We start from the raw sequence: 115,343 nt of genomic DNA, 5'->3' as shown, positions 1-115,343 counted from the left end.
GGAAATGAACCACGTAAAGCACCTTTTTTCATTTTCCATATGATTGATAGTAAATACTTGTATAACACGTTTCTCCTGTCGTGTCTCGTTTTATTGAAAAATTCAGCCCGATTGTGAACGGACTAATTCATTCATAACAATATAACCAACCTTCAGTTGGATGCAAATAACTATTTAAAAAAAATATGAAATAATTTGAACGATTGTACTTTGGGGAACGTCTTATGGATGTCCGCAACGTATAGGAGGTCTTTATGACAGAAGATGAGCAAGTTTTAATTAAACAAGCCATTAGCGGAGAGGAGGAAGCTTTTTCAATTTTATATAATCGCTATTATTCTTTTCTATTTAAATATTTCTTAAAACTAACGTTAGATGAACAGTTTAGTGCGGACTTATGTCAAGAAACGATGTTAAAGGCATACCTGCGTATCGATTCTTTTCGTAGTGATAGTAAATTTTCGACATGGCTCATTTCAATCGGTTCTCGTCTGTATGTTGACAAAATGAGGAAGGAAAAGCGTGATAAGTCTTTATTGCAACAAATGAAGATTGCACTAACGAGGCAATTAAAATGGAGAGCCGATCAACAGCAATTAGATTGGAGTGAGTTTTTTGAAGAATTTAATCAACTCGAAGCAAAAACCAAACTACCGATTTTGTTACATCATTATTATGGCTATACGTATGACGAAATTGGAAGAATGCTGAAAATGAAAGGAGGAACTGTTAAATCACGAGTTTATTACGGTATTAAACTTATTAGAAAGGAGATGAAAGAAAAATGAGTAGCCACGAACAACGAGTCATCCAATCATTAAAGCAGGATTGGGAGCAGGTTGATCGACTTGGTGATGAATGGAATGAATCGGTTCATAAACAACAGTTATTTGAACAACTACAAAAAGAAAAGCAACGAGCTTATCAAAAAGAGCTTTATTTGTTTATACTCATCGCTGTTTGTATAATGATCGGTTCCATTACAATCATTTACCAATCTTTTCATGCTTATTTCATTTTACAAATTGCTGCACTTGTAGGTGCACCACTCCTTCTCCTTCACCTTAATCGTAAGAAAAAGAAGGTGACATCATGAATGAATTAAAAGAATTGAATCTGAGCATCCTCATTTTACTAAGCATTATCCTTTTTATACAAAGCATTTGGCTATTTAAAGATGCTCAGAAAAGAAGAGGGTTTAAATGGTTTTGGGGTATTTGGGGCTTACAGGTTTCCCAATGCCAATTCTTTTTTATTTTCTATTTGTTATATGGCCTGAGAATCGACGGAAGAAGAAAGGAAGTGTTCGTTACAAATGAATGAAATGAATGTCTTTACACTAGTAGCACCGCTTATTGTTTTACAACTTATTTTAATGTTGGTTGCTATGTTTCATTTAATGAAGCAAGAAACAACAAATGGTCCGAAATGGCTTTGGGTTATCCTCATTTTGTTCGTTATGCCACTCGGTGCAATTGGGTATTTTTTATTCGGACGTAAACACAATTAAGGAGTGAGAGACGATTGTTTATTGAAGTTAGAAACTTATCAAAAAAATACAAAGATCAAACAGCTGTTCATCCATTAACGTTTTCAATTCGTAAAGGCACGTGTGTTGCGATATTAGGTCCTAATGGGGCGGGTAAAACGACAACTTTGCAAATGCTGGCTGGATTATTAACGAAATCAACCGGTGACATTTCCTTTAACGAGGCAACAAAACAAGATATTCGATCACGAATTGGCTTCTTACCACAATATCCCTCATTTTTTAATTGGATGACAGCAAGTGAGTTTTTGCAATTATCAGGGCAGTTAGCGAAAATGAACAAAGATCGACTAAAATTAAGAATGAATGAGGTTCTAGAATTTGTCGGATTGTCCAATGAAAAAAAGAAGAGAATAGCTAGCTTTTCTGGTGGAATGAAGCAAAGACTAGGATTGGCACAGGCGATTCTACATGAGCCTGATTTATTAATTCTTGATGAACCGTGTCAGCATTAGACCCACAAGGTAGACGTGATGTTTTACATTTAATTCAAACATTAAAAAACGAAATGACGATTCTTTTTTCTACACATATCCTTCATGATGCAGAACAAATTTGTGATGATATTATTATTCTAAAAGAAGGAAGAATCAAGTGGAATGGCCCACTAGGGGAGTTACAGCATGACGAGTCGGTCGTTCTAAAATTAACAATTGATGGTCATATGAAAGAATATCTGTCTATATTTAAAGATCATCAATATGAACTAGTAGATAAGTCTACTGCTTTCGTTTATGTAAACAGCAAACGTGAAGGTGGATCAATTTTAGCTACTTTTATTTATGAAAAAATTCTAGTAACACATTACGAGTTAAAAAGAGAGACATTAGAAGACGCATATTTAAAGGTGGTGGATCAATGAGAACATTTTTGATTTTATTTACTAAAGAAATGCAAGAAAGTATTCGAAATGGTAAATGGATTTGGCTTCCGATTACGCTAATTGTAATCGGTATTTCTCAACCGATTACAAGCTATTATATGCCTCAACTTCTTGAAATGGCCGGCAATTTACCAGAAGGTACAGTGATTGAACTTCCAACACCTTCAGGTGCAGAAGTATTAAGTGGAACATTATCTCAATATGGAATGATTGGAACCCTTCTATTTATATTAGCGTCAATGAATATGATTGCTCATGAGCGAAGAAATGGCTCTTTAACTTTTATTATGGTTCGACCAGTTCATTCCGTTCACTTTATTTTAAGCAAATATGTAGCACATTTCTTTATATTATCTGTTTCAATGTTTTTAAGCTATTTGCTAACGTGGTATTATACGAATGTGTTATTCTCTTCGGTATCATTTGAAATAATGATTAAAAGTTTCCTTACTTATCATTTGTGGTTGCTGTTGACAATTGCCGTTGTCACGTTTGTTAGTACTGTCATAAAACAATCAGGTGGAATTGCAGGTGTGAGTGTCGTTGCTTTAGTTGGAATAACTGTTCTAAGTCAATTACTACCGAAATACATGGAATGGAGTCCCGCTAATTTGAGTAACGAAGCAATGTTTATTTTAATGAATGAACCATCGTCTCATTTTTGGATTGTGTGCACTAGCAGTTTGATTATCACTGCATTACTTGTAATAGCAGCTATCTTCCAATTTCAACGATCGGAACACCATCAAGCAGACCAATAATCTAAATTGTTTAAATAATAAAAATTGTAAGCAAATTCTTTTTATCTCTCTTCAACTTTCGATAAAATAGTATGTAACTTTAGAAAGAGGAGTGATAGGTATGAGTTATGAAATTGCAATTATTGGAGCAGGACCAGCAGGAGCAAGTGCAGCATTATTTTCAGCAAAGGCGGGTAAGAAAACCGTATTATTCGATCATGGAAAAAGCATGACAGCACGAGCTTGGGTCGAAAATCATTATGGTGTCGATGGAATAGAAGGACCACAGCTGTTAGAGGTTGGACAGAAACAAGCAACAAAATTCGGTGCAGAATTGAAAGAAGTAGAGGTTATTTCAATTACTGAAAAAGAAAATGAATACGTGCTTGAAACAGAAAACGGTACATACACAACGAAGCATATCATTCTAGCAACTGGAGCTATTGCACAGCTTGCTGAAAAAAGTGGAGTAGCTACAAAAGAGGGATCTGAGCCTCGTATTAAACAAGTTGTCGATGTTGATATTTCAGGTAAAACGAACAAAGAACGCATTTGGGCTGCCGGCACAGTTGCAAATCAAAGTGTACACACAATTATTACAGCTGGTGATGGTGCAAGGGTAGCAATTAATGTCATTAGTGAATTAAATGGTGAGCGTTACGTTGACCATGATGTATTATAATCTTAATAGAATGATTTTGAGTAGAGTCCATTAGTAATGGCTCTACTCTTTTTTTATTTTGGCTCTGTTAAACTTTAATGTTGATAATTAGTTAGAATTTAAGGGAATCCACGTTTTCAAGGGTTTCCCGTTTATATTGAAATTAACAAGATTATACTGTTTTTAGTTATTGGTGAAACCTTTCCCAACAACCGTTTTCTTATCTAAATCAACGAAAACAGCAAGTTTTCCTGAAGAGTCTGTCTCTGTATTATTAAAAGTAACTGAATAAACTTCACCCTTGTCATAGTCCTTATCAATCAAAGGTTTGTTCTCGCTGTTAACAGTTACTTTCTCAACGACTGAATCTTTTGGACTTACTGGAATTAAATCTTTTTCTTCATTCGTAAGGCTATTGAACGTTACCATCTCAATAGGTAAATCATTTTTAGAATCAAATAAATTACAACCAGTTAAAGTTATTGTTAATAAAAGTAGTATTGATATTGAAACCAACTTGTTCAAATTATCACTCCATTATTTAATAGACGATTTTATTAGATAGAAGTTTCGGATTATAGTGTCTAATTTGATGAAAAACAAAATCTTTGTCTGTGTGTGACAATTTCTCAATATGTTTTAACTGAGCCTTTATTTTATAAAGCGAGGGATAAAAAACAATGGATAAATCATTAAAGCTAAGTTAGGAAGCCACCATAATAAATCAAATTCGAGTCTAATTAACCAATATGATATTGCCATTAAACCCGAACAGAATGTGAGAACAAGTGATATTAATGCTAGTGATTTCCAAGCTATATTTCTCTTTTTATGTAAATAGATTGCACTTAACCCTGTGATAGAGATGACCATATCTAACGGGAAAAAGGACCAGTTCCAAGCAACTAAAATTGGATTTGTATAGTCTGAATATGCGTATTCAGCAGGAATCAATGTCAATGCAGTTGCACTAAAATACAAAATAAACGATATATCAATGACGAGAAAAAACCATTTCAACACACCCATTGAAGGGGATTTATCGATCACTTGCATGTGATGCCTCCTTATTCATCCTTTATAATTAATCCTTTCAGTACCAGATCAACCATTGTTTCCAAGACCTCACTTAACGGCCTATCAATATGGGAATGAAAATCAGGGTCATAAATAGCTAAGTTGGCCCCGCGTAACAATTGAATGACACTCGGAACATGGAACGGTCGAAACTCTCCAGCTTGAATGCCATGTTCAATTACAACCTTCACCGTTTCCCACTCCTGTTGAAGGAGAGAGTCAATCTTTTCCCATTCTTTTGGAGCAAATTTTTTCATTTGCTCAAGTAATCTCATATCTCCGAATCTCAGTCCACTTGGTACGATCGATAAAATCGCTTTTAATTTTGTCTCATAACTCCAAGCTTCCATTTGAAAAATCAATCGCTCTTTTTGTTTCACTTCTTCTATTGCATCGTCGACTATTGATTGTATGAGCTCTTGCTTCGATTCAAAATGTTCATATATTGTCCTTTTGCTCACCCCGTGTCTTTTCGCTACATCACTAATCGTAAATTTTAATCCTTTTTCCACAATGAGTTCTAATGTTGTTTCTTGTAATGCCTTTTTCAACTAACAATCTCCTTCGCTTTATTTTGGTACTATATTTTTGAAAATAGTACCAATGCTAGAATTATAGAAACAAAAGCCGATATAAGTCAACGTAAATTTAACTAAAAGGACACGGTCAGAAATATTACATTACTGTAACTAATGTAAAAAATGTAAAATGATTAATCACTTGTATATATTTTGTATAAAATAGGTTAATTCCATAATTTCAAGTTTTTCTTATGCTTTAATATAGGCGAGGAGGCGATTACATGAACCAAGTTGAGTTAATAAACGTTTCAAAATCATATAACAAGCAGTCGAATGTTTTAAGAGAAATTAATTTAACGATTAAAAAGGGTGAGTTTTTTGTTTTAGTAGGTCCATCTGGTTCAGGAAAAAGTACGTTACTCCGCATGATTGCTGGCTTAGAAGAGATTACGGATGGCAAGCTATTAATAAACAATAAAGTCGTTAATCATTTACCTCCTAAAGACCGCCATTTATCGATGGTTTTTCAAAATTATGCATTATATCCTCATTTAACGGTCGAACAAAACATATTGTTTGGGCTACATGCAAAAAAAGTACATAAACAAGAACAAAAACGTCGGTTACATGAAACAGCAGAAATGATGGGTTTAACGGATCTCTTAAATAGAAAACCGAAAGAATTATCAGGAGGTCAACGTCAACGTGTTGCTCTTGCTCGTTCAGTTGTCAGTGAAGCTCCACTCTGTTTAATGGACGAACCACTGTCTAATCTTGATGCGAAATTACGGTCTCATATGAGAATGGAAATCCGTCGCTTACAAAAAAAATTGGGTTTAACGATGATTTATGTTACCCATGATCAAGTTGAAGCGATGACAATGGGTGATCGTATTATGGTGTTGAATGATGGTCAAATTCAACAGTTAGGAGAGCCTATTGCTCTATACAATGAACCTGCTAATACATTTGTTGCTTCATTTATTGGTTCTCCAAAGATGAACATGGGCAGGGCGTTATTCGATGATAGCGGTGATCATTTATTAGTAGAAGGGCAACTGAAAATACCTGTTGATTCGATCAATATGACGAATCTTCCGATGGACCGAGAATATATCGTCGGAATTCGTGCTGAACATATTGTTCACGGTAGCCAAGAGAAAACAACCCATTTAATAGATGTCATTAATGTTGAACAATTAGGGAATGAAACATTACTCTCTTTTGAAGTAGGACAAGAGGTATGGACAGCTAAATGGCTTGGACAGTGGCGATTAAATATGGGAGATAAAGTTCCGATTCAACTATCAATTGATTCTTTATGCTTTTTTGATAAAGACACTCAACAGCTAGTCAAAGCTGCAGCGATTGGTGGAACAAAAGAGGTCGTTGCTATATGAATGATGTAATTGTCAAACAAGAATCAATTATAGATGATGCAACGATCGAGAAAGCAAAAAGAAAAGGAAAACGGATGCAGTTTTTTAAAGGTATGCTTTTTCTTCTGCCTTCTATTCTTTTGTTTGGACTGTTCTTGTTTTACCCACTCGGGCGAACGATCTATTTAAGTTTTTTCTTAACAGATAATAGTGGAAGTCCTACTGTATTTGTCGGCCTTGATAATTTTATAACCATTTTCACATCTCCAATATTTCAAAAAAGCTTATTATCTACTTTTTTATTCGTATTATACATTGTTCCTGGTACTGTTCTATTAGGGTTATTTTTAGCGATAATTGCTAACGAAAAACTAAAAGGAATTGGGATGTTTCGAACAATTTTTTCCTCAACGATGGGGATATCTGTTGCAGCAGCGTCTGTTTTTTGGCTATTCCTATTTCATCCGACCATTGGCTGGCTCAACCAAATGTTAAGTGTATTTGGCATTAGTGCAATTGGTTGGTTAACAGATCCTCAATGGGCACTAATATCAGTATCAATTTCAACGATTTGGATGAATGTTGGCTTTACGTTTTTGATTTTATTAGGCGGGTTACAATCGATTGATTCGTATTTATATGAAAGTGCGAACATTGATGGAGCAAGCTATTTTTATAAGCTACGACGCATTACGCTGCCAATGCTATCACCAACATTATTTTTCGTTGTAACCGTTACACTGATTAACGCCTTTCAAACATTCGGTCAAATAGATTTACTAACACGTGGAGGACCACAAAATGAAACGAATTTAATAGTTTATTCTATATATCAAAATGCCTTTATGAATTATCAATATGGTACTGCAAGTGCTCAAGCCTTAATTTTATTTGTGATAATCCTAGTTCTGACATTTATCCAATTTAAATTAGGTGAAAGGAAGGTTCATTATCAATGAGAATGCCTACATTACAAAAAGTCATCCTCTACATTTTACTTATCATATCAGCCTTTTTAATCTTTGCACCTGCTTTAATGGCTTTTAGTATGAGTTTTATGTCAGGACAAGATATTATGACAGGGAAAATCATTCCTTCATCAATCACATTTGATAATTACTTTCAAGTTTTTCAACGGTTCCCTTTAATGAATTATTTAATTAATAGTTTTGTGGTTTCAATTGTTATTATGATAGGCCAGCTTACTTTATCGAGCATGGCTGCATATGCTTTTACGTTTCTACATTTTAAGGGGAGAGATGTTCTATTTTTTATATTCATTGCGACGATGATGGTACCATTTGAAGCTTCCATTATTCCGAATTTCCACACCATTCGTGACCTAGGTTTTATAGATTCTTATATTGGTCTAACGTTGCCGTTCTTTGCCATGGCCTTTGGAACGTTTCTATTGCGACAAAACTTTAAGCAAATTCCTATTGAATTAAAAGAAGCAAGTGAAATTGTCGGAATGGGAGATTTTAAGTTCTTTTTTAAAATAGTTCTTCCTGTTGCACGGACAAGCTTATTGACATTAGCCGTTTATAGCTTCTTATCATCTTGGAATATGTACTTATGGCCATTACTAGCAACGACAAATGACTCTGTTCGAACCGTACAAATTGGTTTAAAGCAGTTACAATCGCAAGAGCAATTAAATGAATGGGGCATCATTATGGCTGGTGGGATCATTGTTGTTCTGCCGACATTAATCTTACTATTTCTAGGACAAAAGAAATTACAAAGAGGGTTAGCAGAAGGGGCACTTAAATAAGGCATTTTTGGATAACCAACGTGTTATTCATCTATGATAAATTGAAAAAAATAGAGGAGTGGAGAAGATGATGAAAAAAGGATTTATGTTTATTCTTTGCTTGGCATTTATGCTAATTGTGGTCGCTTGCAACAATAGCGATGTGACTGGCGATGAAGCAAATGAACAGAATGATACGACTAATGAGGTAGAAAATGAAGATCAAGATCAAGCAGCTGATGAGAATCAAAACTCGGATGAGCCTGTTACGGTAACATTTTGGCATTCAATGGGAGGTGCATTACAAGAAGCACTTGATGGGTTAGTTGAAATGTATAACGCAGCTCAAGATGATGTGATTGTCGAAGCAGAATACCAGGGTTCTTATGATGAGGCATTAACAAAGTTTCACAGTGTTGCGGGAACAGACAGTGCCCCGACGATGATTCAAGTATTTGAAATAGGAACAATGTCAATGGTACATAGTGGTCAGATCACTCCGATTCAAGAGTTAATCGATGCAGATGGTTATGATATGGGCAGCCTTGAAGACAATATTATCAATTACTATAAAATTGACGATCAATTTTATTCTATGCCGTTTAACTCTTCTACACCTGTTATGTATTATAACAAGGATGCGTTTGAAGAGGCTGGACTTGACCTGATTCACCACCAGAAACATATGAAGAAATAGAAGAAGCTTCACGTCAAATTGTTGATTCAAATCCAGATATGAAGGGCTTTGCTTTACAGGCATACGGCTGGTTATATGAACAGCTGCTAGCGAATCAAGGTGCCCTACTTATGAACAATGATAACGGAAGAAGTGGCACACCTACAGAGATTGGCTTTTCAGATGAAGAGGGAAAATCAGTTTTTGAATGGGTTGAGCGAATGATCGAAGACGATACCTTTGCCAACTATGGAACGAATAGTGATAATATGGTTTCTGGTTTTATGTCTGGTGATGTTGCAATGTTTTTACAGTCCTCTGCTAGTGTAAAGAACGTTGTTGAGAATGCCCCATTTGAAGTAGGTGTAGCATTCTTGCCTTATCCTGAAAATAAAGATAGAAACGGTGTAGTTATCGGAGGGGCTAGCCTTTGGATGGTTGATGGTAAACCAGAATCGGAGCAAATGGCAGCATGGGATTTTATGAAATTTTTACAAACACCTGAAGTACAAGCACAATGGCATGTTGGAACGGGATATTTTGCGATTAACCCAGCGGCTTATGACGAAGATGTCGTTGTTGAAGCATATGAAACAATGCCTCAATTAAAAGTAACAGTAGATCAGCTACAAGCGACAACTTCTAATTATGCAACTCAAGGAGCTATTATGGATATGATTCCGGAAGCACGCCGTATTACAGAAACGGCTCTAGAAACCGTCTATAACGGTGGAGCAGTGGACGATGCATACCAATCGGTTGTAGATCAAATCAATGCAGCGATTGAGCAAGCGAATAGAGCACGAGGTGAATAAGCTGAATAAATACCGAGGATGTCTCAAGATAAATAAATCTTGAGGCATTTTTATTTTTTTTTGAATCGTAACTGTCGAATACTATACGTTTAGATGGTTATTATTTATTTGTTAAACTTTAATGTTTTCGGTTTCTCTCTTTTAGAAATTGGTTTAATATAGTTAAAGAGCCATTTTAAAGGGGATTTTTAGATGAAAAATAAATGGAATTTAATCTATGAAATCATAATGGTAGCACTAGCGACATATTCAGTTTCAATGATCTGGGGTGAAACTCAGCTATTTTCATTTGCAGATCGAATCGTTTGGTTGATTTTTTTTATTGACGTAACCGTACGATTAATGACCAGTGATTCAAAGTGGGGTATATAAAAAGAATCCACTTGATTTGATTGCTATTATTCCATTTGATTCTATATTTCAATTGGCGAGAATTGCAAGGTTGTTTCGTGCGATCAGGTTAATAGCGATCAGTGCTCACTTTTTAAAACCATTTTTTGAAATAATTAGAACTAATGGTTTATATAAAGTAATGACTTTTACTGCTATATTAATCTTTGTATCTGCAATACCTATAAAATCTTTAGAACAAAGCATAGAAAATTATGCCGATGCATTATGGTGGTCTATCGTTACGGCAACAACTGTCGGATATGGAGATATTTCTCCAGAAACAAATATAGGAAGAGTGATTGCACTTATTTTAATGTTATTTGGTATTGGGCTATTAGGTATGATAACTGGATCAATTGCTACTTATTTTATAAATGGTCAATCAAAAGAAAACCCGACTATAGAATTTATTAAAAGCGAACTCTCGCGATATGAAGAACTAAATGAAGAGGAGATAAGTAGATTAACGGTTTTAATGAATCAACTGCGTGAAGAAAAGAAAAAGGTTGGTTAATTTATTTGATATCATACAGTTTACATAATATAGAGATAGGGGATTTTTTATGTTTCTTAAATGTAATAGTGATAAAGCGTTTCTTCCTATTAATGAACACGTATGTTTAAAGGAAAGCTAGTATAACACATCGCTTATATCTAGTTTACATAAGATATATCAGAGGTGTAAAGGAGGGATAGATAAAATCGGGAGCATTATTCTCTTCTAATATTTGTTATAAGTTTTCTAATTCTTTATCTGTAAGCTCTGGTAAATCAAATTCTCCAATAAATTCATTTCCTTCTGCTAGTGTTTGTGTGGGAATTAGAAATAAAACAAAGATAAGGGTGGCAATAAGAAGTTTAAGTTTTAAGATGACACACTCTCCTTTTTATTATATTTTAATTCCACACATAAATCCCAGAAAAGACAATAAAAGGATGTGAAAAAATGAAATATTTTAGTATGTTAATATTTTTGCTATTGACATCTTGTTATTCTGATAATAGTAATGATGAATATGTTTCGGAAGTTGAATTTTCAGTGCGAGATAGTATTGTGCAAGAGTACATTTTAGAAATTAGACCACTGGAAGAACCTCAATATATTGGAACTCAAGCAATTTGGTGGGACAACCAAGAAGAGCTTGAGGCTAATATGTATTTATATCTTACAGATGGGCAAAAGGTGGAAGTAGTTATTGAAAAAGAACTCTTGTACAAACTGAAGGTTTTTGAAATAGAACCTAATGCTGATATAGATAAGGATAAATTACGTGAAGGAACAGCAGAAATGATATATGAAGAGGAATTTATGATTGATAAGGGGACAGAACAGTTTATTATTAGTACAGAATAATTTTCTATTGAAATGCCTGTGAAAGCTTTGGTCATAGGAGATTAATAGACCAGAATAGTTGTCGAAAAATAACCATTATGAGAAAGAAAATATTAATACGATGATAACTAAAATACTTATGCGAATTATTTTAAATTAATATAATGAGAACCCATTGATAAAAGCAGGTCAATAATGGGTTCTCATTATTTAGTTCTTAATTATCCTGTCTAAATAAAATGTTTTTAAATTTTTCATTTTGTACAATGAAGAGAAGGAGAATATTCTTAATTTTATGTTACCTCTATCTAGTTTACATAATATATATTATCGGAAGTTAGATAAAAAAGAGTGTAATTATCTCAGAATTTAAGAATACTTATTATTTTGAGATGAAAAAGAAAATTATGGTTCTATTACTCTTATCACTTTTAACATGTAAAAAAGAGTGTTTAAAAAAACACTCTTTTTGTTATGCTGTCATGTCTTATTAAAAACCTCCTGAGCGTCCACCGCCGGAACCACCGCCCCCTCCTGATGAGAAGCTGCCCCCTGAACCAGATGATGGAGACGATTGATTCGTAACCGATTTAAAATCACTTTCAAGAGCATTTGTAAATTTCAATAAATTGTCAAACGAATAATCCAAATTATGGGTGTGCCAATATTTTGTAAAGGTACTATCTTTTCTAGTAGAGAAATTCGGATTAAGAATTGTAAACTCGGAAATCGCTTTTTGTGCTACTCCCATCGCGATAGCATACACAAAAAATGTTCCCAAATAGCTATCGACCAGGTTGGTCTTTCGTTTAAATTACTGAAGTTAGTGAGATAGTGTTTAAACAATTGCCAATCCCTTACTTCTTCTTTCATATCTTTTGAAAGTAAATAGATCCTTTCTTGATAAGACGTTAGAAAATATAACGAAAGCACAACACCCGGAAGTGCCATGATAGCCATTAGATCATTGTCATAGAAAAATAATAAAATGCTAATTAATGTTCCTGCTAATCCCCATCCTATTAACATAATGCTCATAATTGTTGGTCTATTTAATAGTTGGTTATCTTGGATGAATATTTTTACTGCTAGTTGCCATTCTTTAAATCCTTTCCTAAATATACGGCGAAACTCATTAGACAAACGTAATTGTTCGCTCACATATGCTCCATTAAATATTCCATTTTGACCACTATCGTAAAATAAAAGTTTTACTAACTGAGCCTCATGATCTTGTAATTCGACTAATCGTTTTGGATTAATAATTGAAAAATAAAATGAGTTATTCTTATTAGAGTCTGTTAGGTTTTCGTGCATTTCAATATACCCTCTCCTAACTAGATCAAGTACTACGGCGTACATCATATTAGAGTTAGGTTTAGGATTTTTTTGTAATAGTGCTGACATTGAGATCGGATCACGTTTTGAAGGTGGTGATTTTACATACTTTTTATTAGAAAATGTTATATGTCTTCTTGATAAATAATGCAATATCATAATAATGACTGTTCCAAAAGAAAAAATAAAAAATAGTGAAAGTAGAGTTTTGGAATAGATTTGATTACGCTGCTGTTTTGCTGCCCATCCTAATTCTTCGTCCATAATGCTAGCGAATTGATTCTCAGAAATCGTTTTTGAAGATAACGGTACCCATTCGGGTGGAAATAAAACTCGAATTTCAAGCATTTCGTTAGGTGGTAGAGGATCTACTTCATATGTAATGAATCCTTCTGGATGGATCTGTACGCTACCATGGGTTGGTCCATGGCCGAATACATTAACGTGTTGCTCTTCTGCTTGATAAGGCAAGTAAACATCTGCTGTAACACGGTCGATTCTTTCTGTGTTACTCTCATCATATAATTTATGATATAAATCGGCGACATCATTATATGCTGTAACGACGTTATCGAGTGTATAATGAATTCGAAAGGTTTTCAATTCGTCTTCCGACTCTTGAAAAATGCGAAAGTCTGAACCAGTTTGTTCATAGTACAGTTCTAATGCATTATCAGGATCTGTAATATCATATGCTCTAAAATAACTAATACCATCAGTACCCGTTGTTTCAATTCCGCGTATGATACCGTTAATAAAAGACACATCATATGTAAAATCTTCTTCAATATGCAAATGCCCCATCTCATCTACATATATTTTGACATGTAAATCTGTAATCGTATATTCAACATCTCGTTCAGCATATACTGAATGTGTTGCAAGGAAGGTCAATAAAAAAATAGAAAAAAGTAGTGTGATTCGTTTCATTTTTTCACCCCTTTATTTAAGAGCAGAATAGAGTTTAAGTTGCAGAGGAATAAACCGAGATTCAAAACCTCGGTTTATTTCATTCATCATTTTCGGTATTTGATCACATCGATAACGTCTCCTGTTACATTTGAATCTACCATAAAGGAACCATTGCTGTATCGATCACTTTTGCGGATCAGATTAGGGTTTATTTCCTCCTTTGTTCCTTTTTCTGTTAACAAATAATAGGCTAACGTATCGTCTTGACGAATTTTCGTACATGAAACAACTCTATGAGGATTTGATTTTAATTCTCTTAATAATGTTAAACCTCTTTTAGCTCTGCTCGACTTATCGAATTCACTGATTGCTACTTTTTTAACTGCTCCTCGATGGGTAACAATTAAAAATTCTACGTTCTCCTCAAGTGTAAATACGTCGGCATTAACGACATAATCATTCTCTTTTAAGCTAATCCCTTTTACTCCCGCAGCCCGTTGGCCAACTACATTAACCTCAGACTCACTAAACCATAAGCCATAACCTTGATGAGTAGCAATGAACAACTCTTGTTCTCCATTTGTTTTAAACACGGCAACGACCTCATCACCATCTTTTAATTTAATTGCCATAAGTGGTTTAGAATAGCGTTGCGCTTGGTAAAGTGAGAGCAATGAACGTTTAGCCATCCCGTTACGTGTAATAAATAAGAAGGAAAATTCATCGGTGAATTCTTTAATCGGCTTTGCAGCAATTATTTTATCCTCTCGATCAAGCGAAACAATGTTTGCTACATGCTGCCCCATCTCTTTCCAACGTACATCTGGAAGTTCATGTACGGGGATATAAAGATAATTCCCTAATTTAGTGAATAAAAGTAACGTGTCAGTTGTATTCAACTCAAAGTAATCAAGTAAGTGATCACCTTCCTTCAAAGTCGGCAGCTCACCATTCGAAGCTGAATATGAACGGATGCTTGCACGTTTCACATAACCGTCTTGTGTAACACTTACCATTACATCCTCTGATGCAATTAAGACATCCATATTAATTTTAATTTCTTCGATTTCTTCCTTGATTGCTGTTCTCCGTGGATCAGCAAAATCCTTTTTAATATTTGATAAACTCTTCTTAATGACTTGAATCAGCTTCTTTTCACTAGCTAAAATCGCTTCTAATTCATGTATTCGTCTTTCCAGTTCTGCTGCTTCTTCCTCAAGGGTCGTAATATCGGTATTCGTTAAACGATAAAGTTGAAGCGTTACAATCGCCTCTGCCTGTGCTTCTGTAAATTCAAACTGGGAAATAAGGTTATTTTTTGCATCTTTTTTATCGTTTGAAGAGCGAATGGTTGCGATAACATCATCTAAAATTGAAATAGCCTTCATTAAACCTTGAACGATATGATGTCGTTCTTTCGCTTTTTCTAAATCATATTGCGAACGTCTGCGAAAAACATTTTTTTGGTGATCAATGTATGCTTGAATTAATTCTTGTAACCCCATTAGTTTCGGAGCTTTATTTGCAATAGCAACCATGTTGAAATTATATGTAATTTGTAAGTCAGTATTTTTATACAAATACTGCAAAATGGCATTAGCATCTGCTTCTTTTTTAATTCAACAACAATTCTTAATCCAGTACGATCGGTATCATCACGTACTTCAGCAATTCCGTCAACTTTTTTATCAAAGCGTAATTCATCCATTTTTTTGACTAAATTAGCTTTGTTTACTTCATAAGGAATTTCTGTTATTGTGATTTGCTCTTTTCCGCCTTTTAACTGTTCAATGTCCGTTTTAGCTCGAACAACCACTTTCCCTTTTCCTGTTCGATACGCTTGTCTAATTCCATCAATTCCTTGAACGATCCCACCTGTTGGGAAATCGGGACCTTTAATGACTGTTAACAAGTCTTCTAAAGTGACATTTGGGCGTTCCATTTGCATGATTACGCCATCTATAATCTCCCCTAAATGATGAGGAGGAATATCCGTTGCGTACCCTGCAGAAATACCTGTCGATCCATTGACAAGTAAATTTGGGAACATAGCGGGTAGTACAACTGGTTCTTCTTCAGAGTCATCAAAATTTGGAATATAGTCAACCGTATTACGATCGATATCTCGTAATAGCTGTGATGCTATTTTAGATAAGCGTGCTTCGGTATAACGCATAGCAGCTGCAGGATCACCATCAACTGACCCGTTATTTCCGTGCATGTCAATGAGAATATTTCGGACTTTCCACTCTTGCTCATTCGAACCATTGCATCATAAACGGATGAGTCACCGTGTGGATGGTAATTACCTATTACATTACCGACTGTTTTTGCTGATTTCCTAAAAGGTTTTTCAGCAGTATTGCCTTCCTTGTACATCGCATATAAAATCCGGCGTTGTACAGGTTTCAATCCGTCACGAGCATCAGGCAATGCCCGCTCCTGAATAATATATTTACTATATCGCCAAATCGATCGCCGATTACTTCTTCTAAAGGAAGATCTAAGTAACGCTCTGTTTGTGCCAAGCTTACTCCTCCTCAATAATTGCTAAATTTTCGTTTTCTAAAATGTTTGATTCTTCTTCTAGGCCAAATGCAACATGTGATTCAATCCATTTTCTTCGTGGTTCAACCTTGTCACCCATTAACGTAGTGACTCGTTTTTCTGCTCGGGCTGCATCTTCTAATTTAACTCGAATTAATGTTCTAGTTGCAGGGTCCATTGTTGTTTCCCATAGTTGCGTGGCATTCATTTCACCAAGTCCTTTGTAACGCTGTAGCATATAGCCGCGACCAACAATTTTTATTTTCGCATCTAGCTCACGTTCATCCCAAGCGTATTCTATGACTTCTTTTCTCCCACTTCCTTTGCTAACCTTATATAATGGCGGAAGGGCAATATAAACTTTACCTGCATCAATAAGTGGACGCATGTAACGATAAAAGAAAGTTAATAGTAATACTTGAATATGGGCACCATCTGTATCGGCATCGGTCATGATGACAACTTTGTCATAGTTTACATCGGAAAGATCAAAGTCTGAACCGACACCTGCTCCTATCGTATGAATAATCGTACGAATTTCTTCATTTTTCATAATATCTTCAAGCTTTGCTTTTTCGGTGTTGATAACTTTCCCTCGTAACGGAAGTACAGCCTGAAACTTCCGATCGCGACCTTGCTTTGCTGATCCACCAGCTGAATCACCCTCAACTAAATATAATTCATTTCGTTTCGGATTTTTCGATTGTGCAGGGGTAAGCTTTCCACTTAATAATACATCTTTTCGTTTGCTCTTTTTCCCATTACGAGCATCCTCACGTGCTTTTCGAGCCGCTTCTCGTGCTTGTGCTGCTTTAATCGCTTTTTTGATCAGCATTGTACTGACATCAGGGTTTTCTTCAAAGAAGTAAGATAATTTTTCCGAAACGACGCTATCGACAGCTGACCGTGCCTCAGTTGTTCCAAGCTTGCTCTTTGTTTGCCCTTCGAATTGTAGTAATTGCTCAGGGACTCTAACAGATATAATAGCCGTAAATCCTTCGCGAATATCAGAGCCATCAAGATTTTTATCTTTTTCCTTTAAAAGCTTCACCTTTCTGGCATATTCATTAACTGCACGAGTCATTGCAGCCTTAGCCCCTAATTCATGAGTTCCGCCATCCTTCGTCCGTACATTATTAACAAAAGACAAAACATTTTCTGTATATCCATCATTAAATTGAAAAGCAAATTCAACTTCAATGTCATTTTGTTCTCCTGAAAAGAACACAATTTGACTTAATGTTTCTTTATCTTCATTTAAATACTCAACAAATGCTTCAATTCCATTTTTAAAGTGAAATTCTTCCTGTGCACCCTCACCACGTAAATCGGTAATTTTTATCCGCAATCCTTTTAAAAGAAAGGCCGCTTCACGTAAACGTTCTGTGAGTGTTTCAAGGTTGAATAGTGTCGTACTAAAAATAGACGAATCGGGCTTGAAATGAATGGTAGTACCTGTTTTTTTCGTTTTTACCGACTTTCTCTAAACCTGTAACAGGTTTCCCTCCATTTTCAAAACGTTGCTTAAAAATGTGTCCATCACGCTTTATTTCAACAACTAGCCACTCAGACAATGCATTTACAACTGAGGCACCAACTCCATGTAACCCCCCACTCGTTGCATATCCACCTTGACCAAATTTCCCTCCTGCATGAAGAACGGTTAAAATGACTTCTGGTGTAGGCTTTCCTGATTTATGTATTCCTGTTGGCATACCACGACCGTAATCTGAAACGGACACACTCTGGTCTGGATGGATCGTCACTTCAATTGTATCACCATAACCAGCTAAAGCTTCATCTACTGAATTATCGACAATTTCATAAACGAGATGATGAAGTCCTCTTGCATCCGTACTACCTATATACATACCTGGTCTTTTCCGTACGGCCTCTAAACCTTCTAACACTTGTATTGATTCGTCATTATATTCTATCTGATTCTTAATCAAATTACGTACTCCTTTCACGGTGCTACAGAAACATTGTAGCACACACGAACGAATGTTTCTATTCGTGTCTTTACGTTGCCTAATCTATTGTAGCGGTTATTTCATTATTCGCAACCACTTTTTAAATTCCTGCATAAATATTTCACCATTTTTTAATATTTTTGTTAATATTTGTTACATTATTGTCTTGTTATATTCTACTTTAATGCAACGATTCATTACGGTCATAATTCCGTTCTCCTCAAGTAATGAGTATGCTTCGTCGTTTGAAATACCAAGCTGAGCCCAAAAACAATGTGCCTGTATATCTATCGTGTCTTTGGCGATTTCCGGTAAATATTCACTTCTTCTAAAAACGTTTACAATATCAACAGTACCACTAATTTCTCGCAATGATAAGACTGCTTTTTCTCCTAAGGTCTCATCAATCATCGGATTGACCGGAATAATTTCATACCCCGCATTTTGCATGATACGAGCTACTTGGTAGGAGGTTCGTTCAGGGTTATTGGAAAGTCCGACGACAGCAATTCTTCGAGCTTGCTGAAAGAGTGTTTTCATTTGTTGATCAGTTCGATTATGCATTCTTATTACTCCCTTATATGTTTTAATCCATTTAATTAAGGTGTAAGACAAATGATAGGACATGTTTATTAGTTTTATATTTCATCTATTCACAATAAACGTCTCTAAATTAAAATACGACAGCGGTTTCAGTTGTGTGTCATTATTAATTTTACACATCTTACTTTATCTTACTTCTTCATCATAGTTTTAATGCAAACTGTCGTAAGATACAAGTGACATACACTGGTATTAGGAAAGACTATCTACCATTTCAATTGTAGATAGTCTTATCCTTTAATTAAAATAAATCACGATCTCGAGTGTTAAATAAATCAAAGCCTAAATGGGCAAGAATAGCTGCTACGATGCACCAAAAGACTAGACTACTTGTTAACCAGTATGTAACTCCTTTTTTTGTTCCACCGAATGTAAGACTCATTAACGCAGTAATATGGCTGCCTACGATTAGAGGGCCAATGATGGCTAACCCAGGTAACCCGTATTTTTTCCAAATACGTTCAGCTCTTTGTGAGCGACGATTCTCTTTTTTATCGACAGTAGTCTTTCTTTTTTGGCGCCAATTTTTGATTTGCTCGATAAATATAATAATGACATAAACGGTTAGTAAATTCCCTGTTAAAGCAACAATTGTAACTTGTATTGCTGGCATACCAGCAAAAATAGCAAACGGGATGACGATTACCGCTTCTAATAAAGGTAACGCAGACAATAAAAAGACAAGTAAATACATCCAAAGGATTTCTAACATGCTAGTTCATTTTCCTCCTATTCATGGAGATGAATATATATTAGAACGTTTTATAAAACAATAGAAATTATTAAAAATGATATAATCGACGATATTTGTCACTCAAATAATGTAATAACGGTTTCGCGTCAATTCCACCACCAGTTATCTCTTTCATAAGTTCTGCTGGCTTTTTCATAGCACCATGACGATGAACCTTTTCTTTTAACCATTTATGAATATCTTGATAGTGTCCACTAGCTATACACTGCTCAAAATGAGGGATACTTTTTACCATTGTTTCTTTCAACTGGGCTGCATATATATAACCGAGTGCGTAAGAAGGAAAATAACCAAATGCTCCACTTGACCAATGGACATCTTGAAGCACCCCTTCGCCATCATTCTTTGGTTTTACACCTAAGTATTCTTCCATTTTCTCATTCCAAATAGAAGGTAAATCTTTTACTTGTAGGTCTCCTTTGATTAATGCCTTTTCTAACTCATAACGTAAAATAATATGTAAACAATACGTCAATTCATCACTTTCAATTCGGATAAGGGAAGGTTTCACTTCATTTATCGCAAAATAAAAGTCTTGTAAGGATATGTGGTCAAACTGCCCGTTCGTATTCTTTTTTAAGAGGTCATAATTGCGTTCCCAAAAACGTTCATTTTTGCCTATAAATTTTTCCCAAAATAATGATTGAGATTCATGGATTCCCATTGATGTCCCATCACAGAGTGGTGTACCCATTAGTTCTTCGGCAATATTCTGTTCATATAAAGCATGGCCACCTTCATGAATGGTACCGAAAAGAGCAACTTTAAAATCATTTTCAACATACTTAGTTGTGACGCGTACATCATTGGGGTTTATACCAATTGCAAATGGATGTATCGTTTCATCGAGCGTCCTTTAGAAAAATCATAGCCTATTTCCTGTAAAATTTCGACACTTAGTCGCTTTTGTTGTTCATAAGGAATCGTTTGGTAGATGAAATCTGTTTTTGGTTTATGAGCGGATTCTGATACGCCTCTTACTAAAGGAATTAGGCCATCTCGTAACTCAGAAAATACATCGTCAATCGTGTTGACAAATACTCCTGGTTCATAATCATCTAATAACGTATTGTATGGATGCCCTTCAAAGCCCCAATATGAAATAAACGTTTTCTTAAATGAGAGGATTCTCTCAAGATAAGGTTGCAGCATGTCAAAATCAGATCGTTCTTTTGCTTCCTCCCAAACGGATTCCGCCTGTGCTTCAAGCATTACATATTCCTTATATTCTTCTTTTGGGATTTTCGCATTTCGGTCATACTGTTTCTGGCATTCATCAACTGTTTTTTGGGTAATACGTGATAAGCTTTCATAAACACCTTTTTCTTTAAGAACATCCAAGTACTCCATCATTTGCTTGGAAGTGGACATTTGAAATACTTCTGAAGATAATGTGCCAATAACCTCAGAGCGTTGTGCCACTCCTTTTTTGGTGCACCAGTTCTAGAATCCCAAGCTAGAAGAGAAAGTGCTTGATTAAAATCCTCAATTTTTTTTACATAATTTCTAAATTCATTTTCAATAGATTGTATAGTTTTATTTGCCATGTGATCACCTCACTCACTATTTTACCTTATTCATTCGCACTATAACATCAATTCCTTTTCGTTATAATAGTATTCTTCAGAGTTGTATGATAAGGTGATTAAAGTAAGGAGGAATACACATTGCAATTATCGATTTCAAAGAAAGCAGCCATATTATATAAAAAAGAAATGGATCTTCAAAAAGGGGATTCATTGCGTCTATATGTTCGAATTGGAGGAGTCGGTTCTGGTGGATTTTCAGTAGGCGTTATGAAAGATAAACCGAACCAATTTAGCTATACTGTTGAACAGGAAGGGATTATTTTTTTTGTTGAGGAAGATGATTTTTGGTACTTTAACGGGATGGACATCGATTATAGTGAGGATTTAGATTATATTCATTTTGAACATGCTACACTAGAACATTTAGAGCATCCTGAACATCGTTAAGCTGAATGTAACCCATTATTGAGATGTACTCATAATGGGTTTTTCAATTTTTATTCGTCTTTGTCACGATGTTTTTTGGCTTCCGATAACTGATGGTCTGCTTTAGTAATAAACTCCTCAGCCACTTCTAAAAAGCTGTCATCTAGTCCAGTTTGGTGAGAAATTGCATGACGAAGCTGTTTTTTTGCATCTGAAATGGCATTTGTTGCTGCATTTAATTGGCCTTCATCCATTGTTCGAGTAGCTTGTCCTACCATATGCTCGGCAGACAAAATAGCCATTTCTACTTGTTTGAGATCATTATATTCTTGATTTTTAGACATCCCTCATTCTCCTTTCATACAAGAATATCTTCCCCAACTTTTTTAACTCCATTCAAGATAGAAATTGTTCATAATTTTATTATGTAAACTATCGATCTAAAAAAGATCAAAGCAATAACCACTTAATGAATTATCGTTTTGATCCTAGATTGTATATACCAATATGCTACGTTATTTATTTTTTGGTGGCCTTGGCCCGAAAAACTGATAATAGTCTACCTTTAAATTCCCATTATATAGCTTTCGCTTTTTTGAAGCTTTCCGGCCAAATAGAGATTCAAAACCTTCATGTGAAGTTAGCATATAGATCGACCATGTCTCTAGTTTTTCACACATCTTCCCCATATCTTTATACATTTGCTCTACTTCGGGGCGTTCCATTAAACGTTCCCCGTATGGTGGGTTTCCAATCATAACCCCATAATCTTTTGAGCTTGTAAAATCTTTTACTTGCATTTGTTTAAATGAAATCAAATCGGCAAAACCAGCTTCCATCGCATTGTTTTTTGATAATTCTACACTACGATGATCGATATCACTCCCTAAAATATCAAGCGGTTTGTCATATTGAGCTAGATCCTCAACCTCTTGTCTAGCGATATTCCAGTTATCTTTTCCGATCCAATGCCACTCCTCAGAAACAAATTCACGATTGAAACCAGGAGCAATATTTTGTCCAATCATGGCCGCTTCAATTGGGATCGTACCTGAACCACAAAATGGGTCAACTAGAGGCCGATCAGCTTTCCATGTTGTAAGCATAATCATAGCAGCAGCTAATGTTTCTTTTAAAGGAGCTTCATTATGCAAATAACGATAGCCACGTTTATGTAAGCCAGTCCCAGATGTGTCAATTGTTAATGTTGCTACATCTTTATGGAGGGCAACTTCGATTCGATATAAAGGTCCATTTTCGTCAAACCAGCCTCTTTTATATCGTTTTTTCATTGCTTCTACTACTGCCTTTTTTACAATCGCTTGACAATCTGAGACGCTAAACAATTTTGATTTAACCGATTTTCCGATAACGGGGAATTCAGCATGGACTGGTATAAACTCTGCCCAAGGTAAAGATTTTGTTTTCTCAAATAATTCATCGAATGAATATGCTTTAAATTGCCCAATTTGAAGCTTTACACGGTCAGCTGTTCGTAACCATAAATTCGTACGAGGGATCGCTGATATATCGGCCGTAAACGTTACTTTTCCATTTTCAACTTCAACGTCTTCATATCCTAGACTCTTCACTTCTCTAGCAACCAACGCTTCCAAGCCCATTGTAGCAGTTGCTATTAATGTTACTTTCGTCATAACGAGCTCCTTTTTTTGAGTTAGTTCTTAATCATAAATATATCACTATTATTTTCCAGGATCCAACCTTATAAAAAAAGCCCCATAATGGGGTTTTCTTACATCTTATAAGCATTCGATAAGCCATGTTCTGTACCTTTGTACTACAAACGGTGATGAGCCTCGTACTCCGGTGGTAATCATCTATCTACAAGGGATTACCTTGTCCTTCTCTTGCGTTCATTTCCGCTTAAGAAGATGCCCCTACCAAATTTGGGTTTCTCGCTCGAGGGGTTTACCGCGTTCCACTCCAAGCGTTTCCGATTGGACTACGTCACTGTGGCACTTTCAAAGGCTCACACCATATCAGATGACTTAGGTGCTTCCCTTGCCGTTAGCCTACAAGGCTACCCTAGCTTATGACTTCGCTAGGCACGAACACTACGGGCATCTCAGCCCGTGCGAGCATGGACTTTCCTCTACATTGTCATGCAGCGATTACCTGAATGCTTATTGTTATGTCTTAAGCGACAATCTTCATTATACCGTTTATAACACCAGTAAGCAATATGAAATTATTTCCGTTTTTTTTGTATGGCTTGTCTAGCTAATTGGTCAGCTTGTTGATTTTGTTTACTCGGTATCCATTTAATAAAAAATAAATCAAAATCACTTTCAATAATAGACAGTGCTTCTTTTAAATCATGTTGGTATGTCTTATTATTGATATACTTTTTTTCAATTGCATCCTCAATTAACTTTGAATCCGTTCGAAAAGAAGCCATTCTAATTTGTCGTTCTCTACAGAGCTTTAATGCTAATAATAATGCTGCGAATTCGGCTTCGTGATTAGATATGTTGCCTAAATAAGATGAGTGGTGTTCAACATTCCCATTTTTATAATTAATGAAAACACCTGCACCAGATGGCCCAGGATTTCCCGCACTTGCTCCGTCTATATAAACCTCAACCATTATAATTTATTTCCAAATACCGCTTTTTCTAGATTAGAAAGCCTTTGTAAAATATCATAATTCGTACTTCCCACTGGTTGTGAAGGTGCTTGTTTCTGTCTTTCAGCTGTTTTCTTTAACTCACGTTTAAGTTGAAGGTTTTCTTCTTCTAATAGTTTGACTTTCTTTTGAAAAATCTCATAATCTTGAATAATAGCATCTAAAAATTTGTCCACTTCATCTGCATTGTAGCCACGCATACTCGTTTTAAAATCTTTTTCTAAAATTTCTTTTGGCGTAAATTTAATTTCGTGGTTCATCTCTTTCACCTCATCTTTTTTGTTCATTCATTTATATATGTATGATAATTCATTCCATTCATATCATCTACAAATTTAAAAGCAGGAGCAACTAGCAAAATAATCTCTCATTGTTTATCTTATTGTATTATATAGATGTTATTATTTATTTTTTCAAAAATTTGTTCAGTTGTCAATTTTCATCTATATTCTCATGATCCATTGCTGTCAACATTTGTTCTTCATGTATGATTTCATTAATATCATATGCTGTAATTAATAGTAGCTCTATTTCCCTGTTATATTCCATCTTCTTAGCTATTTCAAACATGTACCGGGGGGAACCTTGATTTTCTTCATCGTAAAATAATAGTAGTCCATCAGATTTCTGTAAAAGAAATTGGTTTTTTTGCATTAATTGCTTTGGGTGTTCATAAGGCCTTTTTGATATACTATCTATAAAATCAGCACGTTCCGTTATTGATTGATAATATTGCTGTGTTTCTTCCTTCCAATGGCTTTCTTGTTGTAAATACGGGGTTAATATCGCGATTTTCAATTCACTGAATTCTGATTTTAATGTATAAACCACTTCGGCTGCCCATAATTCAACTCCAAGTTGTCCACTAATCAGTACCCATTCTAGGCCATTTTCACATAAAGCACGTAATCGGTTTTCTAACGCTTTCTTAATATATGTAATGGCAATATGATTTTGATCAAAAATTCCTAATTCATGGGCTTTATATCCAGAAACTGTTACAATTTTCATTTTTATCACACCTTTTAAAGAAGAAGCGAACTGATTTTCAGCTCGCTTCGAACTTAAACATTAACGACATTTGCATCCTTTATGACCATGTCCTGCTCCATGTCCTGCTCCATATCCTGGACCAGATTGTGCACCTGCTACTTGGCCGCCCATACCAGGGCCAAATCCAGGACCAAATCCTCCACCAAATCCAGGGCCAGATTGTGCACCTGCTACTTGATTGCCCATACCAGGGCCGAATCCAGGACCAAATCCTCCACCAAATCCAGGGCCTGTCTGTGCACCTGCTACTTGGCCTGGTGCAGCAAATTGCTGGTGAGAAATAGTATCATTTTGAGAAAAAGTATGTGGGTAGCTTTGAACATGCTTATACACATGATTTACTTGCTTATGCGTATGAGTCGGATATACTTCAGGTACGATATACTCACATGTTTTCTCAATGAAGTTTTGTTGAGCGGGTGCCACTTGAGCTGGCATTACCTGAGTCGTAGTTGGCAACTTACAATGTTTAGGTCTCGGTCTACAAAACATAGGAAACTTCCTCCTTTAATAGTTGATTCCATATAATCTATGTAATTCAACTAACGATTGTCCTAGTCAACTACCTATTTCTCGTGCCTAATATCCAACAAGAATTGATAATGCCGATTGACGTAGTTCAGTCATAATAATTACTGTTAAACAAATCATGATGAAAAATAAAAGTAATATTGCACGATGCAACCTCATTCACCTTCTCCTAAAAAAGCATATCAAGCGATTATCATTTTAATAGGATTAATGTGAAATGACAATTTCTTTTTAGAATTTACAAACACTTACCAATTTAATGATCGTTTTTTGAAAAAAATTGTTGATTTACCACATTTCTTGCGCTTGCCCTGGAAATATTCTTTTTCCTGTTTTTCTTTGCAAACGATCAATACGCTTTCGGATCTCTTTTGAATTTGTTCGTTTATATAGTTGTTCACAATAAAAAAGTGCATTTTCGTAATCTTTAAATTGGTGTTCTAATAATTTTGCAAGCTCAATGATTGCTAATTCGTGGTCCGGTTGTAATTTAACACACTGTTTGAAATAATGGACTGCCTCCAAATAGCTTTTTTTCTTTTTTAATAAGCTGGCATATGCAAATAAGCTTTTCATTTTTAAATCGCTTGTCTCTGTCAATAAACTTTGATACAAATTCATTGCTTGATCGGCTTCTCCAACAAATTCAAACCAACGTGCTATTTCAAACGTTTCTATACTTGTTGCAAAAGCGGAAGGCTTAATTATCTTCTGGCTTAAATGAATGTAAAGGCTCAAAAGAGATAGTACATCCCATTCATGATGCAAGAAAACAGACTGGACATATTCAGGGTTAGGATCATTTAAAAAGTCAAAATATAACATTGGGACGAGATAACTAGGTGTATCTGCTTCACGCATAAATTGTAATTCATGTTCTTCTACTACTTTTAATTGACAAGTAGGCAAGACATTTTTCCAAAGCCTACGTGCTGCATGTAATAGGTCAAAATGTCCAAAAGGAGGAAGTTTAGGAACATGCTCCTTAACAAATGTATGTCTCGTTTTAACCTGTGGCCAATCAAAAGCTTTTCCATTATACGTCACAAGGTACTTATCGTTACCAATATCATTTAAAAAAGCATTGTATAGTGCTACTTCTGCTTCAGGACCTGGAAGGAAATATTGTTTAACTAAAATGCCATTATCTTTAAATTGACAGAAGCCTAATAAAAAGATGGTGTTACCAGCCCCACCGCTTAAACCGGTTGTTTCTGTATCAAAGAACAACAGTTGATCTGCTCTTATCCCTTTAGTGGATAGTGGATGATCCACTTGCACTGATTCCCATAAGGCTATGGAATCCTGAAGCTGTTCAAATTTATATAATCCATGTTGTTGATCTAATGGGTAAAACGTTTCACGAATAAAAATGTAATGGCCGTCAAACCAATACGGATATACTCGAAAGTTCGTCCATTCCTGTTCGTACGGGATGACCGTATTCTGTTTTTGATCATGTAAACTTGTTTCTACTTTTTTTGTATTATTTAAGCCCATATGCCCTTTTAGACGATTTAGTTTTGCCTTCTTCATGATCACTCGTACCCACTTGTTAATAAGGCTAAGAACTGCTCGACTAATTGTTTTACTTTGTCATCATCAGTTGTGCCGATACATGCTGGACAACCAGTTGAACAGCGACAATTATTTAATAGATCAGCCGTCTGCCTAATAACGGTCCGAAAGTTGTTAAAAACCTCTTTAGCTAAACCAATTCCACCTGGATAACGATCATAGATAAAAATGGTAGGACAATTATTATGGTCTGACTTTAGTTGTGGGACAACATGCAAATCACGTTGATCGCACATGACGAAAACAGGAGCTATATGTTGGAGTAATTGTGCAATTCCTGACAAAACAGCATCAAGGCGTTTTTCGGAATAGCTTTCATACCATTTAGGAGAAAATTGAATCCACATCGCATTTGTATGCAATTCTTCTTCGGGAAGATGTATCGGGCCTGAACCAATTGTTTCAAATGTTGTAAGCTTTATTTTTTTAAATATAGTAGCTTTTGCATTTACCATTACATCCCCAAAGAAAGTCGCGATTTCTGGTGCTTGAAGATTTTCATCTTCCTCTAACACACGCAGCTGAACGGCTAAGTTAGCATCAGTAAAATAATCAACCGCAACATGACGTACAAACGCTTTTTTCTCTTCCCAGTCTAACAGCTCCACTTGATATTGTTCACCTTCGTGAAGATATATAGCTTCATCATGTAACAAAGTCATTGCACTAAACCGGTCCATTTCGCCAATAACCTTTTCCGCTCCTTGATTTGTTTGATCTATAATAATGACATTTTCTTGAGATGCAGATCGTAAACTTATTCCATGTGCAGGGAAAGCATCAGACATCCAATACCATTTATCAACACGATGATGTAGCACTTGTTCTTCTGCAAGAAAATCGAGAATTTCCTCAATATCATTGCCATCAAACAATTCGCCACGTTTGAAAGGTAATTCATATGCAGCACATTTTAAATGATCTACTAAAATAATTAAATTATCTGGATTAATACGTGCAGATTCGGGATTACGTTCAAAAAATAATCTGGGTTTGAGATAATATATTGATCTAGCGGAGACGAGCTTGCAACCATAATAATGACCGATTCATTTTGTCTTCTACCAGCTCGTCCAGCCTGTTGCCAAGCACTTGCGATAGTACCGGGATATCCTGTCATAATACACGCTTGCAATTGTCCAATATCAACACCTAATTCAAGTGCATTAGTGCTAACAACTCCCTTTATTTTGCCTTCACGTAATCCTTTTTCAATTTCTCTTCTTTGTTTTGGCAAATAGCCTCCACGATACCCACGTAATGATTGATCGGTAATCTCATTTTTCGTTAATGATTGCAAGTGACTTAAAATAAGCTCCACACGTACACGACTACGAGCAAATACAATCGTTTGGATATCGTTTCGCAGGAAATGCTTTGCTAGCATGTTCACTTCAGTTGTCGCACTTTTACGGATATTTAAAGGCTTATTAATAAGTGGCGGGTTATAAAAAATAAAAATGTTTTTTTCCACTGGGAGCACCATTATTATCAATTAACACAACTCTTTCGCCAATTAACGTTTCCGCTAATTCCTTTGGGTTAGCAATCGTTGCTGACGTACAAATAAAAATAGGCTCACTTCCATAATAACGGGCAATTCTTTTTAATCTCCTAATCACATTTGCCACATGGCTTCCGAATACTCCACGATATGTATGAAGTTCATCTATAACAATATATTTTAATTTCTCAAAAAGGATATCCATTTTGTATGATGAGGTAAAATAGCTGAATGTAACATATCAGGATTTGTAATAACTATATGACCAGCCTTTCGTACGGCTTGACGGATGTTAGGTGGCGTATCACCATCATAGGTATAACTTTTAATAGGGATTCCCATTTCGGCTATTAGCTCATTTACTTCACTCATTTGATCTTGTGCTAATGCTTTCGTTGGAAAAAGGTATAACGCCCTGCTTTCTTCATTTTCTGTTATCTCCTGTAAAACAGGTAAATTATAGCAAAGTGTTTTACCTGATGCAGTTGGCGTTACGGTGACGATATGGTTCTTATCTTGAATATTTTGATAAGCCTCGCCTTGGTGAATGTATAAAGATTGCATACCTCTGTTTTGTAATGCTTTTACGAGGTTCGAATTAAGACCGTTTGGAAAAGGAACAGTTTTTGCTTCTGTTGCAGTAATTTCATGCCAATGGACAATTTGTTCTTTATATTCTTCGTGAGTACGAAATTCTTCGAGTAATTGTTGTAAGTCTTTTTTAAACATCTAGTTCACCCCAATTCTATTTCTCTATTATAGCGAATGTTTGTTTGTGTGAAAAGTCATCTATTCTTAAAATCTACCTATATCTATTACAGTGCTTCTTCAAGCCACTTCTTTAGAATTGTTTCTTCCTTACATTATAAAAGCTTCATTTCTATCTAGTAAGATAGAAATGAAGCTAAAAAAACAATTGATCGCAGATAAAGACCGTTATAATGCCACCGAGAACAACAATCATTAAATTCATTCGCGATAAGGCAAGAACAACGGAAACGAGACCGCCGATAAACGCTGAGTATATATGGTCAACAGAATATAATATACCTGGAAAGATTAAACTTGCCAAAACAGCGTAAGGGACAAACTGCAAAAAACGTTGCAGAAAATGAGGTAGTTCCATAGAATGGAGATACACCATCGGTAACATTCGTGGAACATATGTAACAAGTCCCATAATGAGAACAAGAACGATATAAGTAATCAACTTACTTCCTCCTTTGGAAACAAAAATGCACCGATTGCTGCTGCAATAACAGTTGTTCCAATAATTTGTAAACCATCGGAAACGTTTATGAATAGTGGGACTACCCAATAAAACAATGAACTGACGATGATTGCAATTCCAACAACAATTGAAATTTCTTTTCCCTTCTTTAATGCGGGGACAAGCAAGCCGATAAACATGGAATAAAGAGCGATGCCCATACTAGATTGAACAGAAGCTGGAAGGCCAACTGCAAGGAAAACGCCAATCCAAGTCCCAACGTTCCAAGCGGAAAAGGTAATTAAGTTTAATCCTAGTAAAAATGTCGGCTGTAATTCCTTTTCTCGTTGTGTTGATGCGACACTAAACGTTTCATCTGTCACTCCAAATGCAAGGGTGGCAAGCATTTTTTCGATGTGTTTTAGGTAATCGCTGTGACAAGGACGCAGTCATAAGAAAGTGGCGAACATTTAATAAAAAGGTTGTAAAGACAATTTCCCAATAGGCTACTCCAGCCATTATTAAATTAATACCAATAAATTGACTTGCACCGGCAAATATAATGAGCGACATCATCAATGTAACAATGTCTGATATTTGTGCAGATTTAGCTAATAAACCAAAAGCGATGGCAATGGGAATATACCCGATAGCGACAGGTATACCTATTTTTAGTCCTTTTTTAAAGGGCGTTTCTATTTCTTTTTGTTCTGTTGTGGATGATTCATTCAAAATAAAGCCCCTCCCTCTATGTCTAATATAACATACTTCTATATGCTATAATAGATAAGATACTTATTGTACGGTCTATTTACAACAATAAATTGAGAAGGTGACGTTATGGAAGAAATTAATAAGCAAATTGCAACAAAATTAAAGTCATTTCGCAAATTTAAAGGACTTAGTCTAGAACAAACCTCTCATCTCACTGGAGTAAGCAAAGCAATGCTTGGTCAAATTGAACGCGGCGTTTCCAATCCTACTGTTTCTGTATTGTGGAAAATAGCTAACGGATTAAAGGTTTCCTTTTCAGAGTTTTTTGAAGAAGAGAAAGAAGAGGTTGCTCTTGTATCTTTTCAAGAAATTGAACCGTTATCTGAATCAAATGGACAATATAATGTCTACCCTATCTTCCCTTTTAAACAAGGAAAGCAGTTTGAGGTTTATACAATTAACTTACATCCACACAGTATCCATTTCTCTGAAGCACATCAAGGAGGAGTTGAAGAATATATTATCGTGACAGAAGGTACGTTAATTTTAGAGGTGAATCAAAGTCGTTATACCCTTTCTAAAAACGATGCTATTCACTTTAAAGCACATACTCCTCATGTATATCGCAATGAAAATGATACAGCAACTACGTTTCAAAACATACTGTATTATTCACCTACAGGAAAATAAAATTTCTTTCTTGATTGAATCACCATCTCAAATGATACAATTGCTAGGCACAATTCAAATGAACGAAAAAACATACTATTTTTGCTGAAATAGACATCCTCCATTAAATGTAAAGCAAATATCAATCTCGCAGGCGAAGTTTTGTGACTACGCATACAACAAAAACGAGTCATTTAATAATGTGTGTTATAGTATTAAACCATAAATAGAGCTGTCAAAAGAATTAGATCCATTGACAGCTCTCAAATGTTTAAACCCACCACATATCTGCAGGTTGTTCTCTTAATAGTACTTTTTGTAAATTGTCCACTGCACATTTAAATCCTTCATCAATTGACATTAAAGGATCTTCATGTTCAATGCTTACAACATAATCATAACCATATGTGCGTAATGCACTCATAATATTTGTCCATTCTTGGCTGCTATGACCTAACCCTACAGAGCGGAAATTCCATGAACGTGTTTGAATTTCGCCATAAGGCTGCATATCTGTTAAACCGTACATATTAACGTTATCTTGGTCAATAAACGTATCCTTTGCATGGAAATGATGAATGGCCCCTGCTTTACCAAGAATTTTAATTGCTGCTACTGGATCAATTCCTTGCCACCATAAATGACTGGGATCTAAATTAGCTCCAATCGCATCACATGTTTCTTCGCGCAACTTTAGCATCGTATATGGTGTATGTACGAGAAAGCCACCATGCAATTCTAGTCCAACTTTAATGCCATGTTCCTTTGCGAATGCTCCGGCTTCTTTCCAGTAAGGGATTAGCTTTTCTTCCCATTGCCACTTTAGGACATCACCATATTCGTTTGGCCAAGGTGCAACAGGCCAATTCGGGTATTTTGCTCCTTCATGATCTCCTGCTGCTCCCGAAAATGTATTGACAACGGGAACGCTTAACAGTTTTGCTAAACGAACCGTTTTCTTAAACGTTTCCTGGCACTCCTTCGCAAATTCTTTATTAGGTGAAATCGGGTTTCCATGACAACTAAATGCACTAATCGTTAAGCCGCGAGATTCAATTTTTTCCATATATTCTTTACGTTTTTCTTCACTTTCAAGCAACTCATCTAATGGGCAATGGGCATTACCAGGATAGCCCCCCGTACCGATTTCAACCGCGTCTAAGCCTGCATCTTTAACGTAATCTAACATCTCTTCAAAGCTTAAATTAGAAAATAAAACAGAAAACACTCCTAATTTCATCTTTTAACACCTCTCCTAATTTCAATCATAATTTGATTGCTTGTTTGTGTATGAAAACGATCCCAGATTTGCGTGTTAAAAAGAAACTCATCTACATCTAAAGAGTTTCGTTTTCATCGCATAGTATGCAATCGTTTACAATTACTATATAAGGTATAACAATATAAGTCAATGGATTGTAGGTAACTAATTAATGAAAAAGAAAAACGTTTCGTCTATTAAATAAAACCGAAACGTCTCCTCTATAAATTAATGGAATGTTTTATCGAATATCTCTTTTACTTTAGGAACGACGTATTTGCTTCCTCCACGATCCTCTACTTCCTCAATCATATAAGTTAGCAGTAGTTCTGGATTTTCAGAATTATAAGCAACAAACCAACCAGATTCTGCCCCATCGTCATTCTGTGTTAATTTATATTCAGTCGTCCCTGTTTTCCCTGCGATTGGCAATGAATTCATGTATGCAGCGTGTCCTGTGCCATTAGAATCTTCTACGACTAATTGTAATGTTTGATGAATTAGTGCTGCTTCTTCCTCAGAGATCACATCCTCAAGCCAATAAGTAGGCTCTTCACCTTGGAGTAATGTCGGTTTCACAATGTTACCATCGTTTACAAAAGCAGTGTACATTAATGATAAGTGTAATGGGTTTACAAGCATTTCGCCTTGTCCATAAGCTGTATCAGCTAATTGTAAATCACTTGAAATGCCTTCATTGGCGTAAGTCGAAGATCTCATCCCATAAGAAAAAGGAATTGACTCATTAAATCCAAATAGCTCTAGCCCGTCTGTAAATGACTCAGAGCCTAACTCCATTATAATTTGTGCAAAATAAATATTATCAGAGTATTTCATCGCACTATTTAGATCGATCGGGTGACCCGGATCTGTCACACGACGGACAAAATACTCACCCCACGATGAATCTTCCGGTTGCCACTGTCGGGACTGAATGTTTCGTTCATGACTTGGATCTAACCCTTCCTTTAAAGCAATGGCAGCAGTAATTGGTTTAATTGATGATCCAGGAGCAAAAGATTGTGTAAATCGGTTTGTAAATGGTCTGTTTTCATTTTGTTCCAAATCATCATATTCACCAGGTCTAAACCCGATAACAAATGAATTCGGGTCATACGTTGGTGCACTAACGAGAGAAAGCACCTCTCCTGTTTGCGGTTGAATCGCAACAGCCACACCTGCATCTTCTTCTGAAAATGAATCAACGATATTGCGTTGTAAGTTACTATCAATGGTCAAATGGACATCATCACCATTAACAGGGTCTTTCCGAGTAATAATGTCCTTTTCTTGGTCTTCTTCATTAACAACCGCAATTTCGACACCGAATTCCCCTCTTAACTGTTCTTCAAATACCGATTCAAGACCTGCACGACCGATAAGGCTATTGTCACTATAGCCTTCTTCTATTTTCTCTTCTAACTGATCTTCTGGGATGGCACCGATATAACCAGTTAAATGGGCAGTTACTTCTCTAAGTGGATATTCTCGTGTATCAAAAGGCAAATAACTGACTCCTGGAACGGTTTCTCGTAAATGCTTTACATAATCCTCCATGTCACTTCCAACGCTAATGAGTGGAACAAATGTATCATCACGCACCCAAGATTGACTTAACTTAGATTCAATAAACTCTTCGGATAAACCGAATTCATCTTCTAGAAAGGCAAAAGTATCCTCTTCAACCCCTTCCATACGACCTGGGACGAGTCCGATGTCATACGCCTGTCCATTAATGGCAAGACCAATACCATTTCGATCAAAAATTTCACCACGCTCAGGCATTTGATAACGAACTTGAATAGAATCCCCCTCACTTAACACTGGCAAAACTAAGGAATGGTCCCATTGTATCTCCCATTTATTGGATTCTCCGTTTTGTACAAGAAACATATTCTGTTCAAAATCAATAGAACCTGTAATGATTTCTAACGTTTGTACGAACGGCAAATACACTTCAGTTACATCCTTATCTCGTTGCTCTTTTTCTACATCATCTTGCAGAATGGGACTTTCCACATGAATATCACTTAGTTGGAGAGCATCATAAACTTCTTGATAAGCATTTGAAAAATCCTCTTGCGTTAGAGATGAACGAACATCCTCTGAGATCATTTCGTACATTTGCTCGTACTCTCCATCTAGCCAATGCCCCACATAAGCTTCAAAAACTTCTTCTGGAGTTGGATTCTGATTAGAGCAAGCCGCAATGAACAGAACAAGAATCAAACTTATACAACCTCTAAATAGTAGGTTTATTTTCATATTTTCTTTCCCCCCTCTTTGTTTGATAGTCAATATGAATACTTATTATGTATTTCTACACTATTATAACAAGAAAACACCCCAAAAAGATAAAATTATCTCCCTAGGGTGCTATCTTTACCACATATGCTCTATGCGGTATCATATGAAATAAGAGTTAACGCAGATTAAAGCTTAACAACGTTAGCTGCTTGAGGACCACGGTCACCATCAACGATTTCAAATTCTACTGATTGACCTTCATCAAGAGACTTGAAACCATCGCCAGTGATAGCGCTGAAATGTACAAATACGTCATTTCCACCTTCAACCTCGATAAAACCGAATCCTTTTTCTGCGTTAAACCACTTAACTGTACCAGTTTGCATGAATAAATTTCTCCAATCGTAAATAAATTTTTCTTAATATGCTACACTCACATTTGCCTCTAGCAAATAAAAAATTCACATATTATTAGGAACATCAACAACAACCTGAGTAAATATCCCTAATAGTATGTGAATACTGAACTCCTCATTATATTGCAATTGATACAAAAGTATTTAAACGTAAAAGAACATGAACAACTTTTCTTGATACGTTAACTATATACGATTCTAATGTACATTGCAAGCTTTTTTTATAATATTGTTCAAAATGGAAAATGACTCTAACAAATACACATAGTTCCCCTTCTATTGATCATACTAACAACAAGGAATTGTATTAGGAGGGTGCTCATTTTGAAAACATTCGTTTTAGTCATAATCACGTCTATGATCGTCATTTTAACTGGTTGTACGTTTAATGATAGTGAAAAGGAAATTGTCGAGGATGTAACGAAACAGCAGACACAGTCAACTTCAAAAGCGGAACAGCCAAACAATATGGAACAAAATTATCACATACAATCGGATGATAACAATGCAAAAGCTTTAAATGAATATGCTGATGTAACTGGTACATACATTTATTCCACATATAATCATCTTCTTGAAATTGAACCACTGTTTAGCTTAAATAACGTTTCCGATTCCGATATTGAAAGTGCAAAACAGTCGGCTACTAACATTTTAGAAGAGTATGGTAAATACATGAATGTTGAGATACCTGAATCATTTGAAGGGTTTCAAGATGTTCATAGTGTAATGATTTATGAAATTGAGCAATTATATAAAGCGTTACATGAGGCTAACTCATCATCTTCTTCATTAGGAGCTGCTCGTCGCCATTATGAAAATGCGATTATGTCACATCAACTTATGGAAAGGGAGTTCTTAACTCTGACAGACGAATTAGGGATTTATTAAAAAAAGCAAAAAGATCACCCAATGAGATGTATTCTTAGGTGATCTTTTTTTTGTTAGCGATGCTGATGAGTAGAATCATCAATAAGATCAATGATTTCGGCAATAGCAGCCCCAAATGTGTCAAACGGCTCAGATAGTGATACATGATGCTCTAACGCTTTGATTCGATTGATTACTTTTCGGTTTGTTGTTATATAGATTTGTTCATCCTGAAATGAACCAAGTTCTTTCTTTACTTCATTAATTAAATACTCTCGATCAGATTCATTAGATTCAATACCGATCACGTACTGACTACCTTCTGAAATAACATGTGCATCCCTTACTAATTGTAATTTTTCAACTCTTTTTTCTATTTCACGTTCTTTTGTTGAATTTGATTGGATTACTATATGGGACTGATCTTTTTTTAGCTGCTGATCATTAGTTTGACGGCGAAGTGCATATTTATCTTGTAGCACACCAGGGCGATTTGTAAAAATTCTAGAACCTTTAAATTGGTTGCCCTCATGCTTACCGAGGTTCTTTATTGTAGATTGCCCCTTTTGTTGTAAAACTTCAGTTGTGTGTTGACCTATACCTAACGGTGATTGGTCAGGAATCATTAAATCGGTTAATGGCCCTTCATGCTGGCGGTATAACGCAATATGCTCATTTTCACCATTCATATTGTGACTATTAGCTCCGAATGGCTGCTTTTGTGGAACTGTACATGCAGTAAAAGTAAATAAAATCATAAGGAGTATAATAAGTTTCTTTAATAGCATATTCACTTCTCCTTTCTTTACGATTAGTGTGCATCAACCATTTCAGATTCAATCAGAGATAAACAATGTAATATTAACCAATGTAAAAGAAAATCATGTCGATAAAACTCATAAATTTAATGATGCTGACTTATTTCGTAGAATCTCTTTATTTTATCGCTATTTCGCTTATAATACGTGTAGAAGAAATTAATTTTCTTTTTAGATTAAGCCATCTGGAGTGGGAATAATGATTATGGGGAAGATTGAAGATAAACGTATGGAAATGTTGAAGTTCGCTAAAAACCATGGAATGACGTCAAAAATTACTGTTAAGTGTAGTCAAGAATTGGACATGCTATTAAATATGGTACAAAAGAAGCCACAAATAAAGTAACGTTCTTCGACAATTTTAAAAAAAATTTATGTAAAACCATTGCAAAGCTTTAATACATTTGTTAAGGTAAACACAAATTCATACTTAAACTTACTTCATAAATCATTTGAAGTGAGAGTAGAGGTGCAAAGATCATTAGTAAGCATGTTGAGGAGAATGAGCTCCAATGAATCATGTTAAAAGGGATATTTGCCGAAGTGTTTGGTTACTCATTTTCCAAATCACTGGGACTGTTTTGAATAAGAACAGGACTGTCATATAGCGTGGCTATATGGAGGGCTATCTCACACATTGAATTGGTTTTGCTATTCTTTGCTAACCATCAACAATGGGATAAACCTCATTGTTATTTTTTTGTGCTTCCATTAGTCGCCCAAATACCAATTTGAAAATTATATATTAGAATGAGGGTGAATCGGATGAATTTCGGTCGAGTAATTACAGCAATGGTAACACCATTTGATCAAGAAGGATTAATTGATATTGAGGCAACAAAAGAACTTGTTCGCCATTTGTTGGCAAATGGTTCTGATGCACTCGTTGTTGGTGGAACGACTGGTGAGTCACCAACATTATCCAAGGATGAAAAGCACCTTTTATACAAAACGGTTGTTGAAGAGGTAAATGGTCAAGTCCCCATTATTGCGGGAACTGGTTCCAACAATACACGGGAATCAATAGAATTGACAAAAGCAGCTGAACAACTGGGTGTTGAGGCTATTATGTTAGTAGTTCCTTATTATAACAAGCCTTCTCAGGAAGGAATGTATGCTCACTTTAAAGCTATCGCAGAATCAACATCACTGCCTGTTATGCTTTATAATATTCCCGGTCGGAGTGCCGTTAACATGAGTGTTGAAACAACATTACGACTAGCACAAATACCAAATATTGTTGCGACAAAAGAAGCAAGTGCTGATCTAGAAGCGATGTCTGAGATTATTGAAAATGCCCCTGAAGGGTTTAGCTTATATAGCGGTGACGATAGTTTAACATTACCTATTCTTTCAATCGGTGGGACCGGTGTTGTTTCAGTTGCTTCTCATATTGTAGGAAATGAGATGCAGCAAATGGTTCGTAACTTTCAAGCTGGACAAGTTACCGCTGCAGCTATGCAACATCGTCAGTTACTTCCAGTGATGAAAAAGCTATTTATGGCACCAAACCCAACACCTGTTAAAGCAGCTCTAGAGATGAAAGGGTTTAAGGTTGGTCAAGTGCGTCTGCCATTAGTTCCATTAACGAATGAACAGCAACAAGAGCTTCAATCAGTGATTCATCCTAATATGAATTTTTTTGTTAGCTAATTCATTTAAGCATATTAGAAAAAAGCAGCCATTTCCCTGTAGGAAATAGCTGCTTTTTTCTTGTTAAGATGCACTTTTTTCATAAGAAACGTTTTTTCTATGATGCGTCACTTTCTCTATATAACCCGTTCCAAATAATACGCCTATCACAATGAGTAAAAAGCCTGCCCCTTGATACCAATAAATCTGTTCCTTTAAAAAAAATGGCTGAACTAACTAAACCGAAAAATGGAACAAAATTATTAAAAATTGCTGTTTGACCAGCACCTACCTTCTCAATGGCACTATTGAATAGAAAATGGCCAACACCTGTGGCGATAACAGAAGAAATGATAAAAACACCATAAAGCCAAAATGGAGCTTTCCCCATTTGTACCAATCCGTTAGGCTCAATAGCTAAACTAATGGCGACTAAGCATAGCGAGCCTATGATCAGCATATAGCCTGTCATTTGCCTAGAATCGAGTGTTTTTGTTGCTAGCTTAATGTAGATAAAGCTAATCGCTTGAAAAACCATTGCAATAAAGATTAGCAGCTCTCCCCTGTCAATTGATAGTGAACCATTACCACTTTGAATGAAGAAAACGCCAATAAAAGCAATAACAATACCGAGTATTCTCCATTTCGACATTCGTTCTCCTAAAAAGCAAACGGCTAAAATAGAGGTAGTAACTGGAAGTAAAGCAAGTATTAATACAGCATTTGAAGCACCTGTATAGACTAATCCCTCAGCAAGAAAGAAATGGTGTCCTACAACGCCAAATAAGGCACCACACAATGTATATTTCCATTCTGTTTTCGTTAAACGCCGTAAAATATTTGAAAAATAGACGATTAGCATGACAACCACACCAGCTAGCATAATGCGTAATGATGTCATTGAAATCGTGGGAAAATGTTCAACGAGCACTTTAAGCATGACTGTATTAATTCCCCAAATGATCATCACAAAAAAAACAACACCATATGTTACTAGTAACGAATTCTTCATGAAACCCCTTCTCTCTACGTTGCCACTTAACATACATACGTAATCATATCATGTACATTCCATTTCGTATATGTATGTGCATAGTAAACGATTAAGAGTACAACTTTAAGATAAGTTGTACTCTTTTTCACATTCACGTAATCTTTCTATGCTTTTTTTAGCCCATTCTGATGAATCGTTTACGAGGGAACTAATTTGTGTTTGCAACGCATGTTTTAAAGATTCTTTATAGTCCGGAATCGGATCCTGAAATGCCTTTAATGAGGATAAAGGAACCCATGCTTTTTCATTTTGTGCTAGTGCTTTTCTTTGATGGAATAAGGGCACATCTGCTTCTTTAGGGTTGTGCAAATCCCCTTGAATCGGATGCTTTAATACTGCTTTTACCTCAACTAAAGCACGGTTTTGTTGTTCATTTCGGTCGAGAAGTTTCCCAACATAGACACCTGTTTTATATGTAGCACGCACCCATTCTGCCAAGATAACGCCATCTCCTTTCATCTACTTACAATCCAGGGATTAAAAACGTAAATAGCTCCCACATAAATTCTGATAATGGGACTAAATATTGCTCAGAAATCAATCCTAGTCGATTTGAGTTAGTAAATAAATCGACAACAACAAATGAGAATGTAATTAATATTGAAATAATTGTTATAGCTAAAATGATAGCAAGAAAAATAACATAAGCAATGACAATTCTTATTAGCCATAATAACCAATTAGGAATCACTCTTGTTTTACTTTCTTCCCTAGTCACAGACTTCTCCTCCCACAACATAAATCCATTTAATTGCCTAGACCAATTTTCTCAAGGATGCCTTCTACTGGTATACCATCCGCCGAAGAAATATCACTAAAATCATAGTCTGCCAAATTAATAAGCTGGTCTTGACGTTCCGAATAATCCACACCCTTGTCACTTATGTTATCAATTTCAATAACTGTTTCTTCAAAATCATCTTCTTTATTTAGTAGTACGAACTCATCTAACTCTGCTTTCTCAACTGGTGGTTCAGATTTAACCTCACTCTGTTTTCCGATCACTTGAAAAAAGACCAATCCCCATACACAAAAAACAGGAAGAAAACTCCAATCAATAAACCGATCTGCTTTTTCAACATTATCACCACCTAATTTAGGGTAAATCTATTAATCTTATTCTACCATTGTATAAAACGTTTGTCACATTATCGTGAAAAAGATCACAAAAGTGCAAAAAATGATCCGAACATCCTTCTTACATCCAATGTATGCTGCTCTAGAGTGTATTTTGGAGAAAATAATCGTTACCCCATAGATGTTGAGGGATGGCCTACTGTTTCTCCCCTTTTCACAGTGTTTCATCCTATTCAAAAAGAACATGTAGAAGATATAACATGTTCTTTTCATATTGTGATTATATCGAATTCAGAGAGGATTGTTTGATTACGTTTGTTTGCTCAAGCTTGGATTCTAACATTTTCAGCGTGCGAAATGAAGCGTAACACTCTCTGTGGTTAGCCATTGTGATCATTCGCCTTTTCTTATCAATATGCCTAATATGTTGTAAATTAATTAGATAACTTTTATGACTGCGAAATAATCGTTCATCAATCTGTTCAAAGTCTTTTAACTTACCATAAAATTCGTATTCGCCATTTCGCTCGTATAGTCTAATTTTATGTACTTGTGATGAGGTTTCAAAATAATAAACATCATCGATGCTAATGTTCGTAATCCGCTCACCTATTTTTATTTGAATAAAATTTGTTTCGTCATGATCACCAATTTGTAAATATTTATTAAAGGCAACTCGGAGTGCCTCCCTCACCTGTTCTGCTATTCTATCTTGCCCAAACTCTTTTGCAATAAAATCAAGAGCAGCAAGCTTATATTTAAACGTTAATTTCATCTTATCTGCATGCATCGTAATAAAAATAATATTCGCTAACGGATCTTGCTTGCGAATGATACGAGCTAGTTCCATGCCATCAATAGAGGATCCGAGTTCAATATCTAAAAAATAACAATCTGCACCGCCATGTTGCACGCATTCTAATACGTCTTCTGGCTTAGATGTATTCAATATGACCTTCATACTAGGCTCATGAAACATCGCATAATTGGAAATAACCGATTGTAGAAATTCTTGTTGGCTCGCCTCATTTTCACAAATAACGATTTTCAAAACAATCTCTCCTTATCACTTTTTACATCATTTGTTGAACAGTCTCTTTCACTTCGATTTCGTTAATAAAAAACATGTTTTCGACCCGCGTATTCATCGTGATATTTGGATATTGGTTAATAATGCTACGGACAGTTGCTAAGCCAAAGCCTCGCTCTGCTCCTTTTGTTGAAAAGCCTTCAATAAATAATTGATCGATCTGGACTTGCTGCTTTTTAAAATGATTTTCGATAATGACTAAAACCGAATCGTCCTCTTGTTTCAGTAAGGCGACATTCAATTCTCCTTCTTGTAGATCAGTCGTTGCCTCAATCGCATTGTCCATTAAAATACCAACGATACGAGTTAAATCGATGATATCCATTTCAATGTTTTCAATTGTTTCTGGAATTTCAATATTAACAGCAATTCCTTTTTCTTCTGCCATCAACACTTTCGTTGAAAGGAGCCCTTTTAATTCAATGATTTCTAGACGATCCAATTGGTTGATAATGAAATGATTTTGTAACGTCTTTTTTTCTACTTGCAGAATTTTATCGTGAAAATACGTTCTTAAGCCTTGAATATCATTCTTTTCTAAATAGTCTTCGAACGTCAATAAAATATTTTGATAGTCGTGACGAAACCGTTGCATATCTTTATTGACTTGCTCTAATGATTGCATATATTGAAAAAGCTGCTCTTGTTCGATTTCTTTTTGTTTTAATTTCGCTTCTTTTCTCGTATTTCGAATAAGAATAACAGATAAAATGAACATAAAAGCTAAGTAGCTCGTCCCCATTAGTAAATTTAACATCGCTGCCGCATAAAGATTACGACTTAATGCGACAAAAAGGTTCATATATACGACAACCATCGTACTAGCTGCAACAATAATTAATAGTAACTGTCCAATTAGTGAGAACTGAAGAACTGCCCAAATTTTGTTGATGACGATGCGATAGCCGTAAATGAACAGCATGAATAGTAACAAATAAAGACCTATACTTGCTGTTGTGATCGTAGGTGTATCAACAGGAAAAAGAGAATATTTAATCATTTCAATGAAATTATCGAAGAAAATGCTCACGATAGCCAAAATGATCGCATCAAATAAAGCTCTTAACTTTCTTGTATAGATATAGAATATAACAATTGTTACAATAATTAAATAAACAAGGCTTAGTCCTTTCAAAACAAATAAATATAAGAAAATCGCAGGTATAGGAATAAGCAAAGTGACTAATAATGCTTTTCGGAACGTAGGTCGTACTTCTAACGTATAAAATAATCCAGCTAGAATCGCACACAATTCTACGATAAAAAATGTTAACGAAGTAACGATGGTACATCAAACCTCTCTCAATAACCGCTTATGCGGCCTTTCTTTATCTGCTACTAATTCCACCGAATCGTCATATGGCTATTATATCATCGGAACGATACGGACTCTATTCATGAATTAAAATCCGTTTTTCATTTGGATATAAAGATACATAAAGATATAGATCATTATTTTTGATCGTTTCCACACTCGACTTTAATTGTGAATTCGGTGAAAAAGGAAACGGCACATGTAATTGCATTTCACTTTCGGGACGTAATTTAAAACTAGACATCATATCTAATTCAGCTAAGTCAGGGTTGGCCATTTGAAATAATTCACTATTATAGCTTAATGTAAAATTAGTAGCAATCAAGTTATAATGGATTAATTGCATACCATTAAAATCATCTAGCGGATCATCCATGACATTCGTATTTTTTATTGTAATAGTCAAATCATAGACCATCTCTGTTATGTCCCCCTCCCATTCTTCTAGACGGTTATAAGCATCATATTTATCGATAAAATCGTCAATTGACAAAATCGTAGCTTCATCTACTGTAACGGTGTAACCGTTCATATTCTCATAAGCATCTAGGAATATATCGTTTTCAATAGCGACCTCTTCTCCGATTTTGTACGTATAAACAGGAGGAAGTGGAACATTTTGATTAATAGACCAAACACGAACACTGTAACATCCGATAAGAGCGAGAACAAATAGACTAACGATTATTTTTTTCATAGTTATGAACTCCTTACGATTGATCCATTTTCAAGATAATAAATCTTATCTGCTAACTCGTCTAAAATGCTTGTATCGTGGCAAGTCATTACAACTAGAGCACCACGCTCCTTTTCGTGACGAACAATGTTCTTAACCAGCTCAACACCGTCGGTATCTAACGAATTAGTTGGCTCATCTAATATGACGATATCTGGTTGCTCCATAACCGCCCCTGCTATACCAAGCCGTTGTTTCATTCCAAGCGAATATTTCTTATATTTCTTTTTACTAGCTTCAGAACTAAGACCAACAGCTGTTAATACTTGTTGAATTCTCGTCATATTAATGTCATTGCGAATTTCGGCAAGCATTTGTAAATTTTGCAAACCAGAGTAGCTATCTAAAAATGCCGGATTTTCGAGCAGTAAACCGATGCTTTCTGGAAACGTTAACTCTTTCCCAAGTTGTTTGCCATCTATTTCAATTGAGCCTTCTGTTGGTAATATTAAACCAGCTATTAATCTCATAAGCATCGTTTTACCAGAGCCGTTTACACCACGTAAGCCAATAACTTCGCCAGAAGATAATGTTAGCGATACGTTGTGAATGACTGTTACACCTTTGATTTTCTTTGAGACATTGTCTATTTTAATTGTTGTCATTATTCATCCCTCATTTAATAAAAAAATTGTTAAGATTCTTCTCCTAAAATATCATAACGCTGAAAATAGAAAGTACCGATCACCATTGAGCTACACAAGAGTACGAGAAACATCCATACACCACCACTAATCGAAAAGCCGTTTTCGACTACATACACACTTCGAATTGGCATTGCGTGATTCCCTGGAAAAAAGCGGATGGAAAAAATAAGCGGATGCTAACAAAATAACAGCGCTAGCACCAAAGCTATACAACGGTTTAAAGAAAAGCGTTAACGTCATTTGCCATAAATTCATCCCAATTGAAAATAGTAACGGAAAAAAGAGTGTAATCCAGATTAAATTCGTTGAAAATGTTTCATATGGGCTTTTCGCTTCGAGAATGTCATTCATAAACATCGCCGTTATGTCTAAATGGATTGGCTCTTTCATAACGAGACAAAATAGCATAACCGTAAGAAAAATCAAGAGATAAACCGCTAAAACGTAACAAATATTCCAAATGCTCTTTGACAGCCACCAGCTTGTGCGTCCTTTCGTTCTTAATAAAATATTGACACCTACCGATGTTAAATCTTTACTCGGATAATGTAGGGTACAATAGAATATATAAAGATGGAGCAGGCTCCATCGAATCGGGAAAATAAAGCCTTCTTCATCTGTCGGCAAGTATTCCTTCATCCCAGCAAAAATATAAAGTAAATAATCGACAAACGTCCCTGATGGAATTTGCTCTGCTAACAGATAAACATTGTATTTCCGTAAATAAAAATCAAAACAAAATGCGATGATGATTACTATTAGCACGGAGAGCTTCATATAGTCTGAGACAAGTCCATTTTTTAGATCGTATTTTAATAGTTTATAAAACCTCACGTTTGACACCTAATTTCATCGTAATTGTAAACGTTACGGCAAACAATAATAGACCTTGCGCTAGTACGACCCAGCCATTTGTTTCGTTTATAATCTCTAATGCATGTAAATAATAGAGTGGGGAAAATTCAATCAAAAACGGATTCGGGAAATACCCTTGGCTATAATGCAACATCATAACAATAAAAAACGGAACCAACAGAACCGCAATGCGATTTTTCACAAAAAAAGATAAGGCCAAGCTCATCGTTGCAAATAGTCCTCCAAAGACAAAGTTTAAAATGAGATAAAGGAAGACAAACAATAGTGGCTGTGTATAAAATAAACTGGACCACATGCTCGTATTAGCAACCGGATAAGCGAGTGTGTGTATATTAGCAATGTTAGTTGGCATAGTAGCAGGAACGAACGCTGCTATAATGAGAAAATTAAACAATAATGGGAGAAAGATTACGATTCCTCCTGCTAGAAACGTTGCGATATATTTTGCTAAAAAGTAGGATTGCTTTCCACTTCTTATAACGACTGATTTGACGTAGCCTTGTTTCGTTTCTAAATAATATGACCAGCCATAAGGGAAGGTTGCAATCAGTGGCAACAGTGTAAAAAATAAAGTAAATCCAAATGAACGGTCCTCACCACCAAGCCAATGGTTATAGAGCGAGTTATTATGTAATTGCATGTTCCCCCCTTTTAAGTCATTCAAATAGAGATTATCGTTGTAAAACCCAATCATATACAATGCACTAAGCAATGCGAAAATGATAGCAATAAGAAAAGTAATGATAAAATACTTATTCGTTATAGCTTTTTTTATTTCGATTTGTACCAATCTTGTAAATGGTCGATCCATTGTTTTTTCCCCTTCCTGTTTCATTTGTTAGCTTATCCATAGGGTAGCACACGTTCATTGATCTGCCTTTCAGGTTGTCGTAAACGTTTTTGTTTTTCATCCTAAAACAAGAAGGTTTGATTCATAATGAGGTATTTATTTCTTTAAAGAAAAGACGCTGATGCGTATTTCTTATTTGATCTCAACAAAAAAACAGAACGACGAAACGTTCTGTTTTTAATGGATTGTCTTATTTAAAGTCTAACTCAAAAAACTGTAATTCCATGCTAGTGGTTCCGATCGCATAATACAACGATTCATTTTCAATCATTTCAGATGGAACAAGCCAGCCGACGGTAATATCAAGCTCCTCTCCAAAATCTAGAGAAAAGTAATAATAATCACTGCCATTGTTTAGTTCAAATGGAGCATGTTCACTGAAATAAACAGCTTCTAGAAAAAAAGGACCATTAGGATCTTCAATATCCAATTGTGATCCTATAAAATTTTCAACCTGTAATGTTGCACTCGGATTAGTATTTTGTAGATTTTTTACCGTTGCATCAATCGTTACAATACGTAGGTTATCCTCAATATCACCATTTTCAGCAATCATCTTCCGACGCAAGAAATCATCGATTTGTAAACCGAGATCATGAATATTATCAGCGACTTGCACTTGATTCAATGTATATTGATATTGCTCCACTTCTTCCTCTATTTCCATGTCTTTCGTACGATAAACAATCGTATCACCGATTGAATAAACAATTTGCTCGTCACCGTTTTCAACATCTTCAGAAACTTTAACCGTATTCTCGATATTATCTTCTAGATCATTCTCCTTGAGCGTTTTAATTGAATCTTCAAATTCACGATAGGAGCAAGCCGATAATGCTACCATGATTACACAAAAACCGATTATCACTTTTCGTTTCATTTACTATCCACCTTATTCCCTTATTTATGTGTTGAAACTAACGATATCGTACCATATTTAACATTGTTGACTGGTGTTTTGTCGTAATCGTCCTAATTCCATTCGTGAACGTATTGTTCTTTTCAACAACTTTTTATATTCACGGTAATTTTATTTTTTTTGCGTTTCCTAAAGCATGTTTCACCGCTTCTTGTGCATGAATAACAGCTGTATCAAATAATGGAGTGTCTGAATCTTCGGCTTTAACCAATAAGCCAATTTCAGTACATCCTAAAATAATGCCTTCTGCTCCATTCTCACTAAACGTTTTATGACCCTTTGGTAATATTTTTTAGAGGAATCATTGATTATTCCGAGACAAAGTTCCTCATATATAATGTCATTTACCTGATTTTGCTCTGTTTCATTAGGTACGATTACTTCAATACCCTTTTGTTCAATTCGTAAATTATAAAAATTTTGTTCCATTGTATATTTCGTACCAAGTAGACCTACTTTTTTAATATTCGATTGCTTCATTTGTGTAGCGGTTGCGACAGCAATATGTAAATAAGGGATAGCTACCTTTTTTTCTAGATAATCAATTACTTTATGCATCGTATTTGTACAGAGCACGACCTGCTTTTTCTAAAGATAATGCCACTTCAGCTAATTGTATTCCAGCACTTTCCCAATCTCCTTTAGATTGATATCGTTCTATTTCATCAAAATCGACACTATATAATATACATTTTGCAGAGTGTAGTCTCCTAATTCTCGTTTAGTCTCTTAATTAATGATACGATAATACATTGCTGAGGATTCCCAGCTCATACCTCCTATTAAACCAATTGTTTTCATAAAAAAGTTCCTCCTCTTCCACGTAGTAAAATAAATACACACAAATCATTTGAAAAACATAAAACCAGTGACGCATTTTATCTAGTCACTGGTTTATCAATTACATGTTTATTTCACTATTCCAACGTGGTGGGATGTCTTTCCCCCAATAAATCGTTCCTAATTCATGATGTAATTCGTAGTTATCGGCAATTGTGTGATAATGAAAATTAAAATAGTAGCCTTGTTTCGGTCGTTGATCACGGCGAACATGAAACCTTAATAAATCTTTACCTGTTTCATCATGATATAAATGAATTATTTTTTCCCCTAAGCCTCCTGTAGGTTGAGAGGTCCATTTTAATGACATCCAATCTTTAGTTGAGAAGTCTTTTGTTGTTTCCCCTATAACTTCTTTAAAAGGGGGAATAATTCTTTGTTTATACTCTTTTGCTATTTCATTTGAAATAGTTGGTCCAAACTTCTTAACGCCTTGTTCAATAGCTAGCATACTTATGTATTCATTTAATAAAGGTGCAGACGCAACATCACGATGAATATAATGCTCCGTACCAACAGGTAATACAGCTTTATATAAGTCATAATCATTGTGGTCGATCTTATAAATTAAACTCTCATCAGTTTCATCCTGAGCTTTGTCTACTTTTCCATTTAATTCAGCAGCAACAGCATAGTGTAAGTCGCCGGAAGTAGTGAACCCAAATGATAGAAGGACTGATGAAAGAATAAGACTTCTTTTCATCCATTTTATCATTTTCATGACGTCCTTTCACTCCAATAATCTACTGTTATTTTCTCATGAAAATAATGAAAACGCCACTTTTTTTTTTAGAAGAAGAGTTTCGATGATATGAGCAATGTAAAAGAGGGTATTAAACAGAGATGTGTGTATCAATTGGAGTTGACGTTCTGCACCAAATCAGCTTACATTTCCTGTGATTCCTCGTTTATTCATGCATCTTAAGAAAAATGCCATAAAAGGTTATAAGGCCTCTTATGGCATTCTCGCTTACTATTTTTATGGCAAATTAGAGCTTCCCATTAAAAAACGATCACATTCTCTTGCTGCTTCTCGGCCTTCATGAATCGCCCATACAACTAAACTTTGTCCGCGACGATTATCTCCAGCTGCGAATACACCAGGTACATTCGTTGAATACTTACCGTACTCTGCATCAATTGTTGAACGTTTTGTCGTTTCTACTGATAACTCTTCAATGATACGCTGTTCAGGTCCAGTAAATCCAATCGCTAGTAAGATTAAATCAGCCTTCCATACCTTTTCAGTACCAGGAATAGGTGTACGAACTTTACGTCCATTTTCATCAATCGTCGTTTCAACACCAATCGTATGAAGCTCCTTAACTTGGCCATTCTCGTCACCAACAAATTTTGTTGTACTTACTTGGTAACTACGTGGATCTTTACCATACACTGCAATTGCTTCCTTCTGTCCATCTTCTACAGTATGAACAATTGGAAATAACGGCCATGGATTCCCTTCTGCCCTCTGATCGGTCTTTTCACGATTAATATCGAACTGAGTAATAGATGCAGCACCATGACGTACTGAAGTTGTGATACAGTCTACCCCAGTATCCCCGCCACCGATCACGATGACATGTTTATCTTTAGCAGTAATATATTGTCCATCATTATGATCAGAGTTTAGCAGGCTACGAGTATTTTTTGTAAGAAAATCCATTGCAAAATGAATTCCTTGTAATTCACGACCTTCAACTTCTACGTCGCGAGGTTTTGTAGCACCTGTACAAAGAATGACAGCATCAAAATCATTGTGAAGCTCTTTAGCAGATATATCTTTTCCGATTTCAGTTTTCGTCTTAAACGTAATACCTTCTTCTTTCAAGATTGTAATACTCTTTCGACAATTTCATTTGCTAATTTAACATCAGGAATTCCATATGTTAATAAACCACCAATTCGATCTTCACGTTCGAATACCGTCACTAAATGACCTGCTTTATTTAATTGTGCTGCTGCTGCTAATCCAGCTGGACCAGAACCAACGATAGCAACTTTTTTTCCTGTACGTTTAGTAGGTGGTTGAGGTACGATCCAACCTTCTTGGAATCCGCGCTCAACAATATGGTATTCAATGCTTTTTATTGTTACAGCATCATCACTAATCGCTACCGTACATGACCCTTCACACGGTGCTGGGCAAACACGTCCCGTAAATTCAGGGAAATTATTCGTTTTATGAAGTCGGTCAAGAGCTTCTTTCCACTTACCGCGATAGACTAAGTCATTCCATTCAGGAATTAAGTTATAAACTGGACATCCAATTTCCCCGGAACCATCCATAGTCTCCCAGTTTGACAAAATGGGACACCACAGTCCATACAACGAGCACCTTGTTGACGTAAGGCAGGCTCAGGCATTAAGATTTGAAATTCCTTCCAGCTTCTCGTGCGTTCAAATGGATCTTTTTTGGTGGATTTTCTCTCTTATATTCCAAAAATCCTGTTGGCTTCCCCATCGTATTCACTCCAATCTCGTTCTTTCGCCTTCTTTTTAAAAAAGAAGGATTACAGGAACAAACGTACGTGTACATGAGAGCATCGTTGCCTACTACATTTAAGCAACGATTTGCTTCCCACATACGTTGTTCCATTTTAATTACTTATTTCCCGCTTACACGAGATTTGTCATTTTTATTTTCATCAAAAGCTACCATTACGGCGTCAAGACCTGTTAAGCCATCTTGTTTTACACGCTCAATCGCCTCAAGCATTCTCTTATAATCTTTTGGAATGACTTTTACGAATTTTGGTACTTCCTCTGTCCAATGTTCGAGGATATATGTTGCTATTTCACTACTTGTATTATTTTTATGATTATCTAACATTGTCTTAAGTTGGTTCAAATCTTGCTGGGTTGAAACGGATTCTAATAGAACCATCTCCTGGTTACATTGTTGATCAAACGTTCCAGTTGGATCGTATACATATGCAATACCACCAGACATACCAGCAGCAAAGTTTTTACCAGCTTTTCCTAAGTTCACGACAACTCCGCCTGTCATGTATTCAAGGCCATGGTCACCGACACCTTCGACAACGACATTCACACCAGAATTACGTACTGCAAAACGTTCCCCAGCAATACCATTAATGTATGCTTCACCAGCTGTTGCACCATAAAAAGTTGTATTCCCAATAATAATATTTTCGTCAGCTTTTAATTTAGCGTTAGCTGGCGGGGAAACGATGATCTTACCACCAGACAAACCTTTACCGATATAATCATTTGCATCCCCTTCTAGACGAAGAGTCATACCTTCTGGAACAAAGGCACCAAAGCTTTGTCCGGCAGATCCTTTAAAATCAAATGTGATCGTATCATCTGGTAAACCAGCAGATCCGTATCGTTTGCTAATCTCACTACCAACAATTGTACCAACTACCCGATCAATATTACGGACGTTGTATGTTCCATGCACCTTTTCTCCGCGTTCTAATGCTGGCATGCTTGCTGGTAATAATTCGCGGTGATCGAGCGATTGCTCAAGTAAATGGTCTTGTTCTTTCGTCTTATAGTTTCGCTCAGGACTATCGATTTCAGGCTTAAATAATAGGTTAGATAAGTCGATTAATTTTGCTTTTTCATTTTCGATTTGATCATTTACTTCAAGCAAATCTGTACGACCGATTAAATCGTCTAATTTGCGAATACCCAGATCAGCCATAATTTCACGCATTTCTTGAGCGATAAACTTCATAAAGTTCTCAACGTGTTCAGGCTTCCCCATATACTTCTTTCGGAGTTCAGGTTTTGAGTCGCAATTCCGACAGGACATGTGTCTAAATGACAGACGCGCATAACGATACAGCCGAGAACAACTAACGGAGCTGTTGAAAAAGCGTACTCTTCCGCACCTAGCATTGCAGCAATGACAACATCTCGACCTGTCATAAGCTTTCCATCTGTTTCTAATGTGACACGATCACGCAAATTATTTAACAACAATGTTTGATGCGTTTCAGATAAACCAATTTCCCACGGCAAACCTGCATGTTTAATACTTGTTCGTGCCGCAGCACCAGTTCCACCATCATAACCACTAATGATAATTCCATCGGCACGCCCTTTAGCCACACCAGCGGCAATCGTACCAACTCCTGTACCAGCTACAAGCTTAACACTAACCTTTGCTGTCGGATTCGCATTTTTTAAATCATGGATTAGTTCCGCTAAATCCTCAATTGAATAAATGTCATGATGTGGTGGAGGTGAAATAAGTCCTACTCCCGGAGTTGATCCACGAACCTCAGCGACCCAAGGATACACTTTGTTTCCTGGTAATTGACCACCTTCACCTGGTTTCGCTCCTTGTGCAACTTTAATTTGAATTTCATCGGCATTGACGAGATAATGACTTGTTACACCAAAACGTCCTGATGCTACTTGCTTAATCGCACTCCGACGTAAATCACCATTATCGTCACGTGTAAAACGATCTGGATGTTCTCCACCCTCACCTGTATTACTTTTAGCACCAAGTCTATTCATCGCAATTGCTAACGTTTCATGAGCTTCTTGTGATATCGAACCAAATGACATCGCACCCGTTCTAAAACGTTTAACGATATCTTCAACAGATTCTACTTCATCTAACGGAATAGATTTCTGTCCGTTTTTGAATTTCATCAAACCTCGTAAAGTTGTTTGTTCCTTCGATTGTTCATTGATCGAATTTGTATATTTCTTAAACAAGTCATAATTTGTTGTCCGGCATGCATTTTGTAACATATGAATCGTATGAGGGTTATATTGATGCGGATCCCCATTACGACGCCATTGCAGATCATCACCTGGATCAAGTGCTTTATCAACACCTTCTTGATCTGAATAAGCACGCTTGTGACGGTCACGAACCTCTTTTTCAATCGTTTCTAAATTCACTCCACCGATTCGAGTTGTTGTCCATGTGAAATATTTATCTACAACAGAAGGTGCGATTCCAACAGCCTCAAATATTTGAGCTCCTCTGTAACTTTGAATTGTTGAAATCCCCATTTTTGATAGAACCTTCATAATTCCTTTTGCAGCTGCTTTAATGTATTTATTGACAGCTTCAATATATGAAATGTCTTCAAGTAATCCATCTTGAATTAAACCATCGATTGAATCAAATACAAGATAAGGGTTAATTGCTTCAGCCCCATAGCCTAATAAAACGGAGAAATGATGAACTTCTCTCGGTTCCCCTGATTCAACTAAAATACTCACATTCGTACGTGTTCCTTTACGGATTAAGTGATGGTGTAAACCACCTACAGCTAATAATGCTGGAATTGGTGCATGCTCCGCATTGATGCTACGATCACTTAAAATAAGAAGTGTATATCCATCTTCAATTGCCTGGTCCGCTTTGGCAAATAATGAGTTTAAAGCAGCCTCCAGTTGATTCTCTTTCATATAGTCAAACGTCATTGAAAGAGTGATAGACTTGAAACCTTCCATTTTGTTATACTTCAGCTTTGCCAATTCTTCATTGTTTACAATTGGATAAGGTAAATGAATGTGGCGACAGCTTTCTGGATCCGGATTTAACAAGTCACCTTCTCTTCCAATTGTTGTACCAATTGCTGTAACAACTTCTTCACGAATAGCATCGATCGGAGGGTTCGTTACTTGGGCAAACAATTGTTTAAAATAATTATAAAGAAGTTGAGGTTTCTTCGATAAAACCGCTATCGGTGAATCATATCCCATTGAGCCAACTGGATCTACACCATCTTTTACCATCGGTTGGATCAACTTTGATAATTCCTCATACGTGTATCCAAACGCTAATTGACGCGTCACTAACGAATGAAAATCAGTATTTTCCACATGAGCTGTTTCTAGTACATCTTCAAGCTCAACTAAATATTGATCTACCCATTCCTTATATGGTTTTGCACATGCTATTTCCTGTTTAATTTCCTCATCAGGAATAATCCGACCCTCTTCGATGTCAACTAAAAGCATTTGACCTGGATGTAGTCGTTCCTTTGCTAGTACATTTTCTGGATCTACCTCTAGTACACCAACTTCAGATGACATAATAATGTAATCATCTTTAGTCAAATAATATCGAGAAGGTCGTAATCCATTACGATCAAGCGAAGCTCCAATTTGCTTACCGTCTGTGAAAACAATCGCAGTTGGTCCATCCCATGTTCCATTAATGTACTGTGGTATTGGTAAAAAGCCTTCTTTTCAGAACTCATTTGATGATCATTTTGCCACGGTTCAGGAATCATCATCATTGCTGCATGTGTCATTGACCGACCTGCTAATGACAAAAATTCTAACGTGTTATCAAACATCGAAGAGTCAGAACCATCTTTGTCAACAACAGGGAACACTTTCGTTAAATCTTCTCCGAAAAGGTCGGATTGAAACTTCGCTTCACGAGCGTGCATCCAGTTCACATTTCCTCTAATCGTATTGATCTCGCCATTATGAATCATATAACGATTTGGGTGTGCACGTTCCCAGCTCGGAAATGTATTTGTGCTAAAACGCGAATGAACGAGAGCAATCGCTGACTCAAACGTATCATCGTTTAAATCAAGATAAAACTGGTTCACTTGCTCTGTTGTTAACATTCCTTTATAAACGATTGTCCGACTTGATAAGCTTGTAAAGTAGAATGATTGCCCTTCAGGGATCTTTGAACCTACTTCACGTTCAGCACGTTTACGAATGATATATAGCTTACGTTCAAAATCAATTTCTGTTTTTATACTGTTACTCTTTTTAATAAATAGTTGACGAATAAATGGCATAGCTCCTTTTGCCGCATTACCAAGCATCGAGTCATCTACAGGAACTGTACGCCATCCGATTAACTCTTGTTTCTCTTCAGTTATGATGGTTTCTAACTCCTTCTCACATGCCCCTCTCGCTTCTTCATCCTGTGGCAAAAATAGCATCCCAACCCCATACTCACCTTGGTTAGGGAGATTTACCCCATTTTCCAAGCAAACTTTTTCAAAAAATCGATGTGGTATTTGTAGAAGTATACCTGCACCATCTCCAGTATTGACTTCATCACCTTGACCACCACGATGCTCGAGATTACGTAAAATATGAAGAGCATCTTGAACTACTTTATGCGACTTTTTCCCTTTCATATGAGCTAAAAAGCCGATCCCACAATTGTCATGTTCAAATTGCGGATCATATAAGCCTTGTTTCTTCGGGAATTGTGTGTACCGCATGAGCATCAACCTTTCTTCAAAAAATAAAAAACAATCAACTCTCCCTAAATAAATGAGCTAATATACAGGATCATATCATTTTTCTGACATTTCCGCAAATTATTTTTTTTATGCATTTATATTGAAAACGGTTACTTTGCCTGTGTAATATAGGGTTTTATATTCCGGTGATAAAATAAAAATAATAAGAAATTTATACACATATCATTCCTGTATTGAATAAATATACATAATGTTGAATGATTACTATTTTTATCTGCGAGTGTTTATTTGTAGTGGACATTTGTACAATTCCGAACGATAGATTACATATTTGGGAAAACCTTTGTATATAGAAGACTAGCAATGAAAGATAGGTTATTAATTTGCGGGTAACGTTGGAGGTAACGTTTCTCTTGCGGCATATCAATTATAGCACTTAATTATGGGATTTGTCATAACTATTCTATATTATATGTATAAACGTAATGTGTGAGGATTGTTTTATAGGAGAAAATCAATCATAATAAGAAGTAGGATATGTATGAAGTGAAGGAGGATTTTGATGAGCGAAAATAAGGAATTACATCATAATGCTACAAACATAAAAGATGAAGATTTAGCAAAGGTTCTATCAACGCTTGATCAGCTTGGAGAAACAGAACAAAAAGAAGCCGGTGAATCACTTGAAGCATTAAAGCGTCCAGTTAAGGAAATGATGAGGGATCAACATAATACATTGCCAACAAAGCTTCATGAACTAAAAGAAACGGTCAGTCAGTTAGAACCGACACATCTTAAAGACAGCAAAACAAAAAAGTTGATGAATAAGCTATTACGGAGAAATCCGATAGAGCAATATGCGAAAAAATACCAAACTGTCGAAGCACAAGTAGAGCAAATTGTTGAAGGACTTTTATCAGGTAAAGATAAACTTGAAGAAGACAATGTTATGCTTGAACAATTAAAAGATGTCGCAGTCGAAAGAATTGAAAAATTAAACAAACAAATTGATACTGGACAAACATTACAAGCAATGTTAAATGAAAAGCTAGAGCATGAACAAGACCAACAGATGATTAATGAGATTAAAAAGGGACAGTTAAAAGTCGTCTCTCGTGTGAAGAATATGTCCCAAGCTGTAATGGTTTTACAACAATCTCTCGCATCTGTTGATCTTATTAAAGAAAATAATGAGAAACTGGAAGAAGCGATTTTTAATGCGATCACGATGACGAAAAATGTCATAACGGTTTCCGCTTCTATTCAAATGGCACTTGCAAATCAACAAAGAGTGATTAAAGCTGTAAAAAGTGTTAATGAAGCAACAGAATCGATGTTGCTTTCAAATTCGGAACTTTTAAAGTCTAATACAGAAGAAACGTTAAAAACGATGGAAGAGCCTGCTATCGCCTTGGAATCGTTCCGAAAAGCATATGACAATGTATTTGCAGCAATTGAATTGACAGAACAATCAAATGATCGAATTATTCAAACTGGGCAGAAATTTATAACAGAGCTTGATCAATTAAACAAAGAGATGAAAACGAAACTTTTAACATAAATAACTCTGAGCTGCGGAGGTGCTAGAACATGAAGTTAATGCATGAATTACGATCTTTTTTTACTCCAGCTCATAAAAAGCCAGTTGAAGAACATTTGATTCGTGATTCGACAACGCGACGTCTTATTGAAGATGCGGAAAACTTATTAGTTCGTATTTCAGAAAATAAACCTAAGAATACAAATGTCATCAAAAGAAAGCAAAGGGAATGGTCGATAAAAGTAAAGTTAAAACAGCAAATGATCCATGTAATCATGACTGATTCGAAGCACTCTACTGCTCCTATTAAAAAAAGATTCACGATAATTTGTTATCGAAAATATGTAAAAGCAAATGATGGCGTCGGCGTTTGTAAAGAAGCATCTATCCATTATTTAAAAGACGGCCGATCCCATACACGTTCAATAAAAGATTCTCCTTTGTTTCAGACGCTATTTTATCGGATTCATTATTTAGATTCCGTTCTATCAAATGAAATTTCAACTATAACAGAATCACCTAAATCACTGCTCCAACATCAAGAACAATTATTAAAAACTAGTGATCACAATCAATTACATGTACTCATTGATGAAGCGAAACGTTATAAACAACTATTAGCAAAGTTTCAAGTTGATCCTTCTATTGAGCACCGTTTAGCACGAATTTTAGAGCACTCTTCTATGTTAGTTGAAGATTTTGCTATGCTTGATTTTGAAGAAAGACATACTGTTCGTCGCATGTTGCGGGAAGATATCCCTTCTTTATTACACTCGTATATTTCTTTATCTACGAAACACCGTTTAGAGCAACAAGAAAATGTCTATTTAACGTTATTTAAAATGGAGCTCACATTAATAGATTATAAAGAAAAAATAGAAAAAGAACGTGTTGCCCGAATGGATCAATTATTTAAATTACAATCGATGCGGTATGATAGAAAAAAATAAGCTCCATCTTTTATATTTATTCCACAAAAAAGTAAGGTACTTATTAAAAGAACCTTACTTTTTAAAGGGACTTAATCCTTCTTCTGTTCGGTTTTTGATAACCACATTAGTATTTCTCCTGCGATATGTTCATCCTGGTCAACTACTTTATATGTTCTACCTACAATCGAGGATAGTACTGAAAATTGGATAGACGCTAACTGTTTTCGCATCTGTAAAATAGAAACATGACGCTCTATTGCTTGTATTTTAGTTTTTTCAGAAATAACGGTCACTTGCTTTATTTTTCTAAAACGGAAGCAAATGAAGTCATCATGTATATTTGTAGCTGCATCGCGGTATTGTGCATAGCCCAATAGTAAAGCCATTAAAATAATGATAATTCCCCAGTAACCGTATGGTGTAAAGTAACAAGTTACACATGTTGCAATGATAGGCAATAAAGCCATTCTTCTTAAAGCTCGAAATAGGGCTCTTCTAGGAACTGGTGTTAACGAATGATCCAGTTTATATTGAGGTAAAATTTCATTAATAATCGATTGTATCTCTTGCGGACGGATTAACGGTAATACAACCGTTGAAAATTGTTCATCAACACTTCCGCCACCAGCAGATTCAACATAGACTGTGGCAAAACCGAGCGGCTGCCTTAAGATTGTTTTCTCAATTGAGACAGCTGTTACCCGGTTTAGGGCAATCGTTAATTGACGTTTTTCAATAATCCCACGTGAAATGACTAATTCGTTACCGTACTTTTCAATTGTAAAGCTGCCATACTTTAGCATATGTGCGAGAATGGAAATTAGCCAAGCAATTAAAAATCCAGTAAATAATAAAAATATGATAAACCAAAGTCCACTATCACGAAAAAAAGAAAATACTCGATCATATACGGCTTCAGGTAGAAATTGTTCAACTTGACTCAATAAGGCAATTACTGCAGATAGAGTTAAGCCGATCCCACTTGATGTTAGAGCAGCAATCCATAATCTTGAGGTAGATAATGCCCATTTAAAATCTGGTTGCTCTGTTTCGTCGTTTCCTATTTGTGAAAAGTCTTCATTCTCTCCAGCATATTCATTATGCTTTTGCTCTTTAAAATTCTTTTTTAAATAATTTCTAATTTGATAGGCTTCGTCTTTTGTAACCCCAAGTAACGAGACTTCCGGTTCAGAGCCCCCACCTGCGGTTTCCACTTTAAGCTTAACGAGACCAAACATACGTTGAAATAATCCAGCGGTAATGTCAATACTTTGAACCTTATGCTCATAAATAAACCTCTTTTTACGAACAAAAACACCATGCTGAACATACAATTGCCCTTCACTGACACGGTATTTAAAAAATAGCCAACGTAAGAAACCTGTAATTAAGGCCATTAAAACGATGAAAATCCATATGTATTCAAAACGGAAAAATCCAATAGGCTCTGTCGTTGAGCCAATAAACAAACTAATAATAATAGGGATGATAAATTCTTTTAATGCTAAAATAGCAGCAATTATAATCGTTGCTGGATGAATTCGTTTTAAGTTAGTCATCCTTAGCCACCGCCGCAAGCCGAGCAATTTGATCACGTAAATGATCTGCTACCTCTTGAGATAAAGCTGGGATCGTATGAACAGTTGCTGCTGTAGAAATTGAGACAGCTGACAATTGATATTTCTTTAATAGCGGGCCTTGAACAGTATCGACATGCTGTACACGAGCATCGGGATTAATGTTCGTTTCAATATAATAACCCCATATTGCAAATCGATTTCTTCTTCTAGCACTTCATAGCTCCAACGTTTCCATTTAATTGGAGGTATAATAATGATTGAAAAAAAACTGTAAATAACCCATGTACCAATCATTAACCATAGTGGCCAATAAGGGAATGAAAAAAAATATAATAGCACCCCATACCCAATTGGTATGAGGCTATGAACAATGCATTGATAACAGCCTGTAAACGAAATAACGGTAATGCTTTTTTGGGAAGTGTTTCTATAGGTTTTCCGCGCAACGTATTTCCTCCTCTAGTTACTCCTCATCTTTTATATAAATGATTTTAACTCCAAGGTCTTGAAATAACTTCAATACATGCTTATTTAATTCACGGTCATAGAGAAGACCGACTGACTCAACAACTTCTAACTCTTCTAAATCTCCTGTTTCTGCATCCTCAATTAGTTCTAGCAAATCATCTAGATTTTTCTTTTTTAATTCTTCAATGATCGCTTCTTTTGTCATCACAATCTTACCCTTCATTTTTTCTAGCTTCAGTCATTTGTTTCCACACAGAACCTTTAGCTTCCTGTCCACCTTCTATGCGTTCTAATGCCATTTTCACTTGCAATGCTACCTCAAATTCTTGGTCAGATTCAGCTTTTCTTAATGCTTCTATTGCTGTCTCGTCCCCTACTTCATATAAAAACATCGCTGCTCTCCATCTAACAAGCTTATTAGGGTCTTCTAGAGCTTCGATCATAGCAGGTATCGCTTTTTCGCTCCCTATATCTGATAAACAATCTCCAGCTGTTCTTCTTACGGTAACCGATTGGTCTTTTAATGCTTTATACAAATAAGGTAAGACAGATTCCTTTTCAATCATCCCTAAATAAACGGTTGCTAGTCGACGGATAGAAGCCTTCTCGTCTTCAAGTGCTTTCGCTAATACAGGAATATCCTTTTCACTTGGGTCCATTCGCTCTAGTACTGCATAACGCTTCTTCCAATCTTCCTCATCTAACATATCAAGTGTCACATCAATAAATCGACTAGCAAACGCTGCTTCCTTCTCTGTCGGATTTCCATTTGCTAAACCAATTAGTGCTTGAAGTCTTTCATCTGTATAAGCAGCAGAAATCTCTTCGGCTACTTCCTTTGCTATTTGATCTAATTCACCGTAACGAACGCCTTTTTCAACCCATTTTCGTTCTAACACGACGTTATCATCAGGCTTTTGTACTTTGGTGATTGCCTCTACAAATCGCTCGGGTAGTCCCTGGCGCTTTTCTTGCTCTCCATCAGTCAATTTAATTTGCATCGGTATTCCTTTAAACATTTGGACAAATACATTCACTTCACCAAAATGTTCGTTAACAGTTTGTTCGCCTTTTGAGTCTTCTAAATTCTCTTCTCCAAATACCTCTCTTACTTTAGGCAAGATTTCTTTCCAGTCCTTTTTAGGATGGCGATCAATGGCAATGAAATCAGCGACGTGATAAACGCCTTTTACTCCGTCAATAGCAAATAACTTTTGAATATAATCAGGCGCTTCATCTTTATTTTTATTAGTGTATGAATTTCTAGCACTATCACCCAAGCTCTCATTAAGTGTTAGTTTCATTGTATTCGGGCTTGGTGTCGGCTCAATTGATTCAATGTACATGTAAGAATACCTCCAATTTCCAATACATTTGACTTTACTTTATCATACCATTCCTTTCAATGCCAACCATTCGCATGTAAGATAAAATTGATGTTTTAAAAGTATATGTAAAAGGAATGAATTACTGTATACTAGAAGTAGTCTATACTAATAGAAAAAAGGAGGTTTTTCTATTGAGAATCGCTTTTTTATCAGATATTCATGGAAATGCAACTGCGTTGGAAGCCGTTCTTCAAGATATTCGCCAACAACAAGTTGATAAGATTTGTGTTTTAGGTGACCTTTGCTTTCGGGGACCTGAGCCAAAACGTGTACTAGAAACGGTACAGTCATTAAATGCTCAAGTTATTAAAGGGAATGCTGATGAGTGGCTCGTTAGAGGGTTTAAAGAGGGTGAGGTTTCTAATCAAGCATTAGAAATGATGAACCAAGAGCGTGACTGGACTTTAAAGCGCTTAAATCAAAGTGATTTAGATTATTTAGATCAATTACCTACTGAATTAGTTCTCGATGAAGGTGTTGACACAATTATCCATGCATTTCATGCAACACCAACAAGCTTATTTGATGTTGTGTTATCAGATGAGACGGAGAAAATTGAAAATACGTTAATGCAACGTGACGATGCCGATTTATATGTATATGGACATATTCATCATCCTTATATTCGTTCGATGCACGGGAAAAACATTGTTAACGTTGGAAGTGTTGGTTTACCGTTCGACGGTCATCCACTTGCTTCATATTTAATTGCCGATATTGAAGAAGGAAGACATCGCTTGCATTTAAACCGTGTTCCTTATAACCGTGAACACGTTGTAGAAATTTATAAGCAAGCTGGCTATCCCAATACACAAACAATGGCTCCTGTTATTTTTTACGGAGTTCGACCGTAATATGTAAAAAGGGACGTCTTATGACGTCCCTTCTACATTCATTAAGATTGGCAATGCTCATTATATGAAAGAGCTAAATTACGAATAATATCCATTGGTTCTGCCCCTTCGATTTGTTCCCTCGGAATAAAATGTACTAATTCTTTGCCTTTAAATAAAGCCATTGACGGTGAAGAAGGTGGTAAGTCGCCAATGTATTCACGCATACGTGCTGTTGCCTCTTTGTCTTGCCCTGCAAAAACGGTAACAAGGTGATCTGGTGTATGATCATGCTGTAGCGACGTAACAGCTGCAGGACGAGCTAAACCTGCCGCACATCCACAAACAGAATTAATGACCACAAGCGTTGTACCTGATGCATGTTCCATATAAGAATCTACTGCATCAGCAGTCGTTAATTCTTGAAAACCATTCTCCGTTAACTCTAACCTCATTGGTAATACAACTTGCTTCATGTATTCTTCATAAGCCATTGACATATTATATTTCCCCTTTCTCCATAAGCGAATAAGGCTTTAATAGTTGATGTACATACATAATTGAATGGAAAGCATACATTTCCTTTACACGAAACCCTTTCTGAAATATAAAAAGCGCTGGTACACTTTTTACCTCCCAAGTTTGTGCGAAGTCTGGTGCCTGATTAAGGTTCATACTACTAATTTGTAGTGATGGTAACATTTCTTCTACTACGTCCATCATTCTTTTAGCAAGAGAACAAGTTCCACATAAAGGTGTATAAATAAAAAGATAGACTTCTTCTCTATTTTTTATACGACTATTTACTTCATCAACTGTTATTTCAATCATAAAGCCACCTCACAAATTCACCTCTCATTGTAACAAAAATCTGCCAATATGTCTCATAAGAAAACTGTAAGTTGCATTTTTAGAATCAACCGCTCTCTTATCACCTATTGCGTCTCTAATAGAAAAGATGTATGAAAAGACTACTCTCTTTTCATACATCTTTAAAATAAAATTGGTTTTTGTCAATTACCGTTTTAAAATCATATGGTTTTGAAGCTGCCGAATTTGTTGTTGCTTTCGATTCAGCTCTTCACGTTGTTCTGGAGTAGCCGAACGAAGGAGAATATCGAGTTCATTATGCATCTCTTCTAAGTCCTCTTGTGTTTTTATGTAGTCAGACTCATCAATTTCATTTACAGTTTGTGATTTTTCAAACATTTCTTCGGCAATTTCCATCTGTTCATTAATACGATTTAATACGGTTTTAAGATGACTACGTTCAGTCAAATGATCAGCCTCCCTAAGATGAACTGACCTTACTTTTTCCTTTAAAGCAACATTCTATTCACGTAGTCTATAAATGAAATAATCAGATGCGATCATCGATGCTGGGAAAATCTCTTTTGCTGTTTGCTCTAACTGTTCAGCCATATCGGCATACCTTGAGCTGATATGAGTTAAAATAAGCGTACCAACTCGAGCCTGTTTCGCGAGCATTGCCACATCTTCAATCGTTGAATGGCCATATAAATCAGCCTGATCTTTTCGTTCTGACGTAAATGTTCCTTCATGAATCAAAAGATCGCACGTAGCTATAAACGCTTCGAAGTTTTTGACTCGTTTTGTATCACCAGCGATGACAACTGTCCTTCCCCTTTTTTAGCCCCAACAAAATCTTGCTGTAGTAATCTATCACCATTCGGTAATTCAACATAGCTTTTCTCTTTTATCTCTTGATAAATAGGACCTGGCGGTATACCGGTTTCCTTTAGTTTTTCAACGAGAAGCGGACCGGGCTTGTCTTCTTCAACCAATTTGTATGCAAAGCTATCAATGACGTGATTTAGCTTTTTAACATAAATGCTAATCCCCTGTTCAAAATATTCAAATCCATCATCAATAAACTGATAATTAATTTGATAGCCCAGAGTTGTTTTAGAGACAGTAAAAGAAGTTTCTATAAAGTCATCTATACCTTTAGGGCCAAAAATGGTTAAAGGTGTATGTCCTCCCTGAGCAGAACGTGATGACAGCAAGCCAGGTAAACCGTAAATATGATCTCCGTGTAAATGTGTTATGAAGATATGCGATATTTTCGATAGTGTAATGGTGCTCTTAAGTAATTGATGTTGCGTCGCTTCTCCGCAATCAAACAACCATACGTCTTTTTTTTGTAAAAAACGAACGGCTAGTGAACTTACATTCCTAGAAGTGGAAGGTACACCGGATCCTGTACCTAAAAAATGAAATTCCATACGTTACTCCCCAGCAAGTGCATCAGCAAATACTTTAGCATACGGTGGTAAATCTGGTGGGCGTCTGCTTGAGATAATATGACCGTCAACAACTACAGCCTCATTTACCCATGTGGCACCAGCATTTTCCATATCATCTCGTATGCCAGGTGTACTTGTAACTTTTTTACCTTCTAAAATTTTTGCTGAAATGAGAACCCAACCTGCATGACAAATTTGCCCAATTGGCTTTTTCTTTTGATCCATCTCTTTCACAATCGATAACACACCTGAATAACGCCGAAGTTTATCGGGAGCCCAACCACCAGGTACTAAAATACCATCATAATCATCTGCTTTTATTTCAGAGAACGAGAAATCTGATGTTGCTGGGACACCATATTTTCCAATGTACTTTTTATCTTTCTCATAACCAACAAGGTGTACTGTCGCTCCCTCTTCTTGTAACCGCATGATTGGATACCAAAGTTCTAGATCTTCAAATTCTTCATCAACTAATGCGATTATTTTCTTATTACTTAAACGCATACTATCACATCCTCTATTCATTGTATTGTAAGTATAACATGTTCGACTTCTTTTCAAAATTGTTACACGAGTTCTATGTTTAATATTGTCACATAAAGATAGAAAAACAGTGATGATCAAAACCTTAGGAGGTATGAATCGTGAACACGAATACAAAAGGAACTCTTTTAGTATCAACAGCGATGCTAAGCTCAGTAGGCTCTATCCTTTCTGTTCCTATTGATCAGCCTGAATCACCACTTGAATCTTCTACCCATTCGAAAAAATGGCAGCATTTTAACCCAATTCGTTTCGGTGATATGAACGGGTCCGTTTACAATCTTCAAGGTTATTTAAAAGCGTTTGACTACTATCGTGGTGAGCATGATGGGCAATATGGTCTGCTTACAAAAGAAGCTATCATCGCCTACCAGACTAAGCACAATTTAGAAGTTACAGGTGTAGCTGACGAAAAAACGCTGGAGCATCTCCTTCATTCAACAGAAATTCAGCTTAATTTTCATTCATCACAAATGATTCAATCTATGATCTATGAACAGCCAAATAATTTAAATAATGTGTTAACAGCAAACGAGGAAACTACGTCTTTACAAGGACATTCACAGCACGTGTTTCAGCAAGGTGATCAAGGTAAACAAGTAGAAAAATATCAAAAAATATTAAATGAATACGGTTATTATGATGGAGTAGACGGAATATTTGGGCCTAAAACGAAGGAAGCAGTACAATTGTTTCAACAAACTCATGATTTAAAGGTTGATGGCATTATTGGACCTGAAACGAAAGAGGCATTAACAAATGAAGGCGATATCATTACGTATGAACCTGAGCAGGTGATAGAGGTTCATTCAAATGACGAACCTAACGAACCGGAGTACACAACTGAAAATGAAGCGACTCAGGAAAAACAAGAACAAAAACAAGAACAGAAAACAAGAAAAAGATAAAACTAGTAATAGTTCTTCTATAATTGATACAGCCGAGTCACTAATAGGATCACCATATTCCTGGGGTGGTACAACTCCTTCTGGCTTTGACTGCAGTGGATTTATTCAATATGTATTTAATCAACATAATAAAAAGCTGCCACGTACAACGGAAGATCTATATAACCAAGGGGCTGATGTATCTAGCTTAGAGGTAGGAGATATCGTCTTTTTCACTACGTATCGAAGTGGCCCATCACACGCTGGCATATACTTAGGAAATCAACAATTTATTCATGCAGGTTCCTCAACGGGAGTGACGATTGCAAGTTTAGATGGAAGTTATTGGTCTGAGCGTTATTTAGGGGCAAAACGATTTTGAAATGTTATATAATTACTGCTAAAATTTTGGGATGATTCGGGAAGGAGCACTGACTTCGTTCGTTACTTCTGTAACGACAGTAGACAGTGCTTCTAAAGGGTTGTCCTACGTTTTTTATAGAATTAATTGATCAATAACTTTTATAAGATCAATGATTTGTGGTTTACTTATTTGTGCATTAGCCCTATTCCTTTTCCCTTATAAAATAAAGTTTCTGTTATAAGAGAGGAAAAGATGATTACTGGAAAATGTTTCAGCTCTTCATTTTCTTTAATTCGCTTAGTTAAATGATGGCCATCCATTTTCGGCATTTCTATATCTGTAATTATTAAATGAAGATCATCTACTAAATTGGGATCGTCTTTTCGATCATATAAATAGTTCCATAATGATTCGCCGTCCTCAAAGAATTCTATCTGATCATAACCAGCTTCTCGGAGTGTATCGCCTATTAACTTTCTGAGAGTGGCGGAGTCTTCAGCAACCGCTATTTTTTTATTACGGCGCTCACGAACGCCAAGCTGTTTAACTTTTTCAACAGAAATACTTCGTTCTGGGTTAATATCGACAATGATTTTTTCGAAATCTAATAATAAAATCATCTCATCTTCTACTTTGAGTAGACCTGTTGCCGCTGTATCGACGTTTTGTGCGAGTTCGTTTGGCTTTTGAATATCTTGCCAACTAACTCGGTGGATACGAGACACGTCATGAACGCGAAAAGCAACTTTTAATTGATTTAATTCAGATATAATAAACTTATCCTCGCTTTTGTCTTCCGAAGCTTCAAGCCCTAAAACGTCAGTTAAATTCACAACCGTTATTACTTCATCTCGCAACCGAATAATGCCTTCAATATGCTTGTGACTGTTAGGAATTGGTGTAATGGTTTGTGCTGAAATAATCTCGCGAACTTTCATGACATTAATACCGAAAAAATAAGAGCCTACTTCAAAAACGATCACTTCTAACTCATTTGTACCAGTTTCTAATAAAATTTCTTGTTTACTCTCATTCATGCCCTCACTTCTCTCCCTTAAGCTAAAAGCGTTTCAGACTTAAATTAAAAGTTGAAATAAACTTTCGTCCTTATTTAATTCTGTATAAGCAAATCCTTTATTCGATAAACGCTCAATTAGCTGATCGTAATCACTCGCATATTTCAGCTCTACTCCGAGTAAAACAGGTCCATTTGATCGATTATTCTTCTTTGTATACTCAAAACGAGTAATATCATCGTCTGGCCCTAACACTTCTGTAATAAATTCCTTTAATGCCCCTGCCCGTTGTGGGAATTGGACGATAAAGTAATGCTGCAGACCTTCATAAATTAACGAGCGCTCTCTCATCTCTTGCATTCTTCCGATATCATTATTTCCTCCACTAACGATACAAACAACGTTTTTCCCTTTAATTTCTTCGCGATAAAAATCGAGTGCAGAAATCGACATTGCCCCGCAGGCTCAGCAACAATTGCATTTTGATTATATAGCTCTAAAATTGTTGTACAGATTTTACCTTCTGGCACTAATACAACATCATCTAAAATATTTTGACAAATCGCAAATGGAATATCCCCAACTTTTTTAACAGCAGCTCCATCGACGAATTTATCAATTTTCTCTAATTGGACAACTTTTCCTTGCTTTAAAGACTCCTTCATTGAAGCTGCTCCACTAGGTTCGCATCCGATCACCTTTGTCCGGGGCTAATGCTTTTAATATACGTTCCAACTCCACTAATAAGCCCACCGCCACCAATAGAGGAAAATAAATAATCGATATTATCATCAATATCATTCATAATTTCCATGCCAACAGTTCCCTGCCCCGCTACAATCTTCTCTTGGTTGAATGGGTGAATAAAAGCCATATTGTACTCATTACAATAACTTAACGCCTCGTTGTATGAATCATCAAACGTATCACCTGTAAGTAGAACTTCAACATACTCCTTCCCAAAAAACTTAACTTGATCCACCTTTTGTCTCGGTGTGGTTGAAGGCATAAAGATCTTTCCGTGGATTTTTAACGTCCGACATGAGTACGCTACACCTTGGGCATGGTTACCGGCACTCGCACAAACAATCCCGTTATTTAACTCTTCTTCTGATAAGCTTGAAATTTGGTAATACGCTCCTCTAATTTTAAATGAGCGAACAACTTGTAAATCTTCCCGTTTTAAATAGACGTTACATTCATAACGTTCTGATAATACGTCATTTCTTTGCAAGGGTGTATGTGTGACAACATCCTTTAAACGTTGGTTTGCAATTATAATATCTTCTATATGTAAAATTCCCATGATCCTATCCCTTTCGATTCAGTTTACAGTATATCTATAGTATCACAATGCTTTTCTTTTGCGAAGTACTATGCCTAAAACGAAATTCGTATATTGAAGATTGATTATTTATTTTTTGCTTACTATAATAGAGTAGAGAGTATTTGTAGTTGGCTTTGAGGAGGGTAGGATATGAAGTTAAAAACGTTTTTATTGCAATGATAACGACATTAATCTGTTTAGTACCTGTGCAAGTATTTGCAGCAGCTGTTGAACACGGTGATGAAGCTGCAAAATCTGAACCATCAGGTTTAATTGTTACTGCACTTACGATTTTATCAATTGTCACGATGGTCTATTTAGTTTACCTCGAGATTCGTGATAACGGGTAAACCTAACTAATCATTGTTACAAGTTTAGAAAGAGTACATATAAAAAGAGAGTGAGGTTTTATTCACTCTCTTTTTATATTGATCAATAGCAAGTTTAAGTTGTGTAAGAACATAGGAAACAGACTTAAAGGTTTCCATTTGTCTTTTTCGACTAGTATTACTATAGAACGATTTAATCGCAACAATTTCTAGGTTCTCTTCCGTCTGAGAGAGTTGGACTGGGTGTAAATGTAGGGGCTTCGCATGTTGGACAAATTCTATCGCTAATGGCAGCCATTTTTCACGAACATATTTTACATGATCTGCAAATGGTTTTACATGATTATAAAAATCTACTTCATAACCATCCTTTTTAGCAACTTCAACAAAGAAGTCCTCTGCCTCCGTATTTAAATTTTGTAGTGTGTTTGTTAATGCTTCTAGTTCAATTAGCTTACTTTGTTTAATCATAATACCCTCCTATTCTTATCATACCAAATGGAGTGTATAGACTTAAAGGATGAAACCTCTTATTGATAACATTTTTTATACAGGATGATGTTCATTAAAAGCTGCAACTTTTTCTTTCATTATCAATAATGTGTTTTGAATAGACGTTAGCTCAAAGTTCATCTGTTCATTTTGTTCTTTATTTTTCTCTTCAAATTGAGATAATACGGTTTCGATCCGTTCAATTCGATTTTCCATCAAAATTCCAGATACAAAATGGTCTTCTTTCACGTTTGAATCAGTGCTACAACTCAATTCATGTTCACGTACTTGTAAGCAATAATCCATATTTGCTAACCTCCTTTATCATATAAACAGTTTTTCAATCAAGAGCATTCAATTTCCTTTACAGAAGACAAAACTAGTATTGTTTCGCCAAAGAAAGTGCTAATTCTGTATGTAATGTAGACTTTTGGATAAACTATGGAACGATTTCAACAAAAAGGAGGTCATTTTGATGGGAAAAACCAATAAAGAAACGAAACAACAAGAAAAGCAACGTAAAGAATTAAACAAAGGCGATAAAAAACTTGGTGGTCCTAACCGTCCGGCAGAATAATTAAAGTCATGAACCTCACTGAAAAAGGTAATAATAGACCTTTTTCAGTGATCATTTAGTTAATTAAAGAAGATAACGATGCAAATAACTCTAATTCAAATTCCTTCTTTTTTACCCACTGACTAATTTCCTTCGGTTTTTTTAATTTCTCTTTTTTCAAAAAACGTGCTCCGTTAAATTCAGTACTCCAATCCCTCCTATTTTCCCAACGATGCTCAATGATAGGAAATGTCCATCTTAAGTACGGACTAGTATTTGCCGATCGCCAGTTTAGAAACCTTCTATATTCCTTGCGGGAACCAATGGGTATTACTTGAGAAGCAAATTCGTAAAGTTCTCTACTCACTTCTGGATGAAAAAGCAGGTTCATTAAATGTTTGCCTAATGCTATTCGTTTTTCTACTTTTGGAAATTGTCTAATATAATAACCGTAAATACGCCCATCTAGAGTGGGAAATAATACGTAACTGAAATGAGCATGTTCTTCTAACCAATATAAAGCAGTTGAGAATACTTTTTTTCGGTATAGCTCTTGATCTATCACGGTTTGTTGAATAACAAATTGTTCATTAATAATGAGTGCAATACATAATCGTTCTTCGTCACGTTTTTCTATAAAATGTAACCATTCCTTTTGCATAAATTGGGATACGTTTAACTTTTGCAAAATCGTTAAATCAATCTCTTTCGTTTTTTTCGTGTATTCATACCATAAAAGCTGAGGATATGCATCAGCAAAAATCGTCCAATTAGCCCTTTCGTACGTGTGAAATAATAACGTTCGTTTATGGATTGGAAGAAGACCTTGAAACCATTTACTAGCTAAATCCGTTATATTCCAGCCGGCATTTCTGGAAACAGAGCTCGCTAGCAAAGCCCATCTAATTTCTGGGTGTGTTTTGTAATATTTTAAATAAAATGTGGTGCGTGATATATTATCTATATTTGCCTTATCGGTTTTATGTTTAATATAGCCCACTACATGATTTCTCATTTTTTTTCACCTTTCTACTTGAAAGTTCTAAGACAACTCTTTGTAACTTATGGTAATATAATGTGATGAAGATTATTCTTACGTTTTCTTGTTCTGTCTATTCAAATACATGCATATCAGTTTGGAAAGGCAGTGATAGTAACAATGGCAATCCATTATCCAAACGGCAAACGATTTAAACAAACGAAACCAACTTCAAAAAAAATAAAAAAAAGCCAGTCTTCAAATACAGTGTATAGTAACCGTGGAATGAACCTTGAGGAAGATTTAAATAGTACAAACCAATTTTATCTAGAGCATAATCGAGCCATTATTCATAAAAAACCAACACCTGTACAAATTGTTCAAGTCGATTATCCGAAACGCAGTGCTGCTGTTATTAAAGAGGCCTATTTTAAACAGGCATCAACAACTGATTATAATGGTGTTTATCGAGGTCGTTATCTAGATTTTGAAGCGAAGGAAACAAGAAATAAAACGTCATTTCCGTTGAATAATTTTCATGAACATCAAGTTAATCATATGGAACAAGTTATTAAACATGATGGAATCGGATTTGTTATTTTACGATTTGCATTTACTGAAGAAGTGTTTTTATTAGAAGCAGATCACTTAATCCGTTTTATCGAAAAAAGAAACCGAATCGAAAATCGATACGTAAAAAAGATATTGAAAAATACGGTCATTTGATTAAAATAGGATATCATCCTCGTATTGATTATTTAGAAATCATTGATTCGCTTTATTTCATGGACGAGTCATGATGACGATGAAAAGAAAGGGAGAATGAACGATGTCAGATCAACTGAATACTAGGCAAGCGCGTCGTCAAGCCCAAATGAAAAAGAAAAGTAATGGAAATGGAAAGTCAAAAAAGAAATTAATTAAAAAAATAGCTATCATAACGGGTATCGCAGTACTAATTGCGATGATCGTTGGTGGAATTTCAGTGTTTGCGATTATAAGTAACTCTCCTGAATTAGATGAAGAAAAGCTTGTATTGACTCAAGGAGCTTTAATCTATGATCAAAATGACGAATTTTTATCCCAGCTTGAAACTTCAGAACGGCGAATGAACGTCTCAATAAGCGATGTTCCTGTAGTCGTTCAGGATGCGTTTATAGCTGTTGAGGATATTCGTTTCCGCGAACATTTTGGGATTGATGTTCGTCGGTTATTTGGAGCAGTTGCTGCAAATATAACAGATGGTTTTGGTGCAGAAGGTGCTAGTACGATAACACAACAGCTTGTCAAAAATCTATTTCTCGAGCATGACAAGAAAATGACGCGAAAAATTCAAGAACAGTATTTAGCTATAAAACTTGAACAACAATATTCAAAGGATCAAATATTAGAAATGTATTTAAATCAAATTTATTTAGGTTCAGGTGTATACGGTATAGAACTTGCATCACAACGTTATTTTAATAAATCTGTTGATGAGCTTTCATTAGAGGATGCAGCTCTACTAGCAGGTATCCCAAGACGTCCAAGTTATTATGATCCTACTGTTAATCCTGAGGCTGCTGAAAGTAGACGAAACTTAGTTCTATCATTAATGGAACAGCATGGGAAAATAACATCCGAAGAAGCCGAGGCTGCTAAAGCTATACCGATTGAAGATCAATTAGATCTTACTGAACGAGAATCTTACCCTTATGAAGCATTCTATAATCTTGTCTTAAATGAGCTTGAGGAAATGGAAGGTATTACGAGCAGTGACATATACAATTCAGGTATAAAAGTTTATACAACGCTAGATACGAGTGCTCAAGATCACGTTGAAGCAGTATTGCAAACCGATCAATTTATTCAAGATTACCCTAATAACGAAGATTTCCAAGCTGCAATAACGTTATTAGATACGCAAACTGGTCAAATTAAAGCTGTAGGAAGTGGCCGCGAAGATAAAGGTGTTCAAAGAGGGTTTAACTATGCGACAGAAGCTAAACGACAAATCGGTTCAACGGCAAAGCCACTGCTAGATTACGGTCCTGCCATTGAGTATTTACAATGGTCAACAGGTCATATAATAGTCGATGAGGCCCATTCTTATTCCACTGGTGATCCAATTAGTAACTTTGATGGTGGCTTTAAAGGACGAATGTCTATGAGAAGAGCATTAGCTGATTCTCGAAATGTTCCGGCTATTAAAGCTTTACAAGAAGTTGGAACTGACAGAGCAAAGGAATTTGGCGAACAGCTAGGTTTAGAGATCGAAACAATGCATGAATCCTATGGTTTAGGTGCCATCTCTTTATCTACAAAGGAACTTGCAGGTGCCTACGCTGCATTTGGAAATACTGGCACGTATACAGAACCGTATTCTGTGAGAAAAATTGAATTTCCCGATGGGCGCATATTAGAATTAGAACCTGATTCACACATGGCAATGAGTGACTATACAGCATATATGATTACGGATATGTTAAAAACAGCCGTAACAAATGGTACTGGAGGTACAGCTAATATTTCTGGTTTACCTATGGCAGGTAAGACGGGGACAACAAACTTTGATAAAGATACCCGTGAAGAGTATAACATTCCAACTAATGCAGCACCGGATATTTGGTTTGCCGGTTATACAACACAATACACGGCCGCTGTGTGGACTGGATTTGACAAACATGGGCCAGATAATTATTTTCCAGGGCAGGACCCATCCCGACAAATAGCACAACGAATATTTAAAGCCGTGATGGAAGAAGTTTCAGCAAATATTGAAACACCTGACTTTACAATGCCAAATTCAGTAGTACGTGTTGGTGTTGAGCGCTCTACTGGGTTACTTCCAAGTGACTTTACGCCAAGCAGCGAAATTATTTATGAATTGTTCGTTCGAGGAAATGAACCAACTAGAGTTTCCGAAGAATATTTGGATATTGAAGCTCCTAGAAACTTGATGGCTAAGTATGAGGAAAGCTCAAATCAAATTTTAATGAGCTGGGATTATCCTGATGATTTTAAAGACCAAGTAACATTTGAAATACAAGTTTCGGTCGATGGTGGAGATCGACAAACTCTTGATCGAAAAAAGATATGCAATATATATACGGGTCTCCGGAAGAAGGTTCGACTTATGAATTTTATGTCACTGCTCTATCAAATGAACACTCGAATACTCGGAGCGATACTGCAACTGTAAAAGTAACGATCCCAGAAGCAGTTGCTGATGAACCAGATGACGACGAAATAGAGCCACCTGAAGTAGATCCAATAGATGAACCAACTGACATTCCTGATCCAATTGATGACGTTGGGAATGATGACACTGAAGAGCCGAATCAAGATGAAGAGCCAACTGAGCCGGATCAAGATCAAGACTCAATTGAAGAGCCTACCTCACCACCAACTAATGATAATGATGCGGATGATACAAATGTAGTGAATGAGGAAACGGAAGAGGAAACAGAATAATCACTTATCAATCAAAAGGGCGTATTCAATAATAACTGAATACGCCTTTTTGTTGTTGAAATCGCGTTTTACCTCAGGTAGTTAGTCGTTCACTCTCCTGAATAAACGTTGAGATCATATCAACTTCATTTTTCAATTGTTGAAATTCCGACTCATTATTAATGAGGAACGTAAAACGGTTCCATTCACGTTCGAGCTTTTCATAAAAGAGTTGATTTGCTTCTCTAACTGAATGGTCAATAAATGGTATCAATTGCTCAATCATTTCCGATTCAGTGGTTCTAAGACTTTTTTGGACACAATCTGTCCCTAAATCAACGAGTGTTTCCTTCAACCGCAGGTTTTCGCCTTCCTCAAAAAGCGGCGTAATGATTGGAATTGTTGACTATACGTATTTACATCTAATTGCAAAATGATTTCTCAGATAAATCGATGGTCAACGAATCCCCACTATAAGTTGGTGCAGACATCGATGGAAAATCGGTTTGGATTTTCTCATATATTGAATGAACCATTGATCCATTGTTTGTTTCATCTTTGCATCGACTCGGATGATCGTCGCCTGTAATTCCTGCTTTATAAAATGATCTCCTTCATTTATCCATTCAACTAATGCTGCATGTAAAGCTGCTTTTTGCTCTCGTTTTGTATCCCCGATAACGGTCGTGACATTCACACATTCTTGGTAATAATCATTTAGTTGGTATCGAATTCTTTCTCTTAAATAAACGAATAGTTGCTCAAGCTCTTGTTGACAATGTTGAGTTACAATCTCATAGCTTGTTTTTGAAATTGTTTCTTTCCATTTTTCAACGTTTTTCTTTTAGTTCTGCTTGCTTCGCTTCTTTTTGGCTTGCTTCTGCCACCATAAAATGAACGCTTTCATTCAACATATGCTTGTATCTTTTCAATTCTTCTATAAGTAAATGAAAACTTAACTGGATAATATCGTAAATTGTATTTGTATAAAAAGCTGTTTCGAACTGTTGGAAATCACGATCGACTGTCCCCTCTTGCTTTTTCTGTAAACCTTGTTTATTGATAATGAATAAAGTCGTGGATGTTTAAATCCATTCTTTTGTAATTGATCTAATATGTGATTTCGCACCCCAATTAATTCAGCACGGCTATGTGCTAAATCAGCTGCATTTAAAACAAAATATAATTTATCTTCTCTAAAGCCTTCGTTTACTTTGGCCATCTGTTGCAGAAATAACTGATCAGCTTTTGAGAAAGCATGGTTGTAATACGTAATGTAGAAAATCGCATCAGATTGCTGGACTTGCTTAAAGGCAACTTGTGTATGACGACCATGTATCGAGTTTACACCAGGAGTATCAACTAACACGACTCCGCTTTCTGTTAATGGACAGTTATAGAAAACAGTCACCTTCTCAACAAGGCAGGCATTCTCTTCTTTTGCAATAAAAGGATGTACATCTTCTAACGAAACGGTTCCTTTTTCACCTAATTCAAAACGCTGTTCCTCTTTTAATGCTGTTTGTAGCATTTCTAAATAAGAATAGTACGTTTTTTGCCACCTCGTTGTTGCACTCTTTTTTTTCGGATTCCACGTATGAATCGTTTCAAATGAAAGTTCGAGCTCTAACTGCTTTGCTACAAATTCAATTTCTTTTCGAATAGCTAATTCTGATTTCATTTGAATGATGGCAGTCTGATTTGGATGTTGCTCATCTGATTTTCGAACAATATTAACTGTTGCAGTTGTTGGATTTGGGGAAACAGGAAGAACTGATTCACCAAGTAAAGCGTTAGCAAAACTTGATTTCCCCGCACTAAATGCTCCGAATAATGAAATCGTAAACGTCCGATCTTTAAAGCGTTTGACACGTTTTAGTAGTGACTTTTTTTCCTCTTCAACCACTGGATGACCCGGAGTTTCCCCATATTTCTTTACAATATCAACCCATTCCATTATCGCCTTTTCATCAAATGTTTTATGCGTTATCGTTTGATCTTCCTCTGTATGGGCAGCAATCACACTGTCGTCAGGTAAAGCTACTTCTTTCCAATCATGTTCTTCAAATACTGGAGGAGCTTGTTGTATTATTTCATTCAATTTCCTTTCAAAATGTTCACTATCTTTGTACTTATCTGCTTCTAATTTATATTCATTAATTACATCTTGGTAATCCTTTTGTATTTCTGCGTTTTTGTCAACATAATGCTCAATCTGATTAAGCTCGTCTAAACGCTCTTTACTTTTGTTATATTCGCGATTCCAATATTCTTCCATACCTATTATGATTAGACGTAAGACAGAAGCTGCTTTCTTTCTCAAAATAGTAATTATTGCGTTAGTCCGATCTTTTGTAAACGTAAATACATAATTTCGATCTTTTGGTCCCTTTTGAACAGCCTGATAGAAAAAGTGAGCATCTAACGTAATTGGTAATTGATCAATTTCTTTCTCCACGTCAGCGCGATTTGTAAGCTGCGTTAACGGATAGGATTGAAAAATAGCCTGTAAGTGAAAGACAAGTAAGCTCTTAATCTTATCCTCTAATTCAGCAATAAGTCGATTACTATATTCCTCTCGTACTTTCTCTGTTTTCTTTTTTGCAAAGAACAAACCTGCCCGATATCCTGGTTCCATTACTTCAAGCCATTGTCGCGTTAATTCAGTTGTTGTATATGGAAATAAAGTGACATTTTTCACTAAGTCATTGAATTTGACTGTGAAATCTTCTTCTAGGCTTTTCTTGGCATTTGAAAGTTCTGCTAATGTTTCCATTAAACCTTCTCGTTCTTCAAGATCTTTTGGATTGTAACCGGCAGCAACCATTTCTTTTTTTAATTGTTCGATAGTAGCCTGACAATCATCTTGTAGGCGCAAGATCATACGTAAATAATGTCCTTGTAATAATCGTTTATTTGCAAATGGAATTAATTGTTTAGAGAAATAAAGTAATGATTGCAGTTGTTGCTTTACTACTGGCCATTCATTTAAATGATGATCAGGTGCTTTCATACTTGTGTAATGTAATTGGATGTAACGGATTCCCCATTTTTTAACGTGTCACTAACAGAGTGATCGAAGCTTTGAAATGATAATTCTTTTTCATCATGTTTATCAATTTGATTAATTATGATATAAATTGGCTTGTTTTCATCTGTTAGTTGTTTAAGAAATGACAAATTTGTCTCAGATTGAACATGGTTGTATTCCATTACATAAACAATTAAATCGGTCTCTTGTAACGCCTCTAACGTAACCTCTTGATGGGTCGGATCAGTTGAATCAACTCCAGGAGTATCATAAATCATACTCTTTTTATGTAGAAAAGGTAGTGGAGCTTGAATGGTAATAGCCTGGATATGGGCTCCATCCATCCCCCATTTCCGGACTTGATCCCACGGTATTTCACCTTCCCAATTTTTCCATTCTCCATCTTTGTTTTGTATGTTCAATCCTAGTTGGCCATGTTTGATACATATTATATTAGCACTTGTTGGAATGGGACTTGTTGGCAATAATTCTGTTCCAACTAATTGATTAAGCAGCGTTGATTTCCCCGCCGAAAAATGCCCACAAAAAGCTATTTGAAATGTTTCTTCCTTTATTTTATTCTCTAAAGCTATCTTTTTGTATCGTTCCTTTTCCGTTTCTCGAACGACTCTCTCGAGTGTTTCGACCATCCACTCCACCTACTTTTTTTCAATTAATTTCATTTTCGCAATCTTTTTTCTTTGTTCTTCAAATAAATGCTCTAATTGTACAACTGCTTGAAAATGATGAACATGCTCAATTATAAACTTTAAACGCTCCCCACAATTATATGGTTTATATAGTAACTGTTCAATGTCATTATATAAGTCAACACCTAATCTGTTAACTCTTTTACCATGTGACCAAAATAATAAATCAATATAAAGAGCAATCACGATGATTACTTTTTTATTTTTTTCAGGTTTACTGAGATTTTTTAGATTAATTTTTAGTTCAGCTAATTCTTCTTCAGCAATCTTCCATAATTCTTTTTCAAATTGTGAAAATGAAAGCCAAGGCTTTAAAGTACCAGTCATGTCAAAATAAAAAGGAAAGGAACGTATGATGTTACATCCCTTCCCTTTACCTATCATCCAATTGATATCTCCAAAAAAGGACTATGTTCATACGCTTTGTCGATCTTCATGAAACTTGGCCTTTTAAACGTTTTTTTCCTTCCCGGCATTGCTCAAAAAGCGGGCATTCGAAACATTTCGGTGATTGTGCCTTACAGTGGTACCTACCAAAAAAATCAATTGATGGTGTGAATCTGACCAACGTTCTTTTGGGATTTTTCTCATTAACGTTTCTTCGACTTCCCTCACTGAATCCTTCCAACGGCAAATACCTAATCGTTTCGAAACGCGCTCAACATGTGTATCGACGGCAATAGCTGGTACGCCAAAAGCGACTGAAGTAACAACATTAGCAGTTTTTCGTCCTACACCAGCTAACTTGATTAATTCATCACGATCGCTGGGTACTTGTCCATTATAATTTTCTATTAATGATTGCGATAGTTTTTTTATATTTTTAGCTTTACTCCGGAATAATCCGATTGAGCGAATATCTTGTTCAAGCTCCTCCAACGGAACTTGTATGTAATCCTCCGGTTTTTGATATTTTTCAAAAAGACGAGGGGTCACTTTGTTGACAAGTGCATCCGTACATTGAGCCGATAACACGACGGCAATCAATAATTCAAAAGGGTTTGAATGAACTAATTCACATTCTGCCTCAGGATAAAGTTCTGCGATAACATCTAGGGCTTCGATCGTTTGCTTCTTTGATTTTAAACTCATTTTCTACTCCTTTATGATTGCTCCAACCATTGAAATCCCGGAGCTGAATCAACTTGTGTTCTCGTTTGCTCCTGTTTTACTGGCTGTTGGTATTTTCGAAATTTCTCACCATGTTCTTTCGCTTGCTCAACTGTTTTAATTCCATTTCGTTTCCATTCAAATAATATTCGATCAATATATCGAAAGTTGAGCTTTCCCGAAACAACAGCTTCTCGAAGTGCAGCCAATATCATTTTCGGGGTATGTTGATCTTGGTCAATCCACATCGACAACGTTTCTACTTCAATTGGCGAAAGTGGGCGTGAAAATTCCTCTTCAAATCGTTTAAATAATTGACCTTCCTCTTGTTGCTTCGTCTGCTCGCTTTGAATATGCTCCTCTTTGTTTAAAGCATTGATTAGCTTTAACCATAAAGGCTCCAATGTAAGCATTTCATAGAGAATACCGTTTTCATCCCATCTTTTTTCAATAGATAAAAATTGATTTTTTAATAAACGACCAATTATATTCGAACACATTGATGAAGAAATATTCATTCTTTCGCTTACAAGATCAGCGGTCGGAAACGGCTCTCCTTCATCAATAAATGATTGAATGTGTAGAATAATCACTAGCTCTTCTTCTTTTAAATATAATTCCTTATAATGCTTTAATAATAGAGCAGGAATTGTCACGAAACGTTGTGTTGTCCATTTTTGTAATATTTTTTCGTTCATTTGCGAAACACCTCTTCCTTTTATTATAACATGAGAGTCGCAAACATTAACTACAGAACATTTTGCTAATAGCAACTCCCCCTCTTAAATGATAAAGGAATAAGAAGAAGGATAGGAGAGCAGTAAATATAACTGCTCCACCCATCCTTATTTGTACAACAACAACAATATACTACCGATAAAAATCAAATTAAATGCAATAGTTTATTTTTAGTTTCTTACAAACTAGTTACACCGATTCAACAATACTAAGCAGCGTTCCTTTAATAAAAAAAGTCCCATAATTGATAGTATAGAACCATCGCTTTCCCATTAGTCTTTTCTTCAGATTGGACATTTAAAATATAAGTCAACTTGCCGTTTTACAACAAAAGAGAACATCACCCAATCATTATAAGTGATGTTCTAGGCTGAATAAAACCCAATTCTTACATGTTACATAGTAAGCTTTCGTTCAATTTAAGGATATAAGCGATTTAACAAGCGAGGAAAAGGAATCGTTTCACGCACATGCTCCACTCCTGTTATCCAAGCAACCGTGCGCTCTAATCCTAGGCCAAATCCTGAATGTGGTACGGAACCATATTTCCTTAATTCTAAATACCATTGATACGCTTCTTCAGATAACTGATGCAAGGCAACCATTTGCTCTAATAAATTGTAATCATGAATACGTTCTGAACCACCAATGATTTCACCATACCCTTCTGGGGCAATTAGATCTGCACATAGTACAACTTCTTTGCGGTCCTGATCAGGCTGCATATAAAAAGGCTTCAATGTGGTCGGGTAATGAGTAATGAAAACCGGCTTATCATAATGGTTTGCGATCGCCGTTTCATGTGGTGCACCAAAGTCATCTCCCCATTTAATGTCATTATATCCATTTTCGTGTAAAAAGGTAATAGCTTCATCATACGTTATTCTTGGGAATGGTGCTTTTATCTTTTCAAGTTGAGTTATATCACGCTCTAACGTTTTTAATTCGAGCTGACAATTTTTCAAAACTGCTTGGACGATAAACGTAACAAATTGCTCCTGTACCTCTAAATTCTCTTCAAATTCAACAAATGCCATTTCCGGTTCAATCATCCAAAATTCAATTAAATGTCTTCTTGTCTTTGATTTTTCTGCTCGGAAAGTTGGACCAAACGAGAAAACTCGTCCTAACGCCATCGCAGCTGCTTCCATATATAATTGACCACTTTGTGATAGATAGGCTTGTTCATCAAAATAATTTGTAGCAAACAATTCTGACGTACCTTCAGGAGCACTACCCGTTAAGATAGGCGGATCAACTTTAACAAAATCATTCTCATTAAAGAATTCATAGATCGCACGAATGATTTCGTTACGTATTTTCATAATTGCATGCTGACGTTTAGATCGTAGCCATAAATGACGATGGTCCATCAAAAATTCTGTTCCGTGATTTTTCGGTGTAATCGGATAACCATCAGCCTCTTGAATCAATTGAAATGACGTTACCGTAAGCTCATATCCTGATGGTGCACGTTCATCCTCACGAACGATACCAGTGACATACAATGAACTTTCTTGCGTCAATGATTTCGCTTGCTGGAACAGCTCTTCGCCAACATCTGCTTTTACAACTACCCCTTGAATAAAGCCAGTCCCATCACGCAATTGTAGAAAGGCTATTTTGCCACTTGAACGCTTATTCGCTAACCAAGCCCCAATCGTTACTTCTTTATTAGAAAATTGACCAATTTTTGCAATAGTCGTTTTCAATATGTACCCTCCAATATTCAATCATCTATTATAGTTAATATTATACCCATATCATACATTTGTGAAAAGTAAATAGAAATGAACAGGGACAGGCCCAAAAGGTTAACCGACCTTTTAAGACTGTCCCTTGTATTTTGCATTACTTAGAATGATTCTTAATGAAGTTCTCGATTCGGTTTAATGCTTCCTCAAGTAAATCATAAGAAGTCGCATATGATAAGCGTACATTGTTATGTGCTCCAAATCCTGAACCGGGAACAAGTGCTACTTTTTCCTCTTCCAGTAACGCAGCAACCCAATCATCAACGGAGTCAAACCCGTTCATTTTAACGGCTTCGCTTACATTAGGGAAAAGATAAAATGCTCCTTTAGGTTTAACACATGAAATACCAGGAATGCTTATTAATTTTTCATACACACCATTTAAGCGTTCTTCGAAGGCAGATCTCATTTTTTCAACGGAACCATCATCTTGCTTATATGCTGCAATTGTTCCATATTGAGCACTCGTCGTAGGATTAGACGTACTATGACTTGCTAAATTTGTCATTGCTTTAATGATATTCGGATCACCTGCTGCATATCCAATTCTCCATCCTGTCATGGAATGTGATTTTGATACACCATTTACAACGATGGTTTGTTGCTTTAAGTCATCAGATAATTGAGCAATCGACGTATGTTTCGCACCATCATAGACTAACTTCTCATAAATCTCATCTGACACAATTAAAACGTCATGCTTTACACAAACCTCACCAAGTGCCTTCAACTCGTCTTCACTATACATCGATCCTGTAGGATTACTCGGTGAATTTAAAATAAATGCCTTTGTTTTATTCGTAATCGCTTTTTCAACTTGTTCTGCCGTTACTTTAAATTCGTTTTCCTCAAGCCCATCGATATAAACAGGCTGTCCTCCTGCAAGCTTCACTTGCTCTGGGTAGCTTACCCAATAAGGAGTTGGGATAATCACTTCATCTTCGGCATCTAGAATAGCTTGAAATAGCGTATAAAGAACATGTTTTGCACCAGAACCGACTAATATATTCTCACGCTTATAGTCGATTTGCTGATCGATTTTAAACTTATTAATAATCGCATCCTTTAATGCCGGTAGCCCAGCTGAAGGAGTATATTTCGTATGTCCCTCTTCCATTGAACGAATAGCTGCATCAATTATGTATTGTGGCGTATTGAAATCGGGTTCACCTGCACCTAACCCTATTACATCATGACCTTGCTCTCTCAATTCCTTTGCCTTCGCTGTTATCGCTAACGTTGACGAAGGTGTTAAAGTTGATACTCTTTTTGATAAATTCATATATTTTTCCCTCCTACTATATACTATACACGATCATCACTGATTCGCAATAAGTCGAATAAAGATTTGTCATTCAATTCGTAATGAATATCTTTTGATAAGCGTACCATCTTTAAAGTGTAAATAATAATAAGATTTTCGTTCATTTTCATTAATAAATGTTATTTCATATAAAGGTCGATTTCGTTCTAAACCTATTCGTATCGCTTGTAATTCGACTATTGGCTCATGTTGATGTACTAACGATATTGCTTCTTCTTCTGTAATGCCTTCATCGACATTCGCTTCGTAAGCAGTCGTTAAATCATCTGTTACCCAAACATAACGTTCAATGGAGTCTAATTCACCTCGTGCAACATAAACAACTTCTTGGCCATGATAATAAGATATTTCGTCAATCGAATCTAGAAGGTCTTGGTTTAACACATATCGTTCCACTTGATCAAATTGCTCCACAAGTGGTTCTCTGATGATTGTAAAAAAGTATATACTACCTGCTATAAGAAGCATGAAAACAATAAAGGTAAAGGATATGATCCACTTTTTCATAATAACCCTACGTTCTATAAATGGTGAAAACCATTTTTTCCTCATTAGTTTGATCAAGAGCTAGACCAAACATTAAATCCTGCTCTTTTAAAGTACGGTTTAATGAATCGACAATTTTATATAGATCGCTTGTTCGATTCACCGTAACCTTTGATAAAACTTCCATTTTTTGTTCCATCTATGTTCCCCTCCATTAATGTGTAATTAAGCAAGAAAATGAGCTTTTGTAAGCGAAATAGGAATGTATGTAGATTCTCGGTATATCAGCTTATCAAATGTTCTTAACGTTCATTTACTTCTTTGTATGCTTTATTTGCTTCAAAGATGATCTTTTCCAGGTCCAATGTAACAAGTTCTTTCTTTCTTACTAATGCTTTTCCTTGTACATACACATCTGTGACATCCGACCCTTTTGCTGCATAAACCAAATGAGAATAAACATGATCATTAGGCTGTAAGTGTGGGCTTTCATAAGAAAGTAATATAAAGTCTGCATCATACCCAACCTCTATTTGCCCCACACCCTGTAAAGATAATGCTTTAGCTCCATTAACTGTAACAAGTTTTAATGCTTCATATGCCGGAATAGTTGTTGAATCTTGTTTTATTCCTTTTTGCACCAAAGTACCAACGCGTAATTCTTCAAATAAATCTAACGTATTATTTGATGCTACACTATCAGTACCAATGGATACATTAATGCCTTCTTCTAACATTTGTGCAATAGGTGCTATCCCTGATCCGAGCTTTAAATTACTTTTTGGATTATAACTTACTGATAGTTGATAGTTTGCCATAGCTTTTATTTGCTCTTGTGATAAGTGAACACAGTGTGCAAAAAGCCAAGGTGTTTTATCTAATACTTTTAATTTTTGCAAATGATCAAAAGGATGAACACCATACGTATTAATATGGTCCTCAACTTCTTTTTTTGTTTCAGCTAAGTGCATATGAATCGGAAGCTGTAACGTTGCGGCTTCCTCAACAATTCGTTCAATAAAATCAGGTGGACACGTATATGGAGCATGAGGAGCCAACATCATTTGAATACGATTATTGGCTGACTTATGCCATGTCTTAGCTAAGGTAACGGCTTCCTGTAATTTTTCCTCTTGCTCTCGTGTTGGACAAAGCCCAATCATTGAGCGCATTAAGGTTGCACGCATTCCTATTTCTGCTAACTGCTCCGCAAAATCGTCAATATACAAATGATACATTTCCAGAAATGTTGTCGTACCAGATAAAAGCATTTCAGCAACAGCTAATTGACGACCAGCACGAACCGATTCTCTATCTAATTTAGCTTCGAATGGCCACATTTTTTCTTTAAGCCATCGATGTAACGGTAAATCATCAGAATAACCACGTAATAGCGACATTCCAGTGTGTCCATGAGTATTAATGAATCCAGCAGTAGCCACTTCCCATTTGCATTAATAACTTCTAGACTTTCGGCTTCAAGTTGGGCTGAGGGATTCCCGCTTGCAATACGCTCAAACTGTCCATCTTTCACCACGACATAGCCTTCAACTATCCCAACATCAGTCATTGTCACAATTTTTGCATTTTTAATTATAATTGACATGAACGATATGTGTCTCCTTTTCCTTTATAAATACGTATGATGATCTTTTAATAATTGATCAAATTCCCCTTTATAAACAGGTACATCTGGTAGTGATAAAATAAACTGCTTTCCATATCGTGAGCTCGTAATACGTCGATCAAACACAAATACTGCCCCTTTGTCTGTCATAGAACGAATTAATCTACCAAATCCCTGTTTAAAGCGAATAATCGCTTGAGGTAATGAAATATCCATGAAAGGATTTCCACCTTCTTCTTTAACTTTCTCAAATTGAGCTTGAATTAAAGGATCATCTGGTGGTGAAAATGGTAACCGAACAATGACAACGGTCGTTAACTCGTTTCCAGGTAAGTCAATTCCTTCCCAAAAACTACTTGTCCCAAATAACATTGCCTGCTCACTTTGTTTAAACATTTTCATTAATTTCACACGACTTCCTGACGTTATCCCTTGTCCGATTAAATGGAGAATATGATCCTCATTCCACTTTCTCATGAAGTCATAAACGATCCGAAGCATTTCATACGATGTAAATAATACGAGCGTCTTTCCCTCAGTCATTGATGATAAGCGCCATAGCTTTTTGGCGACTTCATAAGAAAATTGCTCCATTGTCACTTCTTTAATCGCAGGTATATCAGTTGGTATTAACAAACGTGCTTGCTCTTTATAATTGAAAGGGGAGCCAATAATGGACGTTTGTGGAGCAAAATCCTCTAATCCTAATCGTTTAATTTGAAATGAAAATGATCCGTTAACCGCTAATGTAGCAGATGTTAAGATGACACTTTTTTTTCTTTGCAAAAAAACCGTCAGCTAGCAATTGCGACACGTCTAAAGGTTTACTATATAGATAAGTTGCATTGCGTGCACCTCTAGGTTCAATTTCAGCCCAATAAACAGCATCTGGATCATATTCTAATAGTAATTGGTATAATTTATCTTCTTCCTCATTTAAAAGAGTCACCCATTTTTCTAATTCCGATAGAAAAGATGCATCAGTGTAAGTGAGCTTCTCATTTCCTTCTTTTATTGGCACTAAAAGTTCCTTAAACGAAGAAATCACTTTTTTGACGTTACTATGTATTCTCATCATACATTCCAATATTGCTTGCCAGAGTGCTCCTTGCTCCTTAAAACTAAAATACCGGTATCGAACACGGCCAACATCTGTTGTCGTTAGCTGTTGGTTCTGTTGAATATACGCATATAGCATTCGAAATAATTCATCAATTTCTTCCTTCGCTCCGATTAATTGTTTAAAAAGAAGATCTGAGGTTGAAATAGGTAACTGTAGCCGATTGTAAATGGCTGTTAATTGATCATACCAATGATAATCTTGATCAGATGATAACCGTTGAAAGATATGGCAAATGCCACATAATCTGTCCTTAAACCGAGATGATCACTTGCCACTTCTTCTAAATGGTGTGCCTCATCTAAAATAACATGGGAATGAGCAGGTAAAATCGCTTTCTCATGCAATAAATCTGTACATAATAGGGCATGGTTTGTAACAACAATATGTGCTAGTTGAGCGTCTCTTCGAACACGATGATAAAAACACCTTGTGAACCAAGGATTTGCCCTCCCGATGTCACTACTTGCATCACTCTGGACTTCATACCATAATGATTTTGCACCAGCAGGAATCATGATTTCATCGATATCACCTGTCATCGTTTCTGTTAACCAGACGAGTATCATACATTTTGTTAGATTCACTTCATAACTAGTATGTTCTATTGATAAGCTTTGCTCAAATTTGCGCAAACATAAATAGTGATTTCGCCCCTTTAATAAAACCATATGAACAGGGAATTTAACAAGCTTTTCTAATATTGGCAAGTCTCTTTTTAACAACTGCTCTTGTAAAGGTATCGTTTGTGTACTCACAATGACAGGTTGCTTTTGCTTAATTGCATAAAAAAGAGCCGGGAGTAAATAAGCTAAGGATTTTCCTGTACCAGTACCTGCCTCAATTAATTTGTATTCATTATGCAAGAAAGCCTCATGAACTTCCTGCATCATTTGTTCCTGTCCTTTACGCCGTTCAAAATGATCAAAAGCCATTTTCGATACCTTTTTATAATCGGACTTGATAAACTCCTCATAAGAGAGTACATTCTCTGATTGCTTTGGAAGTGTATCAGGAACTTTCCTGATCGCTAATTGTCGATAACAGTCAAACTTTTCCTCATTTGATTGTGTGGCTTTCTTTTGTTGAATGATGTCAGACAAGATAGGCTCAAAATTGCTTTTTAACTTCCTCATTAGAGGAATTAATTGCTGTAATGTCACTATTGGTAGTGAACGACACTTTGTCACTATTTTGTGGAAAAGAGCAGCCGTTACTAACGCATCACTGTCGGCCTGATGGGGACGGTCATGTTCATATCCAAGCTCATCTGCTAGTTCACTTAATTTATAGCTTGTCTGTCTTGGCAAAAAATACGGGCAAGTTCAACCGTATCAACAACTGGAATATCAGGAAAGCTAAAGCCTTCAAGTTCGAACTGTTTCTTCAAAAAGCTATGATCAAAATCAACATTGTGAGCTACTAAGCAACTATCCTTTAGTAAATCTAGTAACGTCGGGATAATTGTTCGAAATTTTGGTGCTCCTTCAAGCATATCAACAGTAATTCCTGTTAATTCTTCAATAAAAGCTGGTATTGACACCCCTGGTTCCACAAATGATGAATAGGTCGAGAGAATATCACTATTTGAACAAACAACTGCACCAATTTGTATAATGCGGTCGCCTTTTTCCACGGAATGCCCCGTAGTTTCTAAGTCTATAACAACAAAACGATCGTACATGCGTACACCTCTATTTCATTCAACTTTAATCGTTGAATTTAAAAGAAGCCTTGAATTCTAAGGAAATGATTTTTAAGACTTCTTTTTGATTCTGTTCTAAATTAAACACTGTTTACAATATCATTCAAGTAGGCGTTCACCTTAAATTATACACAACTTCTACTCAGGTTGTAACTGAGTAGCCAGCATTATAAATAAGAAAATTCCCTTCTTCTAAATCAACTACTTAAAGTGTTTATCGAAGAAGAAGGGAATATGCGTTATGTTCGAGTTGTAGAAGCTAACTCAGTTCCTAACATTTCGACAATTTCATTATTTTCATTCATAATCGCTACTTTTGGTACATGCTTTTGTGCTTGTTCATCGGTCATCATTGCGTATGTTAAGACAATAATAATGTCACCTTCTTGAACGAGACGTGCTGCTGCACCGTTTAAGCACATTACCTTACTTCCTCTTTCCCCTTTAATTACATATGTTTCAAATCTTGCACCATTATTATTGTTTACAATTTGCACTTTTTCATTTTCTAATATATTTACAGCATCCATAATGTCTTCATCAATCGTAATACTACCTATATAATTTAAATTTGACTCTGTCACTCTAGCACGATGTATTTTTGATTTCATCATCGTTCTAAACATGGCATTCAATCCCTTTCCTTAACAGTCATAATATAATTATCAATTAATCTAGCCTTTTTATATTTATAAGCTACCGCAATAATCACTTGCCCAGATACAATTCCTTTATCTTCGAGTGCTGGATATGTTAGCACATCGACATAATCGATTTTACCATTTCCTTGTGAAAGATGATCTTTTATAAGCTTAATAACATCTGATTTTTTTCGCATTCCTTCATTTATCGCATGAGAAGCACGTAGCAACGAGTTATATATGATCGGTGCTTCCTTTCGTTCCTCGTTTGTCAAATAGACATTTCTCGAGCTTTTAGCTAAACCATCCTCTTCTCGTATCGTAGGACAACGTACGATTTCAACTGGAATATTAAACGCATTAACCATATTAATAATGACAGCAACTTGTTGAGCATCTTTTTGTCCGAAAAAGGCTTTTGTCGGTTGCACAATGTTAAACAACTTCATAACGACTGTTGCCACACCATCAAAATGGCCTGGTCGACTTTTTCCACAAAGAACATCTACACCTTTTGAAACGTGAATCATCATTGGTATTTCAGATGGATACATTTCAGCTATATCCGGATAGAAAAGAATATCTACACCGGCTAACCTCGCTAATTGCTCATCACGCTTAAAGTCACGAGGGTATTGGTCTAAGTCTTCATTTTCACCAAACTGGAGTGGGTTTACGAAGATACTTAAAATCACCTTATTTGTTTGGTTTCTAGCTTCTTCAATTAATGATAGGTGACCTTCGTGTAAATACCCCATCGTTGGCACAAATCCAATTGTTTCATTACTTTGCTGAATCTTCTTTATTTCTTCTTTGAGTAACGGAATGGTTTTAATGACTTTCATCTGTTCCTCCATATAACGTACTCACTTCAGTTTCATCCATTGAAAAGCTTTGTTCATTGCTAGGAAAAATCCCTTGCTTTACTTCTTCTCGATAGTTCTTAAGTGCCTCTTTTATCGATATTGATACTTGTGTGTATTGTTTAACAAATTTTGGTACATGGCCGTAGCCATACCCAATTAAGTCATGATATACAAGAACTTGACCATCGGTTTGATTTCCTGCACCAATTCCGATAATCGGTATCTGGCAACTGTTTGTTAACGCCTTACCTACTTCCTCAGGTACACATTCTACAACAATTGCAAGTGCACCTGCTTTTTCAAGTTGCTTTGCTTCAGCAAGCAATTGCTTTGCATCATGTGCGGTTTTCGCTTGAACACGATACCCACCGAGAATACCAACAGACTGTGGAGTTAAGCCAAGATGGCCAACAATCGGAATTCCGGCTTTCGTTAATTTTTCAATCGTTTGAACGACATCGCCAGCTCCTTCAAGTTTTAAGGCATCACATCCGCCTTCTTGCATGATTCGCTTAGCTGCTTCTAACGTTTGTTGGTAATCTCCGTGGTAAGAGAGATACGGCATGTCTGTCACGATAAACGTATCATTAGCTCCTCTTTTAACCGCCTTTGTATGATGAATCATATCGTTAATTGTAACTGGTATTGTTGAATCATAGCCTAATACGACCATTCCAAGTGAATCGCCTACTAAAATCATGTCAATTTCAGCTTCTTCAACAAAGCGTGCCGTTGGAGCATCGTAAGCAGTCATCATCGTAATTCTTTCATTATTTTCTTTCATTTTTTTTAAAATGTATCGTTGTTTTTTTCAATTCCTTTCACCCTCCTTTTATAATGAAGAGGAGTTGTGTTAAACACAAATAATCCACTTTCAATAAACAAGAAAGAGGATAGGTCAACTAGAATAAGCTATTTACTAATATGCAAGAGACTCAAATATCCCTCGCATAAAAATAGACTTATTATGACTCCTCTGTCCCAGTCAATCCTGATCAAGGCAGATTGATTTCACTTTTAAATAACGATAAAATGGTGCAGCTCGTGTAAAGATACCGCCCGTAAGAAAATAGTATAACAAACTTCTAGTGATTCTCGATATCAGCAGAATAAATCTGGTGAACTTCTCCACTTTCATCTTCAATGAGAAGACATCCTTCATTGGTAATTCCTTTAGCAAAGCCATAAATGTTCTTCGTTGGTGTACGTGCAGTTAAATAAGTTCCGATACTAATTGAGTGTGTTTCCCACATTAGCTTGATCGCTTCGAATCCATCGTTCATATAGAGTTTATACAACACTTCTAATTCATTCAAGACTTCTGCTATCAATTCAGCACGTTGTACATATTTTTTTGACTCTAATAATAACGAGGTTGACTTCTCTTGTAAATGTGGAGGAATATCCTCCGCTGTTTGGTTCACATTGATTCCGATTCCTATAATAACTGAATGCACAACATCAGGCTCCGATTGAATTTCTGTCAATATTCCTACTAATTTTCGCCCATTTATTAGTACATCATTTGGCCATTTTATCTGTGCCGTTACATCTGTCACCCGTTTTATCGCTCTCACAATTGCAACGGCGGTTAATAATGTGAGTTGTGGTGTCTTTTGCGGAGAGACGTTCGGCCGTAATAGTAAACTCATCGACACACTCGTATTTGCTGGCGAATACCATTCGCGGGACATACGTCCCTTTCCGTCTGTTTGTTCATTTGCAACGACTAAATGGCCTTCTTTAACCCCTTTTTGTTGAAGCTGTTGTGCCACTTTCTGAGTAGAATGAATAGAAGGATAATACGTTTGCTCTTGACCAAATACATCAGTCTTTAAATTCAGCTTAATATCGTGAGGTTGTATATCATCTCCTCTTTTGATTAAGCGGTATCCTTTTCTTGGAGCAGATTCTACTTCATAGCCATTCTTCCTCAATGTATCAATATGTTTCCAAATTGCTGTCCTAGAACAGCCTAATAAGCGACTAATATGCTCTCCTGAGACAAATTCACCCTCATTTTCCTCTAGTAGTTTTATTAATGTTTCTTTCAAATGAACGAACTCCCTTCTAACCATCTTAATAGCTCATTTTTTCATTTTTGCATGTCCCTTTTATGACGGCTATTTCTGCCTCTCGTAAAGCAGAACTGATCCACGAACCCGCTTTCTTCCCTATTTTTAAAAGGTCATGACCAGTAATAGCCAATTCACTACGAGAATGGATCGGAAGCTCTAACCATTTTTCTTTCAGCTCATCGCTATTAATAAAGGTGTACTGGAACTTTTTTCTTACATATTCAACATCTAATGCTACTTCAAGAGTAGCATCAAAGAGCATCTCACGATTCCAAGTATTGTTTACTCTCATTTTAAACCAGTCTAATCTCGTTTTAACCTGACGCCTTATCGCTGTTGGAACAGCCATATTTATTAGAAATTGCGATTTTGGTGGACTATAAACTAAGCAAAACGTGGTCCATATTAGAACATCTGACATTTGATTTTCAAGTAAAATCGAACGCAATTTTTCAAGTTCATTACTAGTTAACTGTAAAATAGGAATATCCTTGTAAAGCTTAGTATCTAAAAGTAGGTCAATTGCGAACTTTACGTAATGACCTTTTAATAATTTTAGCCATTCTTTAGAGAGGCGCTCTGGTGCGACAGAACGAAGCATCGAAGCTTTTTGAGCGATTACTTGCTTCGATGCTTGTTCAACATTATAGCCCAATTCACTTACAAATCGAATGACTCTCAACATCCTTAACGGATCTTCTTCAAACCGCTGATCAGGCTGTAAAGATCGGAGTAACCGTTGTTTCAAATCTGCTTGACCACCAAAAGGATCGATAATATCTCTAGACACATCCATTGCCATACTATTGATTGTTAAATCTCTCTTTCTTAAATCCTCTTCAATTGAATCCCCGCGCATTGTCGTTACTTCTAATTGGAGTTGATCGTAATGGACAATGACTGTTTGGTGCTCTGTATTCATTTGAAAGCTTTTATTAAATAATGTAGAAATTTGTTCAGGTGAGGCTGTTGTCACGATATCTATGTCTGAACAATCTTTTTCAAGTAAGAAATCGCGAACAGCCCCACCTACTATATATGCTTTATAACCTTGATCATTAAAAACGTGCAATAAATGCAGCACTTGATCGATATAACAATTATTCATTATCATCATCCACTCATATTATCGTTCTAACATTTTAGCATATAATTGTTCGTATTGACTTACAACATGCTCTGAATGAAATACATCATGGACACGCTTGATGCTTTCTTTTGAAAATTGCTGATGTCTTTTCTCATCTTTAAGTAATGCAACAGCTTTCGAAACGATACAATCAATGTCACCAACAGGACAAATGTATCCGGTTTTACCATCAACAACAACTTCAGGTATTCCTCCTGCATCACTACCTATGACAGGTACCCCACAAGCCATTGCTTCTAAAGCTACAAGGCCAAAACTCTCCTTCTCGCTTAATAGTAACATTAAATCACTCATTGAAAGCAATTCTGCAATATGCTTCTGATTTCCGAGAAATTGAACGCGACTTTCGATCCCTAATTGTTTCACCAACTGCCTAACAACAGGTAATTCTGGACCATTTCCAATTAGAAGTAGTGTAGACTTTAGATCTTTTTGAATACCAGCAAAGCCTTTAACCACATCACAAACACGTTTCACGGGACGAAAATTAGATATATGTATAATCACTTTTTCATCGTCAGCTAATTGGTAATGTTTCCTTAAATGACCAACTTCTTTTTTTGTATATACACGTTCATCAATAAAGTTATAAACTGTTGCAATTTCCTTATCGGTTCGAACAACCTCTTTCGTTTGTTCCATTAAACTTTGCGAGACAGCTGTTACGCAATCTGATTGATCGATAGCGAAACGAATTATTTCTCGTAAAGATGGGTCATAGCCTAAAACCGTAATATCGGTACCGTGAAGTGTTGTCATAATCTTCAAACCATTATTGACCATTTGCTTCGCTAAAATGGCACATATCGCATGAGGAACTGCATAATGTACATGTATAAGGTCTAATTGATTTCGTTTAGCAACCTCTGCCATTTTACTTGCTAACGTTAAATCATAAGGGGGATATTGAAATACAGAATATTGATTAACATCTACTTCATGATAATAGATGTTTGGATATACTCGATCCAGACGAAAAGGTACGCTTGACGTTATAAAATGAACTTCGTGTCCCCTTTCTGCAAGAAGTTTGCCTAGTTCTGTTGCTAAAACACCTGATCCTCCAACAGTAGGATAACAACTAATTCCAATTTTTAATTTCATTAAAGAATCCCCCTTCCACTTAACAGTTGTTCGACGATTAGCGGTTTTGATGTTTTAAACCCTTCTGCTGCTTTTACACCTACCTCTTTACCAAAGAGTTGATCTTTCGCCTCAACCGTATTTATATAATCGTTTGTAAGCGGGGTATGAACAGATTGCCTATTCATAGAGAATTGGCTCTTATATGATTGTAAAGCTTCTCTTTTTATTTCAATATATTCTGATATATCAATGACAAAATCCGGATGTTCATATCCGTTAATAAAATAATAAAATAGATTTGAAGGACGATAAGCGTTTCTCTTTTCTGAACATTGATAACGGTGAATGCCTGCATTGAAATAAGCCTCTTTAATGATACGGCTACATTCCCCGTGGTCAGGGTGACGATCAACTTCAAATGGTGCAAAGAGAATGTCAGGCTGGTAGCGACGTATGATTGAAACAATCTCAGAAAGCTGTTGTTCAGTTATGTATTTCAATCCACGATCACGGATATCTAGTTGTATACGCTTACACACCCCTAGCTTTTTACTAGCAAGCGCTGCTTCTTCTTGACGTAATTGAGTCGTTCCATTTGATGATAATTCTGCTTTAGTCAAATTACATATTCCGACACGTACACCTGCGTCTGCATATTTAGCTAGCGTTCCTCCCATCCCGATTTCGATATCATCAGGATGGGCACCAAACGCTAATAAATCTAATTTTTCCACTTGAATCCTATCCTTCACGCCATAATAAATCGCCACGCTCTAACCCTTTAATTAATACTTCGGCAGTACCTAGGTTAGTTGCTAGCGGAACATTTTGTACGTCACATAATCTAACTAATGCAGTTACATCTGGTTCATGAGGCTGTGCAGTTAGCGGGTCTCGCAGAAATACAATCAGATCAAACTTATTTTCAGCAACCAAAGCACCAATTTGTTGATCTCCACCCAAAGGACCTGATTTAAAACGAGTTACAGGCAAGCCAGTGGCTTCCATAATTCTTGTGCCAGTCGTGCCAGTTGCAAACAGTTCATGTTCTTGAAGTATTATTTTATAGGCTACTGTAAATTGAACCATATCATCTTTTTTCTTGTCATGAGCGATTAAAGCTATTCTCATCCGGCTTCTCTCCCTTTTTAATCAATTATCTGTTCTAAACCATATACAAGTGTATCAATTTTTAGTACTGTTTCAACGGCTAACTTTACACCAGGCATAAAAGAACCTCGATTGATCGAGTCGTGACGAATCGTTAACGTCTGTCCTTCTCCTCCAAAGATCACTTCCTGATGTGCTACTAAGCCTGGTAGACGAACACTGTGGATCCTCATTCCTTCAAAATCTCCACCTCTAGCACCAGCTAATTCCTCTGATTCCTGTTCATGACCTTGTTTTTTTGCTTCACGAACTTGAGAGATTAATTGTGCTGTTTTTAATGAAGTACCTGAAGGGGCATCTAATTTACGATCATGATGTTTTTCGATAATTTCTACGTCTGATAAATATTTAGCTGCCACCTGGGAAAATTTCATCATTAAAATGGCTCCAATAGCAAAGTTTGGAGCGATAATTGCACCGATTCCTTTATCCTCTGCTTGTTTACGAAGCTCCACTATATCCTCATCTGAAAATCCAGTTGTACCTACTACTGGTCTTATCCCGTGTTCAAAGGCGATTTCCATGTGTTTCCTACCAAATTGCGGTGCTGTTAAATCAATTAAGACATCAACATCATGTTCTTGAAAGCAGCGGTCCATATCAGTATAAATGGGGACATTTACAGAAGAGAAGCCTTCTACATCAGCTAATTGCTTACCATCATTTTTTGAATCAACAACGGCAACTAATTTGAAATGTTCTGTATTTTCTGCAAGCTTAACAGCCTCTCTTCCCATATTCCCTCGTGGTCCTGCGATAACAATATTAACGATTTTCTCCATTTATAGCACCCTCTTTATCCAATCTTGTCCAACGATCTTGATCTCGTTCATTAAATTTCTTCATAACTAAATCAAAGGCTTCATCTAAATCAATATGTAAGGAGTTGGCAAAACAAATGAGTACAAATAATAAATCCCCTAATTCTTGCTCCATTGACTTTTCATCTTCACTATTTTTTTTCGGCTTTTCACCATAATAATGATTAACCTCACGTGCTAGCTCACCTACTTCTTCAGTCATCCGGGCAAGCATCGCTAAAGGAGTAAAGTAACCTTCTTTAAACTGACCAATAAATTGGTCAACTTCATCTTGCATTTGCTTCATTGATTTTCCCATATTCTGACCATCCTCCTTTCTACATGTTAGCGAATTGTTGTTCATTTGACAAATAGAAAATTGTTTTTTGCTATATACTCCATGATTTCATATAATAATTCTACATTAAAATAAAGGCAAGGAGGAATCATTATGAATATTCTCATCCATTTTAAGAGAATCGTATTTATCATTTTTGGTTCAGCAATTTTATCATTTGGACTTGTTTATTTTAACATGGAAAATCAATTAGCTGATGGTGGCTTTACAGGTATCACCCTTATTTTATATTTCATGTTTCACATAAATCCAGCAATCTCGAATTTAGTTCTCAATATTCCATTGTTTTTTATAGGATGGAAAATACTTGGAAGAACTACGTTTTTTTATACATTAATCGGCACATTCAGTGTATCGTTATTTCTAGAATTTTTCCAACGTTTTCAGCTCGTCTCCATACCTCTTCATGATGATATGACGCTTGCTGCCTTATTTGCAGGTGTATTTATCGGGGTAGGACTTGGTATCGTTTTTCGTTATGGTGGCACGACTGGTGGAGTTGATATCATTGCAAAATTAGGATTTACTTATTTAGGGTGGAGTATGGGCAAAACGATGTTTATCTTTGATGCGGTCGTGATAAGTATTTCGTTACTTTATTTAAATTATCGAGAAGCTATGTATACATTGCTTGCTGTTTTTATTGCAGCGAAGGTGATCGATTTTATCCAACAAGGTGCTTATTCTGCAAAAGCCTCTTTTATTATATCTGAGCACGTATCAGAAATTGCAGCCAAAATATTAACTGAAATGGATAGAGGTGCAACGATTTTAAGAGGGAAAGGGACATTTTCTGGTACGGATAAAGAAGTGCTCTATTGTGTTGTTGGACGAAACGAGCTAATGCGACTAAAAGGTCTCGTTGAAAAAATTGACCCTCACGCATTCGTAACTGTTAATGATGTTCAAGACGTTATTGGAGAAGGTTTTACACTTGACGAACAAAAGCGTCCTCTATCACGTTGATGAAGCACAATTGGACATCTTAAAAGCAAAAAAGACGGCTGTAATGCCGTCTTTTAAGAAATAAAGTTGATTATACTCAAGAAATAATGAGATATTCTCACTGTAATCCGGTTATTTTAGTCGTCATTATTCATGCCAATATACATTAAGATAAAACGTGCTAATTCAAGCAACGCAACTAATGCACCAGCTACGTACGTTAATGCTGCAGCATCTAACACTTTCTTTGTTTCGCGCTCTTCATCGTTTCGTATTACACCCGCTGAAACAATTTGCTCCATTGCCCGACTACTTGCATTAAATTCTACAGGCAAAGTGACGACTTGGAACAACACTGCTGCTGCCATTGCTACAATACCGAGTAAAAGTAAATTTTGACTTGTTAGGATAATACCAAGCAAAATTAAGAAAAATGATGCATTGGAACCAAAGCTTGCTACAGGAACAAGTGCGTGGCGGAAACGTAAGAATGCGTAATTCTCTTGGTCTTGAATCGCATGCCCAACCTCATGTGCTGCAACGGCTGCACCTGCCACTGATGTTCCGTGATAATTATTAGTCGACAAGCGTACAACTTTTGTACGAGGATCATAGTGATCGGTTAATGTTCCCCTCACTTCCTCTACTCTAACATTATACAAGCCATTATCATCTAAAATTTTGCGTGCTACTTGAGCTCCTGTTAATCCAGATGAAGCTTGAACTTGTGAGTATTTCCGATAAGCACTTTTTACCTTTGACTGTGCCCAAAGCGGAATTATTAAGAGTAGTATAAAGTAAATAATAAACCCCATTTGTCCTATCACCTCTCATGTTGATCTATTCTATATAATAGTTTAATGAGAACATCAAATAAAGTCAAACAATTACGGTCATTTCAAATAAATGACAAAAAATTGTCACTTATCGATCACTTACTAGCTCAGCTGTTATTCTTTTGACGAACCCGTTTCTGTTCTGCACGGTATTTCCGCCAGCCAACATACGTTAAAGAAATAGTAATCATACTACCTATCGTAAATATCACCCACCAAAATGAAGGATCAGTATTATCCTCTTTTACTCGTTTATAAAGGTTCGTCCATTCCTCTTGCATTAGGATAAGGTGGTCCGTCAAGTGCTCTTGTTTAACATCCCCCATTCTATTACGTTCTAAATACGTAATCTGTGCATCCAATTTTTGGAGCTGTTGTGGATCAGTATCAATGAAAAGGGCTGGACGTATCATTTCATATTGATTTAGAAATTGATTTAATCTCAATTGAAATGTTTGCTCACTTTCCTCACTTATTGCTAGTTCCATGTCAGTTAACGCAGAAATAACTGCATCCTCTGTATGGAGCCATAATGGATGATATTCACTAGATAATGCATCAACTGCTAAACGAAACGAAGTAACTGCTCTTATCCGTTCCTCAATTGACATTTCAGCGGCAGTTACTGATTGTTCTGCATTTTCATAAGCTAAAATCACCGCACGCAATGCACTCATGCTGATTCCTTCTTGACTAAAATCAATTTCTAAAAAAGCTGTAGAGAAATAATCCATTAATTGCTTAGCCTCTGAATATTTTTCTTGTTTCGTTAATTGAAGTATTTGATCAGACATGTGATTAAGCTCTTTCCATGATTGTTCAGATGGAGAGTCATCAGCATATATAGTTAGTGGAATGATGAAAACGAGCATAATAACGAGGATTAATTGTCGCATCCTTGTCCCTCCTTTTTTCTACTCTCATCCTATGATTATGTGGACAAGAGTAGACCAATAAAAAGAAGGTTATTGTAAATTAAGTGTGAAACGTTTATTTCTAACTGCTAACAAATATACGACAAGTAGTGAGAATAGGCTAAGTCCGAAAGTGAAATAACCAATATGTTCAATATATGGATATAAACCTCTTGAAACCCAAGGATGCATCATATAATAATAATCGATAAAATCATTAAAGATCGTCCAACTAGCAACAATCAGTAAATGCCACGGCTTAATCCGGAAATAAGGAGAATAGATAATGCTTGTAATGCCATACCTCCATGAGAAAAAATGAGCATATAATTCTGCCAGTTTAACGGGTCTCCTACTACACCAGCACCAATATTCATTGCGACGGCCCATAATCCATATTTAATTAACGTTACAGCCGCAAATGCCTCAAGCAACGGAACGTTTTTTATATAAAAAGCCCAATAATACAAAAACGAAGAACAAACTAGCTGTTGGACTATCAGGGACAAATGGAAGAAAATAAAAAGGGGTTTGCTCTAATTGATAACGATACCAGTAATATCCGTATATTGTGCCTAAAATATTAATAATCAACAAACAAACGAGAATAGATTTATAATTAAAAAAAGGGAGTATTCTTTCTTTTAGCATACTTTGTACCTTCCTTTATGTATGTATTACGAAGAAAGTGCCCTAAAAGGCACAATTGACCTTTTAGGACACCTCGTATATGTCAGTATGTTTATTCTTCTGGATGTCCTCCAGAAACGATATATTCAGCGAGAATTTCGAGTTCTTCATCAGTTCCCTCGAACGCTCCCCCAGGCATTGCTGTACCCTCAATACCGTTCGTAATAACTTCAATCACTTCTTCAACTGAACGCTCTGTATCAAGTAAAGAAGGACCAACTCCCGGAACACCAGCTAACGTATCTCCGTGACAACCTATACAGCTCGTTTGCACGGAATAAATTTCATAGCCCTGTGCCTCCATATCAATTTCAACTTCCTCAACAATCATACCTTGCTGCGCCGCTGCTTCCCAATCATGTTGAGCAACAGATTCCCAAGTTAAATAGGCTACTGCTACAAACGATAAAATCATCAATGAAGTAGCAATCGGCCGTTTAATCGGACGACGTTCCTTACCTGTATCTAGCCATGGAGCAAGCATTAAAGCACCAAAGGCTAACCCCGGGATGACAATGACACCAATGACATTGTAATCACCAGAAGCAAATTGATATTTTAATAATTGATACAAGAATAAGAAATACCAGTCAGGTAATGGTATGTAGCCTGTATCATTCGGGTCTGCCATTCGCTCTAACGGAGCTGGATGTGCAACCGTTAAACATAGGAAACCCATTAAGAAAACAGCTCCGACTAACCATTCTTTTAATAAGAAATTTGGCCAAAAAGCTTCTGTCTTCCCTGGATACTCTGAATAATCTTTTGGTATGTTAGGTTTACGGTTATTTGCCTTTACGCGAGAATCACCGACAAACTGTAATCCTTTCCCACGTTCCATCTTTATTCCCTCCTTTACTAAGTTCGCATCACTTTAATCTTACAATGGACCTGAAATACCTTGCTTACGTATCATGTAGAAGTGAGCTGCAAGTAAGCCTAGCAAAGCACCTGGCAGGAAGAATACATGAATCGCAAAGAAGCGTGTTAAAGTTGCAGCACCTATAATGTCTCCACCTGCAAGTAATGCCCTTGCAAAACCACCGATAACCGGAACACTTTCAGCAATTTCAAGAACAACCGCTGTTGCAAAGTAAGCTTTCATATCCCAAGGTAATAAGTAACCTGTTACACCTAAAGCGAGCATAACAAAGAAAATGAGGACACCAACAACCCAGTTTAACTCACGAGGCTTCTTATACGAACCTGTAAAGAAGACACGCAACGTGTGTAAAAACATCATAACAATAACTAAACTTGCGCCCCAATGGTGCATCCCACGTACGATTACACCGAAGGCTACTTCATTTTGTAAAAAAGCTACAGATTGATAAGCGTTAATAATATCTGGTGCGTAATACATTGTTAAAAACATACCAGATAAAATTTGAATAACTGTAATAAAGAACGTTAGTCCGCCAAAACAGTATACGAACGCAGAGAAGTGGTGAGCAGGATTGACATGCTCAGGAACTTCGTGGTCAGCAATATCACGCCACATTGGCGTAATATCTAGACGCTCATCAACGTAGTCATAAATTTTTTGAAGCATTGATTACGCCCCTCCCTATGTTCGTTGATAAATTGATCCTAAATAAACTTTTCCATCCTCTACCTTGACTTCATACGCATCAAGCGGTCGTCTTGGCGGAGTACCAGCAATGTTTTGCCCATCCCTATCAAATCGTCCGCCGTGACATGGACAGAAAAATTGATCCGGATAATCATCATTGCCTTCGAACGCTACGGTACAACCAAGATGAGTACAAACAGCAGATAAAGCTGTTACTTCATTATCACGGATAAAAACATAGACGTCTCTTGATACCTCTGATTCATACCATGAATCAATTTGATTGAATGTAAATGGAAATACTTGAGGATCTTCAGTCAATTGATCTAGATCACATAGGTAAAGAAACTCAGATTCTGCTCCTGCTTTTAATGCCGGATCTAAAGCAAATCGTGCCATCGGCATCAAAATACCAGCTGCCATGAATCCACCAACACCAGTAAGCGTATACGTTAGGAACTGTCTCCGTGATACTTTGTGGTTTTTTTCGCTCACTCATTTTCCCCCCTTGCATAAGTAAAGTCAACCCAAATGGGCAATAAGCACATATTATACTAGGACATACTCATGATAATACAACAAAGATGAATGTGCAACAACTTCTAAATATCGGCACAAATTCGGCAAATTTGTTTACTCTACTGTTTGCCATTTTTTTGTCACAAATGGGATCAGTTGCTTCATTTGATCTTGTATGACTCTTTGTCGATTTTCGTTATCAAGATGTTCCAATGGAATAGACGGTAACCAAATATGTAAACCGTTTAAATGCTGTTCTACTTGACGCCACTGGCCATCAGAAGTTAAGTAAATGACATGCTTAAACCCTTCAGCTACTAGCTTGTCCTCCCATTTTTTTAATTTGTTTAAAAGCTCATCACTTGCCTCAGATAACAAATAAGTAAATGCTGGGAATAATATAACACGTCCACGAAACTGGTTTTCTAATTCATGGGAAATAATTGTTATAAACTCGCCCATCGATACAGTTGTTTTAACATCATTTCCCCATGTAATTGGCACTAATGGAATAACCGCTGTATCTATATATTCCCTCGCTTGTAAATATGTATCCAGATCATTTGCATTCCATTTCATATTTTCACCTCTTTATCACATACGATCACTAAAAAATTATCGATCAAGCTTTTTTAACTCTTCTAGAAGTTCCATAAACAAAGTATGATTTCGCTCATCTAATGCTCGGTCAATTTCCTTTTTTAATAGCTGCTTGCGATAGTCTGTCAATGATCTTGTTAAAATGAATGATGCTGCTTCGTCATACACTTTGTCTAATTCAACATTTTTTGGTACGAATGGGTTTTCTTCTAGCACACTTACATAAGGAGGATAGCGGTTAGATTCACGAAAATGCAGTTCAATATAGACATCCTCGGTATGATTTAAACGGATATCATGAAACGCTTTTTCTGTATCAGTTGTCACATGATATTGTTTATGAAAAGAAAAAGGGAGTTGATCTACTCCTTTTGCAGAGATAATTAATCCTTTAGGAGTATGAGCTGCTTTCTCAACGAAATGAACATATTTCATAATACTATCATGATTCATTAAATAATTTAGTAACCACGTACACTCACGACGCTTTAATTCATATTCATTTAGAAATTGTTTTAAAAAATCCTTCTTCTCACTCACTGAAATCATATGACCCATTCGTATCCTCCCTCGTAATTTCATACGTATTTATAGCCATCCACCTAAAATGCCTTTAGTTACATGACAAATAATTAACCCTTTTTAAAATTGATTATCTAATACTTCTACAATATCATATCGTTCTGGTTTCATTGTTAAAAGTCGTTTGAAAATCTCCCTTGCTTTTTCTCTTTTTCCATACTCCATTAAGAAATAACCGTATTCTTCTAAGAAATCCGCATCATCGTTATAATCTGGAGCAATCTGCTCATATAAACGATATGCTTCTTCAAACTCATCAGTTTCTCTTAATGCTGCTGCTTCATACCATTTATACATGAGATCTTCTTCTTTGTATTCTTTCATATGATTCATTAAATCAAGCAGATCATCAAACAATTCATGGTGCTTATAGTATGCTGCTAACGTATGAACCGCTTCTACATTTGAAGGGTTTAATGCAATGACTTTTTTTAAATACTCTTCCCCATCAACAGGAATATTCTTTTTAAACGCTAGTTTTGCTGCTTGAATATACAACGATTCATTAAACTCATCAACACTCATCCCAGCCTTAATGACATCTAGTGCGTCGTCTATTCTTTCTTCTGCTTCATACGCTTTTGCTAAAAAAGGATACACAGTTGAATAATCAGGATCTAATGTTTTTAACGTTTCGAATTGTTCTATTGCTAAAACATTATCACCCATCTGGTAAGCGGTAAATCCATATCCAAACAGACCATCAGGGGTCATATTTTTTTAACGCCTCGTTGATAATAGTGTAGTGCATCTTCAAACTGTCCAGTTGCACTATAGGCTTCTGCTAATGTTAATTCTAAATATACGTCTGGAATCGTTTCACCTGAATGAACAGCTTTCTTTAAATAAGGAATACTCTTTCCGTAATCTCCTCTTGATAAGTAAAATTCACCTAGACCGTAAGAAATAATTGGCTCATCTGGAGCTTTTTTGACCGCGTTAAGTAATTTTTGTTCGGCAACCTCATCTAATGACTGCATTTGATATAAATCAGCTAATAATAATTGGGCCTGCAAATAAACAGGGTCATCTTCTTTAATTTCATTTAGCATTTCAATGGCCTCGTCTTCTTCGTCCATATCAATAAGTAATTCCGCAGCAAATGTATATAATTCTCCTTCATCAGGATACAATAGGAGCAATTCATCTAACACGTCTTTTGCCTTTTTAATATGTCCTAACTCGTGATAAACTTGAGCAATTTCATATTTTGATTGGTGATCTGCTTTTTTTCTAGCCGTTCTAATTCAAGTAACCCTTCATCAACTTCACCATTTTCGATCTTATCAATAATTTCTTTAAGATTCATTACTATTCCTCCTTTTTCACAAGGGTACCGATATCGTATCATTTTTTCAGTTATGAAGAAAGGAAACGTACTTCTATGTATGAAAGTAGAGAAGTCTACTCTACTTTCTTAATATGACCAATTTTCCATATTGATCAGCGATATATTCCATTTTCTAACGTTATAACATCATTCATTGATAAAAAACGACCTGGTCGAATGATTTTTATTCTTTGTCCGTAACCTTGATCTAAATCAATGTCCTGAAAAACTTTTAAAACTTTACCCCTTAAAACGACAAGGTCTGGTTCAGCACGTTCATAAAGTTCATCATCTCCTCTCAAAACTTTTAATCGTTCATATCTGCTCTTAACTTTTCCATTTATATAAGCAATATAATCGAGATCACTTCCAGCAATCAACGTTCCTTTTTGCGGGAATAACCCGATTTTCTGTAAAAATGTTTTACTTAATGTGGAATTAGATAATTCATTAAGTTCTGTGTGAATACCGTATTCTAGACAATATTTTTTCCAAGTCATATAGAGGGTTTTCTTCCTCTTAACTGAAGAATGAAAGATTGGTATCAGCATTAATGGGTAATGCAATAATGAATGAGATATATGAGTCCACTGGATCGAATGAATATCTGCTACCTTTTTAATTTCTACTTTTAAAAATGGTATTAGTAGGTTTTGACATTTCCGAATAAAACTTGGACGAACTAAATTGACCGGTACCGTTAATCCTACAACATAGTCAATTGTACTTCTTTCCATAAATTTAGACCATTTTAACGGAATGTTCGGCAATTCGCTTTCATATTTTACATAGGGAGCAACTGCAATTGTTGTGCACCCTTCTTTAATGAGCTGTTTTTGCCTATCGGAAAAATGCTGATTAGAGGGGTCTTTCAGTAATTGATCTTCAAAATAAATACGTCCATTACATATTAAAGTACCGTTCATATTTACTCTTTTTCGATTCCATTGCTGAAATGATGAAGTTGCATAACGTATCTTTCCACCTTCCACAATGTAACAACGATTCTTCCATTTACGTTCATCTACTTTAGTCACTTTATCTAATAAATACATTCTCTAAGCCCCCTTGATTTTCCTTTCTACTAGACAAGCTATGTTGTAGAAATACGAATCAGAACTTAGAGCAATACGATAATTAATTTCTAAAATTTCACCAAACCAGTTGACTTTTCCCAAAAATGAAGTATACTTAAATCAAGCGTATGGTTTCTCTCCACTCCTATCCATACAACTTAGCTTATTTTACCTCGCATTTGTAAACGCTTACTAGTTTACTAGCGAGGCTTTTTTTTATTCTAGTAATTCAAAACTGACATTCCACATAAACAATAGTTCTAAACTCCACCCCATTTATAGAAAAAACGATCTACCTCAATACATATCAAGGCAAACCGTTTATTATAAGCTTTTTACTTATTTTGTAATGCGTTTATATGTTCAAAAAAGCTTGTATATGATACTGCGATTGCTTCACTTCTTTCAATAGTCATTGGTTCTTGTGCAATCAGTGCGGCTATTGCCATAGCCATCCCGATACGATGATCACCATAACTACTAACTTTAGCTCCTTTTAAAGGTGATTTACCTTCAATAATCATTCCGTCATCTGTTGCCTTAATTTGAGCCCCAGCCTTTGTCAGCTCACTGACAACTGTGTCAATACGATTTGTTTCCTTTACTTTTAATTCTTCTGCATCTTTAATAACCGTCGTTCCTTCAGCTTGAGTAGCTAATACAGCGATAACTGGAATTTCATCAATTAAACGTGGTATTAAATCACCACTTATTTCAATTCCTTTTAAATTAGAGGTTGTGATTGTTAAATCAGCAATCGGTTCCCCACCTGCCATTTTCTCATTTTCAATGAGCAGTTCAGCCCCCATTTGCTGTAAAACATCGATAATACCTGAACGAGTCGGATTCATTCCAACACCTCGTAACGTAATCTTACTTTGCGGGACAATTGCTCCGGCAACAAGGAAGAAGGCGGCGGAAGAAATATCACCTGGTACAACAATATGCTGTGCTTGTAACGATTGTCCCCCTTCAACTGAAACGGTTAGTCCATCTCGTTTCACTAAAACTCCAAATGCTTCTAACATTCGTTCAGTATGATCACGTGATAAAGCCGGTTCTGTAACCGATGTCGTTCCTTCACTTTGTAGTCCAGATAGTAGAATTGCCGATTTTACTTGTGCACTTGCTACCTTCGATTCAAATTGAATAGCTTTTGTAGCACCTCCACGAATTGCTAAAGGTGTGAAATTCCCGTTATCGCGACCATCAATTATCGAACCCATCTCTCGTAATGGTTTTGTCACTCTTGCCATCGGTCTTTTGGCAATCGAGTCATCGCCTATGACGACTGAATGAAATGGTCGAGTCGCTAATATACCTAACATCAACCTTGTCGTTGTACCAGAATTACCTACATCTAAAATTTCACTTGGTTCTTCTAGACCTGTCCACCCTTTTCCTTCAATTGTAACTCGTTCATTTTCCTGTTCAATCTTGACACCTAATTTTCGAAAGCAACTGATCGTACTTAAACAATCATCTCCAGGTAAAAACCCTTCAACTGTTGTTGTACCATTTGCAATCGCTCCAAACATGACGGCTCGATGCGAAATCGATTTATCTCCAGGAATTTGAATTGAACCGTTTAAACCGGTACGAGCTTGATTTACTTGTACGTTAGTCATACATGTCCCCCTTATAAAATATACGTTTCATACATTGCCTGTTCAAGGTGCTTCTTTGCTCTTTGTCGATCCTCTTCAGATCGAAAGCTAATACTAAGTACGCCCATTATATCTTCACGTGTTTCTAAGATCCGAATATTTGTTAAACTAATTTCATGCTCAGCTAAAATACTTGTTACATCGGATATCACACCAGGGTGATCAGGAATATCTACGAACAAATCATAAAAAGATGGAATGGCCCCTTTTTCACGTGGTGGTAATCCTTCACGAAAGGCTTTTGCCGTTTGGAAATAATCAAAAATAGCATCAGCATTTTCTTGCTCTAGCATTGTCTGAACTTTTTCCATCTCTTTTGACCATTTATCTAAAAGCATTAATATACTTTCTTTGTTATGTAATAAAATATCACGCCACATCGTTGGACTTGATGATGCAATTCTCGTAATATCTCTAAAGCCACCAGCAGCAAGCTGTGACACAACACGATCATCACTATCTAAATTAGATAGTTGGTGAACAAGTGACGCTGCTACAATATGTGGAAAATGGCTAATAGCCCGGCAAAACGATCATGCTCTTCCGGAGTTAGCTCCATAAAGGTGGCTTTCGTTCCTTTTAACCAGTTTTGTAATTGAATAATGTGTCTGACATCCGTTTGATTAACAGGAGTAAAAATGTAGAAAGCATTTTCAAATAAATGAACACGTGCTGCTTCCACACCACTTTTATGTGAGCCTGCCATTGGGTGCCCACCAATAAATACAACATCTTTATCCTCTAAACAAGCTGCAGTTTCGACAATTTTTTTCTTGGTGCTTCCAACATCTGTTATAATTGCCCCTCGTTTCATTTCTAATTGACAAAGTTCCCTTATTAATTCTTCTGTTTTTAATACAGGCGTTGCAAGTACAATTAAATCAGCTTGTTTAACACCGTCCTCAATAGAATCCACAGCTTTATCAATCACTTTTAATGAAAGTGCCATCTTTTGTTGCTGTTGTGAAATATCATAGCCTAAGACTGTAACATCATGTTCAGCTCGTATCGCTAACGCAATTGAGCCACCTATTAACCCTAGGCCGATAATGAATGCTGTTCGCTTCATGCCGTTCTCCTTTCTAAGCAATTTTACACGGCTATGATAAAAATTTAACAATGTCGTGCGAGTTTATGTAAATAGTGTACTTTCAAAAAAACGACTCTCTACCCTACTTATTCGGTAAAAATCCGCCTCTCATCCATATATGAAAGACGGACTTTAAGAAAAACGTTATCGAATGGCAGTCATTTCTAACAATTGTTTCAAATGGACAAATAATCCCTCATTTTCCTCTTTCTTCCCAATCGTTATACGAATGCATGTAGGATAACCTAACGCCTCACCAGAACGTACAATAAATCCTTTTTTTAATAAGTAATCAAAAACTTGATCACCTGATTGTTGAAAGTCTATTAAAATAAAGTTTGTTTGAGATGGGTAATAATAAAGATTATGCTCTTGGCAAAACTGTTCAAACTGCCGCATTCCCTCTGTATTCTTTTTCACGCACTCATCAATAAATGCTTCATCATCTAAAGCTGCTGCTGCAGCCACGTGGCCAAATGAATTGTTGTTAAATGGTGGTCGTACAGGGTCTATGCTAGAAACAAATTGAGCATTTCCTACTCCATAGCCGACACGTAAAGCAGCTAGCCCATAGGCTTTTGAAAATGTACGTAATACCATTAAATTTGGGTATTGATCAATAAGTGAAATGGTATTAGGATAGTCATTTGCTGTCACATACTCGTAATATGCTTCATCTGAAACAACTAGTACATCAGAGGTACTGAAGCTAAAAATTGTTTGAATGCTTCTTCATTCACGTATGTACCTGAAGGATTATTAGGGTTACAGATCCAGACAATTCTTGTCTTATTATCAATCGCTTCAAGCATGGCATTTAAATCATGAACGCCATCGACCGAAGGAACCTCACGAACTTCAGCTCCTTCAATAATCGCATTTAACTTATACTGTGAAAATGTCGGATCGGCAGTAACTGTATTCGTATCAGGAGAAAGTAAGGCACGACACAAAAACTGAATCACTTCATCAGAACCATTACCAAATATTAACTGTCCTGGTTTTACCCCGAGCTTACTCGCTACTTTATGTCGTAACTCTGCTGCATAGCCATCAGGATAAATAGTCGTTTCGGAAGCTGCATTGCGAATTGCTTCTGTAGCTTTTTTTGAAGATCCATAAGGGTTTTCGTTTGAAGCTAATTTTACGACTTTAGATAAACCTAATTCTCTTTTCACTTCTTCAATAGGTTTTCCAGGCTTATATGGAGGTAAACCAACGATTTGTCGTTTAATATTCATAGTGTTTTCACTCCAATCTATCTTCTTATTTTAACACGTTGTTACGCTTTTGCCATTAATGAAACAAACTTTTCAATTTCATTTAATGCTTCCGTTCGTTTATCACTATTTAATAGTTGTTCTTTAAGCTCGCCAATTTTATTTACAAGTGCACTTCCGACTACAACTCCATCAGCATGCTCACGCATCACCTTTACTTGTTCAGGAGTTGAAATACCAAAGCCTACCGCTGTTGGGATTGAGCTTGCTTCTCGGACCGTCTTGAGAAATTCATAAACTTTCGGATCGAAATGAGCCCTAGCACCAGTGACCCCTAATGAAGAAACACAATAGAGGAATCCTTGAGACCTTTGTGCAATTTTCACCATCCGCTCCTTTGAAGTCGGAGCAACTAACAAAACAAGAGATAGATTAAATTGATCGCAAAGATCGGCAAATTCTTCACTTTCCTCATATGGTAAGTCAGGAACGATAAACCCATCGATGCCGTAATGAGCGGCTTCTTCAACTATTCTCTTTTCGCCATATTGAATGAGTGGATTGACATAAGTAAATATAATAACAGGAATGGTTAAACCACGTTCACGCATCTTTGGTACAAGCTTCAGTGCCTTTTCTAAACTCATTCCATGTTGCAATGCCCTTTTTGAAGCTGCTTGGATCGTCGGACCATCCGCTAGCGGATCAGAGTATGGAATGCCTAGCTCTATCATCGAAGCACCTGCTTTTTGCAATGTTAACGCAATATCAATAGTCGCTTCACTAGACGGGTCTCCTGCCGTTATAAATGGAATAAAAAGTGGCTTTTCACCACTTGTTGCGACTAGCATTCTCTCAGTTGCCATCTTGATCCCCCTTAAAATGCTTCATTAATGTGTGTACATCTTTATCTCCTCGACCTGATAAGCAAACGAGAATAGTATCTTCCGGGGTCAATTCTTTTGCACGTTCAAATGCTTTTGCTAATGCGTGGGCAGATTCTATAGCAGGAATAATACCCTCTGTTTCCGAAAGTAGTTTTAGAGCTTCAAGTGCTTGAATATCCGTTACTGCCTCATACTCTACACGACTAGTACTAGCTAAATAAGCATGCTCTGGTCCGATTCCCGGATAATCAAGACCTGCTGAAATAGAGTATGGTTCAATAATTTGTCCTGATTCATCCTGTAATAAATACGTCATTGAACCGTGGATAACCCCTTTTGTCCCTTTCGTAATCGTCGCGGCATGCTGATTCGTATCAACGCCTTTTCCAGCTGCCTCAACTCCCCGAAGTACAACATCATCTTCTAGAAAAGGATAGAACATACCGATGGCGTTACTTCCTCCTCCAACACAGGCAATGATCTCAGTAGGAAGCTTTCCGATCCGTTCAATAAATTGCTTTCTTGACTCATCACCGATGATCCGCTGGAAATCGCGAACCATTTTTGGATAAGGATGTGGACCAACGACCGAGCCAATTAAATAAAACGTATCCTCCGCGTTAGAAACCCAATATCGGATCGCTTCATTAGTTGCATCTTTTAGCGTTTGGCTTCCAGATGTTGCTGGAACAACCTCCGCACCTAGTAGCTCCATTCGAAAGACATTTAACGCCTGCCTCTCCATATCCTCAGCACCCATAAATACTTTACACTCTAATCCGAATTTTGCAGCAATTGTTGCTGAAGCTACACCATGTTGTCCAGCACCAGTTTCAGCAACAATTTTCTTTTTCCCCATTCGTTTTGCAAGTAACGCCTGCCCCATTGCATTGTTCAATTTATGGGCACCAGTGTGCAATAAATCTTCTCTTTTTAAATAGATTTTCGCTCCACCTAATTCATTTGAAATATTTTCAGCATATGATAATGCTGTCGGTCGACCAGCATACTCCTTTAAATACTCCATATATTCAGCATGAAACGCTTCATCTTTTAGAGCTTTATCTAATTCAGTTTCTAATTCCTCTAGAGCATTCATTAACGTTTCCGGGACATATTTCCCTCCAAAGTTACCGAAGCGCCCCCGATTATCTGGTATCATTTCTTTTCATCCTTTCCTCTAACTGGCGAACAAGTTCAAGTGATTTCTTTCCTTCGTGTTCAATACCACTAGATAAATCTACTCCATCAGGCTTGTAAGGTAATAATTTATGAATATTACTAGGGTTTACTCCACCAGCAATCCACACTTTTACACCTTGTCTATGTCCCTCTTCTACATATTGCGGGACGTAATTCCAGTCAAACGAGAGCCCTGTACCACCCCATTGTCTGTCAACCTTACAATCAACAACATAACCATCAACAATGCCTCTATACGATTGCATCGTTTCAAGAGCATGATCATTATGATGGATAACTTTCCATAATGATTGTTTGACTTGTTTTCTCAAATCATTCATATATTTCGGCGTCTCATTTCCATGACATTGAATCACATCAACATGAGCACTCTCTAATACGTATTGAATGTTTTCAATTGATTCATTTACAAATAGAGCAACGATTTTTTTATGATTCTTTTCGTTTGGTAACCAACGTTTCAATTGTTCTCGGCATACTTGACGTTTACTTTTGGCAAAAACAAAGCCAATATATTCGGCACTACTCGCCAATGCAACCTTAACATCATGCTCTGAATGATTTCCACAAAGCTTAAGTAGCGGACGATGATGCACGGTATTCCCCTCCAAACAAAGTTTTAATTCCTTCTTCTGGAGAGCTTGCTCTCATTAACGATTCACCAACTAATACACCCGCTGCCCCCGCTGCCTTCACTCGTTTAATATCATCTTCTAAATGGATACCACTTTCACTTATAAATAAGCTACCAGTTGGAATGAGTGGGGCCATCTCTTCTGTTTGTGATAAGGATGTTTCAAATGTTTTTAAGTTGCGATTATTTACACCAATAATTTTCGGAGTAAAACAGTTTAATAACTCTACTAACTCGTTCTTAGCGTGAACCTCAACAAGACATTCTAGGCCTGAATCATATGCATAATCATATAATTCTTTCAAAGTCTGAATTGGAACCGTTCCGACAATTAGAAGCATCGCATCTGCACCAATCAGAACCGTTTCATCTACTTGCTTTTTATCAATAATAAAATCCTTTCTCATTACAGGAATTGAGGTTACGTCTTTTACCGCCGATAGGTAATCGCGATGTCCTTGAAAGTATTCTACATCTGTTAAAACAGAAATCGCATCTGCACCGCCTGCCATGTAACCTTTAGCAATAGCTTGTGGATGGAAATCAGGACAGATTAACCCTTTTGAAGGCGAGGCCTTTTTGACTTCTGCGATCAAACCGATTGAGTGTGTTGAATGTTTAAGTGATTCAAAAAGTGAATAATGCTGAACTTCCTTTTTATTAGGTAATTGTAACTCAGCTACTTCTTTTTGCTTAGTTTGCAGAATACGATCAAGCATCGATCATCGCTCCCTTCTTTAACGAATGATAATGTTCAAATAATTCTCCTGACTTTAAAGCAGATTGTACATACTCAACTCCCGCCTTAATTGAGTCAACATGATTATAGACATAGAGTGCTGCACCCGCATTTAACGCTACAATCCCAGTCGCTGATTCGTTCGCCCTACCCTTTAAAATGGAGATGATTAACTTTGCACTTTCTGCTGGTGAATCAACTTGAATATCGCGTAAATTACCACGCTTTAAGCCGACATCTTCTGGAGAAATTGTATAGCTTCTTTTTTTATTTCCTTCAACCTCTATAATATCAGATTCCATTGTGATCGATAATTCATCAAGGCCCTCTCGACCTGTTACAAACAGTGCCTTTTCCGTACCGATAACCATAAGAGCATCGGCCATTTTTTGTGCGAAATCAAAATCATATACACCAATTAATTGGCGTTTTGCTTGAGCTGGATTTGTCATAGGTCCTAACAAATTAAAGATCGTCCGAAATCCAATTTCTTTTCGCGGAACAACTGCATGCTTCATTGACTGATGGTAAAGTGGTGCAAACAAAAAGCAAAGACGATGTTCGTTTAAAAACTTTGTGGCATCATCAACAGAATGTTGAATCGGTATTGCTAATTTTTCTAATACATCCGCACTTCCACTCTTTGAAGAAACAGCACGATTACCATGCTTTGCGACTGGAACGCCTAATCCAGATAATACAATTGCAGTTGCTGTAGAAATATTGAACGTACCAAGGCTATCGCCTCCCGTTCCGCAAGTGTCAATCACATTCAACCCGTCCGTTTTAATCCTCACTGAATGGGCACGCATCGCTTTGACAAAACCAATCATTTCATCAACGGTCTCACCGCGAAAACGTAATATCGTTAATAGGCTTGCTATTTGACTAGGAGTAGCGTTCCCTATCATAATTTCATTCATCGCCTGCTCAGCTTGAACACTCGTTAACGTTTCATTGTTCATACAAATTTGTAAAATATCTTTAAGCATCGTTATTTTCCCCCTTACCACCAAACATTTTCTCAGCTAATTGGACTGCACGTATTAACGCCTTCGCTTTGTTTTGTGTTTCTTCGTACTCTTTTTCAGGTACCGAATCAGCTACTACTCCAGCTCCAGCTTGGATATAAGCAATTTGATCTTTAATGACCATTGTCCGTATCGCAATACAAGAATCTATATTTCCGTCAAATCCCAAATATCCTATCGCACCTGCATAGATTCCACGATTAGTTGGTTCTAGATCTTGCAAAATTTCCATTGCACGAATCTTTGGTGCTCCTGAAACAGTTCCTGCTGGAAACGAAGCTAATAATGCCTCTAAAGGTTCTTTTCCTTGACGTAAACGTCCAGTTACCTTCGAGATTATGTGCATAACATGAGAAAATTTTCCGATTTCAAGTAATGTAGGGGTTTCAACAGACCCATACTCGGCAATTCGACCGACATCATTTCGGGCTAAATCGACTAGCATATAATGCTCTGCTCGCTCTTTTTCATCTGCCAATAAATCTAACGCTAATTCGGCATCCTCCTCATCATTCTTACCTCTTTTACGTGTCCCGGCAATTGGATGAATTTCGACATGGCCTTCCTGAACTTGTACCAATCGTTCTGGAGAGCTCCCTACGACTTCCATCTCGTTAAATTTTAAGTAAAATAAATACGGAGAAGGATTAATCATTCGCAAGACCCGGTAAATATTGATTGCCGATGATGTTACATTCATTTCAAATCGTTGAGAAAGAACTGTTTGAAAAACATCACCAGACCGAATATATTCTTTTATCTTTTCAACATCTTTAATAAAATCTTCTCGGGCATAATTAGATTTTACACCATCAAATGATACCTCCCCTTCTGTTTCAGGAAGGCGCTTTAATACTAATGGTGCCTGAGGTTGCTCAAGTAACTTAGACACGCGGTTGATTTCAGCTTTCGCACGACTATAAGCTGTTTCATCACCATATTCTTCAGGTCTAGCATGGACTAATATTGTTAATTCCTTTTTGATATGGTCATATGCAATGAGCGTTTCACAAATTAAGAATTGATAATGGGCAATTCGCTCTTTAACCTCACGATTTAATGAAGGTTCAATTGTACCTATTGCGTCATAACTCATATAGCCAACTGCTCCACCCCGAAATGGGATTTCCACATCAATCGGTTGTACGTTCATATAAGTCATCATGTAGTCAAAAGCTGCTTGAAAACTGTCTAACTTTGACAAGACTTCTGCACTCTCTTTATGAACGAAAGAATAGACTCCTTTTTCTTCAACCAATTCGTAAATTGGATTAATTCCAATAAATGAATAACGTGACCATGGTGAATGTTCATCTTTACTTTCTAATAAAAATGAAACTTGGTCACCTAATTGGTGAACAATTTGCACAGGTGTTAGACCATCAGCAAAAAGCTTTTCCACAACTGGAATGGTCTTATAGTCACGAGAAAACTGACAAAATTCATAATACGTTGGGGTAATCATAACCTTCACTCCTTTTTTGGAATGAATGAAATGAGTGGGAGGGGGAAAAAGATAA

The 115,343-nt window shown here is 36.3% G+C and carries 119 protein-coding genes, 1 other RNA gene, 15 pseudogenes and 1 riboswitch; of the genes and pseudogenes, 32 read left to right on the top strand and 103 right to left on the bottom strand.

Annotated elements, in window-relative coordinates; all coding sequences use genetic code 11:
• Positions 1-254 precede the first annotated feature (254 nt).
• The 8 genes from sigY to JCM19034_RS02380 all read left to right on the top strand — a co-directional run bounded on the left by sigY (position 255) and on the right by JCM19034_RS02380 (position 3,854).
• Positions 255-788 carry an RNA polymerase sigma factor SigY gene (sigY, locus tag JCM19034_RS02410; RefSeq protein WP_062046963.1) on the top strand — a complete coding sequence of 178 codons (534 nt, stop codon included), beginning with the start codon at positions 255-257 and terminating at the stop codon, positions 786-788.
• A complete protein-coding gene (locus tag JCM19034_RS02405; RefSeq protein WP_062046961.1) occupies positions 785-1,096 on the top strand; it encodes a YxlC family protein in 312 nt (103 codons plus the stop codon). Before sigY ends, JCM19034_RS02405 begins: the two co-directional genes overlap by 4 nt.
• The gene (locus JCM19034_RS02400) at positions 1,093-1,323 is read left to right on the top strand and encodes a sigmaY antisigma factor component (RefSeq protein ID WP_231686772.1); all 231 of its coding nucleotides are present in this window, start codon (positions 1,093-1,095) and stop codon (positions 1,321-1,323) included. Before JCM19034_RS02405 ends, JCM19034_RS02400 begins: the two co-directional genes overlap by 4 nt.
• The gene (locus tag JCM19034_RS02395) at positions 1,316-1,510 is read left to right on the top strand and encodes a PLD nuclease N-terminal domain-containing protein (RefSeq protein WP_062046959.1); all 195 of its coding nucleotides are present in this window, start codon (positions 1,316-1,318) and stop codon (positions 1,508-1,510) included. Before JCM19034_RS02400 ends, JCM19034_RS02395 begins: the two co-directional genes overlap by 8 nt.
• 14 nt (positions 1,511-1,524) lie before the next feature.
• Positions 1,525-2,004, top strand: coding sequence for an ABC transporter ATP-binding protein (locus JCM19034_RS22725; RefSeq protein ID WP_231686771.1), 480 nt, complete (start codon positions 1,525-1,527; stop codon positions 2,002-2,004).
• Complete coding sequence (locus JCM19034_RS22720; protein WP_231686770.1) at positions 1,992-2,411, top strand: hypothetical protein; 420 nt, start codon at positions 1,992-1,994, stop codon at positions 2,409-2,411. Before JCM19034_RS22725 ends, JCM19034_RS22720 begins: the two co-directional genes overlap by 13 nt.
• Positions 2,408-3,193 (top strand): ABC transporter permease, encoded by a 786-nt coding sequence (locus JCM19034_RS02385; protein ID WP_062046957.1) that lies wholly within the window; start codon positions 2,408-2,410, stop codon positions 3,191-3,193. The genes JCM19034_RS22720 and JCM19034_RS02385 overlap by 4 nt, the downstream gene beginning before the upstream one ends.
• 100 nt (positions 3,194-3,293) lie before the next feature.
• Complete coding sequence (locus tag JCM19034_RS02380) at positions 3,294-3,854, top strand: FAD-dependent oxidoreductase (RefSeq protein ID WP_062046955.1); 561 nt, start codon at positions 3,294-3,296, stop codon at positions 3,852-3,854.
• A gap of 162 nt (positions 3,855-4,016) precedes the next feature.
• Here the strand turns inward: JCM19034_RS02380 and JCM19034_RS02375 are convergent, their stop codons facing one another.
• From JCM19034_RS02375 to JCM19034_RS02365, 3 genes are all read right to left on the bottom strand, one after another.
• A complete protein-coding gene (locus JCM19034_RS02375) occupies positions 4,017-4,358 on the bottom strand; it encodes a hypothetical protein (protein ID WP_062046953.1) in 342 nt (113 codons plus the stop codon).
• A 126-nt stretch (positions 4,359-4,484) separates the two neighbouring features.
• Positions 4,485-4,862: a DUF5360 family protein gene (locus tag JCM19034_RS02370; protein WP_062047345.1), complete on the bottom strand. Its 378-nt coding sequence runs from the start codon at positions 4,860-4,862 to the stop codon at positions 4,485-4,487.
• A 38-nt stretch (positions 4,863-4,900) separates the two neighbouring features.
• Positions 4,901-5,461, bottom strand: coding sequence for a TetR/AcrR family transcriptional regulator (locus JCM19034_RS02365; protein ID WP_062046950.1), 561 nt, complete (start codon positions 5,459-5,461; stop codon positions 4,901-4,903).
• 251 nt (positions 5,462-5,712) lie between these two features.
• Here JCM19034_RS02365 and JCM19034_RS02360 point away from each other — a divergent pair, with 251 nt between their 5' ends.
• The 8 genes from JCM19034_RS02360 (at position 5,713) to JCM19034_RS02335 (ending at position 11,801) form a co-directional block, all read left to right on the top strand.
• Positions 5,713-6,831: an ABC transporter ATP-binding protein gene (locus tag JCM19034_RS02360; RefSeq protein ID WP_062046948.1), complete on the top strand. Its 1,119-nt coding sequence runs from the start codon at positions 5,713-5,715 to the stop codon at positions 6,829-6,831.
• A 74-nt stretch (positions 6,832-6,905) separates the two neighbouring features.
• Positions 6,906-7,769: a carbohydrate ABC transporter permease gene (locus JCM19034_RS02355; RefSeq protein ID WP_370621803.1), complete on the top strand. Its 864-nt coding sequence runs from the start codon at positions 6,906-6,908 to the stop codon at positions 7,767-7,769.
• A 2-nt stretch (positions 7,770-7,771) separates the two neighbouring features.
• Positions 7,772-8,584, top strand: coding sequence for a carbohydrate ABC transporter permease (locus tag JCM19034_RS02350; protein WP_062047343.1), 813 nt, complete (start codon positions 7,772-7,774; stop codon positions 8,582-8,584).
• A 67-nt stretch (positions 8,585-8,651) separates the two neighbouring features.
• Positions 8,652-9,260, top strand: coding sequence for an extracellular solute-binding protein (locus JCM19034_RS24475; RefSeq protein WP_370621775.1), 609 nt, complete (start codon positions 8,652-8,654; stop codon positions 9,258-9,260).
• Positions 9,257-10,054 carry an extracellular solute-binding protein gene (locus JCM19034_RS24470; protein ID WP_370621802.1) on the top strand — a complete coding sequence of 266 codons (798 nt, stop codon included), beginning with the start codon at positions 9,257-9,259 and terminating at the stop codon, positions 10,052-10,054. Before JCM19034_RS24475 ends, JCM19034_RS24470 begins: the two co-directional genes overlap by 4 nt.
• A 192-nt stretch (positions 10,055-10,246) precedes the next feature.
• Positions 10,247-10,426, top strand: a complete 180-nt coding sequence (locus tag JCM19034_RS22715) for a hypothetical protein (protein ID WP_231686769.1) — start codon at positions 10,247-10,249, stop codon at positions 10,424-10,426.
• A complete protein-coding gene (locus JCM19034_RS02340; RefSeq protein ID WP_231686768.1) occupies positions 10,404-10,961 on the top strand; it encodes a potassium channel family protein in 558 nt (185 codons plus the stop codon). The genes JCM19034_RS22715 and JCM19034_RS02340 overlap by 23 nt, the downstream gene beginning before the upstream one ends.
• 432 nt (positions 10,962-11,393) lie before the next feature.
• A complete protein-coding gene (locus JCM19034_RS02335; protein ID WP_062046944.1) occupies positions 11,394-11,801 on the top strand; it encodes a hypothetical protein in 408 nt (135 codons plus the stop codon).
• Between the two features lie 469 nt (positions 11,802-12,270).
• Here JCM19034_RS02335 and JCM19034_RS02330 read toward each other — a convergent pair whose 3' ends face one another.
• The 7 genes and pseudogenes from JCM19034_RS02330 to JCM19034_RS02300 all read right to left on the bottom strand — a co-directional run bounded on the left by JCM19034_RS02330 (position 12,271) and on the right by JCM19034_RS02300 (position 21,454).
• Positions 12,271-12,561 carry a hypothetical protein gene (locus JCM19034_RS02330; RefSeq protein WP_156323845.1) on the bottom strand — a complete coding sequence of 97 codons (291 nt, stop codon included), beginning with the start codon at positions 12,559-12,561 and terminating at the stop codon, positions 12,271-12,273.
• A complete protein-coding gene (locus JCM19034_RS02325; protein ID WP_062046940.1) occupies positions 12,522-14,048 on the bottom strand; it encodes a DUF2207 domain-containing protein in 1,527 nt (508 codons plus the stop codon). The genes JCM19034_RS02330 and JCM19034_RS02325 overlap by 40 nt, the downstream gene beginning before the upstream one ends.
• 86 nt (positions 14,049-14,134) lie before the next feature.
• Positions 14,135-16,558 (bottom strand): annotated as a pseudogene (parC, locus tag JCM19034_RS02320) (DNA topoisomerase IV subunit A).
• Between the two features lie 2 nt (positions 16,559-16,560).
• Positions 16,561-18,529: pseudogene (parE, locus tag JCM19034_RS02315) on the bottom strand (DNA topoisomerase IV subunit B).
• A gap of 174 nt (positions 18,530-18,703) precedes the next feature.
• The gene (locus JCM19034_RS02310) at positions 18,704-19,114 is read right to left on the bottom strand and encodes a CoA-binding protein (RefSeq protein WP_062046938.1); all 411 of its coding nucleotides are present in this window, start codon (positions 19,112-19,114) and stop codon (positions 18,704-18,706) included.
• Between the two features lie 280 nt (positions 19,115-19,394).
• Positions 19,395-19,865, bottom strand: a complete 471-nt coding sequence (locus tag JCM19034_RS02305; RefSeq protein WP_062046936.1) for a small multi-drug export protein — start codon at positions 19,863-19,865, stop codon at positions 19,395-19,397.
• A gap of 70 nt (positions 19,866-19,935) precedes the next feature.
• Positions 19,936-21,454 (bottom strand): annotated as a pseudogene (locus tag JCM19034_RS02300) (carboxypeptidase M32).
• A gap of 120 nt (positions 21,455-21,574) precedes the next feature.
• Between JCM19034_RS02300 and JCM19034_RS02295 the strand changes: the two are divergent.
• A complete protein-coding gene (locus tag JCM19034_RS02295) occupies positions 21,575-21,883 on the top strand; it encodes a HesB/YadR/YfhF family protein (protein WP_062046934.1) in 309 nt (102 codons plus the stop codon).
• 50 nt (positions 21,884-21,933) lie between these two features.
• Here the strand turns inward: JCM19034_RS02295 and JCM19034_RS02290 are convergent, their stop codons facing one another.
• The 12 genes and pseudogenes from JCM19034_RS02290 to JCM19034_RS23870 form a co-directional block, all read right to left on the bottom strand.
• Positions 21,934-22,206: a DUF2564 family protein gene (locus JCM19034_RS02290; protein ID WP_062046932.1), complete on the bottom strand. Its 273-nt coding sequence runs from the start codon at positions 22,204-22,206 to the stop codon at positions 21,934-21,936.
• A gap of 171 nt (positions 22,207-22,377) precedes the next feature.
• A complete protein-coding gene (locus JCM19034_RS02285) occupies positions 22,378-23,517 on the bottom strand; it encodes a class I SAM-dependent RNA methyltransferase (protein ID WP_062046930.1) in 1,140 nt (379 codons plus the stop codon).
• Between the two features lie 114 nt (positions 23,518-23,631).
• Positions 23,632-24,006: RNase P RNA component class B (gene rnpB, locus JCM19034_RS02280), an RNA gene on the bottom strand.
• 65 nt (positions 24,007-24,071) lie between these two features.
• Complete coding sequence (locus JCM19034_RS02275; RefSeq protein WP_062046928.1) at positions 24,072-24,470, bottom strand: reverse transcriptase-like protein; 399 nt, start codon at positions 24,468-24,470, stop codon at positions 24,072-24,074.
• Positions 24,470-24,769: a cell division regulator GpsB gene (gpsB, locus tag JCM19034_RS02270; RefSeq protein WP_062046926.1), complete on the bottom strand. Its 300-nt coding sequence runs from the start codon at positions 24,767-24,769 to the stop codon at positions 24,470-24,472. The genes JCM19034_RS02275 and gpsB overlap by 1 nt, the downstream gene beginning before the upstream one ends.
• 172 nt (positions 24,770-24,941) lie before the next feature.
• A complete protein-coding gene (locus tag JCM19034_RS02265; protein ID WP_062046924.1) occupies positions 24,942-25,520 on the bottom strand; it encodes a DUF1273 domain-containing protein in 579 nt (192 codons plus the stop codon).
• A gap of 60 nt (positions 25,521-25,580) precedes the next feature.
• Positions 25,581-26,054 (bottom strand): CotD family spore coat protein, encoded by a 474-nt coding sequence (locus tag JCM19034_RS02260; RefSeq protein ID WP_062046922.1) that lies wholly within the window; start codon positions 26,052-26,054, stop codon positions 25,581-25,583.
• 327 nt (positions 26,055-26,381) lie between these two features.
• Complete coding sequence (locus JCM19034_RS02255; RefSeq protein ID WP_062047341.1) at positions 26,382-27,629, bottom strand: ribonuclease H-like domain-containing protein; 1,248 nt, start codon at positions 27,627-27,629, stop codon at positions 26,382-26,384.
• A 2-nt stretch (positions 27,630-27,631) separates the two neighbouring features.
• A pseudogene (locus JCM19034_RS02250) lies at positions 27,632-29,904 on the bottom strand (DEAD/DEAH box helicase).
• Positions 29,905-30,079: 175 nt separating this feature from the next.
• A complete protein-coding gene (locus tag JCM19034_RS02245; protein ID WP_082393685.1) occupies positions 30,080-30,385 on the bottom strand; it encodes an AzlD domain-containing protein in 306 nt (101 codons plus the stop codon).
• Positions 30,382-30,792, bottom strand: a complete 411-nt coding sequence (locus JCM19034_RS23875; RefSeq protein WP_269431649.1) for an AzlC family ABC transporter permease — start codon at positions 30,790-30,792, stop codon at positions 30,382-30,384. The genes JCM19034_RS02245 and JCM19034_RS23875 overlap by 4 nt, the downstream gene beginning before the upstream one ends.
• Complete coding sequence (locus JCM19034_RS23870; protein ID WP_269431648.1) at positions 30,758-31,117, bottom strand: AzlC family ABC transporter permease; 360 nt, start codon at positions 31,115-31,117, stop codon at positions 30,758-30,760. Before JCM19034_RS23870 ends, JCM19034_RS23875 begins: the two co-directional genes overlap by 35 nt.
• Before the next feature lie 108 nt (positions 31,118-31,225).
• Here JCM19034_RS23870 and JCM19034_RS02235 point away from each other — a divergent pair, with 108 nt between their 5' ends.
• Complete coding sequence (locus JCM19034_RS02235) at positions 31,226-31,789, top strand: helix-turn-helix domain-containing protein (RefSeq protein ID WP_062046920.1); 564 nt, start codon at positions 31,226-31,228, stop codon at positions 31,787-31,789.
• Between the two features lie 250 nt (positions 31,790-32,039).
• Here JCM19034_RS02235 and JCM19034_RS02230 read toward each other — a convergent pair whose 3' ends face one another.
• The 3 genes from JCM19034_RS02230 to cspD form a co-directional block, all read right to left on the bottom strand.
• Positions 32,040-33,008 (bottom strand): sugar phosphate isomerase/epimerase, encoded by a 969-nt coding sequence (locus JCM19034_RS02230; RefSeq protein WP_062046918.1) that lies wholly within the window; start codon positions 33,006-33,008, stop codon positions 32,040-32,042.
• 249 nt (positions 33,009-33,257) lie between these two features.
• Positions 33,258-35,294 carry a penicillin-binding transpeptidase domain-containing protein gene (locus JCM19034_RS02225; protein ID WP_062046916.1) on the bottom strand — a complete coding sequence of 679 codons (2,037 nt, stop codon included), beginning with the start codon at positions 35,292-35,294 and terminating at the stop codon, positions 33,258-33,260.
• 167 nt (positions 35,295-35,461) lie between these two features.
• Positions 35,462-35,662 carry a cold-shock protein CspD gene (cspD, locus tag JCM19034_RS02220; protein ID WP_062046914.1) on the bottom strand — a complete coding sequence of 67 codons (201 nt, stop codon included), beginning with the start codon at positions 35,660-35,662 and terminating at the stop codon, positions 35,462-35,464.
• Between the two features lie 354 nt (positions 35,663-36,016).
• Between cspD and JCM19034_RS02215 the strand changes: the two genes are divergently transcribed.
• Positions 36,017-36,583 (top strand): hypothetical protein, encoded by a 567-nt coding sequence (locus JCM19034_RS02215; RefSeq protein WP_062046912.1) that lies wholly within the window; start codon positions 36,017-36,019, stop codon positions 36,581-36,583.
• 53 nt (positions 36,584-36,636) lie between these two features.
• On the opposite strand, the gene JCM19034_RS02210 is transcribed toward JCM19034_RS02215, so the two are convergent.
• Positions 36,637-37,350, bottom strand: coding sequence for a YhcN/YlaJ family sporulation lipoprotein (locus tag JCM19034_RS02210; protein WP_062046910.1), 714 nt, complete (start codon positions 37,348-37,350; stop codon positions 36,637-36,639).
• 229 nt (positions 37,351-37,579) lie between these two features.
• Here JCM19034_RS02210 and JCM19034_RS20760 point away from each other — a divergent pair, with 229 nt between their 5' ends.
• Both JCM19034_RS20760 and dapA read left to right on the top strand, forming a co-directional pair.
• Positions 37,580-37,726, top strand: coding sequence for an aspartyl-phosphate phosphatase Spo0E family protein (locus JCM19034_RS20760; protein ID WP_082393684.1), 147 nt, complete (start codon positions 37,580-37,582; stop codon positions 37,724-37,726).
• A 110-nt stretch (positions 37,727-37,836) separates the two neighbouring features.
• Positions 37,837-38,016, top strand: a riboswitch (Lysine riboswitch).
• 129 nt (positions 38,017-38,145) lie between these two features.
• On the top strand, positions 38,146-39,033 hold the full coding sequence (gene dapA, locus JCM19034_RS02205; RefSeq protein WP_062046908.1) for a 4-hydroxy-tetrahydrodipicolinate synthase: 888 nt from the start codon (positions 38,146-38,148) through the stop codon (positions 39,031-39,033).
• Between the two features lie 97 nt (positions 39,034-39,130).
• On the opposite strand, the gene JCM19034_RS02200 is transcribed toward dapA, so the two are convergent.
• The 15 genes and pseudogenes from JCM19034_RS02200 to gltB all read right to left on the bottom strand — a co-directional run bounded on the left by JCM19034_RS02200 (position 39,131) and on the right by gltB (position 55,615).
• Positions 39,131-40,024 (bottom strand): DMT family transporter, encoded by an 894-nt coding sequence (locus JCM19034_RS02200; RefSeq protein ID WP_231686767.1) that lies wholly within the window; start codon positions 40,022-40,024, stop codon positions 39,131-39,133.
• A 105-nt stretch (positions 40,025-40,129) separates the two neighbouring features.
• A complete protein-coding gene (locus JCM19034_RS02195; protein WP_062046906.1) occupies positions 40,130-40,525 on the bottom strand; it encodes a kinase-associated lipoprotein B in 396 nt (131 codons plus the stop codon).
• 4 nt (positions 40,526-40,529) lie between these two features.
• A complete protein-coding gene (locus JCM19034_RS02190; RefSeq protein ID WP_231686766.1) occupies positions 40,530-40,784 on the bottom strand; it encodes a hypothetical protein in 255 nt (84 codons plus the stop codon).
• A gap of 29 nt (positions 40,785-40,813) precedes the next feature.
• Positions 40,814-41,071, bottom strand: coding sequence for a hypothetical protein (locus tag JCM19034_RS02185; RefSeq protein ID WP_062046901.1), 258 nt, complete (start codon positions 41,069-41,071; stop codon positions 40,814-40,816).
• A gap of 352 nt (positions 41,072-41,423) precedes the next feature.
• Entirely contained in the window at positions 41,424-42,194 is a 771-nt protein-coding gene (locus JCM19034_RS02180; RefSeq protein ID WP_062046899.1) for a LytTR family DNA-binding domain-containing protein, read from the bottom strand.
• Positions 42,195-42,216: 22 nt separating this feature from the next.
• The gene (locus JCM19034_RS02175) at positions 42,217-43,485 is read right to left on the bottom strand and encodes a sensor histidine kinase (RefSeq protein WP_156323844.1); all 1,269 of its coding nucleotides are present in this window, start codon (positions 43,483-43,485) and stop codon (positions 42,217-42,219) included.
• Positions 43,486-43,624: 139 nt separating this feature from the next.
• Positions 43,625-44,245 (bottom strand): DUF5028 domain-containing protein, encoded by a 621-nt coding sequence (locus JCM19034_RS02170; RefSeq protein ID WP_062046895.1) that lies wholly within the window; start codon positions 44,243-44,245, stop codon positions 43,625-43,627.
• Positions 44,246-44,247: 2 nt separating this feature from the next.
• On the bottom strand, positions 44,248-44,889 hold the full coding sequence (locus JCM19034_RS02165; RefSeq protein WP_062046892.1) for an ATP-binding cassette domain-containing protein: 642 nt from the start codon (positions 44,887-44,889) through the stop codon (positions 44,248-44,250).
• Positions 44,890-45,015: 126 nt separating this feature from the next.
• The gene (locus tag JCM19034_RS02160) at positions 45,016-45,696 is read right to left on the bottom strand and encodes a hypothetical protein (RefSeq protein WP_231686765.1); all 681 of its coding nucleotides are present in this window, start codon (positions 45,694-45,696) and stop codon (positions 45,016-45,018) included.
• A gap of 55 nt (positions 45,697-45,751) precedes the next feature.
• Positions 45,752-46,618 carry a hypothetical protein gene (locus JCM19034_RS02155; RefSeq protein ID WP_062046889.1) on the bottom strand — a complete coding sequence of 289 codons (867 nt, stop codon included), beginning with the start codon at positions 46,616-46,618 and terminating at the stop codon, positions 45,752-45,754.
• A 229-nt stretch (positions 46,619-46,847) separates the two neighbouring features.
• Positions 46,848-47,537 carry a hypothetical protein gene (locus JCM19034_RS02150; RefSeq protein WP_062046888.1) on the bottom strand — a complete coding sequence of 230 codons (690 nt, stop codon included), beginning with the start codon at positions 47,535-47,537 and terminating at the stop codon, positions 46,848-46,850.
• 139 nt (positions 47,538-47,676) lie between these two features.
• Positions 47,677-48,377, bottom strand: a pseudogene (locus tag JCM19034_RS02145) (aspartate/glutamate racemase family protein).
• 100 nt (positions 48,378-48,477) lie between these two features.
• Positions 48,478-49,137, bottom strand: coding sequence for a YpjP family protein (locus JCM19034_RS02140; protein ID WP_062046886.1), 660 nt, complete (start codon positions 49,135-49,137; stop codon positions 48,478-48,480).
• A gap of 258 nt (positions 49,138-49,395) precedes the next feature.
• Positions 49,396-50,880 (bottom strand): annotated as a pseudogene (locus JCM19034_RS02135) (glutamate synthase subunit beta).
• 144 nt (positions 50,881-51,024) lie between these two features.
• Positions 51,025-55,615: pseudogene (gene gltB / locus JCM19034_RS02130) on the bottom strand (glutamate synthase large subunit).
• A gap of 544 nt (positions 55,616-56,159) precedes the next feature.
• On the opposite strand from gltB, the gene JCM19034_RS02125 reads away from it, so the two are divergent.
• Together JCM19034_RS02125 and JCM19034_RS02120 are read left to right on the top strand one after the other, a co-directional pair.
• Positions 56,160-57,158 carry a toxic anion resistance protein gene (locus JCM19034_RS02125; protein ID WP_062046884.1) on the top strand — a complete coding sequence of 333 codons (999 nt, stop codon included), beginning with the start codon at positions 56,160-56,162 and terminating at the stop codon, positions 57,156-57,158.
• A 29-nt stretch (positions 57,159-57,187) separates the two neighbouring features.
• Positions 57,188-58,087: a hypothetical protein gene (locus JCM19034_RS02120; protein ID WP_062046882.1), complete on the top strand. Its 900-nt coding sequence runs from the start codon at positions 57,188-57,190 to the stop codon at positions 58,085-58,087.
• A gap of 71 nt (positions 58,088-58,158) precedes the next feature.
• Here JCM19034_RS02120 and JCM19034_RS02115 read toward each other — a convergent pair whose 3' ends face one another.
• The 4 genes and pseudogenes from JCM19034_RS02115 to JCM19034_RS02100 form a co-directional block, all read right to left on the bottom strand.
• Complete coding sequence (locus JCM19034_RS02115) at positions 58,159-59,628, bottom strand: PH domain-containing protein (RefSeq protein WP_062046880.1); 1,470 nt, start codon at positions 59,626-59,628, stop codon at positions 58,159-58,161.
• A pseudogene (locus JCM19034_RS02110) lies at positions 59,621-60,095 on the bottom strand (PH domain-containing protein). Before JCM19034_RS02110 ends, JCM19034_RS02115 begins: the two are co-directional and overlap by 8 nt.
• Positions 60,096-60,112: 17 nt before the next feature.
• On the bottom strand, positions 60,113-60,322 hold the full coding sequence (locus JCM19034_RS02105; protein ID WP_062047337.1) for a hypothetical protein: 210 nt from the start codon (positions 60,320-60,322) through the stop codon (positions 60,113-60,115).
• 7 nt (positions 60,323-60,329) lie between these two features.
• Positions 60,330-61,463 (bottom strand): conserved virulence factor C family protein, encoded by a 1,134-nt coding sequence (locus JCM19034_RS02100; protein ID WP_062046878.1) that lies wholly within the window; start codon positions 61,461-61,463, stop codon positions 60,330-60,332.
• 173 nt (positions 61,464-61,636) lie between these two features.
• On the opposite strand from JCM19034_RS02100, the gene JCM19034_RS02095 reads away from it, so the two are divergent.
• On the top strand, positions 61,637-62,359 hold the full coding sequence (locus JCM19034_RS02095; protein ID WP_062046877.1) for a metallophosphoesterase: 723 nt from the start codon (positions 61,637-61,639) through the stop codon (positions 62,357-62,359).
• Positions 62,360-62,400: 41 nt separating this feature from the next.
• On the opposite strand, the gene JCM19034_RS02090 is transcribed toward JCM19034_RS02095, so the two are convergent.
• The 6 genes from JCM19034_RS02090 to JCM19034_RS02070 form a co-directional block, all read right to left on the bottom strand.
• Positions 62,401-62,838: a BrxA/BrxB family bacilliredoxin gene (locus JCM19034_RS02090; RefSeq protein WP_062046876.1), complete on the bottom strand. Its 438-nt coding sequence runs from the start codon at positions 62,836-62,838 to the stop codon at positions 62,401-62,403.
• Between the two features lies 1 nt (position 62,839).
• Positions 62,840-63,169 carry a thioredoxin family protein gene (locus JCM19034_RS02085; RefSeq protein ID WP_062046875.1) on the bottom strand — a complete coding sequence of 110 codons (330 nt, stop codon included), beginning with the start codon at positions 63,167-63,169 and terminating at the stop codon, positions 62,840-62,842.
• A gap of 186 nt (positions 63,170-63,355) precedes the next feature.
• Entirely contained in the window at positions 63,356-63,616 is a 261-nt protein-coding gene (locus JCM19034_RS02080; RefSeq protein WP_062046874.1) for a DUF2524 family protein, read from the bottom strand.
• 54 nt (positions 63,617-63,670) lie between these two features.
• Positions 63,671-63,925, bottom strand: coding sequence for a hypothetical protein (locus tag JCM19034_RS24465; protein ID WP_370621801.1), 255 nt, complete (start codon positions 63,923-63,925; stop codon positions 63,671-63,673).
• Positions 63,922-64,584 (bottom strand): MBL fold metallo-hydrolase, encoded by a 663-nt coding sequence (locus JCM19034_RS02075; RefSeq protein WP_370621774.1) that lies wholly within the window; start codon positions 64,582-64,584, stop codon positions 63,922-63,924. Before JCM19034_RS02075 ends, JCM19034_RS24465 begins: the two co-directional genes overlap by 4 nt.
• 3 nt (positions 64,585-64,587) lie before the next feature.
• Positions 64,588-65,112: a type 1 glutamine amidotransferase domain-containing protein gene (locus tag JCM19034_RS02070; protein WP_062046873.1), complete on the bottom strand. Its 525-nt coding sequence runs from the start codon at positions 65,110-65,112 to the stop codon at positions 64,588-64,590.
• Between the two features lie 140 nt (positions 65,113-65,252).
• On the opposite strand from JCM19034_RS02070, the gene JCM19034_RS02065 reads away from it, so the two are divergent.
• Both JCM19034_RS02065 and JCM19034_RS02060 read left to right on the top strand, forming a co-directional pair.
• Positions 65,253-66,059 (top strand): peptidoglycan-binding protein, encoded by an 807-nt coding sequence (locus tag JCM19034_RS02065; RefSeq protein WP_062046872.1) that lies wholly within the window; start codon positions 65,253-65,255, stop codon positions 66,057-66,059.
• Between the two features lie 37 nt (positions 66,060-66,096).
• Positions 66,097-66,420, top strand: a pseudogene (locus tag JCM19034_RS02060) (C40 family peptidase); the annotation flags it as partial.
• A 167-nt stretch (positions 66,421-66,587) separates the two neighbouring features.
• Here JCM19034_RS02060 and JCM19034_RS02055 read toward each other — a convergent pair.
• The gene (locus JCM19034_RS02055) at positions 66,588-67,439 is read right to left on the bottom strand and encodes a chemotaxis protein (RefSeq protein ID WP_370621773.1); all 852 of its coding nucleotides are present in this window, start codon (positions 67,437-67,439) and stop codon (positions 66,588-66,590) included.
• Between the two features lie 39 nt (positions 67,440-67,478).
• Positions 67,479-68,724: pseudogene (ilvA, locus tag JCM19034_RS02050) on the bottom strand (threonine ammonia-lyase IlvA).
• 149 nt (positions 68,725-68,873) lie between these two features.
• Between ilvA and JCM19034_RS21480 the strand changes: the two are divergent.
• Complete coding sequence (locus JCM19034_RS21480) at positions 68,874-69,095, top strand: hypothetical protein (RefSeq protein WP_156323843.1); 222 nt, start codon at positions 68,874-68,876, stop codon at positions 69,093-69,095.
• 24 nt (positions 69,096-69,119) lie between these two features.
• Here the strand turns inward: JCM19034_RS21480 and JCM19034_RS02045 are convergent, their stop codons facing one another.
• Together JCM19034_RS02045 and JCM19034_RS02040 are read right to left on the bottom strand one after the other, a co-directional pair.
• Entirely contained in the window at positions 69,120-69,545 is a 426-nt protein-coding gene (locus JCM19034_RS02045; RefSeq protein ID WP_062046868.1) for a YppE family protein, read from the bottom strand.
• A 75-nt stretch (positions 69,546-69,620) separates the two neighbouring features.
• A complete protein-coding gene (locus JCM19034_RS02040) occupies positions 69,621-69,872 on the bottom strand; it encodes a hypothetical protein (RefSeq protein WP_062046866.1) in 252 nt (83 codons plus the stop codon).
• Between the two features lie 169 nt (positions 69,873-70,041).
• Here JCM19034_RS02040 and JCM19034_RS22140 point away from each other — a divergent pair, with 169 nt between their 5' ends.
• Positions 70,042-70,143, top strand: a complete 102-nt coding sequence (locus tag JCM19034_RS22140) for a spore protein (RefSeq protein WP_231686764.1) — start codon at positions 70,042-70,044, stop codon at positions 70,141-70,143.
• A gap of 55 nt (positions 70,144-70,198) precedes the next feature.
• Here JCM19034_RS22140 and JCM19034_RS02035 read toward each other — a convergent pair whose 3' ends face one another.
• Positions 70,199-71,137 carry a DUF2515 family protein gene (locus JCM19034_RS02035; protein WP_062046864.1) on the bottom strand — a complete coding sequence of 313 codons (939 nt, stop codon included), beginning with the start codon at positions 71,135-71,137 and terminating at the stop codon, positions 70,199-70,201.
• 144 nt (positions 71,138-71,281) lie between these two features.
• Here JCM19034_RS02035 and recU point away from each other — a divergent pair.
• The 3 genes and pseudogenes from recU to JCM19034_RS22710 form a co-directional block, all read left to right on the top strand.
• Positions 71,282-71,814 (top strand): annotated as a pseudogene (recU, locus tag JCM19034_RS02030) (Holliday junction resolvase RecU); the annotation flags it as partial.
• Positions 71,815-71,930: 116 nt separating this feature from the next.
• The gene (locus JCM19034_RS02025) at positions 71,931-74,282 is read left to right on the top strand and encodes a transglycosylase domain-containing protein (RefSeq protein WP_231686763.1); all 2,352 of its coding nucleotides are present in this window, start codon (positions 71,931-71,933) and stop codon (positions 74,280-74,282) included.
• Positions 74,177-74,554 (top strand): hypothetical protein, encoded by a 378-nt coding sequence (locus JCM19034_RS22710; RefSeq protein ID WP_231686762.1) that lies wholly within the window; start codon positions 74,177-74,179, stop codon positions 74,552-74,554. Before JCM19034_RS02025 ends, JCM19034_RS22710 begins: the two co-directional genes overlap by 106 nt.
• 73 nt (positions 74,555-74,627) lie before the next feature.
• On the opposite strand, the gene JCM19034_RS02020 is transcribed toward JCM19034_RS22710, so the two are convergent.
• The 26 genes and pseudogenes from JCM19034_RS02020 to JCM19034_RS01915 form a co-directional block, all read right to left on the bottom strand.
• The gene (locus JCM19034_RS02020; protein ID WP_062046862.1) at positions 74,628-74,888 is read right to left on the bottom strand and encodes a hypothetical protein; all 261 of its coding nucleotides are present in this window, start codon (positions 74,886-74,888) and stop codon (positions 74,628-74,630) included.
• Between the two features lie 102 nt (positions 74,889-74,990).
• On the bottom strand, positions 74,991-75,230 hold the full coding sequence (locus tag JCM19034_RS02015; RefSeq protein ID WP_062046859.1) for a hypothetical protein: 240 nt from the start codon (positions 75,228-75,230) through the stop codon (positions 74,991-74,993).
• Positions 75,231-75,488: 258 nt separating this feature from the next.
• Entirely contained in the window at positions 75,489-77,546 is a 2,058-nt protein-coding gene (locus JCM19034_RS02010; RefSeq protein WP_062046856.1) for a dynamin family protein, read from the bottom strand.
• Positions 77,543-78,214, bottom strand: a complete 672-nt coding sequence (locus JCM19034_RS02005) for a dynamin family protein (protein ID WP_062046854.1) — start codon at positions 78,212-78,214, stop codon at positions 77,543-77,545. The genes JCM19034_RS02010 and JCM19034_RS02005 overlap by 4 nt, the downstream gene beginning before the upstream one ends.
• Positions 78,215-78,223: 9 nt before the next feature.
• Positions 78,224-78,658, bottom strand: a complete 435-nt coding sequence (locus JCM19034_RS02000; protein ID WP_062046853.1) for a YpoC family protein — start codon at positions 78,656-78,658, stop codon at positions 78,224-78,226.
• 49 nt (positions 78,659-78,707) lie between these two features.
• A pseudogene (gene nth, locus JCM19034_RS01995) lies at positions 78,708-79,366 on the bottom strand (endonuclease III).
• 11 nt (positions 79,367-79,377) lie between these two features.
• Complete coding sequence (locus tag JCM19034_RS01990; RefSeq protein ID WP_062046850.1) at positions 79,378-80,082, bottom strand: DnaD domain-containing protein; 705 nt, start codon at positions 80,080-80,082, stop codon at positions 79,378-79,380.
• Between the two features lie 459 nt (positions 80,083-80,541).
• The gene (asnS, locus tag JCM19034_RS01985; RefSeq protein WP_062046849.1) at positions 80,542-81,834 is read right to left on the bottom strand and encodes an asparagine--tRNA ligase; all 1,293 of its coding nucleotides are present in this window, start codon (positions 81,832-81,834) and stop codon (positions 80,542-80,544) included.
• A 139-nt stretch (positions 81,835-81,973) separates the two neighbouring features.
• Positions 81,974-83,158, bottom strand: coding sequence for a pyridoxal phosphate-dependent aminotransferase (locus tag JCM19034_RS01980; protein ID WP_062046846.1), 1,185 nt, complete (start codon positions 83,156-83,158; stop codon positions 81,974-81,976).
• Between the two features lie 69 nt (positions 83,159-83,227).
• The gene (locus tag JCM19034_RS01975; RefSeq protein ID WP_197276325.1) at positions 83,228-83,707 is read right to left on the bottom strand and encodes a PepSY domain-containing protein; all 480 of its coding nucleotides are present in this window, start codon (positions 83,705-83,707) and stop codon (positions 83,228-83,230) included.
• Between the two features lie 7 nt (positions 83,708-83,714).
• Entirely contained in the window at positions 83,715-83,885 is a 171-nt protein-coding gene (locus tag JCM19034_RS20755) for a YpmA family protein (protein WP_082393682.1), read from the bottom strand.
• Between the two features lie 103 nt (positions 83,886-83,988).
• On the bottom strand, positions 83,989-85,086 hold the full coding sequence (locus JCM19034_RS01970) for an amidohydrolase (protein WP_231686761.1): 1,098 nt from the start codon (positions 85,084-85,086) through the stop codon (positions 83,989-83,991).
• 230 nt (positions 85,087-85,316) lie between these two features.
• A complete protein-coding gene (locus JCM19034_RS22705) occupies positions 85,317-86,099 on the bottom strand; it encodes a helicase C-terminal domain-containing protein (protein ID WP_231686760.1) in 783 nt (260 codons plus the stop codon).
• The gene (locus tag JCM19034_RS22700) at positions 86,050-86,511 is read right to left on the bottom strand and encodes a hypothetical protein (protein WP_231686759.1); all 462 of its coding nucleotides are present in this window, start codon (positions 86,509-86,511) and stop codon (positions 86,050-86,052) included. The genes JCM19034_RS22705 and JCM19034_RS22700 overlap by 50 nt, the downstream gene beginning before the upstream one ends.
• Positions 86,512-86,609: 98 nt before the next feature.
• Complete coding sequence (locus JCM19034_RS22695; protein ID WP_231686758.1) at positions 86,610-87,743, bottom strand: DEAD/DEAH box helicase; 1,134 nt, start codon at positions 87,741-87,743, stop codon at positions 86,610-86,612.
• On the bottom strand, positions 87,716-88,117 hold the full coding sequence (locus JCM19034_RS22690) for an exonuclease domain-containing protein (RefSeq protein ID WP_231686757.1): 402 nt from the start codon (positions 88,115-88,117) through the stop codon (positions 87,716-87,718). Before JCM19034_RS22690 ends, JCM19034_RS22695 begins: the two co-directional genes overlap by 28 nt.
• 260 nt (positions 88,118-88,377) lie before the next feature.
• Positions 88,378-88,764, bottom strand: a complete 387-nt coding sequence (gene panD, locus JCM19034_RS01960) for an aspartate 1-decarboxylase (RefSeq protein ID WP_062047335.1) — start codon at positions 88,762-88,764, stop codon at positions 88,378-88,380.
• A 5-nt stretch (positions 88,765-88,769) separates the two neighbouring features.
• The gene (panC, locus tag JCM19034_RS01955; RefSeq protein WP_062046843.1) at positions 88,770-89,624 is read right to left on the bottom strand and encodes a pantoate--beta-alanine ligase; all 855 of its coding nucleotides are present in this window, start codon (positions 89,622-89,624) and stop codon (positions 88,770-88,772) included.
• Positions 89,611-90,429 (bottom strand): 3-methyl-2-oxobutanoate hydroxymethyltransferase, encoded by an 819-nt coding sequence (panB, locus tag JCM19034_RS01950; protein WP_062046841.1) that lies wholly within the window; start codon positions 90,427-90,429, stop codon positions 89,611-89,613. The genes panC and panB overlap by 14 nt, the downstream gene beginning before the upstream one ends.
• 301 nt (positions 90,430-90,730) lie before the next feature.
• A complete protein-coding gene (locus tag JCM19034_RS01945) occupies positions 90,731-91,699 on the bottom strand; it encodes a biotin--[acetyl-CoA-carboxylase] ligase (RefSeq protein ID WP_231686756.1) in 969 nt (322 codons plus the stop codon).
• 25 nt (positions 91,700-91,724) lie between these two features.
• Positions 91,725-92,831: a CCA tRNA nucleotidyltransferase gene (locus tag JCM19034_RS01940; RefSeq protein WP_062046837.1), complete on the bottom strand. Its 1,107-nt coding sequence runs from the start codon at positions 92,829-92,831 to the stop codon at positions 91,725-91,727.
• A gap of 18 nt (positions 92,832-92,849) precedes the next feature.
• Positions 92,850-93,977, bottom strand: coding sequence for an N-acetyl-alpha-D-glucosaminyl L-malate synthase BshA (gene bshA, locus JCM19034_RS01935; protein ID WP_062046835.1), 1,128 nt, complete (start codon positions 93,975-93,977; stop codon positions 92,850-92,852).
• On the bottom strand, positions 93,977-94,693 hold the full coding sequence (gene bshB1 / locus JCM19034_RS01930) for a bacillithiol biosynthesis deacetylase BshB1 (RefSeq protein ID WP_082393714.1): 717 nt from the start codon (positions 94,691-94,693) through the stop codon (positions 93,977-93,979). The genes bshA and bshB1 overlap by 1 nt, the downstream gene beginning before the upstream one ends.
• A gap of 7 nt (positions 94,694-94,700) precedes the next feature.
• Positions 94,701-95,090 carry a methylglyoxal synthase gene (mgsA, locus tag JCM19034_RS01925; RefSeq protein ID WP_062046833.1) on the bottom strand — a complete coding sequence of 130 codons (390 nt, stop codon included), beginning with the start codon at positions 95,088-95,090 and terminating at the stop codon, positions 94,701-94,703.
• Positions 95,091-95,107: 17 nt separating this feature from the next.
• Positions 95,108-95,911 (bottom strand): 4-hydroxy-tetrahydrodipicolinate reductase, encoded by an 804-nt coding sequence (dapB, locus tag JCM19034_RS01920; RefSeq protein ID WP_062046831.1) that lies wholly within the window; start codon positions 95,909-95,911, stop codon positions 95,108-95,110.
• Positions 95,895-96,248 carry a nucleotide pyrophosphohydrolase gene (locus JCM19034_RS01915; RefSeq protein WP_062046829.1) on the bottom strand — a complete coding sequence of 118 codons (354 nt, stop codon included), beginning with the start codon at positions 96,246-96,248 and terminating at the stop codon, positions 95,895-95,897. The genes dapB and JCM19034_RS01915 overlap by 17 nt, the downstream gene beginning before the upstream one ends.
• A gap of 132 nt (positions 96,249-96,380) precedes the next feature.
• Here JCM19034_RS01915 and JCM19034_RS01910 point away from each other — a divergent pair, with 132 nt between their 5' ends.
• Positions 96,381-97,253 (top strand): YitT family protein, encoded by an 873-nt coding sequence (locus JCM19034_RS01910; protein ID WP_062046827.1) that lies wholly within the window; start codon positions 96,381-96,383, stop codon positions 97,251-97,253.
• A gap of 116 nt (positions 97,254-97,369) precedes the next feature.
• On the opposite strand, the gene JCM19034_RS01905 is transcribed toward JCM19034_RS01910, so the two are convergent.
• The 21 genes and pseudogenes from JCM19034_RS01905 to trpE all read right to left on the bottom strand — a co-directional run bounded on the left by JCM19034_RS01905 (position 97,370) and on the right by trpE (position 115,288).
• A complete protein-coding gene (locus tag JCM19034_RS01905) occupies positions 97,370-98,047 on the bottom strand; it encodes a zinc metallopeptidase (protein ID WP_062046826.1) in 678 nt (225 codons plus the stop codon).
• A gap of 128 nt (positions 98,048-98,175) precedes the next feature.
• Entirely contained in the window at positions 98,176-98,964 is a 789-nt protein-coding gene (ypjB, locus tag JCM19034_RS01900) for a sporulation protein YpjB (protein WP_062046824.1), read from the bottom strand.
• A 69-nt stretch (positions 98,965-99,033) separates the two neighbouring features.
• Positions 99,034-99,633: pseudogene (locus JCM19034_RS01895) on the bottom strand (DUF1405 domain-containing protein).
• Between the two features lie 91 nt (positions 99,634-99,724).
• Positions 99,725-100,513, bottom strand: a complete 789-nt coding sequence (locus JCM19034_RS01890) for a c-type cytochrome (RefSeq protein WP_062046822.1) — start codon at positions 100,511-100,513, stop codon at positions 99,725-99,727.
• Between the two features lie 39 nt (positions 100,514-100,552).
• Positions 100,553-101,224 (bottom strand): menaquinol-cytochrome c reductase cytochrome b subunit, encoded by a 672-nt coding sequence (gene qcrB, locus JCM19034_RS01885; RefSeq protein WP_035340191.1) that lies wholly within the window; start codon positions 101,222-101,224, stop codon positions 100,553-100,555.
• Positions 101,225-101,239: 15 nt separating this feature from the next.
• On the bottom strand, positions 101,240-101,740 hold the full coding sequence (locus tag JCM19034_RS01880; protein WP_062046820.1) for a ubiquinol-cytochrome c reductase iron-sulfur subunit: 501 nt from the start codon (positions 101,738-101,740) through the stop codon (positions 101,240-101,242).
• A gap of 138 nt (positions 101,741-101,878) precedes the next feature.
• On the bottom strand, positions 101,879-102,343 hold the full coding sequence (locus JCM19034_RS01875) for a YpiF family protein (RefSeq protein WP_062046818.1): 465 nt from the start codon (positions 102,341-102,343) through the stop codon (positions 101,879-101,881).
• 36 nt (positions 102,344-102,379) lie between these two features.
• On the bottom strand, positions 102,380-102,922 hold the full coding sequence (locus tag JCM19034_RS01870; protein WP_062046816.1) for a ReoY family proteolytic degradation factor: 543 nt from the start codon (positions 102,920-102,922) through the stop codon (positions 102,380-102,382).
• 84 nt (positions 102,923-103,006) lie between these two features.
• On the bottom strand, positions 103,007-103,660 hold the full coding sequence (locus JCM19034_RS22685) for a lipopolysaccharide assembly protein LapB (protein ID WP_231686755.1): 654 nt from the start codon (positions 103,658-103,660) through the stop codon (positions 103,007-103,009).
• A complete protein-coding gene (locus tag JCM19034_RS22680) occupies positions 103,657-104,100 on the bottom strand; it encodes a lipopolysaccharide assembly protein LapB (protein WP_231686754.1) in 444 nt (147 codons plus the stop codon). Before JCM19034_RS22680 ends, JCM19034_RS22685 begins: the two co-directional genes overlap by 4 nt.
• Before the next feature lie 23 nt (positions 104,101-104,123).
• A complete protein-coding gene (locus tag JCM19034_RS23865) occupies positions 104,124-104,255 on the bottom strand; it encodes a hypothetical protein (protein WP_269431647.1) in 132 nt (43 codons plus the stop codon).
• A gap of 134 nt (positions 104,256-104,389) precedes the next feature.
• Entirely contained in the window at positions 104,390-105,331 is a 942-nt protein-coding gene (locus tag JCM19034_RS01860; RefSeq protein WP_062046815.1) for a hypothetical protein, read from the bottom strand.
• 356 nt (positions 105,332-105,687) lie between these two features.
• On the bottom strand, positions 105,688-106,980 hold the full coding sequence (gene aroA, locus JCM19034_RS01855) for a 3-phosphoshikimate 1-carboxyvinyltransferase (protein ID WP_062046813.1): 1,293 nt from the start codon (positions 106,978-106,980) through the stop codon (positions 105,688-105,690).
• Between the two features lie 11 nt (positions 106,981-106,991).
• Positions 106,992-108,088: pseudogene (locus tag JCM19034_RS01850) on the bottom strand (prephenate dehydrogenase).
• 165 nt (positions 108,089-108,253) lie between these two features.
• A pseudogene (hisC, locus tag JCM19034_RS01845) lies at positions 108,254-109,350 on the bottom strand (histidinol-phosphate transaminase).
• Between the two features lie 41 nt (positions 109,351-109,391).
• Entirely contained in the window at positions 109,392-110,195 is an 804-nt protein-coding gene (gene trpA / locus JCM19034_RS01840) for a tryptophan synthase subunit alpha (protein ID WP_062046811.1), read from the bottom strand.
• Complete coding sequence (gene trpB / locus JCM19034_RS01835; protein WP_062046809.1) at positions 110,185-111,378, bottom strand: tryptophan synthase subunit beta; 1,194 nt, start codon at positions 111,376-111,378, stop codon at positions 110,185-110,187. The genes trpA and trpB overlap by 11 nt, the downstream gene beginning before the upstream one ends.
• On the bottom strand, positions 111,365-112,015 hold the full coding sequence (locus JCM19034_RS01830; protein ID WP_062046807.1) for a phosphoribosylanthranilate isomerase: 651 nt from the start codon (positions 112,013-112,015) through the stop codon (positions 111,365-111,367). Before JCM19034_RS01830 ends, trpB begins: the two co-directional genes overlap by 14 nt.
• Complete coding sequence (trpC, locus tag JCM19034_RS01825) at positions 111,993-112,772, bottom strand: indole-3-glycerol phosphate synthase TrpC (RefSeq protein WP_062046805.1); 780 nt, start codon at positions 112,770-112,772, stop codon at positions 111,993-111,995. The genes JCM19034_RS01830 and trpC overlap by 23 nt, the downstream gene beginning before the upstream one ends.
• Positions 112,765-113,784 (bottom strand): anthranilate phosphoribosyltransferase, encoded by a 1,020-nt coding sequence (trpD, locus tag JCM19034_RS01820; protein WP_062046803.1) that lies wholly within the window; start codon positions 113,782-113,784, stop codon positions 112,765-112,767. Before trpD ends, trpC begins: the two co-directional genes overlap by 8 nt.
• Positions 113,777-115,288: an anthranilate synthase component I gene (gene trpE / locus JCM19034_RS01815; RefSeq protein ID WP_197276324.1), complete on the bottom strand. Its 1,512-nt coding sequence runs from the start codon at positions 115,286-115,288 to the stop codon at positions 113,777-113,779. Before trpE ends, trpD begins: the two co-directional genes overlap by 8 nt.
• Between the last annotated feature and the right edge of the window lie 55 nt (positions 115,289-115,343).

The organism is Bacillus sp. JCM 19034 (assembly GCF_001310635.1).
Lineage (GTDB): Bacteria > Bacillota > Bacilli > Bacillales > Bacillaceae_D > Halalkalibacter.
The sequence above is the reverse complement of the archived record's forward strand: the minus strand, read 5'-3'. Positions and strand labels throughout refer to the sequence as shown.

Bases quoted from the DNA above. Each gene is read 5' to 3' on its own strand.
- sigY (WP_062046963.1), top strand. From the start codon at position 255: ATGACAGAAGATGAGCAAGTTTTAATTAAACAAGCCATTAGCGGAGAG.
- JCM19034_RS02405 (WP_062046961.1), top strand. From the start codon at position 785: ATGAGTAGCCACGAACAACGAGTCATCCAATCATTAAAGCAGGATTGG.
- JCM19034_RS02400 (WP_231686772.1), top strand. From the start codon at position 1,093: ATGAATGAATTAAAAGAATTGAATCTGAGCATCCTCATTTTACTAAGC.
- JCM19034_RS02395 (WP_062046959.1), top strand. From the start codon at position 1,316: ATGAATGAAATGAATGTCTTTACACTAGTAGCACCGCTTATTGTTTTA.
- JCM19034_RS02385 (WP_062046957.1), top strand. From the start codon at position 2,408: ATGAGAACATTTTTGATTTTATTTACTAAAGAAATGCAAGAAAGTATT.
- JCM19034_RS02380 (WP_062046955.1), top strand. From the start codon at position 3,294: ATGAGTTATGAAATTGCAATTATTGGAGCAGGACCAGCAGGAGCAAGT.
- JCM19034_RS02370 (WP_062047345.1), bottom strand. From the start codon at position 4,862: ATGGGTGTGTTGAAATGGTTTTTTCTCGTCATTGATATATCGTTTATT.
- JCM19034_RS02360 (WP_062046948.1), top strand. From the start codon at position 5,713: ATGAACCAAGTTGAGTTAATAAACGTTTCAAAATCATATAACAAGCAG.
- JCM19034_RS02355 (WP_370621803.1), top strand. From the start codon at position 6,906: ATGCAGTTTTTTAAAGGTATGCTTTTTCTTCTGCCTTCTATTCTTTTG.
- JCM19034_RS02350 (WP_062047343.1), top strand. From the start codon at position 7,772: ATGCCTACATTACAAAAAGTCATCCTCTACATTTTACTTATCATATCA.
- JCM19034_RS24475 (WP_370621775.1), top strand. From the start codon at position 8,652: ATGATGAAAAAAGGATTTATGTTTATTCTTTGCTTGGCATTTATGCTA.
- JCM19034_RS22715 (WP_231686769.1), top strand. From the start codon at position 10,247: ATGAAAAATAAATGGAATTTAATCTATGAAATCATAATGGTAGCACTA.
- JCM19034_RS02335 (WP_062046944.1), top strand. From the start codon at position 11,394: ATGAAATATTTTAGTATGTTAATATTTTTGCTATTGACATCTTGTTAT.
- JCM19034_RS02325 (WP_062046940.1), bottom strand. From the start codon at position 14,048: ATGAAACGAATCACACTACTTTTTTCTATTTTTTTATTGACCTTCCTT.
- JCM19034_RS02310 (WP_062046938.1), bottom strand. From the start codon at position 19,114: ATGCATAATCGAACTGATCAACAAATGAAAACACTCTTTCAGCAAGCT.
- JCM19034_RS02305 (WP_062046936.1), bottom strand. From the start codon at position 19,865: ATGTTAGAAATCCTTTGGATGTATTTACTTGTCTTTTTATTGTCTGCG.
- JCM19034_RS02290 (WP_062046932.1), bottom strand. From the start codon at position 22,206: ATGTCTAAAAATCAAGAATATAATGATCTCAAACAAGTAGAAATGGCT.
- JCM19034_RS02285 (WP_062046930.1), bottom strand. From the start codon at position 23,517: ATGACGAAAGTAACATTAATAGCAACTGCTACAATGGGCTTGGAAGCG.
- JCM19034_RS02275 (WP_062046928.1), bottom strand. From the start codon at position 24,470: ATGGTTGAGGTTTATATAGACGGAGCAAGTGCGGGAAATCCTGGGCCA.
- gpsB (WP_062046926.1), bottom strand. From the start codon at position 24,769: ATGAACCACGAAATTAAATTTACGCCAAAAGAAATTTTAGAAAAAGAT.
- JCM19034_RS02265 (WP_062046924.1), bottom strand. From the start codon at position 25,520: ATGAAAATTGTAACAGTTTCTGGATATAAAGCCCATGAATTAGGAATT.
- JCM19034_RS02260 (WP_062046922.1), bottom strand. From the start codon at position 26,054: ATGTTTTGTAGACCGAGACCTAAACATTGTAAGTTGCCAACTACGACT.
- JCM19034_RS02255 (WP_062047341.1), bottom strand. From the start codon at position 27,629: ATGAAGAAGGCAAAACTAAATCGTCTAAAAGGGCATATGGGCTTAAAT.
- JCM19034_RS23875 (WP_269431649.1), bottom strand. From the start codon at position 30,792: ATGCTTGCCACCCTTGCATTTGGAGTGACAGATGAAACGTTTAGTGTC.
- JCM19034_RS02235 (WP_062046920.1), top strand. From the start codon at position 31,226: ATGGAAGAAATTAATAAGCAAATTGCAACAAAATTAAAGTCATTTCGC.
- JCM19034_RS02230 (WP_062046918.1), bottom strand. From the start codon at position 33,008: ATGAAATTAGGAGTGTTTTCTGTTTTATTTTCTAATTTAAGCTTTGAA.
- JCM19034_RS02225 (WP_062046916.1), bottom strand. From the start codon at position 35,294: ATGAAAATAAACCTACTATTTAGAGGTTGTATAAGTTTGATTCTTGTT.
- cspD (WP_062046914.1), bottom strand. From the start codon at position 35,662: ATGCAAACTGGTACAGTTAAGTGGTTTAACGCAGAAAAAGGATTCGGT.
- JCM19034_RS02210 (WP_062046910.1), bottom strand. From the start codon at position 37,350: ATGCTATTAAAGAAACTTATTATACTCCTTATGATTTTATTTACTTTT.
- JCM19034_RS20760 (WP_082393684.1), top strand. From the start codon at position 37,580: ATGATTATGGGGAAGATTGAAGATAAACGTATGGAAATGTTGAAGTTC.
- dapA (WP_062046908.1), top strand. From the start codon at position 38,146: ATGAATTTCGGTCGAGTAATTACAGCAATGGTAACACCATTTGATCAA.
- JCM19034_RS02200 (WP_231686767.1), bottom strand. From the start codon at position 40,024: ATGAAGAATTCGTTACTAGTAACATATGGTGTTGTTTTTTTTGTGATG.
- JCM19034_RS02195 (WP_062046906.1), bottom strand. From the start codon at position 40,525: ATGAAAGGAGATGGCGTTATCTTGGCAGAATGGGTGCGTGCTACATAT.
- JCM19034_RS02170 (WP_062046895.1), bottom strand. From the start codon at position 44,245: ATGAAAAAAATAATCGTTAGTCTATTTGTTCTCGCTCTTATCGGATGT.
- JCM19034_RS02165 (WP_062046892.1), bottom strand. From the start codon at position 44,889: ATGACAACAATTAAAATAGACAATGTCTCAAAGAAAATCAAAGGTGTA.
- JCM19034_RS02155 (WP_062046889.1), bottom strand. From the start codon at position 46,618: ATGGATCGACCATTTACAAGATTGGTACAAATCGAAATAAAAAAAGCT.
- JCM19034_RS02150 (WP_062046888.1), bottom strand. From the start codon at position 47,537: ATGAAACGAAAAGTGATAATCGGTTTTTGTGTAATCATGGTAGCATTA.
- JCM19034_RS02140 (WP_062046886.1), bottom strand. From the start codon at position 49,137: ATGAAAATGATAAAATGGATGAAAAGAAGTCTTATTCTTTCATCAGTC.
- JCM19034_RS02125 (WP_062046884.1), top strand. From the start codon at position 56,160: ATGAGCGAAAATAAGGAATTACATCATAATGCTACAAACATAAAAGAT.
- JCM19034_RS02120 (WP_062046882.1), top strand. From the start codon at position 57,188: ATGAAGTTAATGCATGAATTACGATCTTTTTTTACTCCAGCTCATAAA.
- JCM19034_RS02115 (WP_062046880.1), bottom strand. From the start codon at position 59,628: ATGACTAACTTAAAACGAATTCATCCAGCAACGATTATAATTGCTGCT.
- JCM19034_RS02105 (WP_062047337.1), bottom strand. From the start codon at position 60,322: ATGACAAAAGAAGCGATCATTGAAGAATTAAAAAAGAAAAATCTAGAT.
- JCM19034_RS02100 (WP_062046878.1), bottom strand. From the start codon at position 61,463: ATGTACATTGAATCAATTGAGCCGACACCAAGCCCGAATACAATGAAA.
- JCM19034_RS02090 (WP_062046876.1), bottom strand. From the start codon at position 62,838: ATGTCAATGGCTTATGAAGAATACATGAAGCAAGTTGTATTACCAATG.
- JCM19034_RS02085 (WP_062046875.1), bottom strand. From the start codon at position 63,169: ATGATTGAAATAACAGTTGATGAAGTAAATAGTCGTATAAAAAATAGA.
- JCM19034_RS02075 (WP_370621774.1), bottom strand. From the start codon at position 64,584: ATGGAATTTCATTTTTTAGGTACAGGATCCGGTGTACCTTCCACTTCT.
- JCM19034_RS02070 (WP_062046873.1), bottom strand. From the start codon at position 65,112: ATGCGTTTAAGTAATAAGAAAATAATCGCATTAGTTGATGAAGAATTT.
- JCM19034_RS02055 (WP_370621773.1), bottom strand. From the start codon at position 67,439: ATGAATGAGAGTAAACAAGAAATTTTATTAGAAACTGGTACAAATGAG.
- JCM19034_RS02045 (WP_062046868.1), bottom strand. From the start codon at position 69,545: ATGATTAAACAAAGTAAGCTAATTGAACTAGAAGCATTAACAAACACA.
- JCM19034_RS02040 (WP_062046866.1), bottom strand. From the start codon at position 69,872: ATGGATTATTGCTTACAAGTACGTGAACATGAATTGAGTTGTAGCACT.
- JCM19034_RS22140 (WP_231686764.1), top strand. From the start codon at position 70,042: ATGGGAAAAACCAATAAAGAAACGAAACAACAAGAAAAGCAACGTAAA.
- JCM19034_RS02035 (WP_062046864.1), bottom strand. From the start codon at position 71,137: ATGAGAAATCATGTAGTGGGCTATATTAAACATAAAACCGATAAGGCA.
- JCM19034_RS02025 (WP_231686763.1), top strand. From the start codon at position 71,931: ATGTCAGATCAACTGAATACTAGGCAAGCGCGTCGTCAAGCCCAAATG.
- JCM19034_RS22710 (WP_231686762.1), top strand. From the start codon at position 74,177: ATGCAATATATATACGGGTCTCCGGAAGAAGGTTCGACTTATGAATTT.
- JCM19034_RS02010 (WP_062046856.1), bottom strand. From the start codon at position 77,546: ATGAAAGCACCTGATCATCATTTAAATGAATGGCCAGTAGTAAAGCAA.
- JCM19034_RS02005 (WP_062046854.1), bottom strand. From the start codon at position 78,214: ATGGTCGAAACACTCGAGAGAGTCGTTCGAGAAACGGAAAAGGAACGA.
- JCM19034_RS02000 (WP_062046853.1), bottom strand. From the start codon at position 78,658: ATGATAGGTAAAGGGAAGGGATGTAACATCATACGTTCCTTTCCTTTT.
- JCM19034_RS01990 (WP_062046850.1), bottom strand. From the start codon at position 80,082: ATGAACGAAAAAATATTACAAAAATGGACAACACAACGTTTCGTGACA.
- JCM19034_RS01980 (WP_062046846.1), bottom strand. From the start codon at position 83,158: ATGAATTTATCAAAAAGAGTATCAACTTTAACACCTTCGTCAACGTTA.
- JCM19034_RS01975 (WP_197276325.1), bottom strand. From the start codon at position 83,707: ATGAAAAAGTGGATCATATCCTTTACCTTTATTGTTTTCATGCTTCTT.
- JCM19034_RS20755 (WP_082393682.1), bottom strand. From the start codon at position 83,885: ATGGAACAAAAAATGGAAGTTTTATCAAAGGTTACGGTGAATCGAACA.
- JCM19034_RS01970 (WP_231686761.1), bottom strand. From the start codon at position 85,086: ATGTCGCTATTACGTGGTTATTCTGATGATTTACCGTTACATCGATGG.
- JCM19034_RS22700 (WP_231686759.1), bottom strand. From the start codon at position 86,511: ATGCTATATGCGTATATTCAACAGAACCAACAGCTAACGACAACAGAT.
- JCM19034_RS22690 (WP_231686757.1), bottom strand. From the start codon at position 88,117: ATGTACGATCGTTTTGTTGTTATAGACTTAGAAACTACGGGGCATTCC.
- panD (WP_062047335.1), bottom strand. From the start codon at position 88,764: ATGTTTAGAACGATGATGAAATCAAAAATACATCGTGCTAGAGTGACA.
- panC (WP_062046843.1), bottom strand. From the start codon at position 89,624: ATGAAAGTCATTAAAACCATTCCGTTACTCAAAGAAGAAATAAAGAAG.
- panB (WP_062046841.1), bottom strand. From the start codon at position 90,429: ATGAAAGAAAATAATGAAAGAATTACGATGATGACTGCTTACGATGCT.
- JCM19034_RS01940 (WP_062046837.1), bottom strand. From the start codon at position 92,831: ATGAATAATTGTTATATCGATCAAGTGCTGCATTTATTGCACGTTTTT.
- bshA (WP_062046835.1), bottom strand. From the start codon at position 93,977: ATGAAATTAAAAATTGGAATTAGTTGTTATCCTACTGTTGGAGGATCA.
- mgsA (WP_062046833.1), bottom strand. From the start codon at position 95,090: ATGAGAATAGCTTTAATCGCTCATGACAAGAAAAAAGATGATATGGTT.
- dapB (WP_062046831.1), bottom strand. From the start codon at position 95,911: ATGGAGAAAATCGTTAATATTGTTATCGCAGGACCACGAGGGAATATG.
- JCM19034_RS01915 (WP_062046829.1), bottom strand. From the start codon at position 96,248: ATGGGAAAATCAATGAAGCAAATGCAAGATGAAGTTGACCAATTTATT.
- JCM19034_RS01910 (WP_062046827.1), top strand. From the start codon at position 96,381: ATGAATATTCTCATCCATTTTAAGAGAATCGTATTTATCATTTTTGGT.
- JCM19034_RS01905 (WP_062046826.1), bottom strand. From the start codon at position 98,047: ATGGGGTTTATTATTTACTTTATACTACTCTTAATAATTCCGCTTTGG.
- ypjB (WP_062046824.1), bottom strand. From the start codon at position 98,964: ATGCGACAATTAATCCTCGTTATTATGCTCGTTTTCATCATTCCACTA.
- JCM19034_RS01890 (WP_062046822.1), bottom strand. From the start codon at position 100,513: ATGGAACGTGGGAAAGGATTACAGTTTGTCGGTGATTCTCGCGTAAAG.
- qcrB (WP_035340191.1), bottom strand. From the start codon at position 101,224: ATGCTTCAAAAAATTTATGACTACGTTGATGAGCGTCTAGATATTACG.
- JCM19034_RS01875 (WP_062046818.1), bottom strand. From the start codon at position 102,343: ATGAAATGGAATGCAAATGATCTGGATACATATTTACAAGCGAGGGAA.
- JCM19034_RS01870 (WP_062046816.1), bottom strand. From the start codon at position 102,922: ATGGGTCATATGATTTCAGTGAGTGAGAAGAAGGATTTTTTAAAACAA.
- JCM19034_RS22685 (WP_231686755.1), bottom strand. From the start codon at position 103,660: ATGACCCCTGATGGTCTGTTTGGATATGGATTTACCGCTTACCAGATG.
- JCM19034_RS23865 (WP_269431647.1), bottom strand. From the start codon at position 104,255: ATGAATCTTAAAGAAATTATTGATAAGATCGAAAATGGTGAAGTTGAT.
- JCM19034_RS01860 (WP_062046815.1), bottom strand. From the start codon at position 105,331: ATGTATTTATTAGATAAAGTGACTAAAGTAGATGAACGTAAATGGAAG.
- aroA (WP_062046813.1), bottom strand. From the start codon at position 106,980: ATGACTAACGTACAAGTAAATCAAGCTCGTACCGGTTTAAACGGTTCA.
- trpA (WP_062046811.1), bottom strand. From the start codon at position 110,195: ATGGCAACTGAGAGAATGCTAGTCGCAACAAGTGGTGAAAAGCCACTT.
- trpB (WP_062046809.1), bottom strand. From the start codon at position 111,378: ATGATACCAGATAATCGGGGGCGCTTCGGTAACTTTGGAGGGAAATAT.
- trpC (WP_062046805.1), bottom strand. From the start codon at position 112,772: ATGCTTGATCGTATTCTGCAAACTAAGCAAAAAGAAGTAGCTGAGTTA.
- trpD (WP_062046803.1), bottom strand. From the start codon at position 113,784: ATGCTTAAAGATATTTTACAAATTTGTATGAACAATGAAACGTTAACG.
- trpE (WP_197276324.1), bottom strand. From the start codon at position 115,288: ATGATTACCCCAACGTATTATGAATTTTGTCAGTTTTCTCGTGACTAT.